Here is a 115343-nt window from a genome sequence, read left to right as displayed (position 1 = left end):
AGACCCGGAACCAGCTTCATGTCCTTGTCACGCATGACGAGCGTGTCGAAGATGTTGTCGACGATCGTTGCGCTTTCCCGCAAAAAGCCGGGATCCATCGCGGTAGTGGAGGCCCCTCGGCCGATGACAAGGTCAGCGGCCCTGGCAATCGTCGTCGTGATCGGTAGCAGCATCGATGCCGCAAGCGCTAGGGCAGCAAGTCGTTTCATGGGGCCTTCACTTCCTCTGGAGTTTATAAGTTGTTCCCCTTCGAAATCGGCCTAGGCGAAGGGCTATCAATTCGCCAACGATATATGATATATTTTACGTGTTCAAGTTATGGGCATCCCATACTTCCTGATAAAAAAGATGCAAACATTCTACCGAAGGGGATCCGAGTGAGTACGAATTTGTTTTCTGCTGCTCCGAGAAAAAGTCTCGTCACCCACGTCGAGGACGAAATTCGTACCGCACTCATCGAAGGCAGACTTGAACCGGGCACTCGTCTCGTCACGAAGGACTTAGCCGAAAGCCTGGGCATGAGCATTACTCCTGTTCGCGAAGCATTGGTAAGATTTGCCGCGTCCGGCGTGCTGACGGCGGAACCGGCTAGTTCGTTTCGCGTACCGACGATCTCGGTCGAGCAATATGCGGAGATTTCGGAGATCAGAAAATCCGTCGAGGGGCTGGCCGCCTTCAATGCCGCGACACAGATCACCACATCCGAGATCGCCAGCATGGAAGCGTTGCTCAAGCGCTATCTGGCGGCTAAGTCCGCGCAGGACCAGCACTTAGCGCTGACATTGAACAAGGAGTTTCGGTTTGTGCTTTACAACGCCGCCCGCATGCCAACGCTTCTCGGAGTCATCGAAATGCTGTGGCTGCGGGCAGGCCCGGGCTTCAATTACCTCTATCCGGAGGGTAAGTCCGACAACAGCGACCATCACAATTACGATGATCTGCTGAGCGCCCTGCGCAACAAGCAGGCCGTTGCCGCCCGTGAGGCGATCGAGCATGCGATCGAAGACGGCGCAAGGATCGTTATGGAAGCATTGACACGGCGCCAGACGCAAATGCTCATGGCCAAATAAGACGGATCTCAAATGGCATCGAATACCAAGACCCATACGGCCGCCCATTGGGGTATCTATGAAGTCGAGACGGGAGAGGCGGGAACCGAGATCCGTGGTGCGATGCAGGATCCCGACCCCTCCCCGATCGGCCTTCATATGGCCTCGCAAGCCCTGAAAGATGTGCGGGTCTCCCGCCCGTCCATCCGCAAAAGCTGGCTGGAGGGCGGGCCGGATTCTAATCCGCATCTTCGGGGCCGCGAACCCTTTGTCGAAGTCGAATGGGATGTGGCACTCGATCTTCTGGCCGGCGAGTTCGAACGCATCCGCGATAAATTCGGCAACGAGGCGATCTTTGGCGGCTCCTACGGCTGGGCAAGCGCCGGCCGCTTTCATCATGCGCAAAGCCAAGTCCACCGTTTTTTGAACCTGATCGGCGGCTATGTCAGACATGTCGACAGCTACAGCTTGGGTGCCGGCAAGGTCATCCTGCCGCATGTCATTGCAGGATTGAGCATCCTTCTTAATCAGCATACCTCGTGGGACATGATGGCAAAGGAGACCAAGCTCTTCGTCACCTTCGGCGGCATCCCGGTGAAAAACGCCCAGATTTCCCAAGGTGGCCCGGGCCGCCACCGGGTAGTCGCGGGGATGCGCGCCATGGCGCAGGCCGGCACGCGCTTCGTCAATGTCAGTCCTGTTGGCGACAACATGCCCGTGGATAGCGAGTGGCTAGCAATCCGGCCCAATACGGACACGGCTATGATGCTGGCGATCGCCCATGTCCTGCATATGGAAGGGCGCGCCGACTTCGACTTCCTGCGCAGCCATTGCGTCGGATATGAACGCTTTGCCGATTATCTGACCGGCGCCACAGATGGCATTCCCAAGACACCCGCCTGGGCGTCCGAGATCTGTGGTATCCCGGCAGAACGTATCGCGATGCTGGCGCGGGAAATGGCGGCGCACCGAACGATGCTCAACATTTCCTGGTCGCTGCAGCGGGCGGTGCATGGCGAGCAGCCGTTCTGGATGTTGATCGTTCTTGCTGCCATGGTCGGCCAGATCGGACTGCCCGGCGGTGGTTTCGGCGTAGGCTATGGTGCGATGAATTCCGTCGGCAATGACAATGTTCGCTTCAAGTTCGGAGATTTTCCGCAAGGGCAGAATCCGGTAAAGACCTTCATTCCGGTCGCGCGTATTGCCGATATGCTGCTCAATCCCGGCGCACCCTTCACCTATAACGGCAAGTCCTACACTTACCCGGATATTCGGATGGTCTATTGGGCGGGCGGCAATCCGTTCCATCACCATCAGGATCTGAACCGGTTGCTTCAAGCCTGGAAAAAGCCCGAGACGATCGTCGTCAACGAACCCTACTGGACACCGACTGCCAAGCTGGCCGATATCGTGCTGCCGGTCACGACATCGCTCGAACGTAATGATATCGCTGCCTCGGGCGGCGAAGATTTCGTTGTTGCAATGAAGAAGATCGAAGAACCCTTCGCCGAGTCTCGGAACGACTTCGATATCTTTGCCGAACTGGCAAGACGGCTAAAGGTCGATTTCTGCGAAGGCCTCGATGAAGAGGGATGGCTCCGGCGGCTCTATATGATTTCGCGTGAAAACGCTGCGCTCAAAGATATCATGATGCCTGATTTCGATGAGTTCTGGCAGCAGGGTTTGCTTGACCTTGGCCCGGAAGCAAAGCCGGTGGTCATGCTGGAGAATTTTCGCCGCGCGCCTGCCGAACATCCGTTGGAGACACCGTCAGGTCGGATCGAGATCTTCTCTGAAACCATTGCGGGTTTCGCGCTTTCCGATTGCGCCGGACATCCGACCTGGTTCGAACCGACCGAATGGCTTGGTGCGCGCAAGCCGCAAGACGACCGCCTCCATCTGATCTCGGATCAGCCCGTGCGCCGCCTGCACAGCCAGCTTGATGCCAGCCCGCATAGCCAGGCCGGCAAAGTGAACGGGCGTGAGCCGATCTACCTCAATCCGACCGATGCGGAAAAGCGCGGTATAGCAGAGGGGGCGCTGGTAGAGGTCTTCAACGAGCGCGGCAGGTTGATCTCGGCTGCCGTCCTCTCGGACGCAATCATGCAAGGCGTCGCCCGCCTCTCGACCGGCGCGTGGTTTGATCCAGATCGCGAGCAGTTGATCGAGCGGCATGGCAATCCCAACGCCGTGACAGCCGACATTCCGTCGTCTTCGCTAGGCCAGGGATGTACTGCCCAGACCTGCATGGTCGGTATCCGTCGATGGCAAGGCAAAGCCAATGATACCGTCAAAGCATTTGTTCTACCGGAAATCAGCACTTGGCCCTGATCGCAATAACATGATAGATCTTGAAAGAATACGAACCATCGACCTACAGTTTCCGACGCAAATCGTTCTGTGTATTGGGAACGAATACGAAGAAATATTCACTAGTTAACCAAAAATAAACTCGGAATTGTGTTACATTGGCACAACTTAATCTGAATTTTTTCTCCCGCTGCCCCCATGTATAAAGCCATCCCGATGATTTTTTCTCCATACAAAGCACCTAAAAGCGCTGCGGCAATGCTAAAAGTTCTCGAGCCTCTCGTGGGCTCGCAATGACACCGCCCATGTCGCTGACGATACGCACGGCCTTCTCCACCATGTCGGCATTGTCGCGCGCAAGGCGGCCTCGCTCGATATAGACGGCATCTTCCAGCCCAATCCTGACATGACCTCCGAGAAGGAAGGATTGCGCCAGCATCGGGAAGGCATGCCGGCCGACGCCGAATGCAGCCCAGTCGGAGCCGGTAGGCAGCAGCGATTTCATGTGGACGAGCGTCTCGGGCGTCGATGCGGCACCGTATTTTACGCCCGTGACAATTTGGAACATAGCTGGAGATGAAAGGGTGCCGTCATCGATCAGGTCACGAGCCAGATGAATGTCTCCGCTGTCGAAGACCTCCAACTCCGGCCTGGCACCGGCTGCCCGGATGACCTCCGCCATGATCCGTACATTCCGCGGCGTATTGATGACCACGGCGGTGCCTGAAAACATTGTGTTGAGATCAAGCGTGGCGATCTCCGGTTTCAACGCGGCGATATGCTCGACGCGCTTTTCCGGCGGCATGATGGTCGAAGACGGCGCCGCTATACCCGGATGTTCGTCGCTCGGCACATAGCGGCCGCCCGGCCCGGTGGTCAGGTTGACGATGACCTCACTGGCGCCTGCCTTGATGCGCTCTAGGACTTCGCGGTAATAGGCGAGCTCCATGCTTTGCCTGCCTGTCTGCGGATCGCGCACATGGATATGCGCGATTGCCGCTCCTGCCTTGCCGGCGGCGATGCAGGCATCGGCGATTTCCTCGGGTGTCACGGGCAGGCCGGGATGCTGTTCGCGCGTCGTGAGATTGCCGGTCACGGCGCAGGTCAAAATGGTGGGTTTCATCGTCGGTCTTTTCCGGTTCTATGGCAGTTTCAGCAGCGAGGCTGCGTTGTCACCGATCAGCTTGCGGATGTCGGACTCCGCAAAATCGAGATCGAGCAGCGTCTGAACGATCGCCCGGAAGCCAGCCACCGGGCGCGGGCTGCCAAGCAGGCCGAGATCGGAGGACAGCACTGTGCGATCGACGCCGGCGACCTGGATCAGGTGGGCCAGCTCCTGCGGGGTGAACTTTAGCGATTTGCCGCCCACGAACATGCCGATAGAATGTTCCATATGCGCGCCCAGGCCGACGAGCTGGCGAATATCCTCGTCGGTGCAGCCGATCACATAGGTCGGGTGATTGACGAGAAGCTTCTTCACCCCTCGCCTGCCCGCCTCCTCGAATAGGATATGTAGCTCTTCCGCCGAGAGATGACCGCCGGAAAGAATGATGTCGGCCTCGGCGATAATGTCGAGGACCCGCTTGGCATTGTCGGTCAATGCACCATTGGTATCGAGCACGCTGAGCGGCTCGACGGGTAGCATCTTGCGGGTCGTCTTCGGAAAGGTCTTGGTCTGCTTGCCGGCATCCGCCAGGTGGTTTGCGGCCGAGAGCGTTGGCATCCAGACGATTGCCGCGCCGAGCGCGACCGCGTGATCGACCGCATGCGGATTGATGCCACCCGAAGCGTTGTTCAGCGCGATGCCTGAGAAAAGATCGATGCGATCTTCCGGGAAATGCGATTGAAGCAGGATCGTATGCGGCATGCCGACATAGTAATGATCCTTGAACAGCAGCGCACGGAAGCCCGCCTCGACAGCGTCTCGCATCGCTTCCCGGTGATCGAGGACGCGCGGCATGGCGGCCGGGCCGCTGTGGCAATGCAGATCGACGGCACCCTTCAGGAGTTCGGTGACCTCTGCCGCGCGTGCCGGCTCCGGGAGTTCGAATGCGCCATCGTGGCGCGGCAGAAACGGTTCGATATTCATCAAACGGACCTCTTTGTCTTCATTCTCAGGCTTATGGGAGGAATGGCAGCGGATAGTCCTCGGCATTGAGAACCCAGCCGGGCTTGGCGGAAAAATCCGCCCGGGGCGGGCAGAAGATATCAACGAGTTGGTTGATGCCAGTGCCGATCGCCTGCGACGTGTGGATGACCCGCGGCGGGATTACGGCCACGGACGGCGAAGCACAGGTTTCGTGTTCATCCTCGCGCCAATGCGCCCTGTCGGTCGTCCACGGCCATCGGAGGTGATGGATATATTCGCCTGACAGCGCCAAGCTGCACTGCTCAAAATCGTCATGGTCGTGGGGCGACAGGAGCGACGGGTCGCGAGGACCATCCTTGGGCTCGAGGAAATTGACCATGAAGGTCGATCCGCGAAAGATCCGCCCGAAGCGACCCGGCTGCGGCGCAACTTCGAGACTGTAGCTGCGAATACGGTAGCCGCCCAAGGGCGCAGGCCAGGCGGCGAGCGGCGGGACGTCCGGATTGGGATCGGCGTAAAGCGCGGCATTCGATGCCTGTTCCAGAAGATCGGTGGCGGCATTGGTGAAAAGCCGCACGACGCAACCGCCTGCGGGCAGTCTTATCGTGCTGTCGCCTGGCGGTACGAAGGTGAGTGAATGACCATTGATCGTTTGCGTCTCGCCGCCGACTTCGACAATGGCTGTCGTCGCCCTATCAGGGATAAGCAGCACATATTCGTCAGGCTGGCTCCGCCGATCGAGAACTGTCTCTGCGATCGTCTGGGTATGGAGAATGGTGAAGGTCTGCCCCCGGACGATCCAGGTCCTCTCGGTCCTGTCGCTCAACTGCGGCTCCTGCTCATAGAATCGGGCGTAGGTGGCCGGAAAGGCGCGGCCGTTTACCGCCTTTGCAGGCTTCCCCGTAGCCAGGCTCGCGCGTGGATCGCTTGCGTCGTACATGTCAAAGTCTCCTTATCTCGTGCTTCTGTTCTGTCGAGCGGCCACTAGTCGCGGAAGGACTCCAGCATCTGCAGGCCGGCCTTGCGGATGAAGCCCTGATCGGAAGAGAGGATGAAGGCGGTAGCACCCACCGCGGCAAAGGCATCGCCTTCCGTGCGCGTTGCGGCCATGACCGCAACGGGCTTGCCGACCGCCCCGGCTGCCGAGGTCACCCTGGTGACCGCTGCAGTGACTTCGTCGGAAGATGTGCTTTGAGCGTTGAGCGCAAGCGTCAGGTCGCCGCGTCCGACGAAGAATGCGTCGATGCCATCGACGGCGACGATCGCATCGATATCCTCCAGCGCGGACGGATCCTCGATCATCGCGATCGTCGCCACGCGGGCATCGCTCCGATCGATATATGGCCAGGAGACATCGCCGCCGTAGCGCCCGGAGCGTCCCGACGGAGAATAGCCACGCGTTCCATTCCGGTAACGCGACGCCGAGGCAACCGACCGTGCCTTGGCGACGTTCGCCACATGCGGCACCAGAATGCCGTCCGCACCGCAGTCGAGCGCGCTGAGGATCGTCGCCTCCGACGAGACGCGCACCAGCGCCGCCGTACCGGTTGCCCTTGCCGCCAGCACGGCGACGTCGATCGCCGTCCGGTCGAAGGGGGCATGCTCTTCGTCGATGACGACGAAGTCGAAGCCGATATCGCCGAGGATTTCGACCGAATGGGCGGTCGGCGTCTTGATGAAGCTTCCGAGCAGCCGCTCTTTGGCCAGCAGGCGCTGGCGGAAGTTTACACGGGTCGTTTGCAGTGTCTCACTCATGATCCAGTCTCGCGATTGAAGGAAGTTCCGAGTCCGCACCGGCATCGGGATTGCCGTTCCGCAGCGAAAGCCAGCGCAGGACGGTGACGATGAACAGCAGACCGATGCAGGAGGCGGGCACGATCATTGCGCCGACAGCCATTCCGGTCATCTGTGCCACCGTCGGCATCAGGTTCTGGGCAATGAAGCCCCCGACCAGACCGACGGTATTGATCACCGCGATGCTGGTGGCGCCGCGGGCCCCTTGGAAGAGCTTCGAGGGAAAGTACCAAAAGCACGGGAACAGGATCGAGATGCAGGGCGCACCAATGGCAACCGCGACAAAGCGCAGAAGATTGGTGTTCAGTTGGGTTGCGGCTATGAACGACAACACGCCGATCAGGGCAATGATCATGACTGCAATAACGATTGCCCTCTCCGTCTGAAGCCGGCGCGGCAGGGTCAACAGCAACACGGCGGCGATCGCCCACGGTACCGCGTTGAGCAAGCCGTTCTCGGTGCCCGTGACGCCGAACCCTTTGATGACCGTCGGAAGCCAGTAGATGACGCCGAACAGCGAAATGTTGATCAGGATGTAAACGAGCGACATGATGAGCACGGTCGGGTCAATCAATGCGCGTAGCGGATTCGAATGGTGACGCGGGGCAGCGTTGCTGTTTTCCAACCAGGATTTTTCCGATGTACTCAGGAAATTTGCTTGAGAGGGCGTGTTAGGCAAGTATTTCAGCACCACAATCGAAAGCAGGACCGGCGGAATGCCGGTGACAATGAATACCCACTGCCAACCGCTGAAACCGAGCGCCCCGTTGAGATCGAGAAGCGGACCGGCGATCAGCGCCGACAGCATGTTCCCGAAAGCGCTACCGAGCGTAAGTAGGCCAACGGCGCGAACGCGATGGCGCTGGGGAAACCATAGTGTCAGGTAGAATATAACAGCTGGATAAAGGCCGCCTTCGGCAGCACCTAGAAGGAAGCGCAGCAGATAGAAGGTCGTACCGGAATTCGAGAAGGCCAGCAGGATCGTTAGCAAACCCCAGCTCAGCGCGATGCGAGCAAACCAGATTCGTGCGCCGAAGCGATAGGCCGCCAGAGCACTCGGCACTTCGACCAGAACATAGCTCAAGAAGAAGATCGACGATCCCAAGGCAAAGCCGGCTTCCGACAGATGTAGCTCGTCAAGCATCTGCAACTTGGCGAAGCCAATATTGGAGCGATCAATGATCGCGCAAAGATAAAGCCCGATCACCATCGGCATGATCCGCCAGGACAGGCGACTTATGACACGGGTCTCGTCGATTGATTGTGTTGTTAGCATCGCGTTCTCCCTTGCACGTAGCCGTGCATCTCCGAGAACCGTTGTTGCAAATTCCCCTTAAGGGCGTCATGACTATTCCATATCGTTCCGCCTGATGGAATTTTGCCATGAGTGACCAGCCGGTTGAATCGGTGCTGAGGGCCTTCGAGATCCTGTGCGAATTGAACCGAAGGCGCGTCACGTCGGTCAAGGATCTTCATGCAGCAACCGGCCTTCCCAAGGCGACGCTGGTGCGGCTGCTGAAGACGCTCGGTCAAGCCGGCTATGTGACGAACGACAGGCGGCAGGGCGGCTATCAGGTCACGTCGAACGTCAAAGCATTAAGCTGCGGCTACCATCGCGATCCGTTGGTCGTTGAGGCCGCCCGCCCGTGGTCGATCGAGTTCACCCGGAAATATCAATGGCCCATCGCCGTTGCGACGCTGGAGGAGCGTACCGTTGCCGTGCGGTTCAGCACGATCGTTGACAGCCCGAACTCGCCCTTCCACGGGACGATCAATCTTCGTCTCGATCTTCTGACACGGGCGCTGGGGCGTGCCTACCTTGCTTTTTGCCCAGCTGTGGAGAGAGACATGCTGCTGGATCTCCTCGATATGCGTGACCCCGGCGAGCGGCAGAATGCGCTCGACATGCTCGGCCGTATCCGCAAAGCGGGGTTCTCCCTTCGCGATGCTATGATCGAACCCCGCTCTTCGAACACGATCGCCATGCCGGTTATGTCGGGTGAAAAGGTTCTCGCGACGGTCGGCGTCACTTATTTCAAGTCGGCCTATTCGATCGAGCAGGCCGTCGCGAAATTCCGAGGGCCGCTTCAAGACCTGTCACAGCGGATCGCGAGCGGCTGCCGCCAGCTACACGCCGACTTTGATTCGTTATAGGAATAGGCGCTTCGGAACAGCATCACTGAGCGCCCATTCGCTTGGTTTCGATCAGCTGGCCCGGCGCATCCGCTGGCCGACCTGATGCAGTTCGGAAACGCCGCCAAGATTGCCGACCCAGAAGCTACGGATCAGGTTGAGCAATTCGTCCGTATCGGTTGCCAGTGCTTCGGCAGAGGCGGTGGTCTCTTCAGCTATTGCCGCATTGTGCTGGGTGGCCGCGTCGAGCTGATTGAGCGACGAAGAGATCGACCGCAGCGTCGTATCCTGTTTGGAGGCCGAATGGGCGATCTTACCGCCGATGTCGCTGACCGCCTTCACCTGGCCAGAGATCCGCTTCAGCGCTTCGCCTGCCTCGCCGACGAGGCGAACGCTGTTCTGCGCCTGGCCGGACGAGCGGGAAATCTGGTCCTTGATCTCCTTTGCCGCGGCAGCCGAGCGCTGCGCCAGTTCGCGGACTTCCTGGGCGACGACCGCAAAGCCCTTGCCGCTTTCGCCGGCACGTGCGGCCTCGACGCCGGCATTCAGCGCCAGAAGGTTGGTCTGGGAGGCGATCTCGTCGATGACGCCGATGATCTTGGAGATCTCGCCGGACGAAATGCTCGATACCGCCCATCGCCTGGTAAGGCCAACGCGGATGAATTCGGTGAAACCGAAATGCGGTAGCGGTGGCGGGACGAAGATCCGCTTAACGGTGTGGAAGAAGCCATTATCGGTCCAGAGCGGTCGCTGACAGACAGTGTTTTCCAAATTCTGGCCGATTGCGATTTGCGACCATTGAATCCGTCTTAAATCTCAGACAGACCGTCTGGAAACTAAGAAAGTTTAGTTGCGGCCATGGAAGGCCGTGACGCCATGCGTGCCCACCATTCCTGTAGGTTTGCGTGGTGGCGGATGAGTTCCGCCCTCTCGGATGTCATAAGGAAATAGTCGAACATGGGAGCGGCGTACAAATCGGCTAGCGTTAGTTGCTCGCCAACGAACCACGGGGCATCTCTCATCAATTGAGACATCGCCGCCAAGCAGTTCCGGGCTTTTGGGAGCGCCGCGAAGAACTTGTCCTCGTCAGTGGGAACGCCTCTGCTAGGCTTCGATATCCGCTCCACGTAAACTCCCCACACCAGGTTAGGATACGCATAGTTGTCAGCAATGCTGATTAACTGATTGCATCTTGCACGTCGTACCGGGTCTACGGGCTGAAGTTGCGGGCCGTCGAAAGCCTCATCGATATATCGAGTGATTGCACTGGTCTCATAGAGACTAAACTCTTCATGCTCGAATGCAGGAATCCGTCCGAACGGGTGCTTCGCTAAATAGTCGGCTGGAGGTCCACCATCTGCAAAGATATCGAGCGGAACAAGTTGATGTTCGATGCCTTTCTCAATCAGGCACAGCCGAGCAATCCGGACGTAAACGCTGTGATCTGCTCCAAACAGGCGCGGTTGTGCTTTCATCTGCTCACCTTTGTGCAAGTGCGAATGCCCTTGATTCAAAGCGAGCCGCGTCCATGGTAGTTTATGGCATGGCACATCTTTCAGGAACAGACCGCGCACAACTGCTGCTTCTGCCGGAAGCGGTGGACGATTACATCGGCCTGGATAGTCCCGAACGCTTCGCCAGTTCGCCGATCTTCATGAACGCCCTTCTTTCGTCACGACGCATGGGAAGCTACGGGTTAGAGTGCACTCTAAGTCAAGGGGCGTCTTTTCGCTTTCGTGCGCCAGCCCCATTTCACTTTGAAAGCAGGCATTTCTGTCCACTGATAATGGACAAAAAGAGCGCAAGGTAAAGTCGTGGTTCCATCGGCTTTGAATTTGTGCAATAATGTCAAACATGAATGGACAATCTGAGGCAAAGCTAAAGCGGCTTATTCAAGAGGTCCCCCCGGGCTTCCTGGTTGATATGGGATGGATGAGCCGTCATGCCATCTCGCGACAGTCCGTCTCGGGATATCTCAAACAGGGCTGGCTCGAATCCGTTGCGAGCGGTGTGTACCGGCGCCCTTTTTCTTCAGACACCAATCCGGAAACCATCACAGGCTGGAAGATCCCACTGCTCTCGGCCGTCTGGCTCATGCAGCACAAGTTTCACGTTGGCGGAGCAAGCGCGCTCGCCCTGCGTGGGCACACCCACTACCTATCCCTCGGCGGCGACTTCACACTGTACCTCTATGGCTCGGATATCCCGACGTGGCTGCCGAAGCTGCGGACCGACGCGCGCGTCATGGTGCGGCGCAATGCCCTGTTCGGTGACGGCGCCATCGGCGTCGAGAACACCGACTTCAACCTCGCGAACGACGAGGATCTGGAGCTGGCGGTGAGCCCGTGGCGCTGGCCGATGCCGATGTCGTCGCCCGAACGCGCTATTCTCGAAATGCTCGACGAGCTTCCGAAAGGCGAGAGCTTCCATACCGTCGATGTGGCATTCGAGAGCCTCGCGAATCTACGTCCGCGCCTGCTGACGATGCTCCTCGCTCAGTGCAAAAGCGTGAAAACCAAGCGGCTTTTCTTCGCGTATGCCGACAAGCACAATCACGCGTGGCGCCGGCACATCGATATGTCGACCATCGATCTCGGCAAAGGCGACCGGGCACTGACGCCAGGTGGCCGGTTACACCCGACCTATCGGATCACCATCCCGAACGATCTCATGCCGAAGGAGACGCCGAATGGCGCGTGAGCAATATATGCGGCAGGTCGAGCTTCTGGTGCGTACGCTTCCCTATATTGCGCGGCATGAATCCTTCGCGCTGAAGGGCGGCACCGCAATCAACCTGTTCTACCGCGACATGCCACGCCTCTCGGTCGATATCGACCTCACCTATCTGCCGATCGAGGATCGCGAAACGACGTTGAAGGGTATCGACACCACCCTCGAGCGCATCCGCGAGGATCTGCAGCGGAACCTCCGCGGCGCCGCCGTCCAGAGTATCGCCGGAGGCGGCAACAATGATACCCGCCTGCTCGTCCGGCAGGGCGGGGCAGAGATCAAGATCGAAACCTCGCCGGTCGCGCGGGGAACCGTTCACGCGCCGGAACTGCGCCGGGTGAGCCCAGCCGTCGAGGATGCGTTCGGCTTTGCCGAGATGCAGGTCGTTTCGTTCGAGGATCTCTTCGGCGGGAAGCTACACGCGGCGGTGGACCGGCAGCATCCGCGCGACCTCTTCGACGTAAAACTGCTCTACGAAAACGAGGGGCTGACGGAGGCGCTCTTTCGCACCTTCCTGATTTACGTCGCAAGCTCCGGTCGACCGCCGCATGAGCTGGTGAGGCGTTCGCTTGCCGAAATCGACGAGGCTTTCGCAAAGGAGTTCGAGGGCATGACAGTCGATGCCGTCAGCTTGGACGCGTTGAAGGAAGTGAGAACGAAATTGACGGCCGACCTCCTCGTGCATCTCGATGACAAGGCCATGCGCTTTCTGCTGACGCTTCATGATGGCGAGCCGGATTTCGAGGCGATCGGGCTGCCGCAGGCTGCAGACCTTCCCGCGGTGCGCTGGAAATTGCTGAACCTGCAGAAGCTGAAGGAGCAGAATCCGGCGAAACACGCTGATCAGAGGCGAGAGATCGAAAAGATGCGGTCGTAGGTCGTCGCAGTTTCGTCGAAACATACACGCCGGCCGTTGCAACAGCGCTCCAAGGCTTGCAACGATCGGTCGGGCGCGCATTCAGCGGATTGGCGCGTCCAGGGCTTCCCAGTTGACGCTTTCCAGCTCCCGGCGCTGTGCTGCCTGGTCGACCTTGTTCGTGAACATGGGCGTAGCAACCCAGGACGACGGCACGCAGACGGTCGGTACATCGAGCACGTCGAACGGCTTCTCGCGCTTTCTGGCCGACGTACAGAGCCGCTCGAGCCCCGTCTGGATCTGCAGCGAGTAGTCCAACCCGACAGCACGTACGAGCGTCTTCGTGTTGTCACCGAAAAAACGCGTTACCGGATCGAACACTTCGCCCGGAGCGATATCGCGAAAATAGATGCGTAGACGCTCCCCATAGGTGGCATCGGTCGCGGGAGCGGATGGATAGTTGTTGAGCAGTTCGCTACGGGGAAACTGCGCGGTCCCATGACAGCTCATGCACGAGCTGATGAGGTTGTCCAACGGGCCGTTCAATCGGCCCTTCCAACCCATTTCGGGACGACCGTCCCAGCCATAGGTGACGCCCTCGAGTTCGGTGTTGATAACGCTCTCCTTCAGCGCATCGTTGGTCGCCGCATTTGCATCGTTGCCCCACATCAGGCCGACCGGTTTCAGTCGGCGCCATGGATCCGATGACGCCACATCCGAAGCGTAAACGAATGTTCCGAAAACCCAGCCGCTGGGTCCAGCTCTTGGATCACGAACCGCAATGTCGATCTGGAGGAGATGCAGCGGCTGAACGCGCTTCGTCGGGTCGGCGGCGTCACGGTTGATATCGGCTTGCCAGGTCGGTGCCCCTTTGAGGTATGGCACCTTCGTCTCAGACGCTCCGCTGAACAGCAATTTGAAAGAGACGGTCCCGACGGGAAACAGGACATTGCTCAGGTCTGGCTGACAGGGATCCTTGAAAACCTTCGCATAGGTTGTCGCGCCGAGCTCGTTGTAGAAGCCGATCGCCCAGGTGGGATCTCCACCTGCAACTCCATCGCCAAGCTGATTGGGCCGCGTCGGACGCTCGGAGGTCAGACCGTGCAGAAACTCCCGTCCGGAGTCTCCCCGGTCCATCCAAAGGCCGTGATACCAGTTGCGCTTGGTATTTTCGTGGATGCGGAAGGCGGTCGGGACGCCAGCCTCCGTACCGTCTTCATTGCCCTCGAAGGCATAGTCAAGGACGGCATTCATGTATCCGCGCCAGTCGGTCCTGAAGTCCTTGTTCGCCAGAAAGTCCGGCGGCAGCTCACTGGTCGTTTCCGGATAATCGAAGCGGCCCTTGAAGCCTTGGCTCTCCGCGTAACCCGGCGGAATTCCCTTGACCGGATTGTAGCTGGTGACCACGCAACGGGAATCCGCTGCGTTGGCGACGCCGAAACTCAAAGAGATACAGGCAAGTACGAGCGTGGATCGTCCAAACATTCTTCCCCCCGAAGAAGATCAACGAAAAAACGTACTCAAAAATGTGAGATATCTGGCAGGCGCAAGAATTTAAGAAACAATAAGTCTAAACGAGTTCGTTGTGAAGTTGCCGTAGGTATCGCTTCTACGGCAAATCTCGTCGGGATAATTCCAGCCTGCAAGAGCTGGAGCGCTACCACAGCAGTCGCCCGATTTTGGTCGGCGCGCCGGCTGTGGAGATGTCGTCAAGGAAGTTTGGCGAGCGCGAGCAGGCCATCATACAGCGCGGTTGCCACTGGATCCGCGTCGGGTACATCCTGGTCGAGACGGAACGTCGTCGCCACGAGCTTGCCCCGGCCGAGCCGCTTTTCGATGATGAAAGCTGCCGGCTTGTGCACCCAGCCAACGACGACGCCTGCATGTACGCGCCCCTGGAATTCCCAGGGGCGGAAGCCTGCCATGAGTTGTTCCGGCACGACGCCCGTGAACGACAGGTCGAACAGTGGACCACCGGGGATGTGGCTGAAAACTCCGTCCCGCCGCAGCCAGGAGAAGTTTCCGACCCAGTCCCCGCGCCAGATCGACTTATGCCGGTTGACCAGATTGTATCCGGGGAAGCTGAAGTAAGGCGCGGAAATCATGCCGCCGGCACCCGGGTCGATCTCGATCGATGTCGGTCCATCGCGCGGCGGGGTGTCGTCTCGCAGACGTCCGGGCTCTTTGGCGACGATCTGCAGTACGCGCTCGCCCGCATGGATCGCCTCGACCCGTTCGGCGTCGATATCGCCCGTGACGAAAACCTCCGCCTCGTCCCGCTCAACGCAGACGTGGCCGAGCGCGAGAAGACGCGTAGTGATCGCGTCGTCATCCGAAGCGAAGCGGATCGGTTGAAGTGCGCCGCGTCTGCGATAGACCGAGATCGTCTCAGTATTCTTTGACAGCTCGGTGCCATCCGGCGCGACAATCCGGAAGGCCGCCTCACGCCTTTCTGACGTCGGCGCGGCAGGCGCGGGAGCGGCGATGCGTGCCTGATGCACCTGCATCGGCGAAAGCGCCGGTAGTAACATCTCTCCGCTTTCCGCACCGAATTCCCAAACAAGGCGGCTTCCTTCCGGCGTCGCCCCTCCCCCGGTCGAAAACGCGACGTCGAACGTGACGGTCCTGCCCCCATAGACCGCATGGCGCTCGGCGCCGGGCGAAATGACGATATCGGAGTTGACGGCCGGCAGTGCCGCTGCAAAGGGGCGTGTATTTCGCGCCATGTCCATCAGGCCGTTGCCCTCCCAGTGCACGTCTGTGAGTTCGGTAATCACATAGCCGCCGATTGCTGCGTGGGAGCGAATGACCTCAAGCTCGTATTTGAGGTTCATATACTGATACCACTGCACCTGTTCGATGAACTGGCTGACGTTGCCGAACACTTGACCAAGGCCGAGTTCTCGGAAGCGCGCCTCGATGCCCTGCGGAAGCGCGGTGCCATCCGCCCATGTCGCGCCATACGCCATCCACCACGGGTCGCGGCCGCTTTCGCCGCGCAGCCGAGAAGGATCCGGTAGTCCCCAAACTCCGAATTCGGACAGGATCAGCGGCTCTTTCTTCGTCCAGGTCGCTTCCTTGTCGAACGAGAAGGTCCAATCGGCATTGTCGGCGAACTCCCGGCACAGCGTGTCCCATTCGACCTTGCGGTCCACGGCCGTGCGGTAGAAGTGGTAGTCGTTGATGTCGGTCTTGACGTGAAAATTCGGGAAGCAGGCTGAGTTGTCGACGACGAGACGCAAGGGATCCTCCGAACGCAGCCAGTCGACCATATCGGAAATCCACTGACGCTGTTCGGCGGCTTCGCGCAGCCTGGTGCCCCAATCCTCGTTGATCAGCGTCCAAATGACGATCGAGGGATGGTTGCGATCACGCGCGAGAATGCCCTCCATGGTTCTGCGCAGACGGACGGCGGATGCTGGCGTGAACGTCTCGATGTTGGGGATCTCGGTCCAGATCAGTATGCCGAGCCGGTCGGCGACCTCGTAGTAGCGCGGGTCCGGCACTTTGATATGGCAGCGCAGGCAATTGAGGCCCATCGCTTTCGCCTTTCGGACCTGATCCTCCAGCAATTCGAGCGAAGGTGCCGCGCCGAAACCATCGGGATAGTAGTCCTGATCGAGGGCGCCGCGTAGGTAGAATGGCTCGCCATTGAGATGCAGAAAGCCGTCCTTTGCTTCGAAACGCCGGAAACCGAAGCTGTCAGCACGGCTGTCGGCCTCGACTCCGTCGACCACGAGCGTGGCGCGAATTCGATAAAGGTTCGGCGCATCCGGCGACCAGGGCTGGACGCCATTGAGTTTGGTGGTGTGGTCTATGACGTCCCCGCTGACCGGAATGTCGCCGGCGAACATCAACGCTCCTGCGGCGTCCGAAATCTCGATGTGCAGAGCGCCTGATGTGCTTGCGGAAAAACCGGTACGCATCTCCAGCCGACCCTCGGGCCAGATCGGATCGAGGCGGAGGGACGAAATGTGATTGAAGGGCCGGGCTTCGAGCCGGACGGATTGCCAGATGCCGCCCTGCGGGCCGTACCAGCTCTGCTTGCCGTGCGGGATTTCGGCGAAATCTGCGTAGTCGCCGCGATGCGCGTCCGGCAGGACCGCGATGACATCCAGCACGTTATCCTCCTTCAGGAGGTCGGGCGGAATGACAAATTCGAATGGAAGGTAACCGCCCTCGTGGCGCCCGATCTCCATTCCGTTGATGGAAACGACGGCGAGATCGCTGACGGCGCCGAAGCAGATCGCAATTTCCTGCCTCGCCCATTCCAACGGCACGGCAAAGTTCCGGCGATAGGTGACGGAACCGAAGCTGACTGCGAGATCCTCGAAGCAGGCCTGCCAATGGGCGGGGACCCTCACTTGCCGCCAGTTGCGATCCGACTCATGACGGAACTGCCACGTTCCGTCGAGTGACAATGTCGCGCGAAGTGGCGTGTTGGTTTGGGCCTTCGTTTGCGAATAGGCATTCATCGGGTCTTCCTCGGGGTCGGGCTAGAACGGCGATAGATTCCGGGACACGCGTCTTGCGGCGCGTGTCCCGGCGGGAGGCCAGCCCCGCGAGAGGGCCGGTGAGAGTGTCAGTGATTGCGGCGCAGGACGCGCTCGACGCCGGACTGCATTGCCTCGAGCGCGGTTTGCGGATCGGAGCCGGTCAGCCATATGGCGTTGAGATCGGTGGTCATCGCATTGTAGATGCCGCGCTCATTCTGGATCTGCGGCAGCGACGTCGCGTGGTTGGCCGTCTCGGCAAATTCCGCACGGTGCGGCAGCGCCTTGAATTCCTCGGAATTCAGCACCGACTGACGCACCGAAAGGTGGCCCGTCCGCGACCATTGGAAATTGTTGTCGTTGAGGAACTTGATGAAGGCGAGCGCGGCTTCGGTCTTCTCCTTGCTGCGGTCGTCGTTTTTCGGCATCACCCACATATGGCTGTCAGCCCAGACGGCGGGCTTGGCGAAGAGCTGCGGCACGTTGGCGACGCGATAGTTCTTTAGCGCAACCTTGCCGCTCTTGGCCTGCGTGTCGTAGTTGTCGACGCCCCAGGTGCCGTTGATCAGGATGCCGGCCTCTCCGTTGAGGAACGCTTGCTCGGAGCCGGGATAGTCTAGAGCAGGATTGGCCAGGCCCTCCGAATAGATGGATGCGATCAGCTTGGCGGCGTTGAGGCCTTCCGGCGTGTTGATGCTGGCCGTCTTGCCGTCGGCGGAGATGACGTCGACGCCCTGCTGCCAGACGAGCGAATCGAAGATGCGCACCATGGTGCCTTCGGAGCTCTGCGATTCCACGGCGATATAGAACTTGCCGGTCGCAGCCTTGAACTTCTTGCCCTGCTCGATCAGCTCCTCGGGTGATTTGGGCAGGATCGGCGAGCCGTCGGCATTGACGAGGCCCGCCTGCTTCATCAGGTCCATGTTGATGTGGAAGAGCTCGGTGTGAAGGTCGTAAGGCAAGGCATAGAGCTCGCCCTTGGCGCTCGCGTTCTTCAGCGCGGCCGGGGCAAAATCCTTGGTATCGATGCCGAGATCGGCCATCGGCTTGGTGAGCGGCGTGAGAAGGTCGCGCGCGGCGAAGTTCGGCATCACCGACGCGTGCATCACGGCGACGTCGGGGATATTGCCGGTCGAATAGGTGGCGGTCAGCAGGTCATAATAGGCGTTCCAATCGACCGTCTGCGTGACGACCTTGGCGCCGATCTTGTTCTCGGCGTTGAATTTGTTGGTGAGCGCCGTGATGATGCCGCACTCGCCGTTGGCCTTGGATACGTCGGTGACGTTGCCGTACTCGGTGTTGCAGTCGCCGAAAAAGCGGAAGAACGAGATGTCGACGGCATGGGCTGCTCCTGCCCAGAACGTCGTCATAAGGGTCGTGGCAAGCGCCAGGCGTCGTAGCGTCGTCGTCTTGTGCATCATTTCCTCCTTGTCGATGCGTTGTGGAATTTCAGCCCGGCCGTGGCCGGGAGCAGGCGTCTACTTGCCGGCGCTCATGGCGACACCCGCCACGATGAAGCGCTGGAAGATCAGGAACAGAAGAACGATGGGCAGGCTGGCGAAGACGGCCGAGGCCATGACCGAGCCGAGCCCCTCGGTGAAGGCGAAATTGCCCTGGATCGAGGCAAGACCGATGGTGACCGTGTACATATCGGCCTTGGTCGCTGAGACAAGCGGCCAGAGGAAATCGTTCCAGGCAAAGATGAAGGTGAAGAGGCCAAGCGTCGTCAGCGCAGGAACCGAGAGCGGTAGCATGATCTTCAAGAAGATCGTCAGCCGTGAGGCATGGTCGATCGCCGCTGCTTCCTCCAGCTCCTTTGGAACGCTGCGGAAGAACTGCATCATCAGAAACACGCCGATCGGTACAGCGACGCGCGGCATGACGAGAGCAAAATGGGTGTTATGCAGTCCCCAGCCTGACACCATCGTGTGCAGCGGAATGAACACTGCCTGCTCGGGCACCATCAGGCCGGCGACGACAAGCATGAACAGCGTCTTCTTGAAGGGGAACTCGAGCCGCGCGAAGGCGTAGCCGGCCATCGAGGAGACGACCAGAACCATCAGCGTCATCGTAACCGAGACGATCAGGCTGTGCATGAGCCAACGCGGCACCGTGTCGAGCTTCAGAAGGCCGATGTAGTTGTCGAGCGTGAAGGGAATCGGCAGGAAACCGGCCGTCGAGCGCATCAGTTCGGCATTCGGCTTCAGCGACATGGCGACGACCCAGATCACTGGGACGAGCCATAGGATCGCGAAGGCAACGGTTGCGCCGAGGATGGCGAGATCGGTGGCGCGGCGCAGGCCGCGGGTGTGTGCGGTTGCCATCATTCGTCTCCCTTCCGGCCGAGCCAGAGCTGCAGCATGGTGAAGCCGAACATCAGAACGAAAAGGCCAAAGGACATCGCGGTGGCGTAGCCGACCTGCCAGTCGTGGAAGCTCGTTTCATAGATGTACTGGACGAGCGTACGCGTCCGGTTCGCCGGTCCTCCCTGCGTCATCAATTGCGCCTGGCCGAAGATCTGGAATTGGCCGACGATCTGCAGAACGAGCACCAGAAGCACGGTCTGGCGGATCGAGGGGAGCGTGATGCGCGTCAGCACGGTGAACCGGCTCGCATGATCGAGTTCAGCCGCCTCGTAGAGTTCGCCCGGGATCTGGCTGAGCGCCGCCAGGAACAGAGCCATCGGCAGGCCGACACCCCACCACAGAGTGGTGAGCGCGATCGACGGCATGGCGAGTGTCGGATGACCGAGGAAGTTGACCGGCTTCATGCCGATCAAGTGGAAGAGTGGCACCAACAGCCCGTTGTCGGCCGACAGCACCATCGACCAGATCAGGGTTACCACCGAGACGGAAAACACGCTCGACATGAAGAAGATCGAGCGCAGGACATCCTTCAGACGCCCCTGCCCGAACACAGCCAGCGCCAGCACAAGCGCCAGCAGTGTCATGGTCGGAACCGTCATCGCGACGAAGGTCAGGGTATTGCCGACGGTCTTCCAGAAGATGGTGTCGGTCCAGAGATCCTCATAGTTCCGGAAACCGATATACTCGCGGTAGCTGCCGGCAAGCTCCCAGTCGTGAAGGCTGATCCACAGCCCCTTGAAGAATGGATAGACCAGAAACGTCGCGTAGATGACAGCGAAGGGAGCGAGGAAGACATAGGCGGACAGCGCGTCACGCCTGCGGGCTTTGGCGAGGCTGTTGGCGCTCATGACGCTTCACCCGGAAAACGGGTGATCGAGCTTTGGTCGCCATCGAAGACATGGCGCGTGCCGGACCCGATTGCGAAACGAGCGACAGAGCCAATTGCGGGTGCAGCGCCGCCGCGCAGCTCCGACACGATCGACGTGCCGTCCGCGAGCGTCGCATAGACGAGCTGCAGCGAACCCAGCTGCTCCACCACATCGACGGTGCCGGTGAGTGAGCCTTCATCGGTCGGGGTGAGAATCTCCGGCCGCAGACCTAATGTCACCTTATCCCCGACCCTTGCCGAACCGACACGCACTTTCGCGCTCACGCGCGCGTCGCCCGGACAAGCGAGCGCGACATTCTCGCCGTCGAGCTCGGCGACGGTCGCGGGAACCAGATTGATGCGTGGCGCGCCGAGAAAGCCTGCGACGAAGGCATTGGTCGGGCGCTCGTATAGCTCGATCGGGGCACCGACCTGTTCGATCTGGCCGGCCCGCAACACGACGATGCGGTCGGCCATGGTCATGGCTTCCGTCTGGTCGTGGGTGACATAGATCATCGTTGCGCCGAGGCGATGGTGGAGCTTGGCGATCTCGGTGCGCATGGAGACGCGCAACGCCGCGTCGAGATTGGAGAGCGGCTCGTCGAACAGGAAGACATCCGGCTCACGCATGATGGCGCGGCCGATGGCAACACGCTGGCGCTGGCCGCCGGAAAGCTGCCTTGGCTTGCGGTCGAGATAGGGTTCGAGTTGCAGGATGGCGGATGCCTTGGCGATTCGGTCAGTGACTTCCGCCTTCGGCGTGCCGATGTTCTTCAGGCCGAAGGCCATGTTTTCGCGGGCGGTCATGTGCGGATAGAGCGCATAGTTCTGGAAGACCATGGCAACACCGCGGTCCCGGGCAGCCATATCGTTGACGCGGTTGCCGCCGATCAGAACATCACCTCCGGTAATGCCTTCGAAACCGGCGACCATGCGCAGCAGCGTCGATTTCCCGCACCCCGAAGGACCAACGAATACGACGAACTCGCCCTGATTGATGGACAGGGACACATCGCGGATGACCTTTATCGCACCGTAGTCCTTGGAAACGCCTGCGAGCGTCACTCCTGCCATATTCCCCTCCCAAGGCTATTAGTTATATATTACCAATTATAACTAAAAATATTACCTCGCAAGCCCCAGCAAGGTCTTCGCGCTCAAAAAGCTTCGTGGTAATCCCAAAATGCTGTTTTGAAGGGGTTTGCGTGTCGAAGAAGCCGACAATGTCCGATATTGCTGTTGCCTGCGGAGTTTCCCAGGCGACCGTCTCACTCGTTCTCAACAATGCGCCGGGAACGCGTATTTCCGTGGCGACCCGCGAGGCCGTGCTGCAGAGCGCAGCCAGGATGGGCTACAGCACTCCGGCGCGCAGGATCGATCGCCGGCCGGTGATTGCCATGCTCATTAACGAGGTCACGAGTTCGCCGCATGTGGCTGGCCTGATCGACGGGGCGGCGGAGGCTGCAAACGAGCTGGGGCTTTTGCTCTCCGTGATGCCGACGGCAGGTGATGAAGGAGCGGAGCAATCCGCACTCGAGCAAGTCATCGTTTCGGCCGCCGCCGGCGTCATCTACGCGCGGCTGATCACCCAACAGGTGAGCCTGCCACCACAGCTTGCCGACAGGCCGACGGTGCTGCTGAACTGCTACGCCACAGACACGCCTATGCCGAGCGTCGTGCCAGGGGATCTCGCTGCGGTCATGAAGGCGACTTTGTCTCTTATCGACGCCGGCCACACGCGCATCGCCTATATCGGCGGCGAGGACTCGATTGAGGCGTCGCGGGAGCGGATAAAAGGCTACCGCCGCGCGCTCACGATGCGCGACATCCCGGTCGATAACCATCTTATCATCAAGGGGAGCTGGACGATCCGGGGCGGCTACGCAGCCTTCAAACGGCTTCAGACGTTCGCCGATCCACCGACGGCGATCTGCTGCTTCTGCGACCGTATCGCCATGGGCGTATACGAGGCCGCGAAGGAGGCAGGCCTCGCGATCCCGCGCGACCTGTCCGTGATCGGTTTCGACAATGAGTCCTATACGTCGGACATGCTGCCGCCTTTAACCACCTTGCAGCTGCCGCATTCCGATATGGCGCGCTATGCGGTCGAGAAGCTTGCCGAGATGATCGCCGCGCCGCGCATGCCGCATGACAGCCACAAGGTGAAGCTGGAATGTGAAATGATCGTACGCGAGTCGGTCGCGCCATTGAGGCCTCCCGAGAACCCGGGCCCCTCTTCATAGTTTATCGGCGCGAGGCCGCCGGAGGCATCGCAGGTTCCTTCTATCAGCGTCACCGCGCAGCCTGGAGTTCGATGGCGGGGCCGAAGAATGGTCCAGGATCAATCGCGCGAGCAACCCGCAACGACCGTGGTGCCATCGTCCAACGGCATTCGAGGCATTGGCGATGCTGATAGAGCAAACGTCGAAGTTGCCCTGACTGACATGAGCGCGGCGGCATTTCAAAATTCGGAGTTCCCGCGGGGCGGAGCATCGGATCGGCGATAAGGTCGCTAGCCACTCCCCGGCTCGTCGAACGGGTTCAAAACGCAAGCCGCGGATCGCGACGTTTGTTCTGATCAAGCACTTTACCAATCTGGGTTGCTTTTTTCTGGACTTTGCCAATCACGCTTGTGTCCGTCGCGCCCGCTGTCGCTTATACTTTACGTGCGCGCATCCTCCCAAGCTCGCGCATGGCCGTCGAGCCGAGCAACGAGGGGCGGAGCTCGACGGTCATTTTCCGAAGCTCATAAATTCCGCAGAAGGAAGTCGTAAAAGCGAGGATCATCGGCACGCGAGACGTTGATCCGGATTCCCCGTGATAGCGGGGCCTGTTTGTCGACACAGAAAACACTTCCGGGTGCGATGAAGATGCCTTCCTTGGCGCCGTCCCGGGCGAGTTCGAGGTCGCTGACATCTTCAGGCAGAAGCAGGTACTGATAATAGCCTGCGGTCAGATCCGAATAGGTCGCCCAGCCGCCGTGATGCAATTTCTCCTGAACCTTGCTGGAGGCGCTTTCAATGCGCTGCCATAGGCGCTTGAGGTGCCGGTCGTAATGGCCTTCCGCGATCAGCCTGTGCAAAAGGCGTTCAATATGCCCGGAACTGTTCACCGTCGTCAGCATCTTGAGTTCGGCAAGCGCTGCGATCCTGTCCGGACGGGCGGCGATAAACCCGGAGCGCAGGCTGGCGGATAGCGTCTTCGCAAACGTACCGACGGATATGACATTGTTCAGTTGATCAAGCGTCGCAAGCCTGTGAAACGACAGGGATGGCAAATCGGCGAAGGGATCGTCTTCGACGATGATCAGGGTGTGTCGCACCGCCGCTGTGAGCACCGCATGGGCGACCGGCAAGGCGATCGAACCGCCCGTCGGATTGTGTCCGAGCGACTGGGTAAAGAATAGCTTTGGCCGTTCCGATATCAGCTTGTCGGTGAGGTCTGCGATATCGGGTCCATCCGGATTTCGACGTACGCCGACCATCCGGACTTGGGCCAAAGCCAGTTTGGCGAAGAGCGGATAGTAGCCTGGCTCGTCGACCAGGACCGTGTCACCGGCGACCAGCATGCTGCGGATGATGAGATCGAGGGCGTGGTTGGCGCCGAAGGTCGTCAGGATGTTCTCGTCACGAGCCTCGATGTGCTGTGCCCCAAGGCGGCTTGCGATCTGCTGACGAAGCGGCTGAAAACCAAGCGCCGAGCCATAGGCGTCCGACTCAGCCAGCAGGGCTCGCCCCGAAGAGGCGAGATGCCGCCTGATCTCCGACTGCTCGGTCCATGACGGCGGCGGCCGACCGTCACCGACACGGATCTGAAAATCCTGATCGAGCTGCGCGCTCAGAAGCGAAGCAATGTCTACGGCTTCGGTGACATGTTTCGGTCTTTGGGTTCCACCCGGCGCATGGACCACGACGAAACCGGATCCTTTGCGCGCCGCGACCAATTCGGCGGCAGCCAATCGGTCGTAGGCCTCGACGATGGTATTCTTGGAGACCTGAAAGGCCTCTGCGGCCTTGCGGATGGAAAGAAGACGGCTTCCGGGGGGAAGCGCGCCGGAGCCAATGTCTTCGCGCAACTTCGCCACGACGGCTTCCGCCAAGGTTGGGGCTTTGGCGGCTGCAGCTCTCGCGTTCTTCAAGCACATCCCTCCCATGGGTACAATTTCAGACAATATTCTTAAAGTGTACCTTTTCTTTAGGGTATCAAAGTGGTGATAAATCCATCAAGAGGATTCTAAAAATTCGCATAGGAGGCGGCTTTGGCCGATGTGAACAAGGGCGTTTCGCGCCCATCCATCAACTCGCGACTTGAAAATATGCGTAACCTTTCGCCCGCCGAACGGCTGGCAAAAGTTGCCGCTGCCGTTTCGCTCTCCGATGCCGACAAGGCGACCCTTTTCGGGGACGGCGCGCTCGACATCGATCGGGCCAATGGCATGATCGAAAACGTGATCGGCACCTTCGCGTTGCCGCTCGGCATTGCCACGAATTTCCAGATCAACGGGCGTGACTATCTGATTCCGATGGCGGTTGAAGAGCCGTCCGTGGTCGCGGCCGCGTCCTATATGGCCCGGATCGCGCGCTCCGGGGGCGGGTTCAAGACGTCGAGCACTGCGCCGGTCATGAGGGCGCAGATCCAGATCCTCAATGTCGACGATCCAAATGGGGCTCGCCTCAATATCCTGGCGGCGAGAGACCGGATTGTCGACGCCGCTAATGCAAAGGATGCCGTCCTCGTCGGTTTCGGAGGCGGTTGCCGTGATGTCGAGGTCCATGTCTTCCGGTCCTCCGCCCGCGGCCCGATGGTGATCGTTCATCTCCTGGTCGACGTGCGAGACGCCATGGGCGCGAACACCGTCAACACCATGGCGGAAGCGGTCGCGCCGATCGCCGAGGAACTGACCGGTGGCACGGCGCGCCTGCGCATCCTTTCGAACCTTGCCGACCTGCGACTGGCCCGCGCCTATGTCGAGGTCGACGAGGCTGCACTGGCCACGAAGGAATTTTCGGGGCGGCGGATTATCGAAGGCATCGTTGACGCCTACGAGTTCGCCGCGATCGACCCCTATCGGGCGGCAACGCACAACAAGGGCATCATGAACGGCATCGACCCGGTCGTTGTCGCGACCGGCAACGACTGGCGCGCCATCGAAGCCGGCGCCCATGCCTATGCCTGCCGCGACGGTTCCTATACCTCCTTGTCGACCTGGGAGATCAACCAGAAGGGCAACCTCGTCGGAACGCTCGAGATGCCCATGGCGCTCGGACTGATCGGCGGCGCCACGAAAACCCATCCGGCGGCGCAGGCGGCGCTCCAGGTGCTGCGCGTATCGTCGGCGCAGGAACTTGCCGAGGTCACTGTCGCGGTCGGACTGGCGCAGAACATGGCTGCGCTGCGCGCCCTTGCAACGGAGGGCATCCAGCGGGGCCACATGGCTCTGCATGCCCGCAATATTGCAATCGGCGCAGGCGCGACCGGACCCGAGATCGACGAGGTCGCAAAGCGACTGGCCGCCGATCACGATGTGCGGGCGCATCGTGCCCAGGAGATCCTGGAGAGCATACGCGCTTCAAAATGAGCGAAACATAAGGATCCGCACGCGGCTTGGAGGGCTTCGATGCCGGAGACAATTGATCGGGAGGAAGATCATGAATTCTGTCGGGAGCATTTCAGAGCCCCACCTGGGGCAGGTGGCGGCCGGCTCCTCATCGGAAACGGGCTTGGCCGAAATCTGGGGAGACGTCGTTTCCCGGCGTGAGCTCGCCATCGCCATTGTCATCGGCGCCGCCGTAAGTCTCGCCACCTACTGGGCCGCCGGTCTTCTGTTCCAATCCACCGTCGCCGACAAGAGCCTCGCGAGAGCGCTGGCGATGCTTGCCGGTCTGCTTGGCTGTGTTGCGGGCGGGGCGACCTGCGCCTTCCGTTTCAAGCCGAAGCGTCAGGTGCTGGATGAGGTCGGCGACGGAGCCTGGCGGACCGCCGCACTTGACGAGCTCGTCATCGAAACCGGCTCGATCGGCAAAGTCGAAGACCTTCCCGACGCTGTCGCTGCCGAAATGCGAGACGTCGGGCTCTACGATGCATTCGCAGCCTATGAGCAAAGGCAGCTCCAGCCGACAATGCCGTCGCGCGATGGAGGAAATTGAACAATGGAAGGTCTTCTATTTGACGTCCTTGTGGCCGTCGGCATGGGCCTGGTAGGTGCAATCCTGTTTTCGGCGATTGGCCTGATCTCGGGAACCGATGAAACGACTACTATCGCGCCGATCACGCTTCTCGTGGTTCTCCTCGGCGTTCCGCCCGTCGGAGTCTTCACGTTCTGGATCGCCGCGGCCGTGTCGAAACACATGACGCATGCCATCCCGACGGCACTCCTGGGAATTCCAGGCGACACGATGGCCGTGCCCTTGCTGCAGCAGGCGACGACAATGCGCAATCTCGGAGCTCCGCATGTGGCGCTTCGCAAGATGCTCGCGGGCGCCGTGCTTTCGGCCTTCATCGCGGTTCCGCTCGCCGTTCTCTTCGCACTTCTGCTATCCCCGTTTGGAAAGGCGATCACATCGGCCGCTCCGTGGATATTCATCGCTGCTGCGGTCTTCATCGCCTATTTCTCGGCCGGCCGCTGGGCTTCTGTCGTCGCCCTGATACCGTTCATCATGCTGATTGTTGGCCTGCAGAGCCTGACGGCCCAACACGGCGTCAAGCTCAGCGTGAGCTATTTCCTCGGGATCGCCATCGGGCCACTTGTTGCGGACCTGTTTTCGGCATTGTCACCGCTTGAGGCGCCGCGCATCGACCGGAAGGAGCATCGCCGCTTTTCGCTTGCGCCTGATGTTCGCGGCTGGGGCGGTTACTTCCCGAGCCCATTCAAGATCCTCGACCCGTTGCAGCTTCGCATGACGGCTGCCTCCGCCGCAGTCTCCAGCGCGACCTTCGTCTTCAGCCCCGTTGCGACGACCGTGATCGCCGGGGAAATCGTCGGCGCCCGGATCAAGCAGGCCTATCACCGGCTGACGACCGTCCTGAGCGTGAAAAACGGCGTGACGGAATCGACCTATATTGCCGAGGCGCTCATCCCATTGATCGCCTTCGGCTTGCCGCTAAGCCCCGTCGCCGCAGGTCCGGCGGCGCCACTCTATAACGCACCGCCGCGTTTCACGGTGGACGCAGCGACCGGCGCGGTAAACAACCTCCACAATCTCCTGACCCCCTTCGAGTTTCTCGTCTATGGATTGATCGGTGTCGCGATCGCTGCATTGATCGCCTATCCCTTCGCGATGAACCATGCCCGCAGCGCAGCCGCCTTCGTGTCGCGCTACGTCAGCCACGAAGCGATTATCGGGACCTTTGTCGGCCTCGTCCTGGTGATCGGGCTGTGGGAAGGCGGGCTGCTCGCGCTCGGCGTCATTCTCACGATCGGTCTTGTCGGCGGACTTCTTTACCGGATCATCGGCTTCAACACCGGCGTGCAGTTCATGGGGTACTACGCCGCGCTTCTCAGTGTGCCGGCGATCGTCAAGCTTTTCGGGGGCTGAGTTCGATGTCCGTCGCCAGCTCCGATCAGCCCAATCCGTCGAAGACAGGCTTCGCTCGCAAGATCATTGCCACGCAGGAAGGCATCGTCTTCACGCTCGCCGTGATTGCCTTCGTGCTGTTCTCGGTGCTGCTGCCGGGCTTTCTGAGCACCGGCAATCTGTTGGTGCTGGTGCGTAGCGTCTCGATCCTCGGCATCCTCGCCTTGGGGATGGCGCTGGTGGTGATCGCGCGCGGCATCGACGTTTCCATGATCGCGATCATGGTCGTCTCCGTCTCCTGGGCTTTCGTGATCACCGGCGCCGGCTATCCGTTCGTTCTGGCGCTGCTGATCGGCGCGGGATTTGCCATCCTCTCCGGCGTGATCATCGGCGCGCTGATCGCTTTCGGCGACGTGCCGCCGATCTTCGCCACTCTGGCCGCGGGATCGGTCATCTACGGCACGGGACGCACCTTCTTTTTCACCCTCGAAATGCAGAACGTCCCCGTCAACACCGACTGGTTCGCATTGATTGGCCAGGGCAACGTCTTGGGCATCCCCGTCACCGTGATCGCCTTCCTGGTGCTGTGTGCGCTGTTCCATTTCGTGCTGTCGCGGACACGCTTCGGCTGGATGGTCTATGCGATGGGCAACAACCCCAACGCAGCGCGGACGACGGGCATTCCTATGCGGCCGATGATCGTCGCCCAGTATGCGATCAGCGCTTTCATCGCTTTCGTCGCCGGACTTATCCTCGCCTCGTCGGCCAATGCCATCAATGCGCGGCTGTTCAATTCGACGATGATCTACGACATCCTGCTCGTGGTGGTGCTCGGCGGCATCGGCCTCAATGGCGGCCACGGCAGCATCCGCAATGTCATCCTGGGCACGGTCTTCGTCGGCATCCTGCTCAACGGCATGACGATCATGAATATCGACTACACGATCCAGAACCTCGTGAAAGGCGTGGTCCTGCTCTTGGCGATCGTCGCCGATTCCATTGTCAACCCGCGCGATGAACAGACTTCGCAGCAGGGAGACCTTTGATCTTTGTAGCTGAAGATAACTAGGGAGGAGAATATGCAACGTGCCTTGAAGACAATCGCCCTCGCAGCCGTCATGGTCGCCGCCGGGCTTAGCTGGTCCGCCGCGCAGGACAAGGGTCTCGAAAACCCGCGCAGCACCACGTTCCACACGTCGATGAAGGACAAGAAGGTGGTGTTCGTGCCGCTCTCCATGGGCTTCGACCTGACCGAGGGATGGGCGGCGCAGATGCGCAAGCAAGCCGACCGTCTCGGCTACAAGTTCGAGATCCGTGATCCGGCCTGGAGCACCGACGCCGGCACAAAGGCGATCCAGTCGCTGATCACCGAAAAACCCGACCTGATGGTCATCCACAATCCGGATATCCAGTCCTACGCGCGGCTTCTGAAGCAAGCCCAGGCGGCCGGCATCAAGATCGTGCAGATCAACCTCGAGTCCAATACCACCACCGACTCCTATGTCGGCGCCGACTGGACCGAGATCGGCCAGAAGGCGGCCGAGGCGATCGTCGACAAGTGCGACACGGGCAAGGGCATTTCCACCCAAATCGCCATCGACACCGGCGTACCGACGGCGGCGTCGGACGTCTTCCAGCTCGACGGCATCTACAAGGTGCTGAGCCAGCATCCCGACATCCAGGTCGTGTCGCAGCAGGCAACGGAATACAATCCGGAAAAAGCACGCTCGATCATGGCGACCGTGCTGCAGCAGCACCCCGACCTCTGCGGGGGCATCGGTATCTGGGACAACCAGGACACCGGCACGGCGTCGGCGATCAAGGAAGCCGGCAAGAGCGACCAGGTCTTCCTCGTCACCTCCGGCGGCGGCAACAAGGTTGGCTGTGACAATGTCACCAAGGGCCTGTTCAACCTCTACATCAGCTACAACGTACCGCTGCAGGGTGACCTGCTCAACCAGGAGATCGCTCGCCTGCTGATGTCGGACAGCCCGGCCGGCGAGACAAAGACCATGTACTTCAATCCGCTGACGCTCATCACCAAGGCGAACGTCAACCAGCGCAATTGCTGGACACTTGATGAGCTGAAGTAGGTGAGCATGGCGCAGAGCAAGACGCTGACGCAATTGCGCTACAGGTATTTCTCCGGCCGCCTGGTCGGAGAAATCCTGTCGAAGAACTGGATCGACAGCGCCATTCCCGTCGCCGCCCTACTGGTGGTGACGATCATCATGGCCTCGGTCATTCCCGGCCTTCTGAATGCCGCCTATATCGCTGACCTTTCGCGGCAGCTCGCCGAGTTCGGATTGATCGCGCTGGCTCTGACCATCGTCGTCATGTCCGGCGGCATCGACCTCTCGGTCGGTTCGATGTTTGCGCTCTGCGTGCTCGCCGCGCTGGTCGGCATGAATGTGCTCGGCCTGCCGCTTCCGGCGGCATTGGCGATGACGCTGGCGACGGGGCTCGTCTGTGGCCTGCTCAATGGCGTGCTGATCGGCTATCTCCGGCTGCGCGCCTTCATCACCACGCTGGTGACGCTGGTCATCTACCGCGCCATCTACGACATCATCTTCCCAAGGCTGGCGAGCGCGATCGTCGGCAATACGCCGGAATCGCCGACCTGGGACTATCTTGGATTCGGCGACTTCCACGGCTTCCCCATCTCGTTCCTGATCTTCGTCGTCATCGCCGTCGCGATCCACATCACGCTCTCGCGCCTGCGTCCCGGCTGGCGGCTGAGAGCTGTCGGCGGGGCGCGCAAATCGGCCTACAATGCCGGCATCGACGTCAAGCGCACGGTCTGCATGGCCTACCTGACCTCGGGCATCCTGACGGCGATCGCCGCCTTCCTGTTTTCCGCCCGTCTCGGCAGCACCGGCGCCGATACCGGCATCGGCCTGGAAATTCAGGTGCTGACCGCCGTTGTCCTGGGTGGCGTGTCGCTCGGCGGCGGACGCGGCTCGGTCGGCAGCGCGATCATCGGCGCAATCCTGGTGCTGATCCTCACCAACGGCCTGATCCGTATGTCGACGCCAGGCTCCGTCAACCAATTGCTGCTCGGCCTGGTCCTTATCCTCGCCGTGCTGTTCGACGCCAAATGGGTGAAGAACCGCGGCAAGATCCTGAGCAAGGTCTATGTCTCGCCCACCTATCTCGAACTGCCCGAGCGCAACAAGGCGGCCAATGATCCGTTTCGCCTGAACGACCGGCTCGCCGATGTCGAGATCATCGGTCTCGGCGAGGTCGAGGGGCCGGAGGATGTGGTGCTCGATCGCAACGACAATCTCTATACCGGCACGCGCCACGGCACGATCGTCCGCTTCCTCGCACCCGACTACCAGAAAAGCGAGATTTTCGCCCGCATCGGCGGCCACCCGCTCGGCCTTTCCTTCGCGGAAAACGGCGACCTCTTGACCTGCGTCGGCGGCATGGGGGTCTACAAGGTCAGTCCGGACGGCAAGATCGACCGCGTTACCGACGAAACCAACCGCAGCTGGCTGTCGGTCATCGACGATTCCCGCCTGCGGCTGCCGGACGATCTCGATGTCGCGCCGGACGGCCGCATCTTCTTCAGCGAGGCGACGATCCGCTATGAAATGGCCGACTGGGTGGTCGATGCGCTCGAAGGCCGCGGCAATGGCCGGCTGATCTGCCACGATCCGCGCAGCGGCAAGACACGCACGCTATTGCGCGGCCTGATCTTCCCGAACGGCATCACCATCTGCCGCGACGGCCAGTCGCTGATTTTCGCCGAGACCTGGGCCTGCCGCATCTCGCGCTACTGGTTCGACGGGCCTAACAAGGGCCGGCGAGAAGTGCTGGTCGCCAACCTGCCCGGCTACCCCGACAACATCAATCGCGGCTCGAACGGCACCTATTGGGTGGCGCTCCTCGGCCTCCGGACCCGGACGTTCGACCTCGCGATGAAAAAGCCCGGTTTCCGCAAGCGCATGGCCAAGCGGATCGCAGCGGACGAATGGCTGTTTCCCAATGTCAATCGCGGCTGCGTGTTGCAAATCTCCGAGAACGGCGAAATCCTCGACGTGCTTTGGGATCGCGCCGGCGAAAATCATCCCTCGATCACCTCGACCTGCGAGCACAAGGGCTATCTCTATCTCGGCGGCGTCTCCAACAACCGTATCGGCCGCATCCGCCTGTCGAACGCCGATCCGTGCTGGACGGCACGTAAGGATTATTGGGGGAAGGATTGATGGGCATCTTTTCCCGCATTTCCGCTCTGTTTGGCCGCGGCGACGAGGATGCGCTGAGCGTGCCGCCAATGGATGGCGTCTACAAACCCAACAATCGGCTCGACACAGCCGAACGGGTGCTCGACCTGCCATCCATCGACAATCTTGTCGCGTCGCCGGCCGGGCTGCATTGCTCCGGCGGCAACAGCCTGTTCCGCATCGACGTCGGCAACCGGAGCACGAGCCTCGTTCGCCAATTCGACGGGCCGATCACCATGCTGGCGGCTGACCCGAATGGAGACATCGCCGTCGCGATCGAAGGCACCGGCGTCAGGATCGTCACGCCCTCGGGCGATCGCCGGCAACTCGATCTGCCGCTCGAATATACGTCCTGCATCACCGCTAGCCTGTTCGACGGCGCGGACAATCTGCTGCTGACCGTCGGTTCGCGCCAGCACCCCATGTCCGACTGGAAACGCGATCTGATGAGCCATGGCGCCACAGGCCAGCTGATCCGCCATGTGCTTTCCACCGGCAAGACCGAGGTGCTGCAGAGCGGCATGGCTTTCCCATATGGCATCGCGCGGCTCGCCAATGGCGCGGTAGTCGCAACGGAAAGCTGGCGGCACCGGATTGTCGCGCTCGCTTCTGGTGCCGCACCGTACATCCTGCTCGGCGAATTGCCCGCCTACCCTGCCCGGCTCGCTCCGGCATCGGATGGAGGCTATTGGCTGGCGCTGTTTGCACCGCGCCGCCAGCTGACCGAGTTTGTGCTCAACGAAGAAGACTACCGGTCGGAGATGATGGCGACCATACCGTCCGAAGCATGGATCGGTCCCGACTTCGCCGACAATGGCGATGAGGAACAGCCACTGCAATCGGGCTCCGTTCGGCAGATGGGGGTGATGAAACCCTGGGCGCCGTCGCGCTCCTACGGCTTGGTCGTTCGCCTTGACGCCGGCATGCAGCCGGTCGCCAGCTATCATTCCCGCGCCGATGGCAGGATCCACGGCATCGCCTGCCTGGCGGAATTCGAAGGCTCGCTCTACGTCGCCTCGCGCGGCGCGGGCACGCTTGTCCGGCTGGACCTGACCGCGGAGGCACGGCCATGACCGACATAGTCGAATTCAGGAATGCCACCAAGGAGTTCCGCAGTGTCGCAGCCTTCAAGAATGTCAATTTTACGCTGCGGAAGGGCGAGGTGCATGCGCTGCTCGGCGAGAACGGCGCCGGCAAGTCGACGCTGACCAAGGTGTTGGCCGGGCTTTATCCGCTGACCGCGGGCGAGATGCTGGTCGAGGGCGAGCCGCGCAGCTTCACCTCGCCGGGCGATGCGCTGTCGCACGGCGTCGCCATGGTCTTCCAGGAAACCAACCTCGTCCCGTCCATGACCGTGGCGCAGAACCTCTTCCTCGGCGAGGAGAATTTCTTCAATCGCCTGCGCGGCGTCAACATCAGGGCGCAGCAGCAATTGCAGCGGCTGAGCTTCCATGTCGAGCCGACGGCGCTGGTCTCCTCGCTGGGTGCTGCCAAGAAGCAGATGGTCGAGATTGCCCGGGCAGTGCAGCACAATGCCCGGATCTTCATCTTTGACGAGCCGACGGCGACGCTCACACCGGAAGAAAAGCAGCATTTCTTCGCGCTGGTCGAGCGGCTGCAGGCCGATGGCGGCTCAATCATCTTCATCAGCCACGCGCTCGAGGAAGCGCTTGATATTGCCGATCGCATCTCGATCCTGCGCGACGGCGAGCTTGTCGTCACGGACGATGTCGGGAACTTCACCCGCGACAGGATCGTGCAGGCCATGGTCGGCCGGCAGTTGAAGGACGAGCTCTACGGCAACGCGAAGCGACGAACCGCTCGGCCGGCCGGCAGAAAGGTGCTGGCGCTGGAAAATGTCTCAATGGGCAAGGCGGTGCGCAGTGCCACGATGTCGGTGTTCGCCGGCCAGATCACCGGCATGTTCGGCCTCGTCGGTGCAGGCCGCACGGAGATGATGAAAATCGCCGCTGGCGTTCTGAAGCGGGACTTCTTCCATGGCGGGCGCATCAAGCTCAATGGCGAAACCGTGCGTTTCAACGTGCCGCGCAGCGCCATCAACAATCGCATCGCCTATATTACAGAGGACCGCAAGCTCGACGGCCTGTTCGACACGATGGGGATTGCCCAGAACATCTTCTACGGCAAGCTGGTGAAGCGCGGCAATCCGGCCTCCGTCGTCACCCTGTCGCAGGCGCGGCGCGAGGCGGCGGAATGGATCGAGCGTCTGCATATCCGCACCATCCGCCAGAATGCTAAGGTCGTCGAACTCTCCGGCGGCAATCAGCAGAAGGTGGTGATCGCCAAAAGCCTGATCCAGACGCCGGAACTGGTCATCTTCGACGAGCCGACGCGCGGTGTCGACGTCGGCGCCATCGCCGAGATCCATGAGATGATCCAGAAGCTCGCCGATGCCGGCGCCGCGGTGGTCGTCATCTCCTCCTATCTTCCGGAGATCCTCGCCATCTCCGATCGTATCCTGGTCGCACGGCAGGGCCGGATCGTCGAGGAAATGGCGATCGAGGACGCTACCGAGGAGAAGATCATGTATGCGGCGGTGCATTGATGGCTGAAGATCGGAACGTCACCATCGTCGAGGTCGGCCCGCGCGACGGGCTGCAGAATGAAAAGGGCGTGATCTCGACGGAGGACAAGCTCGAACTGATCCGCCTGCTGGCCGATGCAGGCGTGCGCCGCATCGAGGCGACGGCGTTCGTGTCGCCGAAATGGGTGCCACAAATGACGGATCATGATGCGGTCATGCGCAACGCCGTCCGGCGGCCGGGACTACTGCTCTCGGCCCTCGTCCCGAACGAGAAAGGCGCGCTTGCAGCTATTGCTGCCGGCGCCCAGGAACTGGCGGTCTTCGCCAGCGCCTCGGAGACCTTCGCGCAGAAGAATACCAATTGTACGATCGCGGAGAGCATCGAGCGCTTCCGACCCGTTCTTACGCTCGCGCGAGAGCATGGCCTGCCGGTGCGCGGCTATGTCTCCTGCGCTGTGGATTGCCCCTATGAGGGCGCGATCAATCCGGCCGCGGTGCGCGAGGTGGCTGAGAGCCTCGTCGGAATCGGTTGCGGCGAGATCGCGGTAGCTGACACGATCGGCCGTGCGAGGCCGGAGCGGGTCGACGCGATGCTTGCGGCCGTGAGGCAATCCGTTCTCGCTGATCACCTCGCCTGCCATTTCCACGACACGTCCGGCCAGGCACTGGCCAATGTCGACGTGGCGCTTGGTCACGGTGTTCGCATCTTCGATAGCGCTGTGGCTGGACTCGGAGGGTGCCCCTATGCGCCGGGGGCCGCCGGAAACCTTGCGACCAGGGATCTTGTACTCCACCTCAACGACAGGGGGTTCCGACAGCCGGTCGACCTGGAAATGCTTGCCTTGGCTGAGGCTTTGGCTCGGCAGATGAAGGCGTCCAAATAGGCCATGGAGGAGCCGACGCTCACGTCTTGTTACACCCTCGCTCGCATCAGAAATCGTTCTGCCAGCGAACGGATCGGTCGCCGCTCGGCCAACATTCCGAGGGGCACTGTTCCGGAGTGAGGCCTCAAGCAAACATCGATGAACAAATTGAGAGGACCGACCCGAAATATGGGCCTTAACGCAAAAACGCCCGCGTCATTAGCGGGCGTCGAGCATCACGAAAGCTTAGTGTCGTGCAATCAGCGCGTAACTGATGCGCGAGCGACGCTGCGAATCTCTGCGCGGTCGATGCCGAGGTCGTGCAGATTGCGATCGGACATACGACCAAGTTCGTTGACGGTGTTGCGGAACTTGCGCCAGTTGTTGAAAGTGCGAGCTACGTTCATGTTAGATCCCCTTTCCTGAGGGTTGCTCGACGTCAGCAACCCGATTGGCTCTGGCGTCGTTTCGATGACTGAAATATAGCTATTTCAAACGATTTAAACCAGCGATAGTCTTTCATCTCACCTATGCACAGAGCGCACGGCCTGCATGGTTTCTGCAAGAAATGGCTATTCCTTGTGCATCCAGCCGCGCGCTGATCCGTCATGCGATCGAGAACGGCATCAACTTCTTCGACACCGCCAACCTCTACTCGAACGGCGCGAGCGAGGAGATCCTGGGCAGGGCGTTAAAGGACTTTGCCAACCGGGATGCGGTGGTGATCTCCACCAAGGTTTCCGCGCCCATGCGCAACGGGCCGAACGCAATCGGCTTGTCCCGTAAAGCGATCCTGACTGAAGTCGATCACCGCCTAAGGCGTCTCGGGACGGACTACATCGACATTTATCACATTCACCGGCGCGACCAGCTGACGCCTTGGGAGGAGACGCTCGAAACGTTGCACGACCTCGTGAAGTCCGGCAAGGTCCGCTACCTGGGCGCCTCTTCGATGAAAGCCTGAGAGTTTGCCAAGGCATTGCGCCTGCAGACCGCGAACGGGTGGACTCGGTTCATCTCCATGCAGGACAATTACAACCTGCTTGGCCGCGAGGAAGAGCGCGAGATGCTTCCGCTTTGCGCGGACGAAGGTGTGCAGACCATCCTCTATAGTCCGCTCTGCCGCGGCCGGCTCGCGCCCTTGGGGCGAGACAACGGCCCGTACACAGGCCGAGAAATACGCCACATCATATGAAGACATACCGAGCGACAGCGATCGGAAGATCGTCGACGCCGTGGCCGACATCGCGAACGAGCGTGGCGTCAGCATGGCCCAGATTGGCCGATTGGCCTTGCTTGGCTGCCGCGAAATCCCGTCGTGGCGGCGCCGATAGTCGGCGCTCTGAAGGCAAAGCATATCGATGACGCCGTGGTAGCGTTGTCGATCATGCTCAGCGACGACGAGGCAAAGCGACTGGAAGGTCCCTACACGCCGCGCGTCGACTATCAGAACGTCTCAGATCCAGCGATGCTCGCCCACGCATCCGAGATGGCGACTGGCTTCAAAGCGTCTGTTCTCGGCTGACCAGTAAGCAAGCTTCGGCCTTTCGCTCAATCTAGTGGCCAAGGATCTGGCTCATAAACAACTTCGAACGCTCATGCTTGGGGTTCTGGAAGAATTCGGCTGGAGTGGAATCTTCGATAATTCGACCTTGATCCATGAAGACAACGCGATCAGCGACCTTGCGCGCGAAACCCATCCCGCGTGTGACACAGAGCATCGTCATGCCATCATTGGCAGTTCGATATTCCTTGCTGAGGATGCCGCTGATCTCGGCATGAAATTCCGGCGGAGGCATGAAGCCTGTGACAATCCTCTGCCGGTCGACATGGAACCGAAGGCTTTTGCCCATCCCATAGGAGAGCACCATCTGGCTCGCGATTTGCGTCGCGGTGTCCAGGTCGGACCCGGTTGCGCCCGCACCTTTGGAGCCTTGGACGACCTCCTCCGCTGCCATTCCGGCAAGCGCAATTCGGATTCGTGCAAGGAGTGTTGCTTCGGTGGGAAGCATGGTTTCCGTCATCTGACAAAGCACTCTTCCTCCCTCTTGGAGGTCGGAGCCCTCCTCAACAAAGCTGTCCTCCAGCTCGATGACGAGCTCATCGACCAGCCTGCTCGCCAGCGTGACGATAACGTGGCCACATTCGTGCACGGCAATACGGAGGACCGCAACTTCCGGAAGTTTTGTCCTCGCGGGAAGGCTCGTTCTCAGATCTTCCAACGTCACCGTGCCGCCCTTGCTTCGCGCGCTGCGCTTCGCCTTCCGCGCCAGGTTTTGAAGATCGGCCGGCGTCGCGGTGCGAAGGCCGTCTGTGACGCTTCGAACCTGCGAGACTTTGATGGCATGCGAGACGTGACGACACAGTATCCGGGCCGACGTAATCGTCCACCGCTTCCGGCAGAAGCAGCAGTTGTGCATGGTCTGTTCCTGAACGATGTGCCATGTCAGAAATCTATCAGCTATGATTCGCTTCAGAAATCGCTCAACGAATTTTGGAGCGACTTTTTTAACGGCGTAACGTCACATCGTATGATTGCAGGAGCTTCCCAATGAGCGGAGTCTCAAAGTCGGTGCTATCTCGTTTGCTCAATCGGTGGGCATGGTTAGAAAAACCTTCAAAAACCGCGACGAGTGCGTCTGCATACTTGCGATCAGGAAAGGTGCTGATACAGGCAAATCTTCCAACCACGACCGGACTTATGATTGCATCCGGCCCGGTGCATACAGCTCCGCATGACAATCCCGATGCCGTCGGAGAGGCTCTTCGAGCAGCATTATCTCTGCCATATGACACTCTCCCCCACCCGCATCAGGATAAATGGCCATCTGTGCAAACGCCAATGCTTGCAGCGGCCGGAGTACGGTCATGGAAAACCCTGGCCAAGGGCAGCAAGGCGGTCGGTGTGACCCTCAATGGGGCTGATTTGCAATTGACACCCACTACACATTACGATCAAGCTGGCGGCACTGCGCTGGAGGAAGATACAGTCCGATGCGAGCTGGCTCATTCCAAGCTCGGGGCCGCGCTTTTGGAGGCCTTCGCACGTTGCCAGTAAACGAACCGCCGTCCGTAACAAGATTCACCGTTGCGAAACTCATGCAGGTCAGCGGAAACTCGACGGGAATCGCCTACGGAGTTTTTGGACGGCCTGCAGGATTTGTGCGAAACACGCTATCAGCCGGATGATGCTTTTAAGCGCGACGCCCTCTGGTTGCTCTCTTGGCCAAAGACGGTTCGGCCCCTTCACATGGTTGCCTCACGCCTTTTCTGCTCGATGAATTCTATGACGTGTTGCGATAGATAGGGAATAACAATGAGCCACCGCATTCCCGTATTCTTTGCACCCGTGGATGAGAACCTCTTACTTCCCGCAGGATCGACGCCGGAAGACGCCTATGAGGCTGAGGAATTTAATGAGCTTCACGACACCGGGGCGCTTTGGTCGGATACCTCGCGTAATTGGTGGCACATCTATTTGGCGGCGGCGATGGCTCGCACACAAGCACTCGATGGGCTAAAATTTCTGGAAGACGAAGAATGTATTACGATTCCGCATGGCGGGCTCGGTGCGGTAATCAGCTCGATTGACCGGCTTCTGAAAGCTCTATCGGAAATTCAAACGGAAGGTTGCGATGAATCCGTCAGCAGATACGCTGGTATCGTTAGAAGGGCCGAATACCTCACCGAACTGGAGACGGTCATGCCGAGCCAAGATAACTCGGATAGCACCGAGAACGCGCCAGATCAGGTTATGGCTGATCGCATGGATGCGATTTCGTTCTATCGCTTTCTTGTTTCATTGAGGTTCGTCGCCCATGAGGCTGCCAGCACTGGAAAATCAATGCTCTGGGTTATCCCAGCTCCGTAGGCTGGTCGCACTTAGGCTACCTTGGATGTCGCTGAAATTCTTCAGATCGTCCCAGAACCCTCAGTGCAGTTCCTGATGGGAGTTTTTAGACGGTCTGCCTGACTTTTGCGACGCTTCAAAACTCAGGATTTGTGCGGCATGGAGGGCCTTCATCGCACCGCGCCCAACTGCGGTTCATTGCTTGCGCGGACCGCCGCAATGACCTCCTCCAGCACGCTTGCAATGCTTGCACGGTGGCGGATGAGCCCTGAGCTAGGCAGAAACTCCCACACCTCTTCAGTCATCGCATGGATACACAATTCATAGGCATCCCACGATGCGAATGGAATCAATTCAGGAACCCAATACCCCGGGGTCGTCTTCGCCCGAAGGAGGAAAAGTCGGCGGTGGATCAAAGACAATATAGTAATTCTCGGCATGTATCTTGTGGTTCTCAATGACCTCGGCGGGGCTGTGCAGCCGATGTTCTCCAAATAAGCCAGTGACGCCGGGCGGAATGTATTGCTGCCCACCATGTACGGCATACACTGCGCGCAGCTCGTCCGGAATTGGTAAGGACAATTCCAGTGCAATTTGGTCAATAGCGTCCTTACTGACAGGCGGAAGCAGTCCGTGCCCGCAGTTCAAGCCCGCTGCGTCGTAGACTCTCTTCGCTTCAGCAATCAGCGATTCCATCAACATCCCTTCTTGGCAACCCCTTTGTCGATTTTCAAATTTGAACGAGGTTTCGCGAAAATCCCAAAAAAGGATGTCATTCATAACGATAAACGGCAACGATTAAGGTCGCAAATTGCCGCACTGGGATGAAAGCAACGCACCTCGCCTCTGATCTGCGTTTGAGCGCAAACGCTACTCTAGCAACTGTATCTTTTAGGCTGCCGCAGCGGTCCAGTTTTGACGGTTCTTGCATAGCGCGTTTGCGATAGTGACCAGCTTTCTGGCGACCGCGGTGATGATGACCTTGTGCGGTTTTCCGGCCTTGCGGAGGCGATCTGCGAAGGATTTGAGGCTCGGGTTGTGATATGCCGCGACCAAGGCCGCCTGGAACATCACATGCCGCAGGGCGCGGCGACCACCGGCGATGGCCCGTTTTCCGCGAAGAGTTCCGCTGTCGTGCGCGACCGGGGCCAATCCGGTGAGTGCGGCAGCCTCTTCGCCGGTGATGGTGCCGATCTCGGGCATTTCTGCGACCAGCATTGAACTCGCAACCGGGCCGATCCCTGGGATAGAACGGAGAAGACCGGCGGTCTCCGACAGGCGTTCATCGCTCGCGATGGCCAGGGTGATGCGGTCTTCCAGTTCTTTGATCAGGCTGTCGATCCGTTGCTTCAACTCGGTGTCGACGTCCTCGAACATCACGGCGGTGCCGAGCTTCTGATGCGCACGGATTTGAGCCAGAAGTCGTTTTCGCATCTCGACCAGCTGCGCTCTTTTGGTCGTCAAAGCTCTGAGAAGGCGTAGCTTTTCCGCAGGAAGACTGCGGCCTGCTTCGGGCCGGAAGGCGAAGAAGCGGGCGATGAGCTCGGCATCGATCCGGTCGGTCTTGGCGCGTGTGCCACGGCTTTGCGCAAACGCCTTCACCTGAGCCGGGGGCACTTGGCGGGCGGCAACACCTTCTGTCTCAAGAACCGCCCAGAGCTGCCATTCCTGACCGCCAGTCGACTCAAAGCAGACGACGGCATCCTGGTCCCGGGCAAGATCTGCCACGGCAGCATGACCTGCTGGAGCATTTGGCACTTTGCAGCGATGTCCATCCGGGAGGCAATGAACGTCAAGCCAATCGCGGCTGACATCTATGCCGATAACGCGGCCATGTGATAGGTTGTCTATGCTCTCTTCCTTCTGGTACGCGGTCCTTGCAAGGCCGCAATCAACTGTTCGAGACGATGAAGAGAGGCGGTGCCGACAGGCTAGAGAACGTGGTCATGCCACAAGGGTCAGACGTCGCGCACCACCCCGTCACTGACCCTGGCCGGGGCCGGTGAGAACCCGGATACAGAAGCGGTCAGGACTCGTTGGTCAGAGCCAGAAGATGACGGTTGCGGCGAGAGCGATGGCTGAGAAGAAGGCCATTGGGCACCTGTCGTAACGGGTAGCAACACGCCGCCAGTCCTTGAGACGCCCGAACATGATCTCGATCCGGTTGCGCCGTTTGTAGCGGCGCTTGTCGTATTTGACGGTCTTGTTTCGGGATTTCCTACCCGGAATGCAGGGAGTGATCCCCTTCGCTTGTAAAGCGTCATGAAACCAGTCGGCATCGTATCCACGGTCGGCCAGCAGCCATTTGGCCTTGGGAAGTTCATCAAGCAAGGCGGCAGCACCGGTGTAATCGCTGACCTGTCCTGCCGTTATAAAGAAACTGATCGAGCGACCATTCGCATCCGTTACGGCATGAAGCTTGGTGTTCATGCCGCCTTTCGTGCGTCCAATCAGGCGGCCTGCGCCCCCTTTTTTACCCGCAGGCTGGAAGCCGTGCGGTGGGCCTTGAGATAGGTCGCGTCGATCATGATCGTCTTTCGCTCCGCAGCATCAGGCACAGCCAGGCCTTCCATCATCTGGAGAAAGATGCCCTTGTCACCCCAGCGTTTCCAGCGGTTGTAAAGCGTCTTTGCGGGGCCGTATTCCTTCGGCGCATCACACCACCTGAGCCCATTGCGGTTGACGAAGATGATCCCGCTCAGAACGCGTCGATCATCAACGCGCTGGCGGCCATGGCTCTTGGGAAAATAGGGCCGAAGACGAGCCATCTGCTCGTCCGTTAGCCAAAACAAATTACTCATCAGTCGGGCTCCTATACGCCCGGCTGAATCACAGCCGTCACTTCAAATCAATGGGTCCTGAACCTAGCTTCTGATGGGTTCGCCTTCAGGCCTGCGGCTGCGCAGGATCCGGATAGATGATTGATTGGAATGACGTCCGTTATTTCCTTGCTGTCGCAAACGAAGGCTCGGCCGCCGAGCGTCTCGAGGTCGATCATTACACCGTGCTACGGCGCACCGCCCAATTGGAAGGCGCCTTGGAACGCAAATGTTCGAGAAGTGGCCCCTCCAGCTATCGGCTGACAGATGTGGCTGAGGAAATCCTTGAATTCGCCGAGCAGATTGGAGCATCCTCGAGCCAGCTTGCGACAGGCGTGTTCGGTCGCTACCAGAGCGTGCGCGAGCGTCTGCGGGTATCGAACGCGTGAAGACAGGTGAAGAAGCGGCAAGTCAGGCATTCCAAGCATTGAAGCAATCCCTGCGCCTTCTCAGCCGACCTTGAACCGATCAAACACCGTCAGGTGCTTGACCGACAAGTCGGCATCCCACCGATAGATCTCGGTGCGCGGGAAAGCGCATCCCTCAGGCCATTCAGTTCCAGTCATCGGCTCTGGGATCCCACATCCTTACCTTGCAGCTTGCCGAGCAGCACCTGCAGAGCAGAACGCAAAACCTCCAGGTCCCTTTCGCCGAGGAGCTGCGCCCACTGTTCTTCGACGCGCTTGCCGGTGGCCATCGCGAGCGGACGTATCTGCTTTCCACGTTCCGTAAGGAAAACCAGGCGTGCTCGCTTGTCGGTTGGATGCCGCCGCCGCTCGACATAGCCTAGTTTCTCCAGTTCCTCCACGGCGGTGATCGACGACCGCTGCGACCGACAGGCGTTCTAAGCAGCACAATTAGATATTGGCGACGCGCAACTTGGCTCTTGCGCTCATGTCGCGTTGGCAAATCACGCGCCGCACTCATCACCACGCCAAGCGTTTACCACTCTCAACTTCAAACAGATGTAGTTTACTGACATCCGGCACAAGCGGGAGAGCATCACCGGGACGTACGTCCAGGCGCTCACGTACCGTCGTAACAAGCACGTCAGTACCAATGTTTGCAGTCAACTGCGTTTCGGCTCCCATCGGCTCGATCACGGCGACCTCCGTCGCAACCCCGCCCTGCCCGACTAGCAGGTGCTCCGGTCGAATGCCGTAGATCACTTCCGTTCCGCGCGTCACGGCGATGCCTTCGGGGAGCGGAAGGACGCCTCCACCATCGGCGATGAAATTTAGTGGCCCGTCAACGCTGATCCTACCGCGAATGAGGTTCATTCCGGGGGAGCCGATGAAGCCGGCGACGAAAAGACTGGAAGGCCGGTCGTAGAGCTCCAGCGGCGATCCGATCTGCTCCACGAAACCATCCCGCATGACGACAATCCGGTCGGCCATCGTCATGGCCTCGATCTGGTCGTGGGTGACATAAATAGTCGTCGTCCGTAAGCGCTGATGCAGTTGCTTGATTTCGGAACGCATCTGCACGCGCAGTTTGGCATCGAGGTTGGACAGCGGCTCGTCGAACAGGAATACTTGTGGCTGCCTGACGATCGCCCGTCCCATGGCGACGCGCTGGCGCTGACCGCCGGAGAGATTGCGCGGGTACCGGTCGAGTAAGTGTTCCAGGCCTAGTATCTGCGCGGCATCGCGAACGCGCTGCCGGATATCCTCCTTCGGCGCCTTGGCCAGCCGAAGCGAAAAGCCCATATTCGCCTCAACGGTCATGTGTGGATAGAGTGCGTAGGATTGGAATACCATAGCGATGTCGCGGCTCTTGGGTTCGACATCGTTGACAACGCGGCCGCCGATTGCGACATCACCGCCGCTGATCTCCTCAAGTCCGGCGATCATGCGAAGAAGCGTCGATTTTCCACAGCCCGAAGGGCCGACGAGAATGACGAATTCGCCATCCTTGATATCGATATCCACCCCATGCAGAACTTCGAAGTGACCGTAGCTCTTGCGGACATTCGTTACGCTTACCGATGCCATTATGATCTCCAATTAGAAAAGCGTATGTCTGATCGCCGTCGCCCTCGCCGACCACCGGGGCCAGGCAGCCTGCCGGGCGCCTTACGCAATCGTAGCTGCAAAATAAGGTTCCAGGGCCGCATCGATCGCCGCAATGCAGAGGTCGCGCGCACGAGGCAGAACCTTCTTCGCGACCACTGCCGGATAAACCCGGCCGAGATACTGGCTGATGAGCGTTTCTGGAATATCACCTTCGAAGCGCGCAAGCAGAGTCTCGACAGTTGCCGCCGCCCGCTCATCCGGCCAATAATAACGAATGCGGTCGCTATAACTGAAGTGGCGCTGCAAGCGCTGTTCTTCAGGCGGGCCGCGATAATGGGAATTCCAATGACCCGGATTTTCGAGCATGACGGTCTCCATCGTCGCGTAGAGAGTATCCGCCCGGGCCTCGCCAGCAAGAACCGATGCGATGCAGTCGAGGCCATAGAGCGCCTCTCGCAAGGCAAAGGTCAGGCCGGGACCCACCTTGAGAATTGCAAATCCGCCGTCCACGAGGGCCGAAAGCGCTGTCGCGGGCTGATAGTCGGTGGAATGTGCCTCGAAGAGCAGGCCGGGCATTTCGTCCAGAGCGCCGATCAAGGCGCCAGCGCGATCCGGCCTGTAAAGAGCGACATTAGCATTGCCGAACTCAACGCCGGGCTGAACGACGATGGCGATCACCCGCCCCAGAGCACTTTCGACACCCGCTTTCGCAAAGGCCGCGCGATGCACCGCCAGCGTCTTCTTCGTCGCCTCGGGTCGCGTGACATCGAGTTCGTCAAGGGCATGGGTAGCGCCGCCGGGCGGCGGCACTTCGGTTCCGATAATATAGACAGGTGGCCGGCGACCAACACGAAGAGCCGCCTCTTCCGCCATGCGGGCAAGCTGCGCGGCACGTTCCGCCGTCAGTTCGTCGGCCAGAGCCGCGGGCTCTCCGGCGCAGCCCATCGATGTATCGAGATGGATCTTCTCGAACCCCGCCTCGACATAGGCCGCAATCATCGCCTCAGCCTTCGCCATCGCTTCCTCTGGCGGCAGCTTCCTCCAGGGGTTCGGCCCGAGATGATCGCCTCCAAGGACGATGCGATCGATGGGAAAGCCGAGCGCGGTGGCGGCGTCTTCGACGAAGCGGCGAAAGTCGGCGGGCGTCATGCCGGTATAGCTGCCGTCCTGATTGACCTGATTGCAGGTGGCTTCGATGAGCGCGACCGTCTCATCGGAGGCAGCGCGCCTGAGCGCCGTCTCGATGACAAGTGGATGAGCCGAGCAGACCGAGGTAATCCCGCGCGGCAAGACTTTGACGCGGTCGCCAAGGAGCTTTTTCAGGGCAACGCCGCGATTGTGTTCGACGGGGGTGTTCATCCGAGCATCACGACCTTGGTCAGATGACGGGGCGATACCGTATCGATGCCCTTTGCCTGCGCTGCCCGTTCGCCAAGAACCTGCAAGGCCGGCAGCACGCAGAGGCCGGCAAGTGCAGGATCGCAATCGACCCTCAGTTCCAGGTCGCCCGGGCCGCCGAACCCGATGACCGCCGCACCTTTTTGCCGCAATTCTTCCACCAGCAACACCTCGGCAGCTTTCTGGTCGGCGCTGTAGAGCATGACGACCGCGGTGTTTTCATCGACGAGGCTGATCGGTCCGTGCCGGTATTCCAGCGGATGGAAAGCCTGCGTCACGATCTGGCTCATTTCCATCAGCTTCAGCGCACCTTCCAGGGCAATGCCATAGAGCGATCCACTGCCGAGGAAAACGAAATGCGACCGACCTTCGATGATCGACGGAAGTGCCGCATCGAGCTGATCGGCCAGGCGGTGGGCCGATTGGGCGATCGATGCCGGGATCTTCACGCCGACCATCTGCATGCCCAGAAGCAGCATCAGGCTCGCCGAGACCGTCATGACGATCCCTTCCTCGCCGTGGGTCGCCGCTTCGATCAGTCGGTCGCAGTTCTTGGCCAGCGCGCTCTTGGGCTCGACCGTGATGGCGGTGACGAAAATGCCGGCTTTGCGGCTTGCCTTGGCGGCGGCAACCGTTTCGGTCGTCTCCCCGCTGCGCGAAAGGGCCACCAGATGCACCTTCTGCCAGCGCGGCCAGAAGGCGGCCGGCCGATTCAGCCACTCTGCGCCCGGCGCGGCAATCGCCGGATAGCCGGCATGATTGGCATAAGTCGCAAGCGACAAAGCGAGATTATAGGACGTGCCGCAACCCAGAAAGACCGTCAGTTCGGCCTCGTGCGGGGCGGAGACCAGTCCGGTCGCCTTTTCCCAATAGGGGAATTGCTCGAAGATCACCCTTTCCGTCGTATTCATATCAGCTCCGATTACTTGACCGATCCGGCCAGCAGACCGCTGACGAGGTACCGATTGAGAAAGATAACGACCAGGGCGGGAATGATGATGGCGATCGATCCGCTTGCCGTGATCAGCCCATAGTCGATAAAGTTCTTGGTGACGAATTCGGGGATCAGCACCGTCAATGGCTTCGTCGCCTGCGGCGAGAAGATGAGCGGGACGAGATACTGTCCCCATGCGCCAAGAAAGGTGAGGATCGCTGCCGCCGTCAACCCTGGACCGGCGAGCGGCAGGACGATGTTGAAGAAGATGTAGAGCCTGCCTGCTCCGTCGAGCTGCGCGGCCTCTTCCAGCGCGATCGGCAGCGCTTCGAAGACGCTCCGCAACAACCAGAGCGACAGGGGCAAGTAGGCAGAGACGTAGATCAGGGCAATGCCGACATAGGTATCGACCAGATGCAGGCCGATCATGATTCGGTAAAGCGGGATGAGCACCGCATAGCCAGGAATTGCAAGTGTCGCGACGACGGCGGCAAACAGGAAGCTACGTCCAGGAAACCGGATTCGCGTGAAGGCATAAGCTCCGAGCGCAGAGATCGCGACACAGAGAAGCGTTGCAGCCACCGACGTCACGATGCTGTTGATCAGTGCGGCGCGGAACTGCGACCAGACCTGAACCCCGCCGATGCGAGCAATATTGATGCCGAAGAGACGCGAGAAATGATCCAGCGTGAAATGCTGCGGAAAGAAATGGATGGGTCGTACCGAGAAGTCCTCGGTCGGGGTGATCGAGCTTGCTAGCGTCCAATAGATCGGTCCGAGCGACCAGATCAGGAGAACCGCGACACCGGCCCAGATCAACAAATGATGGGAGAGGCTCTGTTTCATCAGTCAAACCGGGTGTTGCGATAGACGCGCAGGACATAAACGAGCGAAACCAGCAGCGAGACCAGCGTGATCACGAGCGACAGCGCCATACCGTAGGAGAAGCGCAGGTTCTGGAAGGTCTCGAGATAGATCTGGACGAGAACGGGCCGAGTTTCGAGGCTGGACCCCGCCAAGACCCATGCCTCATCGAAGAGATTGAATGCGTTGACGGTCGCATTGGTCATGGCGACGGCAATGGCGCTGCGCACCAGCGGAAGCGTGACCAGCGCGAACATCTGCGTGCGGGTGGCGCCGTCGATCCGCGCCGCCTCGTAGAGATGCGCCGGGATGCTCTGCATGGCGGCGAGCACGATGACGATGGTCAGGGGCATCATGCGCCAGACGTGGACCACCGTGACGGCGATGATGGCGCTGGCGCGATCGTTGAACCAGACATGGTTGTCGAAAGGCAGGCCTACCGCCGAAAGAATGCCATTCAGTAATCCTGCTCCGGGCTGGTAGATCCAGAGCCAGATCACGGCATTGACGACACCGGGGAGCGCCCAGGGCAGAACGACGGCGGCCAGCAGCCATCGGCGGCCAACCTTGACCTGATTGATGAGCGCAGCGGCGAGCACGCCGAACACCGTTTCGGCTACGACTGCAAGCACGACGTAGATAAACGTATTGATCCACGTCGTACCAAGCGGCGCGTCGGAAAACATGCGGGTGTAGTTTTCCAGCCCGACAAAGGGCGTGCCCGCCTGCATCGGATTGACCCTGTGCAGGCTGTCCCAGACCGTTCTCGCGATCGGGTAGAAGACAAGGGCCGCCATCGTGATCAGGATCGGCGATACGAGCAGAATGCCCAGCGTGGTGTCGGACTTGATGCCGACGCCACGCTTGCTCCTGCCACCGGCAGAGACTGCGATCGTCATTGTGCCGATGCCTGCTTCGCCGCTTCGGCGATGTTCTGCATGGCCTGATCGACGGTGACCTGGCCCTTCGCGGCGCTATTGATCGCCGTGTTCACGGCGCTGGAGAATTCCGGATACCAGGGAGGCGTGCCCTGCGGGAATAGCGGCTCGACGGTCTTCGATTGCGCCACAAGCGTATCGCCGCTCAGCAACTCACCGGCAGCGTTCAGCTCGGACAGTGCCGAGGTGCGGGTCGGCAATGCGCCATTGGCCGCATTCTTCTTCTGGAACTCCTTGCTGGTGAACCATTTGACGAAGGCGATGGCCGCTTCCTTGTTCTGCGAGACGCGCGGAATGGCAAGCGCCTCGGGAAGGCCGAAGCTGCGGGTCTCACCGCTGGCGGTTGGTACCAGGATCGCCTCGACCTGACCGGCGACCTTCGATTGCTTCGGATCGTTCATTTGACCGATCCTGCCGGGCTCACCCGAAATCATGATACTCGTCACGCCCTGGGCAAACATGCTTTCATTGATCTGGCTATCCTTGAGGCCGGTGGAGGCCGGATCGACCAGGCCTTCCTTCAGCAGCATCAATTCAAAGGCGAGCGCCTTGTAGCCGGCAGAATCCTTCGAGACGAAAAGCGGCTTGAAATCCTTGTCGAACAGTTCGCCCCCGAAAGCCTTCGTCAACAGATACCAGCTCGTTGACGCACCTTCGGTCGCCGAAAGCGGCAGTCCGATCGGATAGGTCGCGATCTTCTTTTCCTTGATCTGCTTGGCAGCAGCGACCAGTTCGTCGAGTGTCTTCGGCATCTTGGTGATGCCCGCATCCGCGAAATGTTTCTTGTTGATGAGCATGACGCGGAAGTCATTGGTATAGGGCACGCCGAGCAGGTTGCCGTTGACCGTGAAGATGTTAGAAACGCCAATATCCTTGACGGTATCCGCATCGATCACATCGTTGAGCGGCAGATACCAGTCGGCGGCGCTGAACTGGCCGGTCCACGACCAGTCGAACTCGGTGACATCGGCTGGTGCGGTTCCGGCAATCAGTGATGTGACGAGCTTCGGACGGATGTCGTCCCAGGTGAGTGTCTGCATATTGACGTGAATGCCGGTCTCGGCTTCGAAGTCGCCGGGAATGTTCGGCGCCTGCGGCGAAGGCATCAATACCGTGATCGATTGGCCGGCAAGCGGTTTCGCATCCTGAGCGAGAGCTGGAACGGCGGCAAAGAGCGACGCGAGAGCGAAAAATGGCAAAGTATATTTACGCATGTTCCCTTCTTTCCTTGTTATTGAGGTCTGCTTCACTGGAATGCACCACCGCGGTCTTGGCCGTGGCAGCGATTTGCATGACCCAGCCGTAATCCACCGGCCAGTCGAGGAGTCGGGCGGCCGCCAAAAGGGCGCCACCGATGGGGGAAAGCTTCGGGCTCACAGCCGGGCGGCCGATGCGCCGCTCCAGCGCGGCAAGCAGGGCGCGGCTTGCAAATGTTCCGCCGGCATAGGTCCACTCAGCGCCTGTATCGCAATGCGGCGCTATGGCCTTCATATGCTTTGCAAGCTCGGATGCTGCCTGGTCGATCAACTGCCTCGCCGCACCATCGCCGGCACTTGCGACACGATCGACAAGAACCGCAAGCGCTGCAATCTGGGCGCGCGGATTCTTAAGTTCGCTGACCCATCCGCCAAGTGCGTTGACCGGGTCGAAACTGTCGAGATTCAGGAATTCGAACATGGCTTTCGCGAGCGCAGTCGGACCCGCACGCCCATCAAGGCTCTGGCTGACGAGGCTGAGGGCCGCCCGCCCGATCCAATAGCTGCTGCCCTCGTCACCGATGACGTCGCCCCAACCGCCGGCACGGGCGGATAGACCGGCAGCGTTGCGCGCCCAGGCCATCGAACCCGTGCCGGACAGGATCAGAATGCCGGGCTCGCCGGCAAAGGCGCCGAGATGGGCCGCGTCGACATCGTTGAGAATATGCTTTCGCACCTTGGTAAAGCTGGCCTCGATCGCCTCGCGCTGCTGTTCGGACAGCCGGGCCACCTCGCCATAGGCAGGCAGGGCGGCGGCGACGGCCGCGAGATGCTCTTGTTCCAGAAAGGGGCGGAGCGCAAGGTCCAGTTCGTGCTGCCAATTCGTATTGTCCATCGGATTGACGCCGCCGCTGCGCGACATTCGTAACACTTTGCCAGATCGGTCGGCGAGCGCGACCAGCACCTTGCTGCCTCCGCCATCGATGCCAAGGATCAGGTCGCCGCTCATTCCGGCGCTCCGAGATCCGCGATCGTCATCTCGACGCCGAGATTGACAAGTTCGCTGCGCCAATGCGCAGAAAGGCCGGCATCCGTGATTACCTTCGCAGCGCTCAAGGGAGCGACCTTGTAGGTCGTCATGGTGCCGAATTTCGAGGAATCTGCCAGCACGAAGCGGTGAGCCGAGCGGCTGAGCATACATTTGTTGAGGCTCGCTTCGGCGCTGTCGACGCTATAAATCGCGCCGTCGGGGCTGATGGCGCTGGCGCCGAGGAAGAGCTGATCGAACCAGATGCTCTCAAGCATCGCTTCGGCCTGCGGGCCGACGAGCGAGGCGTTTTCGCTACGCAACTGGCCGCCGAGCAACACGACTTCCAGATTGGGAATATTGAGGAACTCCTGCGCCACCGTTAGGCCGTTGGTAAAGATGCGAAGCGGCATCGGGTTCAGGCGGACGAGGCGGGCAAGCTGCAGCACCGTGGTGCCGGCATCGAGGAAGATAGCCGTGCGCGGCGTCAGAAGATCGTAAGCCGCCGTTGCGATGGCGCGCTTGGCTGACAGATGCCGCTTGGCCCGTTCCTGGAAGGCAAGCTCCACCGAAGAACTTTCAGCGATGCGCGCGCCGCCGTGGACGCGATCGATAGCGCCCTCTCTTTCGAGAACCTGCAGGTCCCTGCGCACCGTTGCCAGGGAAGCGCCGATGGTATCCGCAAGCGCCTGGATGGTCGAAAACCCGTTCGCATACAGATGGCTGCGAATAGCGTCGAGACGATCGACTTTCACTCCCCCGGCTTGGCTCAACGAAGGTTCCTCTTCCATTATCATTTCTATTTCGCTCAGACTTCCACCCCGTAGGATCAATGTCAATCATGCTTTTGATCCTTTTTGATCGAATTTAAAAATCGATAGGTTCAGTAAATGACAAAGCGCGGCTTCCTCCTGTGAGGAAACCGCGCTTGCGCGTGACGTCTTATTCCGAATGGGTTTAGTGATAGGCTGGCAAAAGACTGCCGTGCTGCTCGATCAAGTCATCCACCAGCTTCCAGATCTGATCCGGTGACAGCTCCGCCGACGTATGCGGATCAAGAAGAGCCGCCTGGTAGATGCGATCCCGCCTCTTGGTCAGTGCCGCCTCGACTGTCAGTTCCTGCACGGAAACGCTTAAGCGCATGACGGCGGCGAGCGGCGAGGGTATGCGTCCGATGCTGATCGGCTGGATGCCGTTATGATCGACATGACAGGGTACCTCGACGATGCACTGGTCGGGTAGGTTCTGAATGAGGCCGTTGTTCGGGACGTTTCCGTAGATCAGCGCAGGCTGTCCGCTGAGGGCTGCATGAATGATGCCCGCCGCATATTCATTGCTGCGGCACACGTCGATTGGCTTGCCTCCTTCCAGATCGCGGCGCAGCTCGTGCCATTCGGCGATCTGGACTTCGCAACGGCGGATATATTCATCTAGTGGAATGTTTAGCCGCTCAATCAGATCGTTGCGACCTTCCTTGATGTACCAGGACGTATATTCCGAAAAATGCTCGCTCGATTCCGTGACGAAGTGACCAAGCCGTTTTAGAACATCGAACCGGACGCGATCGTCGGAGGGAACGCGTCCTTCGTCAGCCAGGGCGCACAGGCGCGGATAGAGATCCTCACGGCTGCCGTCGGCTTGCAGCTTTTCGTATTTGAGGAAGAAGGCGACGTGGTTGATGCCGGCCGAGAGATAGTTGATATCGGCAATGTCCTCGCCGAGGCAATCGGCAAGATGGGCGGCGCTATGCTGCACGCTGTGGCAAAGTCCCACGGTGCGGATGCTCGGCGCGATCTCCTTGATCGCCCAGCAATTGATCGCCATCGGGTTGACATATTGCATCAGCAGGGCATTCGGACACACGTCTTCCATGTCGCGGCAGATGGCTTCGAGAACGGGAATGGTGCGCAGCCCGCGGAAGATGCCGCCGATACCGAGCGTATCGGCGATGGTCTGCCTAAGGCCATATTTCTTCGGCACGTCGAAGTCGGTTACCGTTGCTGGCTTGTAACCGCCGACCTGCATCATCAGGATGACGAAATCGGAGTTCCGAAGGGCGACACGCCGATCGAGTGTCGCCTCGATACTGACCTTGTCCAGCTTCAGTGCCTCACAGATGCGCCGTGCGACGATTTCGGATGTCTTCAAACGCTCGGGATCGATGTCGAACAGGCTGATGACGTAATCGCCATCGCCCTCAGATGAGAGAACATCGCCCAGGATGTTCTGCGCGAAGACGGTGCTGCCGGCACCCACAAGACAAATCTTTGGCATGACAAACTCCGGATAGTTGGGCTTCGACGTTTCATTGCTCCTTTCAAACCGGAACTTCTTCCTGCTAATTGGATAGTTCTTCCTAGATTCGAGTCACAGGACAACTTCATGCGAAGGGATAACAGCGCTGGGCGCGAAGCTTCGATCATCTCGCAAGGCGATTTTCTGATCGAGCGCCATATCGCCAGGGCCATGGGTGCAGCCCACTGGCACGATCATGTCGAAATCAACTTCCTCCTCAATGGGCGGATGACATATCTGTTTAGCGGAAGGCAGGAGCAGATCGAGGCTGGGCGGCTTGCTCTCTTCTGGGCCGCTATTCCGCATCAAACCATTGCGGTCACTCCGGATGCGCCGCTTATCTGCATCTATCTTCCACTCGTCGATTTTCTGGCCTTGGCCATAGACAGGAAAGCCAGGCAGTCGATCATGCAGGGGAGATTCCTGACCGAAACGCGACCGCAGCTAGCCAACGCGATCCTGCTCCCGCAATGGGTGGAGGAATGGCAGGACGGCAACACCGCGCGGCGGCAATTGATCGCAGACGAGGTCAGGCTCAGGGTGCGCCGTCTTGTTCTGGATGCAGCGGATGGCCATGCCCCAGCCGCCGGGAAATCGGTGGCGACGCCTGTGGGTCCTGCCGTGCGTCGCGCCGAAATGCTCACAGACTTGATAAACATGCATTATGCAAAACCGCTGAGCATGCCGAAGCTCGCCGAGCTTGCCGGAATTCATCCCAGCACCGCTAACAAGATTTTTCGCGAGGTGCTTGGCATTTCGGTGAATGAATATCTCACAAGGTACCGGCTAGCACGGGCCATGCAGAAGCTCGCCGATACCAAAGAACCCATTCTGCAGATCGCCTATGATTGCGGCTTCGCTTCCACTAGCCGGTTTTACGATGTCTTCAGGCAGCGGACCAGAACTACGCCCAAGCAATTCCGCACCACATCGACAAAAAAATAAACTCGCCAACTCTTTCGCACAAGGTGCAGCAAGCTCTCGAAGGTCTTCCGAGCCCGGCATCTTAAATGGCCAGTAATCTTTCCATCGCGAGATGATTGGCAAAAGCGGGAGCCCAAACGATTGCGCCTTGGCTTAGGGGTTTCTGCGAAACCCGCTTTCTGTCTATACGCGCGCTTGGAGTAAAAGAGTACCTAAAAATCGATCTGCTGCCGGTACATTTCGGCAACGTGAACTTCGAGTGGACGAGCCGAATAGCGCTCACATGGCGGCCGAGCGCCGACCTAGCTCGACGAGCATGGTCTGATACATGAGGTCGATGGAGTTGATAAGCTCGACTGCGGCGCTATAGAGTTTTTCAAAAACAGTATAACGATCAAGATCATAGACTGGAAGATAGGGTGCCAGCTCTGTCGCTTGAGACAGTATCACCCAACACCTCCTATGCAGAGATATTTGAGTTCGGTATATTCTTCAATGCCGTGGCGTGAACCCTCGCGCCCCAGACCCGACATCTTCACGCCGCCAAAGGGCGCTTCAGCGGTAGAAATTGCGCCCGTATTGACGCCGACCATGCCGTATTCAAGCGCTTCGGCAACCCGGAAGACGCGAGAGAGATCACGCGCATAAAAATAGGAAGCAAGGCCGAAATCAGTATTGTTGGCCTGCGCGATCACATCCGCCTCATCTTCGAAACAGAAAAGCGGCGCGAGCGGCCCGAATGTTTCCTCATGTGCCACCTGCATGCCGGCATCGACGTTGCACAGGATCGTCGGCTCGAAGAAATTGCCGCCTAGCGAATGTCTCCTGCCACCGACGGCGATTTCAGCACCTTTGGAAAGTGCATCGGCAATATGGGTCTCAACTTTCGCAACGGCGTTGCCGTCGATGAGCGGGCCGAGAACGCTTCCCTCCTCCAACCCGTTGCCGACCTTCAGATATGAGACCGCCCGCGCGAATTTTTTAGAAAAAGCATCATAGACACCACTCTGCACATAAAAACGGTTGGCGCAGACGCAGGTTTGACCATTGTTGCGGAACTTGGCGATCAGCGCTCCCTCCACGGCCGCATCGAGATCGGCGTCCTCGAAAACGATGAAGGGTGCATTGCCGCCGAGTTCCAATCCCAACTTCTTGATCGTCGGCGCGCATTGCCGGTAAAGATGTTCTCCCGTGCGCGTCGAACCGGTGAAAGTGAGAAGACGGATATCCGGACTTGCGGTCAGCACCCCGCCGATTTCGGCGGCAGGCCCGGTCAGAATGCTGAAGAGTGCAAGTGGAAGACCAGCGCGCTCAGCGAGGATAGCGAGCGCGATGGCAGAAAAAGGAGTCTGTGGCGCAGGCTTCAACACCATCGCGCAACCGGCGGCCAGCGCTGGGCTGACCTTGCGAGTGATCATGGCATTAGGGAAATTCCACGGCGTAATGGCCGCGACGACGCCGACCGGCTGGCGCAACACCAAAATGCGCTTGTCGGGCTGATGGCCGGGCACCGTCTCACCACTGATACGGCGCGCCTCCTCGGCAAACCATTCGATGAAGCTTGCTCCGTAGGCGATCTCGGCCTTCGCTTCGGCCAACGGTTTGCCCTGTTCCAACGTCAGGATCATGCCGAGATCGTCACGGTTTTCCATGACGAGCCGGTGCCACTCCTTCAGGATTTTTGCACGTTGGCCGGCTGTGCATCGCGCCCAGCTCTTCTGGGCGATCACGGCCGCGGCAATCGCCTCCTGCGTTTCCGTCGTGCCGAGTTCGGGAACCCGACCCATGATCTCTCCCGTAGCGGGATTACGGATCGTTGCCGTTTTTCGGCCAGCGCAGCCGATCCAGCGACCGGCCACCGGAACTTTCTCGCCAAAAAGCTTGAGATCGTTCATATGCATAGATCAACCCCTCAACAGAAAACCTGCGCCGAGGCCGGGTCGAAGGCGAGATGCACGAGGTCGCCGCGGTTAAGGCCTGCGATCGCCTCGTGGCCGAAGGGCAGGCGCACGGCAAGCAGTTCACCCGCACCGGTATGGGCAACGACATGGACGTTGTTGCCGAGGAAGGTAATATCGCTGACGGTGGCTTGAAAACCGGCAGGGGAGCCCGCCTGGTTGCGACTGAGCTGCAACCGTTCAGGACGCAACATCAATGCCGCTTTTTTTCCTGAGCCCGCCTCGCCGTGAACCGGAATATGATCGAAGACTATATCCTGACCGATAGAAACAGTTGCCTTGCCATCCGAGGCTGCGAGGAGTTCGCAGGCGATAAAATCGCTGTCGCCGATGAATTCGGCCACGAAACGGGTAGCAGGGTGAGCATAAAGCTCCGGCCCCGTGCCGACCTGATCGATAACCCCTCTGGAAAACACGGCGATCCGGTCGGAAAGACGCAGGGCCTCTTCCTGATCGTGAGTAACATAAAGAATCGTCACTTCCGTCTGCTGGTGGATACGGCGGATTTCGAACTGGATTTCTTCCCGAAGCTTCTTGTCGAGCGCCGAGAGCGGCTCGTCCATCAGAAGCACCGGCGGATCATAGGCGAGCGCCCTTGCAAGAGCCACGCGCTGCTGCTGGCCGCCCGACATTTGCGCGGGCTTGCGATCTTCGAAGCCTTCGAGACGGACGAGACGCAGCATTTCCCTGACCCGGCTATCGATCTCGGCCTTGGACTTGCGGCGAACTTTCAGCGGAAAGGCAATGTTCTCTCCGACAGTCAGATGCGGAAACAATGTGTAGCGCTGGAACACCATGCCGATATTGCGCTTGTGCGACGGTGTCGACAGCAGCGTCTCGTCGTTCAGCAGAATATCGCCTTTGGTCGGATTTTCGAAGCCAGCCAGAATGTAAAGCGTCGTGCTCTTGCCCGAGCCGGAGGGGCCGAGAAAGGTCAGGAATTCGCCGCGCTTGACCTCAAGACTGACGTCGTGGACTGCGACGACGGGTCCGTATTCCTTGCGGATGCCTTTGATTTTCAGGAAGGATTCGCTCATGATTTTAGAACCTTGCGTGCGATCGCGGCCAACGTCATCAATGTGACCGTCAACAGAATGAGAAGAGTGGAAGCGGCGGCGACGACCGGGGTGAGATCCTGCCTCAGCGTTACCCAGACCTTGACCGGTAACGTCTGCAATGTTGGGCTTGCCATGAAGATCGCCACGACCACCTCGTCCCAGGACGTCAGGAACGAAAAGACGGCTGCAGAGAACAGTCCGTGGCTGATGGCAGGCAGCGTCACCCTTATCTTCGCCTCAAGCGGCGACGCACCGCAAACTACTGCCGCATCCTCAATCGACTTGTCGAAGCCTTCAAGCGCACCGGAGATGGACAAAATGGAAAAGGGCAGTGCCAGAACAAGATGGGACAGCACGAAGCCGATCAATGTGCCCCCGAGCCCCACGCGCAGGAAAAAAGCGTAAAGGGCAACCGCGAAGACGACGACAGGGAGGATCATCGGCGTCAAAAACAGAGCCTTCAATGCATCGCGAAACATGAATTTTCCGCGCACGAGGCCGAAAGACGTTACCAAGCCGAGCAGCACCGAAAGCACGGTAACAATTGCCGCGATTTTAAAGCTTGTCCCTGCGGAAGCCAGCCATTGTGGATCGGAAAGAAGCTCTGCATACCAGCGCCACGTCCAGCCTGGCGGCGGAAAGATCAGCCATTGCGACGAGCCGAACGACAAGGCCGCAATGAACAGGATCGGCATTAGAAGAAAAGCCGTGGTCAGGATTGTGATGACAAGCAGCACATATTTCCACCAGCCAAGGCGATCGAAATTCAACAGCATTTCAACGCCCTCCCGTATTTTGGACACCGAAGAGCCGTAGCTGCACGGCATAGAGCGTCAGCGTAACGACGAGCAGGACGAAGGCCGCAGCCCCGCCCATGCCCCAGTTGACGAGCGACTGCACGAACTGCGCGATGAGTTCGGCGAGCATCATGTTCGCCGTGCCGCCCAGCAGCGAGGGCGTGACGTAGTAGCCGAGCGACATGACAAAAACCATCAGGGCGCCTGCCATCATGCCGGGAGCGGCAAGCGGTAACAAAACGCGGGTGAGGCATTGCCAGCGGCTGGCGCCGCAAAGCGCTGCCGCCTGCAGCACGGCCGGATCGATCTTCTTGATGACGCCGTAAAGAGGCAGAATGATAAAGGGCAACATGATATAGGTCATGCCGATCGTGACACCGGTCAGATTGTTGACGAGGGCGAGCGGCTTGTCGATCAGCCCCATACCGATCAGCATCTTGTTGATCAGCCCCGTGCGCTGCAAAAGCACCATCCAGGCATAGGTTCGCGCTAAGAGGTTGGTCCACATCGATAGCAGCAGTATCGCGAATACGACAGTAGCCCATCGAGAAGGCATGATCGCCAGTGTCCATGCGACAGGGAAGCCAATCAGCAGCGATATAAAGGTGACGAAACCCGACACGATGAAGGTGTTAGCGAATATCTTCAGATAGGTTTCAGAGCCTAATAGTTCGGCATAATTGCCAAGGCCGAACATCGGCTCCATCACGCTACGCAAGAGCAGGGCGATGACCGGGAATATGAAAAAGATCGTCACGAAGGCGAGAGCCGGCACCACCTGTACAAGTCCCGTGGGCCTTGTCGCCTTGCGCGCCGGTGCCGCCTCGTTCGCAATGTCCATATATGCCGACATGGCAATTCCTTCCCATCGGAGGGCTGACGGACAGCCATGGCTGCCGATAGATCCACACCTCTCATTGCCGCACCGCGGGCCAAGGCCCACGGTGGCGTGGTCTATCTCCTGAACTTACTGCGCCTGCCAAGCGTACCATCTTTTGCCGATGGCATCGCGGTTTACAGCCCAATAATTCATATCGGCGTTGACTTGGCTTGCCGTCTGTTGGTCCGGCAGAGTCTTTGCCGTTTCAGGATCCATTAGCTTGGCCGAGTCGAGATTGATCGGCGCATATCCGGTGGCTTTTGCCAAAGCGGCCTGTGGCTGCGCCGAGGTCGCAAGCGCGATGAATTTCATCGCCGTCTCAAGGTTCGGAGCACCTTTGGGGATGACGAGAGAATCGGCGGCCGTAATGTTCTGGCTCCAAGAGGTCTCCGTCTTCACCCCGCTATTGGCCAGCGCCGTCATGCGGCCATTCCAGAGGCTGCCGAAAGGCGCTTCCGCCGATGCGAGAAGCTGCTGCGATTGCGCGCCGCTCGTCCACCAAACGATATCCGACTTAATCGTATCGAGCTTCTTGAAAGCGCGATCGAGATCAAGCGGATAAAGCTTGTCCGCGGCAACGCCGTCGGCCAGCAGTGCCGCCTCGATCACACCAGGCGCGGACCACTTGTAGAAGGTGCGCTTGCCGGGGAACTTCTTCGTATCGAAGAGATCGGCCCAGGTCTTCGGGCAGGCGCTCACGGCATCGGCATTGCATCCGATGACAAAAGAATAATAGAAGCTGCCGACTGAATAGTCGCTGACGAAGCGCGGATCGAGCTTAGACTTGTCGATAACGGAAAAGTCGAGCTTTTCAAGCAACCCGTCCTTGCCGGCCTGAGCGGCATAATCCCCCTCGACGTCAACGACATCCCAGCTGACCTGGCCGGCTTCGACCATCGCCTTCAGCTTGCCATAGTCCGTGGGACCGTCCTGCATGACGCCGACGCCGGTCTTGTCGGTAAATTGGTTAGCCCACGCGACCTTCTGCGCATCCTGCGTCGTTCCTCCCCAGCTCGTAAAGACCATGGTGTCGGCCTTGACGGGCATGGATGCGGCCATCATTGCGGCAAAGGCCGCGAGTGCAATTCTTGCTTTCATGTTCCCTTGTCCTTGTTTTCAGTTTTGGAGGCATGCCTTATGTGCCGCCCGCTCATCCCAAGGGGGAGAAATCGGTAGGCTTCATAATCTTGTTTTCGGCCAAGTCGATCAGATCGCGGATCTTCGGCAGGAACGACTGCCACTGAGGGTCGGCGGCCAGCCGCCCACGCCGCGCCTCGCGATCATCGAGGCTCACATAGGACCAAATGTGCACGATCTCGTTGATCGTCCCAATCTCCGAATAGAAGTAGCCGACGAGATTGCCGAGATGCGCCTTCTGGATCGCAATCCCCTCTTCCTCCACGACCTTCAGATATTGTGGGATCGTGCCATTCTTCAGCCGGTAAGTGCGGATCTCGTAAAACATCGGTCTCACCTCATGACGAAGGGATCGGGTATCGGATCATCCGAGGTACGCAGCCAGACGGTCTTGGTGCGGGTATAGTCGAGCGCCGCCGCAAGCCCGCCCTCGCGACCGTCACCCGACAGGCCGAAGCCACCAAAAGGTGCGATCGGCGATACCGCGCGGTAGGTATTGACCCAGACGATGCCGGCGCGGATCGCCTTCATCAGGCGGTGAGCGCGTGTCAAGTTTTGCGTAAATACGCCGGAGGCAAGGCCATAGACCGTGTCATTGGCCAGCGCGATAGCCTCCGCCTCGGTTTCAAAGGAAACGACGGAGAGAACGGGTCCAAAAAATTCTTTCTCCATGGAGGGCGAACGGATGCCATCACAATCGAGAATCGTCGGCTTGTAGAAATAACCGTCACCGTCCACCGGTGCACCGCCAGTCAACAACTTCGCACCGGCATCCACGGAGGAAGAAACCAGTGAAACGATATGCTTGCGTTGACGCTCCGTCGCAAGCGGTCCCACTTCCGTCGTCATCTCTAGCGGCGAACCGATGCGGATCGCCTCAGCCTTCGCCGCCAAAATCTGGAGGAAACGATCCTTAACGCTTCTTTCGACGATCAGCCGCGAACCGGCAACGCAGCTCTGGCCGGTCGCGGCAAAAATGCCCGCAACCTGCGCATTGGCGGCGCTTTCAAGATCGGCATCGGCAAAAACGAGAATCGGAGATTTACCGCCGAGTTCCAGCGAGGTCGAGGCGAGATTTTCAGCCGAATTGCGGACGATATGACGTGCCGTTTCCGGCCCGCCGGTAAAGGCGATATGGGCCACCTTCGGATGAGTGGTGAGCGCGGTGCCGCAGGAGGCACCGAAACCGGTGACAATATTGAGGACGCCAGCAGGAAAACCGGCCTCATGCACCAGCCGGCCAAATTCCAGAAGCGGCGCCGGCCCATCTTCCGACGCCTTGACGACAACGGTGCAGCCTGCGGCAAGCGCCGGACCGATCTTAACGGCGGCGAGAAACAGCTGGCTGTTCCATGGCACGATGGCAGCCACTACACCAACGGGTTCACGCCGCAGCCAGACATCCATATCCGGCTTGTCGATCGGCAGATATGCGCCTTCGATCTTGTCGGCCATCCCGGCGTAATAGCGATAATAGTCCGCGACATAGGCAATCTGCGCGGAAGTCTCACGAATGATCTTGCCGGTATCGCGGGTTTCGAGTTCGGCGAGCGTCCCGGCGTTTTCCGCGACCAGATCGGCCAGCCGGTAAAGCAGCTTGCCGCGCTGAGTAGCCGTCAGCTTCGACCAGGCGGCATCCTCATAAAGAGACCGGTGCGCGGCTTCGACGGCGCGGCCGATATCCGCCTCGCGGCTTTCCGGCATCTCGGCCCATGGTGCGCCGGTTGCGGGATCGAGGCTTGAAAAGCGCGACTCGCCATCCTCGAAACGTCCGTCGATATAGCATTGAAAACTGCGCATCACCTACTCCCTGAAAGCCGGCATGACATCGGAAAGGAAGCGCTCCAGCGAGGCCTTCTTCCGCCCGAGGCTCATACCCGTATCGATCCAGAACGAATATTCGTCGTAACCCATGGCCTCGTAGGTCTTAAGCCGGGTAATGACTTCATCGGCATCGCCGACGACATTGTTCCGGCGCATTACATCGCCGGAAAGCATGGCGTTGGCGGCAATGTCCTCCGGTAGAAGGCGCTCGATAAGCCCTTGGTGAACGGGTTTCTCGTTTTTGAACCAGGCGAAGAAGTAATTATAATAAACGCTCATCTCATGCGCCGCCTGTGCGATATCGGCTTCATTGGAGCCGACATAAGTGTGGCGGAGCAACATGATTTTCGGCCGCTGTTTTTCCGGGTTTTTAGCGCAGGCTTCGTTAAAACGGCCCATTAGCGATTCCACCTCGTCATCACCCTGCCACAGCGGCGTCACCTGCACATTACAATCATTGGCGACGGCAAATTCGTGGGAATTCGGATCGCGCGCCGCCACCCAGATCGGCGGGAAAGGCTGCTGCAGCGGCTTGGGGGCGGAAGTGGTCGCCGGGAACTTGTAGAATTCGCCATTATGAGCGTAGTCGCCCGCCCAGACACCTTTGACGGCGGGGATGAGCTCACGCATGCGCTGGCCGGCGCCCCAGGGATCGAGGCCGGGTAGCAGCCGCTCATATTCGAAGGAATAGGCGCCACGGGCAATGCCGATATCGAGGCGACCATCGCAGATAAGGTCCGTCATCGCCGCTTCACCGGCAAGCTTGATCGGGTGCCAGAAGGGGGCGATGACGGTCCCCGTGCCGAGACGCGCTGTCTTCGTGCGCCGGGCAAGATCGGCGATCGTCACAAAAGGGTTCGGGGCGATGGTAAAATCCATGCCATGATGTTCGCCGGTCCAGATGGCATGCATGCCGCCGCGATCGGCGATTTCGCAAAGCGTCACGAACTCCTCATAGAGCGTTTTGTGATCTTGCAAGGCGTCCAACCGTTCCATGTGGACGAAGAGCGAAAATTTCATGGTTTTGCCCCCTTCATGGAGATGGGATGGACCTTGCCGGCAGTTTCACTACCGACGTAAACTCCGAAATTGCCGATGGAGCTTTCCAGCGCAAAACGATTGACGATATCTGCCGTCGCGCTTGAGTCGAATTTTGCGGAACCTAATGCACCCGGCACCAAAAAGCGGCCTTGACGTGGCGCATCATCACCTTCGGCGAGCCCGTGGTAGACAATGTGTTGGCGTCCATCCACCTTGTTTTCATAAACCGAATAGAGAAAGCCCGTCCTGACGGAAAGTCCGGTAAGCTCCTCTAGCCGCGCGGTTAACGCCGTAACCGGGTCACCGCCTGCGACGACACAGCCAGGCAACGACAGTACATCATCGCCGACAAGATAAATTTCGCCACGCCGTTCCAGCACCGCGCCGACAACGATTTCTCCCTCGGCCGCGGCGGATACCGCCTTGGCGGCCAGCATCGGCGTGAAATAACCGCCCCGCGCATAACCGAGACCGTTCAGGCCGCTATTGTCGAAGGCGGCGATGCGGCCGAGCAGGATGACATGATCGCCTGCCTCGATAACATCCTGCATCGTGCATTCGAACCAAGCCGCGACATCGGCAAAGACCGGCGAACCCTGCGGCGCATCCGCCCAGGCGGCGGTAGCGAAACGGTCCTCCACCGGGCGGGCGAAAGTGTTGGACAAGTCCTTCTGGTTTTCGGAGAGAATATTGACGGCAAAGTTTTTCGTACCGGTCATCGTCGCGAAATTGCGCGAGGTGCGCGCGATGCAAATCAAAAGCAGCGGCGGATCGAGCGAAACGGAGGTGAAGGAATTGGCCGTAAAGCCGACGGGTTTCCTAGCATCATCTCGCGCCGTCACGATCGTTACGCCCGTGACGAAAGCGCCGAATGCTTCGCGCAAAGCGCGCGGATCAAGCGTTACAGCAGTCATTGTGGCTCCTCCTCTAAAGCCAGCCATTCGGCTATCAACGCATTGACCGTCTCTGGTGCGGTCAGATTGACCATATGCCGGTGTGCCTCGACGATGCGGACGTAACCGCGCGGTGTGATCGCCGCCATCTGTTCGGCCATCAATGGCGTCGAATTTGGATCGTCCGAACCGGTCAAAAAAAGCGCTGGGCAGGTGACCGAGGGCCAGCGGTCCGCATAGGTCTCGTCCCCGCCCGCAAAAGCCGTATATGCCACCGCGTAACCTTCCGGATCGACCATTTCCAGCCAACCGCGCGTCAGTTCCCGCGCATGCTGGCTCTTGGCATCATCGCCGAACCAGCGCAGCAATGGACCTTCTTTATCCACACCCTCGGTGCGGATCGCCGCCGCACGCGCAAGCACCGCTGCTTTAGCGGCCGGATCGCGGCGATAGACACCGTTCAGATAGCCGACACGTGCGACACGATCGCAGAAGGTGGCAGCAGCGCCACCGGAAATCAGCGCTCCCATAGAATGCCCGGCGACATTGGCGCGCACGATCTGCATATCATCCAGAAAACGGCCGAACCAGCCGACGAAATCCGTGAGCGTGCTGCCCGCGGGCAGGCATTCGCTGCCGCCATGGCCCGGCATATCGACCGCGATGACGCGATGCGTCCTGGAAAAAAACTCGATCTGCGGCTCCCAGGCTTCAAGCCGCATACCCACGCCGTGGATGAGGATCAAGTTCTCACCGGCACCGGTTTCGAAATAGGCCGCCCCGCCCCCAGTCATCCTCCGAGGAAGCGCCGCGGTGCCTGCCTTAGCATTGACCCGTGAGGTGGTGGCGACCTCCTGCATTCGCATCACCCTCAAACACCAGCCGGATTAGCGACATCGTGACCAAGATCCTTCAGATCCTGGTAACGGTCGCCAATACGATGGTGAGGTCGCCCGCCGACGGAAGCACCAAGCGCGACCACAATTTCATCCGCCGCCGGGGCATCGGGAATGGCGGTCTGAATGGTCAGATAATGCGACCGGCGGCCTTCATCGTTCTTGTCCATCAGCGGGATCATGATCGGCGCATTGCCGGGACCGCGCGTGTTGCAGAAGGCGAGGTAGGACTTCGCGCCCACTGCTTGGCGATAATGATTGCCGAAACGCAGTGTGTGGATAAGGGCGGAAGCGTGTTCGATCTCGCCATCCAACCCGACGACCGCCGCCTTGCCATAGGCCTCCACCGCCTCACCTGAGCCGACGGCATCTAGGATCATCTTCGTCAGCAATTCGCCGAGCACCGGTGCACCCGCGTGGATCTCTGGCTTAAGATCATCCACGAAACCTTTTCCTGCCCAGGGATTTTTCACGACAGCAATGGCGCTGAACAGCTTCAAAGGCGACGCCGCAGCCTTGCCTCCCTCAATCAACGTAGTTTCGACCTGCAGCAGGGTCTTGCGGATCTGGATGGGCATGGGCGTTCTCTCCGTCAATATGATAGCTTATGGTATGCCATAATACATAACTGTCAAGCATCCTGATGATCTTCGCTTGGAAAGCAAGAAAACATCCGGTTTAACAGCAGTTTATGGCTTAGAGCTCGTCAATGCTTCCGTCATAAGCGAGTTCATACAGGCGCGCCATTTCAGCGCCTGTGGGCACCCGCGGGTTGTTGGCCGGCGTGCCGGACGCAAGGCTCTGCCGGACCATTTCCGGCACAAGATCGATATAGCGGCTCTTGTCGATACCAAATGCCTGCGGGGTTGGCACCTTCAGCCGCCTGTTCAGGCCGATAAATGCCTCCACCAGCTTCACGCCGGCGATCCTGTCGCTATCCGTCAAGGCCGCACAACCCAGCGCCCGCGCGGCGGCGGCATACTGCGGCAGAGCGGAATTCAGTGAAAACTGCGTGACCAGCGGCAACACCATCGCATTCGACATGCCGTGCGGCACATGGAAAAAAGCACCCACCGGCCGGCTGAGACCGTGGATCAGTGCAGTCGATGTATTGGAGACGGCAAGTCCCGCGTGGGTCGCGCCTAGCATCATCGCTTCGCGCGCATCCCGGTCATCGGGATTGTTTGCCACTTTTTCAAGATTCGCGCCGATCAGCTTCAGGGCGGAAAGCGCCAGCGCCTCGGAATGGGCGTTGCCGTTGCGATTGATCAATGCTTCCAGCGCGTGGGTCAGCGCATCGATGCCGGTATCGACCGTAACACGATAAGGGCAGGTCAGCGTCAGCTCATAATCGATGATGGCCGCGACCGGCAAAGCGGCAGTACCGAGGATCAGCATTTTTTCGCTTGCGGCGGTATCGGTGACGACAGCTGCGCGCGTCACTTCCGAACCGGTTCCAGCCGTGGTGGGTATGGCAATTACCGGCATGACGGAGAAATCCACGATTCTGGGCACTTTCAGGGCACGCAGCTTTTCGCCGCTCGTCGCGACGATGGCTCCCGCCTTCGCCGTGTCCATGGCGCTGCCGCCACCGAGCGCAACCAGGCCGTCGTGGCCCCCATCGGCAATGCGCTTTACCAGGATGGCGATAGATATGTCCGTCGGATCTTCAACGACATCGGAGAAGATAGCGGCTTCCATCCCTTCCTCCGCGAGTGCCTGCAGAAGCGTCTCGGCATGACCAAGTTTCCGCATCACAGGATCGCAGACCAGCAACGGGCGATTGACGCCGAGCGATTTCAGCACGGCAGGTAATCGGAAACGGCTGCCGCCACCGATGAGCATTTCGCGTGGCATCAGGACACGGTTTATCATTGCGGTTCTCCGCGACTACTTTCTGCGTTGTTCGGGATGCTGAAGGTCGACGGTCGGAAGCGGATTTCGGGGCCAGCTCCGACAGTTCTCAACCTAGTGCGCCAGGATTTTCGACAGGAAGGAGCGCGCACGCTCCGTCTTCGGATCGGTGAAGAAGCTGTCGCCTTCACCGATCTCGACGATTTCGCCGCCATCCATGAAGACGATGCGGTCCGCCACCTTGCGGGCAAACCCCATTTCATGGGTCACCACCATCATCGTCATGCCCTCCTGCGCGAGCGAGACCATCACATCGAGAACCTCGTTGATCATTTCCGGATCAAGTGCCGATGTCGGCTCGTCGAAAAGCATGGCGACGGGGTCCATCGCCAGCGCGCGGGCGATCGCGACGCGCTGCTGCTGCCCCCCCGACAATTGCCCAGGATATTTTCTGACATGGGCCGTCAGCCCGACCCTTTCCAGAAGAGCGTTGGCCTTGGCGAGCGCTTCCGCCGGCGAACGTCCGAGAACCTTTTCCTGCCCGATGCAGAGGTTTTCAAGGATCGTCATATGCGGGAAGAGTTCGAAATGCTGGAACACCATGCCCACCTTGGAGCGCAGTTTCGGCAGGTCCGTCTTCGGATCAGTCACTTTCACCCCGTCAACCACTATGACGCCGCTACCGATCGTCTCCAGCGCGTTAACGCATTTGATCAGGGTCGACTTACCGGAGCCGGACGGTCCGCAGATTACGACAACCTCTCCTTTTCCAACGCTTAGGGAACAGTCCTTCAGGACCTGAAACTGTGGCCCGTACCATTTGTTAACGGACTGAAGGTCAACCATCGGATTATCCATTGTTCTTCTCCATCAATGTCCGGCGGAAGACAGCTGGCCATAGGCCTTGCCAAAACGCTTCTCTATTCTGCGCTGCACGAGCTCCCATGCCGTTGTCATAATCAGATAATAGATCGCTGCCACCACGAAGAGCTCGAGTACCATGAACTTTTCTTGGATCAGCACCTGCGTACGGCGCAGGAGCTCTTCCATCGAGATGACCGAGGCGATGGACGTGGTTTTTAGAACGCTGTTGACCGAGTTCCCGAGCGGTGGAATGATAATGCGCAGCGCCTGCGGAGCAATGACATAGCGCATGACCTGCCATTCGCGCATACCAATCGCCCGGGCAGCATTGACCTGTCCCCGAGGCACAGCCGCGATACCTGCACGCACGATCTCGGCCAGATAGGCGGCCTCGCAAAGCGCCAGACCGAGTAGAGTCGACTGGATGACCGTGAACTTGATACCGAGCTGCGGCAGGCCGGTGAAGATGATGATCAACTGGACAAGGAGTGGCGTGCCACGAAAAATCCAAATGTAGAAATATGCCGGTATAGAAAGAAGCTTGTAGTGTGACATGCGCATGACAGCGATGACAAAGCCGATCGCCAGACCAGCAGTCATCGCAAACACCGTCAGTCCCAAAGTTACGAGGGCGCCTTCGAATAGGTAGTAGTTTGTCAGATATTCGAAGAAACCGTCCCAGTTCCATCCCTTCACGATACTCTCCTGTGGAATCTTGACAAAGAAGCTCGATCAGCCGTGGTCGCTGATCTCCTCGCAACCAGGGTCAGGGAGGAAGGACACTGAGGTCGCCAGGCGCCGGCAGAACGCCGTATTGGCTCATGAGTTTGTCGAAGGTTCCATCAGCCTTCATTGCCTTCATGGCACCGGATACCGCTTCTGCCACGTCCTTGTTGATGAACGCTAACGATCCAGGGGTTGGATAAAGACCTGTCAAGGCATGGCTGAACTCACCACGATCCTGATATTCTTTTGCGACCGGATCGATGGAAGCGGCAGCATCCACCTGCCCTGCCCGGAGCGCCTGATAAACAGTCGCGTAGTTATCGAAGAGGGAGATCTTCATCTCCGGCAGGCCGCGCTTCTTGAAGTCCTCGTTCAGCTCGCGCATCTTCTTTTCATCGTAGCCGCCGATATCCGTACTGATCGACTTACCTGCCAGATCATCGAGCTTGGTCACCGCCTTATCCGACTTGATTGCCGTCGAGATGCTGATCGCTAGGTTCTCGTAGGGGATCATCATTAGGATCTTGCGCCGTTCAGGTGTCACGAACAGTCCAGCATTGACAAGATCCCAACGCCCCCCGTTCAGGCCGGGGATCATCGTCGCATACTCCGTACTGACGAACTCGGGCTTCAGGCACAGACGCTTGGCGATCTCCTTGCCTATATCGATCCGCAGGCCCTTCAACTCTCCATTCTGATCCGCGAACGCCATGGGCGGCAACGTCGGGCTTGTAGCCATTGTCAGCGTTCCAGCAGTCGTAAGCAGAGTGTCGGATATCTTCGGCGTGCAGTCCTGAGCAACTGCGGCACCGGCAAGAAGAGTGAGCGCGGCACCCGCCAATAGGGTCCGAACGCGCACGGCTACGCATTTCCGGGAAATCGAATTCCAGTTCACATTAAGCTCCGCTCTTCATATTATTGATTATGGCATACCATCACATCAAATGGTTTACCCTGTCAAGAAGTGACCAGTCGATTTTCTAAAGAGTTGTAAAATAACGATAAAGTATAAAATACCGTTTTGCGGCTCCCAGCTGGCAGCAGCAAGAACAGGCAAATATGGGCGCCGGAAAACCGTCAGTCGGCAGTTTTTTGCGCCGTGAGAACAGCTTCAGCGATGGCACAGGCGCTCGTGACGTGATCGAGCGCGGCTTTGTAAGCGGCGTCTCCGTTGCCCTGGCGAATCGCCTCGACGATCTTTGCCATTTGTGCAGGGCCTTCGATATCGCGGCTTTTCGTCTTGATCGTCATGGAACGAAGATGATTGATCCGTACCGTCAGCAGATTGACAACTCCCCAGGCAACATGCCGGTCGATCTTGCTAAACAGCGTCTGGTAGAAGGACGAGGTATGCGCCAGCACGCCTGCCATATCCTTGGCGGCATAGCTTTCGCGAATATTCTTCAGCGAGGCATCCAACGCCTCGACGATGGCGGGCTCGCGGCGTTCCGCACACAGACGCGCCGCCATTCCCTCCAGCGCGCCGCGAATTTCGTAAATCTGCTTGGCTTCATCGAGATCGAGCATCGCAACGATCGGGCCTTTGTTGGGTAAGTTCGCCACCAGCCCTTCGGACTCCAAATGGCGCAGGACTTCGCGTACGATGGTGCGGGAAACGCCGAGCTGGGCGCAGAGATCGCGCTCCACCAGGCGCTCCCCTGGGCGAAAATATCCCTCCACAATAGCGTCACGTACCTTGTCCAAGGCCAGTTCTCTCAAGGTCTTTGCCGGACGCTCGACACGAATTGCGGTTCTCTCCGTAGCGGCAGTCATGGTGTCTCCTCGTTTGCATCTGCCCGCGTCGCAATTTTAGCGGGTCAAGCAGGCTTCTGGCTCTTAATATTATGGTGTACCAAACTATGCGGTTGTGCACCAGCTATCAAGCACCATCATGTCCGCTAGCTACTATGGAGCAATCTCATCCCATCCTTTCCGACGCATAAGAGCCGGGACCGGGAGGAAAGACGACAGTTCGGCTGCCGTTCAAGAATACACGCCGATGGATATGCGCATGAATGGCACGCGCGAGCACCTGCGCCTCCACGTCGCGGCCGAGCGCCACGTAATCCTCAGCGCTCTGGGCATGGGTGATGCGTACGATATCCTGCTCGATGATCGGCCCCTCATCGAGATCGGCAGTCACATAATGGGCCGTCGCACCGATCAGCTTCACCCCGCGCTGGTAGGCCTGCTTGTAGGGATTGGCACCCTTGAAGGACGGCAGGAAGGAGTGGTGGATATTGATGATCTTTCCCGACATCGTCTCGCACATCCTGTCGGAAAGTACCTGCATGTAGCGGGCCAGCACGATGAGTTCCGTGCCGGTGCTTTCCACGATCTCCGTGATGCGGGTTTCGGCCTGCAGCTTGTTCTCTTTCGTCACCGGAATGTAGTGAAAGGGGATGTCGTGATTGACGACGACCTTCTGGTAATCGAAATGGTTGGAAACGACTCCCACAATATCGATCGGTAGCGCGCCGATTCGCCAGCGGTAAAGCAAATCATTGAGGCAATGGCCGAAGCGCGACACCATCAGCAGAACCTTCATCCGCTCGGCCTGATCGTGCAGCGCCACCTTCATGCCGAATTTATCCGAAATCGATGCCAGCCCGGCTACAAGTTTCTCGCGCGTCGCGTCCTCCTCGGAAATGAAGCTCACGCGCATGAAGAAACGACCGGAGCCGAGATCATCGAATTGCGAACTGTCGACGATGTTGCATCCCATTTCAGCCAGAAAGCCTGAAAGGGCGGCAACGATGCCGCGAGTGGACTTGCATGTTACGGTCAGGACGAAGTTCGTCATCTGGCAATCTCTCTGTCAGCGATATGGCTAAAACCCGCGCTGTTTGATGAGCGCGGGAAAAAGCCGCGAAGATGGCGGGAAAGCCGCACTCAAACGTCGAGCGTAGTCTGATGCTCCCAGGCGGTGAATTGCGAGCAATAGCTGTTCCATTCGCCCTGCTTGAGCTTCAGATAGGCTTTTGAGAATTCGACACCGAGCGCCTGCTGCAATTCCACATCCTTTTCATATTCGCGTAGCGCATCGAGAAGATTGAGCGGTAGCTTCGGCGCATCCGTGACCGTGTGGCCCTCACGATACATGTCGATATCATAATGTCGTCCCGGATCTGCTTTCGAGCGCACACCGGAGAGACCGGCGGCGATGATGATGGCCTGCAGCAGATAGGGATTCACGGCGCCGTCCGGCAAGCGCAATTCGAACCGCCCCGGGCCTGGCACGCGCACCATGTGGGTGCGATTGTTGCCGGTCCAGGTCACCGTGTTCGGGGCCCAGGTGGCGCCTGAAACGGTACGCGGCGCATTGATCCGCTTGTAGGAATTGACCGTCGGATTGGTGACGGCCGCAAGCGCGGAAGCATGTTTCATGATGCCGCCTAGAAAGGTCTTGCCCTTGGCCGACAGCCCGAAAGGCATCGCCTTGTCGGCAAAGGCATTGACCTTGCCATCCAGATCCCAGACCGAAATATGGGCATGGCAGCCATTGCCGGTCAGCCCCTTGAATGGCTTCGGCATGAAGGTGGCGCGTAGCCCGTGCTTTTCGGCAACGGATTTGACCATGAATTTGAAGAAGGAATGTTTATCGGCCGTCTGCAGCGCATCGTCATATTCCCAGTTCATCTCGAACTGGCCGTTCGCATCCTCATGGTCGTTCTGATAGGGCTTCCAGCCAAGCTGCAGCATGTAGTCGCAAATCTCGGCAATGACATCATAACGACGCATGACGGCTTGCTGGTCGTAGCAAGGCTTTTCAGCCGTGTCATAATCGTCGGAGATTTTTGCACCGTCGGGCGAAATCAGAAAAAATTCCGGCTCCACACCGGTTTTGACCCGCAACCCCTCGCTAGCCGCTTCCGCAATGAGCCTCTTCAAAACCCCACGCGGCGCCTGCTGCACAGGCTCATCTTCCATGATGCAATCGGCAGCGACCCAGGCGACATCCTTCTTCCACGGAAGCTGAATGACCGAGGAGGCGTCTGGAACGGCAAAAAGGTCGGGATGGGCCGGTGTCAGATCGAACCAGGTGGCGAACCCGGCAAAACCCGCGCCATCCTTCTGCATATCGCCAATCGCGTCTGACGGAACCAGCTTGGCGCGCTGGGCACCAAAGAGATCGGTATAGCTGATCATGAAATATTTGATGCCCTTTTCGGCAGCAAATTTGGAGAGGTTCAGTGTCACGTCATTCCCCTTTTTTTGGTATCAGACACTTCATTGAAAAAAGACGGACACATCCTCCCAAATGCGCCCGTCCGATCTGTATTTTAGAAGCTGCCCTTTCCCGGGAACCAGTTCGTTCCCGCCAGCGGAACCTGGGCCATTGCCGCAGCCTCCATTGTGAGCGCCACCAGATCTTCCGGCTCCAGATTGTGGAGATGGTTCTTGCCGCAAGCACGCGCGATGGTCTGCGCTTCCAGCGTCATCACCTTTAGATAATTGGCAAGGCGACGACCGGCAGCGGCGGGATCGAGGCGCGCGGCTAGTTCCGGATCTTGGGTAGTGATACCAGCGGGGTCTTTGCCCTCGTGCCAGTCATCATAAGCACCCGCCGTGGTGCCCAGTTTCTGGTATTCCTCTTCCCATTTCGGATCATTATCACCCAGCGCCACCAGCGCCGCCGTGCCGATGGCAACCGCGTCAGCGCCAAGCGCCAGCGCCTTGGCGACATCCGCACCCGAACGAATGCCGCCGGAAACGATCAGTTGCACCTTGCGGTGCATACCAAGGTCCTGAAGTGCCTGCACGGCGGGACGAATGCAGGCGAGCGTAGGCATACCGACATTTTCGATGAAGACATCCTGCGTCGCGGCCGTGCCGCCTTGCATGCCGTCCAGCACAACCACATCGGCCCCGGCTTTCACCGCTAGCGCTGTATCGTAATAGGGCCGCGCGCCGCCGACCTTGACATAGATCGGTTTTTCCCAGTCGGTGATTTCACGCAATTCGAGGATCTTGATCTCAAGATCATCCGGGCCGGTCCAATCCGGATGGCGGCAGGCGGAACGCTGGTCGATACCCTTGGGAAGATTGCGCATATTGGCGACGCGATCGGAAATCTTCTGGCCGAGCAACATGCCGCCGCCGCCCGGTTTCGCACCCTGGCCGACCACGATCTCGATGGCATCCGCGCGCCGCAGATCCTTCGGATTCATTCCGTAACGCGAGGGCAGATACTGGTAGACCAACGTCTGGCTGTGGCCGCGCTCCTCATCCGTCATGCCGCCATCGCCCGTCGTGGTGGAGGTGCCGGCAATGGTCGCACCACGGCCGAGCGCTTCCTTGGCATTGCCTGACAGAGCTCCGAAGCTCATGCCGGCAATGGTAATCGGCGTCTTCAGTGTGATCGGCTTCCTGGCAAAACGCGTGCCGAGCGTGACGGTCGTATCGCACTTCTCGCGATAGCCTTCGAGCGGATAACGCGAGATGGATGCACCTAGAAACAGCAGATCGTCGAAATGCGGAACCTTACGCTTGGTGCCCGCACCGCGAATATCGTAAATGCCGGTCGCGGCCGCGCGGCGGATTTCCGCCAACGTATGATCGTCGAAAGTTGCGGATTTGCGCGGCGGGGTGAAGGGGTTGTGATAGCTCATCGGAATGTCCCTCGCCTCAATACGCGTCGGCGTTATCGATGTTGAAATTGTAGAGCGTGCGAGCCGAGCCGTAGCGTTTGAAATCCTTCGGGCTGACATCGGTGACGCCAGCCTTTGCAAGAAGCTCGGCGAGTTTCTCCAGATGTTCCGGGCGCATTTCCTTTTCAATGCAATCGGAGCCGAGACTTTTGACCGAGCCACGCACGAAGAGCTTCGCTTCGTAGAGAGAATCGCCCAGCGCATCGCCCGCATCGCCACAGACGACGAGATGGCCGGACTGGCCCATGAAGGCGGACATATGGCCGATATTGCCCTTCACGACGATATCGATGCCCTTCATGGAAATGCCGCAACGGGAAGCCGCGTTGCCCTTGATGACAAGAAGCCCGCCGCGGCCGGTGGCTCCAGCATACTGCGAGGCATCGCCTTCAATGACGACGGTGCCGGACATCATGTTTTCCGCGACACCCGGTCCTGCCGAACCGTGCACCGTAACGGTGCCGCCATCATTCATGCCGGCGCAATAATAGCCGACCGAACCATGCACTTCGACGGTTACAGGAGTGTCGATGCCGACCGCCACGGCGTGGTGGCCACGCGGGTTGACGACTTCGAATTCGGTATCGTTTGCGCCCGAAGAAAGACCGTGGAGCGCCTTGTTGAGTTCACGCAGCGGCGTGCGGGAGAGATCAAAAGCTGGCATGGATTATGACTTTCGCGATATAGGCCGATGGCGTGTCTCAGGCGGCCTTTTCATGGTCCCAGAAATAGACAGTCGCCGGCTCGGGCTCCCAGACACGAGCGTTTTCAATGCCGGGCAGATTGACCAATGCGCGATATTCGGAGCCGAAAGCGACATATTGGTCGGTCTCGGCCATGACCGCCGGCTTGCAGGCAATCGGATCGCGGACGACGCCGAAGCCGGATTTGGTGCCGACGACAAAGGTGAAGAAGCCGTCGAGATCGTCAAGCGCGCCGGTCAGCGCCTCGCCGAGATCCTTTCCCTTGGCCATCTTCGCCGTGAGATAGGCAGCTGCGACTTCAGAGTCGTTCTGAGTCTCGAAGACCATACCTTCACGCACCAGTTCGCGGCGCAGATTATTGTGGTTGGAAAGCGAGCCGTTATGCACCAGGCACTGATCCGCACCGGTGGAAAAGGGATGGGCGCCAAGCGTCGTCACCGCCGATTCCGTCGCCATACGGGTGTGGCCGATGCCATGTGTGCCAGCCATGGAACGCACGCCGAAACGGGCGACGACATCCCTCGGCAAGCCGGTTTCCTTGTAGATTTCCACGCTGTCGCCGGAGCCCATCACCCGCACATTCGGGCGGATGGCGGAAAGAGCCGCACGGATGTCGTCCAGTTTTTCGGCGGGAATGTCGAGAATCGCGTGCGTATTCTTCACCGTGACGAAAGTATCGACGCCGTTTTCCTTGAGCGCTTCGGCAAGGCCGGAAAAATCGGCGGTGGGATCGGCCGACTGGATCGTAACTTTCGCGCGGCCATCGGCAGCACTTCCATAGATCGCGATGCCGGCCGAATCCGGCCCACGATCGGTCATGGTGACCAGCATGTCCGAAAGCAGCTGACCCAACTGCGGTTCAAGGCTTTTGTCTTTCAGGAATAGTCCAACAATGCCGCACATCGACAGGCACCTCCATTCGTTTCCGAAGGAAGAGCTATCATATGGAATTCCAATTCGTCAACTGTTAGGAATATTTTTTTCTTCTAAGGCAATTTTCTAGTCACTCGTCAACCGCATTTGCGGATAGGAAATGATCGACAGATAACGGGCGGGTAGCTTGACCAGTTCCTCCGGTCCGTGTGGCGCATCGGCATCGAAAAACAGGCTATCGCCGGCTTGCATGGTGAACAGTTGCTCGCCGTGGCGATAAATTACTTCACCTTCCAGCATGTAGAGAAACTCCATGCCCTCATGTTGGAACGTCGGAAATACATCCGAATCCTTGGTTAGCGTGATGAGATAAGGTTCGACGGTAACACCACTCGAATTGTTATCGATATGGCCGAGCAGACTGTATTGGTGGCCGGCCCGAGTGCCTCTGCGCTCTATATTCACCCCTTGGCCTGCCTTCACGAACACGGCATTGCGCGGTTCTTCATATCGGCGAAAGAAGGCCGTGATCGGCACACCCAGCGCTTTCGAAAGCGTCTGCAACGTGGTGAGCGACGGGGAGATGTTACCGTTCTCGATCTTGGAGAGCATGCCAACGGAGACGCCGGTGGCCGAAGCAAGATCAGTGACCGTGATGCCGAGCTTCTTGCGATAAGCCCGCACCTCATGACCGATCGCAATTTCCAGATTGTTGACCCTCGGCTCGCGAACAGCGTGCGGATCTTGCGACAGGAACTGCGCCTGCTCGGCCTTGATGGTATCCTTGGCCATGGGGGTCCTCCGGCATTATCGTGTTTTCCCCTTCTTTACAGGAAAACTATTTTAATTCGGAGGAAATCTTTGCCGTATGGCATTCGGCGTGCGGCCAAAACGAGCCTTGAAGCTTCCTGAAAAGTGACCCGCGCTGGAAAACCCGGTGGCAAAAGCCACCTCCGCGATGGACAGCGGGCTTTGTTCAAGCAAACGCCGGGCATGATCGAGGCGGATCGTGCGATAAGTGTCCAGAAAGCTCGACTTCAGATGGGTGGCGAAAAGCCGGTCGAGGTGGCGCGCGCTCGTGCCCGCAAGCCTTGCCATGGCCTGCCGGTCTAGCGGGCTTTCAATGGTTGTTTCCATTTTTTCCAGCACGGTCAGCAAGGCCGGGTGGTTTGTGCCATAGCGTTGCGCCGAGGAGCCGCGCTGCGGCGCGCCGGGTTCGGCCACGGCCGTGTGTAGATACCAGTCACTGACACGTCTTGCGAAATGCGCCCCCATTCTTTGCGAAATCATCGCATACATCATATCGAGAGGTGCGACGCCGCCTGCACAGGTGATGCGGTCTCCGTCGATGACAAACCGTGCTTGTCGGGGCGTCAGATGAGTGAAGGCTTCTCGAAGTACCGGCGCATGCTCCCAATGAATCGTGAAATCGCGATTATCCAGCAGGCCCGCCGCCGCCAACACGTAAGCGCCACTGGAAATGCCGCCGATCCTTATACCCAGTCGCGCCAGCCGCCGAAGCGTGCCGAACGCACTCTCCCCGACCACCCAGTCCTTCGGCCCGCCGCCAGCACAGACGAAGATGGTGTTGCAGCGGTCTCCCACCACGGTGAGTGGCTGGCAGTCGACAAGGATTCCCGACGAACTTCTCACGGCTTCGCCACCGAAAGACAAAGGCACGACCTCATAAAGATCGGTCCCGGCGATGAGATTGGCGGCTCGTAGCGGCTCAGCCGCCGAGGCGTAGGACATCAGCGCAAAATTCGGGACGAGGACGAAACCGATGCGCTGGACATTCCTGTGTTCGATCATTGCCATGTCCCTTTTCTAAATCATAATGTCCCTTATCTGCAACACTCTTCCGAACGGCGCCGCTACGCTTGTGTCATATCGTCCGAGGTACGCCAGATGCGCTATTCCGCTTTCTCCATTTTCATGAACGGCCTTTTCGGCAACAAGGCCTGGAAGCGCGTCTGGCGGGATGTCGCGCCCAAACCGAAATATGACGTCATTATTATTGGGGGTGGCGGGCACGGGTTGGCGACGGCCTATTATCTTGCGAAGGAATTCGGCATCGCCGATGTCGCGGTACTGGAGAAGAACTACATCGGCTCCGGCAATGTCGGCCGCAACACCACGATCATCCGCTCCAATTACCTGCTGCCGGGCAACAACCCATTCTACGAACTTTCGATGAAGCTATGGGAAGGGCTGGAGCAGGATTTCAACTTCAACGCCATGGTTTCCCAGCGCGGCGTCCTCAATCTCTACCATTCGGATGCGCAACGCGACGCCTATACAAGACGCGGCAATGCCATGCGGCTGCACGGTGTTGATGCCGAATTGCTGGACCGCGTCTCGGTCCAGACCATGCTGCCGTTTCTCGATTTCGACAATGCCCGCTTTCCGGTTCAAGGCGGTCTGCTGCAAAAGCGTGGCGGCACGGTGCGGCACGATGCCGTTGCCTGGGGTTATGCGCGGGGTGCAGACAGCCGGGGCGTCAACATCATTCAGAACTGCGAGGTGACAGGCATTCGTCGCGAAAACGGCAGGGTCGTGGGCGTGGAGACCAGCCGGGGCTTTATCGGCTGCGGCAAGCTGGCGTTGGCGGCAGCGGGAAATTCATCGCAGGTGGCCGCTATGGCCGGGCTGAAACTGCCGATCGAAAGCCATGTGCTCCAGGCTTTCGTGTCAGAGGGTCTGAAACCCTTCATCGATGGCGTCGTCACCTTCGGAGCCGGCCATTTTTATGTCTCGCAATCGGACAAGGGCGGCCTTGTCTTCGGCGGCGACATAGACGGTTATAATTCCTACGCCCAGCGCGGCAATCTGGCGACTGTCGAACATGTTGCGGAAGCCGGCAAAGCGATGATACCGGCGCTTTCCCGCGTCAGGGTTCTACGCTCCTGGGGCGGCATCATGGATATGTCGATGGACGGTTCGCCGATCATCGACCGCACGCCGATCGACAATCTCTACCTCAATGCCGGCTGGTGTTACGGCGGTTTTAAGGCGACGCCCGCCTCCGGTTTCTGCTTCGCCCATCTTCTGGCGCGCGGCATCCCGCAGGAAACGGCAGCGGCCTTTCGGCTGGACCGCTTTCAGCGCGGTTATCTCATCGATGAAAAGGGTCAGGGCGCTCAGCCCAACCTTCACTGATTTCGCGGACCAAGGACATCTGCAATGGCAAGTCTCGTGCCCTGCCCGCATTGCGGGCCAAGACCCAAGGAAGAATTCACCATCAGGGGCGCGGCCCTTCGGCGGCCGGACCCGGATGCCGGTGCCGAGGAATGGTTCGAATACGTCTATCTGCGCGACAATCCGCGTGGCACCCATGACGAATATTGGCACCATACCTCCGGCTGCCGCCGCTGGCTGATCGTGACCCGCGATACCGTTACCCACGAGATATCCGCCTGCGGCGACGCTGCCGGAGAGGAGAAAGTGACAAGCGCATGAGCTCTCACCGCCTGAAGACCGGCGGTCTGATCGACCGTTCCAAGCCACTCTCGTTCACCTTCGACGGCAAGGTGATGCAGGGTTTCGAAGGCGACAGCCTCGCCTCTGCCCTGCTCGCCAATGGCCAGCAACTTGTCGGCCGCAGCTTCAAATACCACCGCCCGCGCGGTATATTGACGGCGGGCGCTGCCGAGCCGAATGCCCTGATGACCATCGGTAGTGGCGGCCGCACCGAGCCGAATACGCGTGCCACCATGCAGGAACTCTATGCCGGGCTGGACGCGAAAAGCCAGAACCGCTGGCCTTCTCTCGATTTCGATGTCGGTGCTCTGACAGGTCTCCTCTCGCCCTTCCTTGGCGCAGGATTCTATTACAAGACCTTCATGTGGCCCGGCGCCTTTTGGGAAAAAATCTACGAGCCCTTCATCCGCAAAGCTGCCGGTCTCGGCAAGGCAAGCCACGAGGCAGATCCGGATGTCTATGATAAATGCTGGGCGCATTGCGATCTGCTGGTAATCGGCGCCGGCGCTGCAGGGCTTGCGGCGGCCCTTGCTTCAGGCCGCGCCGGCGCGCGGGTCATCATTGTCGACGAACATTCCGTTGCGGGAGGTGGGCTTCTGTCCGAGACGGCCACCATCGACGGCAAGAGCGCTCCGGATTTCGCGGCGCAGCACGTCGCGGAACTCGAAGCTTTGCCGAATGTGACGGTGCTAACGCGGACCACGGCCTTCGGCTGGTACGACGGGAACGTCTTCGGCGCGGTGGAGCGTGTGCAGAAACACATGCCCGATCCGAAAGCGCATGTGCCCGTGGAGCGCCTGTGGCGTATCGTCGCCAAGCGCGCGCTGCTTGCCACCGGTGCGGAAGAACGGCCGCTGGTCTTCGGCGGCAATGATATTCCTGGCGTGATGATGGCAGGCGCCATGCGCAGCTATCTCAACCGTTACGCCGTAAGCCCCGGCAGATCGGCTACGATCTTCACCACCAACGACAACGGTTATGCGCTTGCCCGCGATCTGGAGGCCCGGGACGTCACTCTTTCCGCCATCATCGACAGCCGTGAGCAGGGCGATCCGGACTATAGAGGCAACGCCCGCGTCATCAAGGGAGCCGTCGTGTCGAACGCGAAGGGCGGCAAGGCGCTTTCCGCCATTGAGATTATTTATGCGAATGGCCGCACCGAGAGTCTGAATACCGATGCGCTGGCCATGTCGGGCGGCTTCAGCCCTGTCATCCATCTTGCCTGCCATCGCGGCGGCAAGCCGATCTGGTCGGAAGACAATGCCGCCTTCCTGGCGCCCACCAATCTCAGCGGGATCGAACTCACCGGCGCCGTGTCCGCAGTAAATGGTATCGCCGCCTGCCTTAGGGATGGCGCGAGAAAGGGAGCAGCGCTTGCCGAAAATCTGGGTTTTGCTGCCACCCCACCCATATTCGGCATGGTGGAAAACGATATCGAGGCCCGGCCCGCAAAGGCACTCTGGTCAATCCCCGGCATCAAGGCAAAAGCCTTTGTCGATTACCAGAATGATGTTCATCGCAAGGATCTCGGCCTTGCCGTCAGCGAAGGGTATGACCATGTCGAACTGACCAAGCGTTATACCACGAATGGTATGGCAACCGACCAAGGCAAGCTTTCGAATGTCAATGCCATCGGCCTACTGGCCGAAGCACGCGGCGTTTCCCCAGCGGATGTCGGCACCACCACGTTTCGGCCTTTTTATACGCCCGTCTCTTTCGGCGCGCTGACGGGCGCCTATTGCGGACATTATTTCCAGCCGGTGCGCAAATCGCCGCTACATGGCTGGTCGGAGAAAAACGGCGCGATCTTCGTTGAAACCGGTCTCTGGTATCGCTCCTCCTGGTTTCCCCGCAAAGGCGAAAGCAACTGGCGGGAAAGTGTTGACCGCGAGGTTCTGAACGTCCGCAAGAATGCCGGGCTCTGTGATGTGTCAATGCTCGGCAAGATCGAGATATGCGGGAAGGATGCCGCCGAATTCCTCAACCGTGTCTACTGCAACGCCTTTCTTAAGCTGCCGATCGGCAAGGCGCGATATGGCCTGATGCTACGCGAAGACGGCATAATTTATGATGACGGCACCACCAGCCGTTTGGAGGAAAACCGCTTTTTCATGACGACCACCACGGCCTATGCAGCGGGCGTCATGAACCATCTGGAGTTCTGCGCTCAGGCCATCTGGCCAGATCTCGACGTAAGGCTTGCCTCCGTCACCGACCAATGGGCGCAGATGGCGATCGCCGGACCAAAAGCACGCACTATTCTTCAGAGGATCGTCGATGAGGATATTTCCGACGAAGCCTTTCCCTTCCTTGCCGCCAAAGAAGTCTCGCTGTTTGGCAGCCAGTTGCATGGGCGCCTGTTCCGGATTTCTTTCTCCGGCGAACTGGGCTACGAGCTTGCTGTCCCGGCCGGTTACGGCGAAAGCGTTGCCGATGCGCTGATGGAGGCAGGTAAGCCTGAAAACATCATGCCCTATGGCGTCGAGGCGCTCGGTGTGCTGCGCATCGAAAAGGGCCATGTCACCCATAATGAGCTTAACGGCACGGTGGTGCCCGCAGATCTCGGCTTCGCCAAAATGGTCTCCGTCACGAAGACCGACTTCATCGGCCGGCGGATGCTGGAGCGTGAGGGGCTTTCCGCAACCGATCGTCCGAGCCTCGTCGGCGTCGTGCCGCTTGATCCAAACCAGTCATTCCGCACCGGCTCCCATATTCTCACCAAGGATGCGGCGGCGACACTGGAAAACGATCAGGGTTATGTGACCTCAAGCGGATTTTCCCCGCACCTCGGTTCGACCATCGGCCTTGCCCTCGTCAAGAATGGCCCGGAACGGCATGGAGAGGAAGTCATGGTCTGGAATGGCCTGCGCAATGAATTCACTGCCGGTCGCCTTTGCCACCCGGTTTTCTTTGACCCTCAGAACGAGAAACTCCATGTCTGATTTCCGGCCGATGTTCCGTCCAGTGCTGGGTGCGAAGGGGGCGATTGCCTCCACGGCCATCAAGCTCTCTCCCCTGCCAGAAGGCACAATCATTCATGTGCTGGCCGCACCCAACGCACTGGATCTGGAGGCCCGCCTGCGCGGTCTCACCAAAGGCGATGTGCGTGCCGTCTCTCCTGGTCAATGGTTCATCGTTGGCGAACAGCCCCTGTCTCACGCGGACACAAAGGCCCTATTTAACGCGCTCGAGCCGCAGGCAACGGGTGTCGACCAGAGCCAGGGGCGGGTCCGCATCCGCATCGAAGGAAAGATGGCCGAGCGAGTGCTGGCGAAAGGAACGGCAGTCGATCTCTCCCCTACAGCCTTTCCGGTCAGCCGCTCCACAACGACGCTGATCGGCCACATCGCCGCTCACCTCACCCGCCTTGACGAGCAGGTCTTCGAAGTCATCGTGCTACGCGGCTTTGCCGAAAGCCTTTGGGACGACCTAGTCCGGATGAGCCTTGAGTTCAATTAAGTCCAGTCATTATGGGTTAAGGACGTGACGATAATCATTGATGGAAAAGCAACGGCAGTCTCGGTGATCGATGTGGTCAGAGAGGCAAGTGCGGCGCTGGAAGAACGCACCGGCATCAGAACCGGTCTGGCGGTCATCATTGTCGGTGACGATCCTGCAAGCCACGCTTATGTCAGCTCCAAAAGTCGAATAGCGAAGGAATGCGGTTTCAAATCCGTGCAGCACACGTTGCCTGCGGAAACCAGTCAGGAAGAACTTGGCGCGCTTGTTGCCTCGTTGAATGCCGATCCCTCGATCCACGGCATCCTCGTCCAACTGCCGCTGCCGAAGCCATTGAACAGCGAGCCGATCATCCAGTCGATCCTGCCGGAAAAGGATGTCGATGGTCTCCATGTCGTCAATGCCGGCAAACTCGCCACTGGCGATCTTGAAACCGGGCTCATATCTTGCACGCCGGCCGGCGCCATGGTCTTCGTTCGCCGCACACATGGAGAGGATCTTTCAGGCCTCAATGCCGTCGTCATTGGCCGCTCGAACCTCTTCGGGAAGCCGATGGCGCAGTTGCTGCTCAATGCCAACGCCACAGTCACCATCGCCCATTCGCGTACCAAGGATTTGCCAGCCATCTGCCGCAACGCCGATATTCTCGTCGCAGCCGTCGGCCGCCCCGAGATGGTCAAGGCTGACTGGGTAAAGCCTGGCGCAACGATCATTGATGTTGGCATCAACCGCGTCCCAGCGCCTGAAAAGGGAGACCGCAAAACGTGCCTCGTCGGAGACGTCGATTTTGCGGAAGTCGAGAAGGTCGCATCGGTCATCACCCCGGTTCCAGGCGGTGTTGGCCCGATGACGATCGCCATGCTGATGGCGAATACTGCGATTGCTGCACATCGAGCCGCTGGCCGGAAACCGCCGCTCTGAGCCCTCAACATTTCGACCGTGTGGTATCGTCAGACGATGCGTACGTTTTCGGCCTTCGACTTTCCGGTTCGGCGATCCTGGCCGAGTTCGTAGCTGACCTTCTGGCCTTCTCTGACCGATCCGTCTTGCAAAGCGGACACATGAACGAACACGTCCGTCCCACCGTTCTCCGGTGTTATGAAGCCAAATCCCTTATCGGCATTGAAAAACTTCATAGTGCCTGTGGGCATAATAATTCCTCCCTTACCCTGCAGCGCTCAAGATAGCCTGGAAGCAGTCTCGGGATTTGGTAAAAAGAAAAATCCCGGAAGCAGGTTTCTCGAATTAGGCTGGAAAAACTTGCCTGCAGCAATGCGCCAAGCGCCAAAGAGATTCAAGTCGCGGCGGACGAAAAGAAATGCAAAAGAGATCATTCCGCCGCCAAATCAATTGCGAAGTTAGATGCCGGTGGAACAATCCTGGCGATGAATTCGAAATCCGCCGGCATGCGGTGCTCGTCTGAGCCCAGACAAGCGACGGTCCAATACTCTGGCTCCTCACCAAATATTGTTGACACTTGAACAACCTGCGTTCCCCCGTCCCGATCGTCCTTCCGCATTGCCCAATAAAAGCCATTGGGCTCTAGTTTCGTCAGCGAGATCATCCGTCATCCCTGGGTCAAGCATGTCAATCGATCAAATATAGTCGAAGCTTTAGAGATCACGCAAGTATATCGCTTAACGAAGGGGTACGCGTCATGCTCGTCAAACGGCGCTCACATGACACCTTAGGGGCGTATTAGCCGGACAATGCGGCTAAGCTCCTCTGAGACAACGCTGCGGGCTCGCCATTGTGCCGAGACCGGCTTCAGATGGCTTGGCCACAACCACTTAAACGTTTGTCGTAATATTCCTCAGGAAATACCTCAACACGCGACGTGCGATGCTCGCGCTTTTCAGCGATACGGTTGTCCATAATCCCAAAAAGTTCCTGCATACTCCTTCTGCTCATCGCTTCGGCTCAATCCTATATCGCTCAATTGGTCGTCAATAAGCTCACAGAAGCGCAGGTTTCACCCCGTCGGGCGACGCAGTGCCCCAAAAGGACTTTGCGCGAATAGAAATCGATAAGGGCTTCGCGAAGGCCAGGGCTGACATGTTCCGGCAAAACGTCGCTCCGCCGTCGACGAGCATCGCGGTTCCGGTGACGAAGGAGGAATCATCGGATGCCAGAAGAAGGAGACTGTGCGCGGATATTTGTAGACGACCGTAATTGTTGGTGATTCTCATGCCTCTGTGAAGAGATAGAGGTTGGTGATAAGTCGTCGCCGAATAGGACAAGAAGCCTTCAGATTTGCCGTTGAACGATGTGCATCATTTTCCCTCGACGATTTTGTCCGGCTGATCGATCGGGCCTGGTTGATGAAGCACTCAGCGTTGTCTCGTGCGCCAGCGAGGGAGAGCCTGCCTGGCCGCCGTTGGCTTTGTTCAAGGCGTTGCTCTTGTCGATCTGGTAGGATCTTTCTGACGTAAAGCTTGGGGAGGCATTGGATGATCGAGCCTCTTTCCTGCGTTTCTGCGGGTTTTTCCGATCAGAGCCGACGCCGGAGCGGACGGCGTTCGTCCGGCTTCAAAAGGTCCTTGTCGCCCATGGCCTGAACGAGATCTTGTTCGATGAGATCACCTGCCAGCTTAACGCCAAAGTGATCCAGGTGAAGTCCGGTATGCTTGGAGATGCGACGATCATTACCTCCGCCAGCGAGGATGATGGCGAGGGTCACTGGGTCAAGCACAAGGGCTGACCAGCGGTTCATGGCTTCAAAGCCCATGTTGGTGCGGATGCCGAGTAAGCGCTGGTTGGGGAGTCGCCATCATACCGCCTCGCGTGTCCACAGCCGCGGAGAGCAGCTCGGTACCTGCGGCTTTTTGTCGAGCGATAACACGCAGGTTTGCTCGCCGTCGGGCCAAGGACTGGCTGGCCGGATGAGTGCTAATTCGCTGACCGCCTATTCAAAACGACCGGCGGCGCCGGCACTCCATTAAGCGTTGCGGTGACCGTCATGCCTTCTCATTCCACGGATGCCCGTTCTTGATTTGGAAATGGTCATCCCGGTGTCTGTATGCGTAGTCTCTGTTTGGGAAGCATCGGCTTGGAGACCAAAACGGTCGTAACGGACGCCTTCGGGCATCTGTGGTTGGGAGGAACGAATGTATATTTTGATGGCGCCGCTCCGCGGCGGCAAACATTTTTTGCTGTCCGCGGCAGTTGCTACTGCACTTTTCTCCGCACCATCGGCTTATTCCGCCGCTGCCCCTAAGGTCGACAGCGGTCAGGAGATAATCGTTGGCACCTCGGCGCCGGGCCTCGCGAAATTCATGGGGATCCGCTACGCACAAGCGCCGACCGGCGATCTGAGATGGAAGCCGCCTGTGCCGGCCATAGTGGCGAGCGGTACGACTGACGCAACCAAGCCCGGCGCCGGATGCCCTCAAGGCAAGAGTCCTTGGGGTACACACTCCTCGAATGAAGATTGCCTTTTCCTCAATGTTACAGTCCCCACGGACGGAACGGGCATGAAGTTCTGGCAGCGGAAGCCGGTCATGGTGTTCTTTCATGGCGGTGGCTTCACCGGTGGCTCCGGCGATGCCTATGACGCCGATGCCCTGGCAAAGGAAAACGATGTCATCGTCGTTACCGTCAACTATCGCCTGGGTGCCCTCGGCTTTTTTGCCCATCCCGCCCTCGATGCGGAAGATCACGTCGTTGCAAACTACGGACTGCTCGATCAGCAGCAATCGTTGCGCTGGGTTCGCGACAACATCGCTGCCTTCGGTGGCAATCCGAACAACGTGACGATCTTCGGGGAATCGGCCGGCGCGATCGGTATCTATACGCATATCGTATCGCCGATGGCGGCTGGTCTGTTCCAAAAGGCTATCATCGAAAGCGGTGCACCGGCCGACGAGGCATTGCAGACCGCGGAAGATCAGGGCAAGACTTTGGCGCAAAAAGTGGGTTGCCCGGCAGATGCCAGCCCGGCAGCCGCCGCTTGCCTGCGAAAAGCCCATGTCGATGCTCTTGTTTCGGCGGAGGCAACGCCGATCGCCACGATCATAGATGGAAAGTTGCTGACGGGACCAATCAAAGACGCGCTGAAGGCGGGCGAATACAATCGCGTGCCTGTCATCAACGGCACCAATCATGACGAGGGCAACCTGATCGCCGGCTTCATGTTCGATCTTTCCGGGGCTCCCTTGGCCGCTAAGGAGTATAACAAGGCGCTCCAAAGCATCGGATCGTTCATCCCCCGCGTCGGCTTCACCGACGCGGCTATTCCAGCGATCGCAAAAACCTACGACCCGGCGAAATACAAGGTTCCCGGTCTTGCCGCAGCCCAGGTCATCACCGATGGCGTCATCGCCTGCCCAGCGTATGAGACCAACAGGATCATGGCGAAATATTCGCCTACCTTCGAATATGAAATGGCAGATACGGATGCGCGTTCGATCGTTGCCCCGCCGATCAGCTTCCCCTACCGCGCCGGCCATTTCAGCGAGCTGCAATATCTCTTTGATCTCAGCAGCATTACGCTCAAAGGCACGCCTGACATGACCGATGCCCAGAAGGCGCTCGGCAAACAGATGCGTGCCTATTGGGCAAATTTTGCCCGCACCGGCAATCCAAGCGGCAAAGATGTCCCCGCCTGGCCACGATTCGAAGAGGTCAAGGCCGGTCCTGTGCAATCGCTCAATAAGCCTCAGTCCCGCAGCGTGACCAACTTTGCCACACAGCATCAATGCGACTTCTGGGAGTCCGTCGAGCGGAAATAAGATCAATGAGCGGCGGCGACTGTTCTTGGTCGCCGCCGCAGCCAGCGGATTTAGATCAAGTGCAGTTCAAATGGGCGAGAAACGCGGCAGCCGCGGGGGTCAGCGCATCGATGCTGCGAACGCAGATCATGAGCCTCCGCTCGGCCCAACGTTCATTCAGTTTCAGAACCTTTACATTCAACGATTCAGCATAGCTCGTTGCAACGCTGTCTGGCACGACCGCGATCCCGAGCCCCGCGGCAACCATGCGACTGATCGCGTCGAAACCGGAGGTTCTGGTGCTCATCCGCAGGGACACGCCGAGATCGGTCGACGCTCGCGTCAGCGCGGTGTCGATAGAGCTGCCCTTCGGCGCTCCGATATAGTCATACTCCACGGTATCGGCGAAGGTAATACACTCCTTTGCCGCAAGAGGATGATCGAGGGGTACGAGCAGCGCGAGCCGGTCTGCGCGATAGATAAGCGACGTCAGGTCGGCGGGAACGATGACGTCGCCATAAATTCCGATATCGGCGGCATTATCGGCAATAGCGCGCAATGTATCCGGCGTTGTGCTCTCATCAAGCTCAACACGAACCTCCGGATAAAGAACAAGAAAGCTTTTGAGATCCTCCGGCAGATAGCGAGCCATGGCGGTGGCATTGGCCTGAACGCGAATGGTACCCCGCACGCCGGCGGAAAAATCATGCAGTTCGGCTTCGAGATCGGCAACATTGCGCATGACGAGCCGCGCATGATGCAGAAGCGCCGAACCGGCGGCTGTCAGAAACATGCCGTTCGGCTTGCGCTCGAACAGCTTAATGTCGAAATTCAGCTCAAGATCGGCCAAACGCTTGCTGATGGCCGAAGCCGCGAGATGCTCCCGTTCGGCAGCCTTGGCGAGACTCGTCTCCTCCGCCACGGCAATAAAAAGACTGAGTGTAATCAAGTCGACACGCGTCAAATGGTCCTCCCCAGAGCGCCTCCGAATGCTTAGCGATCGCTCGATTCTCTTTGAAACTGAAGCATCCCGATTTCAGACGATGCTATCGGCAATCAAGGATGTTCAAGCGCTGTTCGCTGCGCTTTTGTGTGAACTATAGTCAATACAAGACCTTACGTTCGAACGATAGTCTTATCGCGAGACCTTCGCCAACCGCGCACGCAGGTTCACGAATTGGCAATGGCGTCCGCATCGCTGTCACGCCATCATACAAACTGACTGAAGAAAAGGCTGAGATCGGCACCAGAGGAACGGCCGCTTGGAAAGACATAGGATTGGGAGGAATTCAGATGCATATCAATCGCCGTCATTTCATGGGCGGAGCGGCTGCGGCCGTTGCCGCCGCAACCATATCGTCCAGCGCTCTGGGAGCACAATTTCGCTATAAACTTGGCCACAGCACGCCGGCCGACCATCCTTTCAGCAAGCGCCTGGTCGAGGCGTCAGCCGAGATTCTCGAAAAGACCAGCGGACGCCTGAACATTCAGGTTTTCCCGAACAGCCAGCTCGGCGGCGACAACGATTTGTTGTCGCAGGTCCGCAGCGGCGCGGTCGAGTTCTTTCCCGCTGCCGGCCTGATCCTTGCATCCGTTCTGCCAGTGACCGCAATCGACGGGATGGGCTTCGCCTTCCCGAACTACGATAAGGTCTGGGAAGCGATGGACGGCGATCTCGGTTCCTATGTCCGCGATCAGATCACTGTCAATACCAATCTCGTACCGATGAACAAGATGTGGGATCTTGGCTACCGGCAAATCACCAACAGCGCACGCGCGATCAACACGGCCGACGATCTTACCGGTCTGAAACTCAGGGTGCCGGGCGCTCCGCCGCTCGTCTCGTTGTTCCAGGGGCTTGGTGTTGCGCCCGTCAGCATGCAGTTCGGTGAAATTTACACCGCGCTCCAGACTAAGGTCGTCGACGGTCAGGAGAATCCGCTGTCCCAGATCGATACTGGCAAGTTCTACGAAGTACAGAAATATATGTCTTTAACCAATCACGTCTGGGACGGCTTCTGGATCATCGCCAATGGCGCAGCCTGGAAGCGCCTGCCGGAAGATATTCAGAACATTGCCAACACGGTCTTCAGTGAAAAAGCCGTCTTGCAGCGAGCCGATCTCGTTACGCTCAACCAGTCACTCATCGACCAGTTGAAGGGCAAGGGACTGGCGATCAACACGACGGAAACGGACTCTTTCCGCGCCAAGCTGAAACAGGCCGGCTTCTATGCCAATTGGCGCAAGCAGATCGGAGACGAGGCGTGGACCCGCCTCGAACACTATACCGGTCCGCTCGGCTGACCATAATGTGACGCAGCCTCGAGGCCGACGCTGATTTGGAGATCGAAATGACGAGTGTTTTGGAAAGTCGGCCGGCCGGCCACCGTCGTCGCGTCAAGACCGCTGACGGCATCGAACTCGAAGTCAGGGAATGGGGCGATCCGAACGGCCCCGAACTGCTGCTGGTCACCGGCGTTGCCCAGAGCTACCTGTCCTTCGTCAAGCAATATTCGGCGCCGGAGATGTGGAATTTCCGTATCATCTCCTTCGATCCGCGCGGTCATGGCCTCTCAGATAAGCCTTTCGGCGACGAATGGTACCAGGATGGAAAGCGCTGGTCCGGCGAGGTACAATCAATCATCGATGTGATGGAGCTGCACAAGCCCATCCTCGTCGGCTGGTCGCTCGGTGGCCGCATCGTTCGGCAATATCTCGTTGACTATGGTGATACTCAATTGAGTGGTGTCGGCTTCCTGTCCTGCCGCCCGGTGGAGGTGCCCGAGGTCATCGGCCCCGGCAATGATGTCGTCCAGAAACTCGATATCGACGATCTCGGCAGCCGGATCGATATTACCTCGGCTTTCTTGCGTAACTGCTTCGGCCTTCAACCGGATGCTGACGAATTCGCCTTCGCCCTCGGCTACAACATGGTTTGCCCGTTCGAGATCCGTCAGCAGATCGGAAAATGGTGGACCGAGCCGGCGATTTCCGAGGCCGCCCTGCGGCGCGTCACTGTTCCCACCCTCATCGTCCATGGCCGTGACGATATTCTGGTCCTCCCGGATGCTGCAGACATCACCGCCAGACTTATCCCGCATGCGACGCTGAGCCTCTATGACGGATGCGGACATTCAGTCTTCTTCGAAGCAGCCGAGCGGTTCAATGCCGAACTCAGGGATTTCGTCAAAGCCTGTTCCGATCCCGCAGCCGCCCTCGCCACCGCGAAGCGACGGACGATGGCGGCGGCAAGCTGATCAGGGAGGGAAGTCATGGCTGGAACGAACATCTTGACCAGCGAGACCGTTGGAAAGCCAGCGGATTTCGATCGGAAGACGGGCTGGGTCACGACGCTCGATGAGCTTTTTCTCGGGACAATTTCCGCCATCGCCGCCATTTTGCTGGCCATAGAGATCGTCGTGCTCTTTGTCGGCATCGTCGCGCGCTATGCATTCCATCATCCGCTCATCTGGACGGACGAGTTCAATTCCATCCTGTTCTTGTGGCTGGGAACGCTCGGCTCTGCGCTAGCGCTTCGGCGCTGGCAACACATGCGCATGACGACCTTCGTCTCGATGCTTCCCGCGGCCTGGCAGGATTATCTGTCAGGGCTCGCAGTTGTCGTCGTGTTGGTTTTCCTGGTGCTATTGCTGCCGCCCTCGTTCGAGCATGTGCAAACTGAAGCTGGCGTCATTAGCCCCAGCCTGGAAATATCGATGTTCTGGCGCGCTGCCGCGATGCCAGTCGGCATCGGCTTGATGATCATCGCCGCTTTATTTCGCCTGCGTAACATGCCTTTGAAGATCTCAATAATTTCGTTCGCTGTGGCGATTGTCGCGACCGGTGCGCTGGCTTTGCTGCAATCTACTTTTCTCGATCTCGATCAGGCCAATCTGGCGATCTTCTTCCTTATCGGCGTGCCGCTCATGGTTTTTGTTGGTATCCCGATAGCCTTCGCTTTCGGCGCAGCCACCTTTGCCTATTTGACATTGGGCACCTATGTGCCTCCATCAATTCTGGTGGCGCGGCTCGATGCCGGCATGTCTCAGCTTCTTCTGCTCGCCATTCCGACATTCGTCTTCCTCGGCCTGCTGATCGAAATGACCGGCATGGCGCAGCGCATGATCGCCTTTCTGTCGAACCTGCTCGGCCATGTTCGCGGCGGCCTTCAATATGTGCTTATAGCGGCGATGTACCTGGTCTCCGGCATATCCGGATCCAAAGCTGCCGACATGGCAGCGATCGCACCGGCGCTGTTTCCTGAGATGGAAAAGCTCGGCAACGACCGTGCCGCCATGACTGCTTTGCTGGCGGCCACCGGTGCTCAAACCGAGACAGTGCCCCCGAGCCTGATCTTAATTGCGGTCGGTTCTGTGACCGGACTATCGATCGCCGGATTGTTCACCGCCGGCTTGCTGCCCTCTGTCCTGCTCGGCGTCATGCTTTGCGCCTTCGTCTGGTATCGGACGCGAAAAGCACCCAAAAATGATACGCCCTCCGTGAAGCGAAGCGTTTTGTGGAAGAGTTTCTTCGTCGCATTGCCGGCCTTGCTGTTGCCCTTTGTCATTAGAAGTGCCGTCGTTGAAGGTGTGGCGACCGCCACCGAGGTCTCGACGGTCGGCGTCGTCTATACGCTGCTCGTGGGCCTTGTGCTTTACCGCCAATTCAAATGGAAGCGGCTGTTTCCGATGCTGGCGGCGACCGCATCGCTCTCCGGCGCCATTCTTTTCGTGACGGGCGCCGCAACGGGGATGGCATGGGCGATCACCCAATCCGGCTTCTCGCAGACACTCGCCGACGCCATTGCCGAAGTGCCCGGCGGCATGCCGACCTTTATGGCGCTATCAATCCTACTGTTCGCCATTCTCGGCAGTGTCCTGGAGGGCCTGCCGGCCATCGTTCTCTTCGGACCGCTAATGTTCCCAATCGCCCAAGGTTTGGGGATCAACGACATCTACTATGCCATCGTGGCCATCCTGGCGATGAGCCTCGGTCTCTTCACGCCGCCGTTCGGCGTTGGCTTCTACATCACCTGCGCCATCGGCGGCGCAGATCCCAATCATGCGATGCGCCATCTCTGGCCCTATCTCGCAATCCTCACCATCGGAGTGGTGATCATCGCGCTAGTGCCCTGGCTATCGATCGGCTTGATATAATAATCGAGGATAATCAATGCCTTCGCACAATGTCGATTATAGCGGGGAGCCACAGGCTCGTCCGGAAACACGTGTGGCAGTGCTGGACGACTGGCAACGCATCGCCGAGCACAGCACCGACTGGTCAGCGCTGACGGCTCGCGCGGAGGTGGTATTCTTCCATCAGCCGCTTGGCAGCTCCAACGATGTCGTCAATACACTTGCCGATTTCGACATTATCCTGGCGATGCGCGAACGCACGGCCTTTTCCAACGACGTCATCTCTCGCCTGCCGCGCCTCAAATTCTTCAACATGACCGGCAGGCGCGCCCGGGGGCTCGACGAGATGCTGCGTCGTGGTATCACCGTCTCGATTACCGGCGGCGGCGAGGATGGCCAGGATACAGCCGAACACGCGCTCGCATTGATGCTTTCCGCCGCCCGTCGCATTCCGGAAGGCGATGCATCCATCAAGGGGGGCTCGTTCCTGGAAAATGTCCCACCGGGATTTCGCCTGGCCGGCAAGACGCTCGGCATCCTCGGCCTGGGGCTGATCGGTGGCCATATTGCAAACTATTGCCGCGCGCTTGGCATGAATGTGATTGCCTGGAGCCGCAGCATGACCGCTGACAAAGCCGCGGCTGCCGGCGTGGAAGCCGTTTCCATCGACGATCTCTTTGCCCGCGCCGACATCGTCTCGCTTCATCTGGTTCTTTCGCCCGAGACGGAAAAGATCGTTGGTCGCGCGCAACTGTCGCGGATGCGTGACGGTGCCGTTCTGGTCAATACCTCCCGCGCGCCGCTTATCGACGAGCAGCCGTTGCTGGAAGCCCTGCGCAACCGGCGTATTCAGGCGGCGATCGATGTCTTCAACGAAGAGCCCCTGCCTGCCGAACACCCATTGCGCACCGCTCCAAATGTCGTTTTGACGCCGCATGTCGGCTACGGCACGCGCGAAATGTACCAGATATTTTACCGCAACAGCGTCGAAAACATTCTGGCATTCCTGGATGGCGCACCCATCCGCCAATACTCATCCGCAAACCATCTGACGTAGCCATTGCGGCGTTCATTCTGGCCCGCAGATCAATGAGCATATGAGGATCCGATTTGAGTAAACTGATGAATAGCCCACGCGACTATGTCGACGAGATGTTGAACGGGCTGGTTCTCGCCCACCCGTCTCTTATTCGTCATGGTACGGGCGGGAGAGTGATCCGACGCGTCGATGGCCCTGTCGCAGGAAAGGTCGGTGTCGTTTCCGGAGGTGGCTCCGGGCATCTGCCGCTCTTCACCGGCTATGTCGGTCCTGGGCTACTGGACGCCTGCTCAGTCGGCAATGTCTTCGAAGGCCCGAATGTTGCCTCCTGCAGCGAAGCCATTGCCGCAGCCGATACCGGCAAGGGCGTTCTTTGCCTCTATGGCAATTACGGCGGCGACCGGATGAACTTCAATATGGCCTGTGAGATGGCTGAGATGGAAGGCATAGAGACCACCACCGTGCTAGGCACGGACGATATCGCCAGCGCCGACGCGGATCAGATCGGAAAGAGACGCGGCGTTGCAGGTATCATCTATGCCTACAAGGCGGCAGGCGCGGCTGCCGAGGCAGGTGGCACACTCGCCGACGTCACCGAGATCGCCTGCCGAACGGTTGAGCGGACCCGGACCCTGGGCTTTGCCTTGGCGCCTTGCACCGTGCCGGGCGCGGCCGGACCGACCTTCAAATTACCGGATGGCGAGATCGAAATGGGCATGGGTATTCACGGCGAACCTGGAATCTGGCGAGATCGTATCAAGCCTGCCGATGCGCTCGCGGATGAAATGGTCGAACGCTTGCTAGCCAGCGCGCCTGCAAGCACCGGAACACGCGTATCCCTACTGGTCAACAGCCTTGGTGCCACCCCGCTAGAGGAACTTTATATTCTCTATCGGCGTGTGGCCGCACAGCTTGGCGCTGCTGGCTGGGAGATCGTGGCACCATTGGTCGGCCGCTATACGACGTCGATGGAAATGGCCGGGGCATCGCTTAGCCTGTGTTTTCTTGATGACGAAATCGAAAACCTCCTGCAGGCCCCCTCCTCCTGCCCATTCTGGAGGGCCGGCTGATGGTGATTGCCGTTTCCGATATCTCGCAAGCCGTCCGGCAGGCACAGGATTGTTTTACCGGCGCTGAAAACGAATTGAACGCCGCCGATGCAAAACTTGGCGACGGCGATACCGGCGGCATGCTGAAACGACTCGCCGACGGGGTGGCCAGGGTCGATCTCAGCTCCACCGATGATCTGGGCATCGCCTTCATGAACCTTGCCATGGCGGCGTCGACTTCGACAGGGTCCAGCCTCGGCACACTGGTGATGACGGCGTTGATGACGCTTTCCAAAGCGACCCGTGCGCAAACCACCCTCGCCGCCGAACGCATTCCCGAACTCATCAGCGACATATGCGCCGCGATGCTGGCGCGTGGTGGTGCAACCATTGGCGATAAGACCGTGATCGATGGCCTGCAGGCCATTGCCAAAGCGCTTGGCGATGCCGAACCTTCCACCTACCTTGCCGCGGCAGCTCAGTCCGCCAATAAAGCCTTGGAGACATTTCGCGACCAGCCCAATCGGATAGGCCGCGCCCGCCTCTATGGCGATAAGAGTAGGGGTCTGGATGATCCAGGCATGCTTGCCCTCAGCAAATTTTGTTCAGCGCTTGCAGCCGATGATCCCGCAGGAAGGCCCGCCACTTAACAGGAAGGACAATCGTCTTGACCACGACCAACAGCATCAAGCTCGCCATTGCCGAACAACGCGGGATCCGCGGGCTACACCTCACCTTTCCTCATACCGGCGTCATTGAGCTTCTAGCGATCGTCGGTATCGATTATCTCTACCTCGACGGCGAGCATGGTGCCTTCGACAACCGCGATCTGGAATATGCCTGCGTGACCGCTGAGCGTCATGGCATCACCGCCATCGCCAGGGTTCCGGACCCGTCCGCCGCGACCATCTGCAGGTTCATGGATCGCGGCGTAAAAGGCATTGTCGTGCCGCATGTAAACTCGCTGGCGGATGCGAAAGCCGTTGTCGATGCCGCTTATTTCGGACCGGTCGGCAACCGCTCCTTCGGCGGCAATCGGCCGAAATTCATGGCGGGCATCGCGGATATGCCGGCCCATATGGCGCAATCGAATGAAGATATGTGCGTTTCGATCATGATCGAGACCATGGGCGCGCTCGATGCAGCCGGCGATATCGCCGCATTGCCGGGCATCGACTATATGAGCTTCGGCATGATGGATCTGGCGCAATCACTGGGACATCCCGGCAATCCGAAACATCCAGATGTACTTGCCGCCGTCGAAAGCGCTTCGCGCCGCATTCGTGCCGCCGGTAAACCTGTTCGCGAAGATTTCATCCGGGTCGGCTGGATTAACGACCTGATTGCGCGCGGCGCCAAGCAATTTTTCGAGAGTGGGGAGTAATGCCGATGAAATCGGCTGATCTGGAGGCGGCGATCAAGCTGCTCAGCGATGTGGCGAAAAGCGGCAATTGGCTTCCGGCATTGCCCGTCGCCAGCAAGCCTTCGTCAATCTCCGAGGCGCTTGCGATGCAGCACGCGCTTGTCGCACAACTTGACGGGAACCCCGGCGGCTGGAAAGTGACCACCGATCCATCCACCGGTGCGTCCATGTGGGGCGTCATTTTTAAAGCGGATTGCTTTGCTTCTCCGGCAAAAGTTGCCAGCAAAATGTATGCACCGCTAGGTGTCGAAGGCGAGATTGCCTTTCGTTTCGACCGTGATCTGCCAAGCCGGTGCGAGCCCTATTCCCGCTCGGAAATCGAGGCGATCCTGACGGCCTTCCCGGTCATCGAAATCGTCTCAAGCCGGTTTGTCAGCTATAAAGATACACCAATCCTCGATCGGCTTATGGACCGCATGTCGAACGGTGGCTTAGTGATCGGAAAAGACCGTCCCGACTGGCGCAGCATAGATCTTTCCAAATTGCGGGTGACGCTGACTTGCGACGGCGGGACAATTCTCGACCGGATTGGTGGCCATGCTCGCGTTGATCCCTTGCTACCGGCCTTGGATTTCATTCGGACGGTACAGGTGGAAAAAAGCTTCAAGGCCGGAGAGGTCATCACCACCGGTACTTTCACGGATTTGGTCTTCGGAAAGCCGGGGCAGCATTTTGCAGTCGAATTCCATGATTTCGGACACGTCGAACTGACCTTCAACAACGACGCGGACCGCAGTCAGAAATAGGGGATATGATGCTCAAATTTGAATTCAAGAACCCGACGCGCATCGTCTTCGGTGAAGGACAAATTGCCGCTTTGCGGAGCCTGATCCTCCCGGGAAGACGCGTGTTCATCCTCTACGGCGGCGGCTCGATCAAACGCAACGGCGTCTATGATCAGGTGGTACACGCTCTTGCCGGTTATGCACTAACGGAATTCGGCGGCATTGAAGTCAATCCGCATTATGAGACGATTTTGAGAGCAGCCGAAGCAGCGCGGGCATCCGATGCAGACCTTATTCTGGCAGTTGGCGGCGGCTCGGTGATCGACGCGGCGAAATTCCTGGCCTCTGCCGTCACTGCCACCAATCGCGATCCATGGGACGACTTCGCTGCTGGCAACTATCCGCAAGAGATCCTGCCGATCGGCTGCATCCTGACTTTGCCGGCAACCGGCTCCGAGAGTAACATTGTATCCGTAGTTTCGTCCACGGTGCGCAATCTGAAAATACCGTTCGCCAACGAAGCCGCGCGGCCCACATTCGCGATCATGGATCCGTCCACGATGGCGAGCCTAGACAAACGTCAACTCGGCAATGGCGTCGTCGATGCCTTCACGCATGTGGTCGAGCAATATCTCACCGTTCCCGGAAACACGCCCGTCCAGTACGGCTTTAGCGAAGTATTGCTCCGCACGCTGATCGAATGGGGACCGAGGCTGCTTGACGACAGTTCTCCCGAGGCCCGAGAGAACGTCATGTGGGCCGCCAACCAGGCGCTCAACGGCTTGATCGGTGCGGGCGTGCGCCAGGATTGGTCCACTCACATGATTGGCCATGCAATCACCGCGCTTTACGGCCTCGATCACGCTCGCACGCTCAGCTTAGTCATGCCTTCGCTGTTGAGGTTCAAGGCCAGCACTAAGCAGATGATGCTTACCCGCTATGGACGTAACGTTTGGGGGGTCACCGCGGCGGACGACAGGCCGGCGGCTGAAGAAGCTATTGATCTGACGGAAGATTTCTTCCACCGGATGGGCTTGCCGGTCAAAATGACCGACATCTCCCCTATCGAAATCTCGACCGACGACGTAGTCGCTCATCTTCAACGCGCCGGTCACGTACAACTCGGGGAAATGGCTGATATTACCCCAACGCAGGTCCGCGAGATCTTGGCCCATACAGCGGGCTAATGCAGCCATCTTGCGAACAATCTCTGCGAGTCTGCTGGCAACACATCTATAAGATTTGAGCTGTCGTCGAACCATTTATTATCCCGCTGATCATCGCACAGGGTGAATGGCGGCCTTGATCAAGTCTCTGGAAAATCCGTCTATGAAATCACCTGCTTAGTGGCGCGCCGTTAGCAAGGCAATCGGCGGGTGCAAAGCGAAAGCGAGAGAACGCTGCTGTCCTGCCTGCTCTGCTGCCACAGTAGTACGACCAGCGAGACGAAAAACACGATCACGGCTACCACACTTGCGAGGCTGCTGGGTCGTCCCGAAGCGGCCAATAGGGCGACGAACGCAACCGTGGTGACGATCAGGAGAACGGAGCCAAGCCAGTCGAAGCGGCCGATCCTGTTTTCACGCGTGTCTTCTCTCAGGAAAGCCTGGAAGAGCACGACCGCCACGCAGCAGAACGGCAGGTTCAGCCAGAATAACCGTTTCCACGAAGAAGATGTCGTCACCAAGCTGCCGAGTGGCGGCCCGATGAGTGACGGCAGGACCCACATTCCCAGGAAATAGCCCTGGACCGGGCCGCGCTCCGGTCCCCGGTAGAGCTCCGACGCTCACCACCACGGCTCTTTACCGCAGCAGCTCGGACTGGTTTGAGACCTGCTCCTGAAAACCGATCCCGGAGGGCCGTCCCCCATCATTCACGCAGCTTTACGCTACGGTCTTAGTTCATGTTGAACTCCTTCCGCTGCTCTGCAGCACACTTTCATCGATGAAGACGAGCCGCCTCGGATCGAAGCGGCCTTACCAGACCTTCCAGCGGGCTCTACGCCAGGCAATGTCGGCGCGGCCTTGTTCAAGGGCGAACAGCGTTTATGGAATGGCTCGCCCACTCAGCCTCCTGCACAATGGCGCAGGATAAATCGAGAAGGGGACGAGACATGCAGATCGCATTATTGGGAATCGACCTTGGTAAGAATAGTTGCAGCGTGGCTGGGATTGATGCGGCCGGTCAGGTCCTTCTGCGTCGGCGGCGTCATCGGGACAGCATTGTGAAACTGGCTGCGAAGTTTCCTGGATGCATCGTCGCTATGGAAGCGTGCTGTGGCGCTCATCATCTCGGCCGCGTGCTGCGAAAGCAAGGGCATGTCGTTCGTCTCATGTCGCCAGAATACGTGCGCCCCTGACGTGAAGGCGCAGAAGAATGACGACCGTGACGCTGAGGCAATTGCTGAAGCGGCGACCCGACCAACCATGCGGTTCGTCGAACTCAAGACCGAGGAGCAACTCGACCTGCAGAGCCTTCATCGCGCCAGAGATCGTTTGGTCGGTGAGCGGACCGCCCTCATCAATCAACTGCGTGCAATTCTTCTGGAGCGTGGCATCACCGTTCCTCAGGGACGCAAGAAACTTGAGAGCATCCTGCCGCAAGTGATCGAAAGCAGTGGCGATCTGTTGAGTGATCGGATTCGCCGTTTGCTCGAAGAGATGTGGCGGGATCTTCGCGGTTTCTCCGAGCGCATCTCATCATTTGACGATGAGTTCTCTGCCTTTTCTCACAATGATGCCTCATGTCAGAGACTGGAATCGATCCCCGGCATAGGATCATTGAACGCAACCGCTTTTGTGGCAGCGATCGACCAGGCGCAAGCCTTCGCTCGTGGCCGAGATCTTGCGGCCTGGCTTGGGCTGGTACCGCGGCAGATGACGACAGGGGGCAGACCCAAGCTTTTGGGCATCACCAAACGTGGGAACGGGTACCTTCGTCGCATGCTGATCCATGGTGCCAGGGCCGCTATGCCGCACTTGGCGCGAACCCAGACCGCAACCGGAGCATGGTTGCGAGGACTGATCGCGCGCGCTCATCCAAACATCGTTATCGTCGCATTGGCGGCAAAGATGGCGCGCATCATTTGGGCTCTCCTGGTGAGAGGGGGGAATTTCCAAAACATCGCGAGCAAAACAATGACAGCCTAGAGACCGCTTGTCCTCGCTGACAAGCTGAAGCCCAAGGTGCAACATCAATGATGACCCCGAGGAAAGACATCCGGGTTGGATCAAGACCGTGATTCCCAACGTGCTTCGAGCTCGCTGATTTGTTTAGGTCACTCCAGCCGCGAACGTCATCAAGGCCAGTAGCCCAATGCTGCGCTAAAAGGCCGGACATATGGGCGCACCAGCCCTCGGAATATCAACGATTGAACACCTTGACCGCAGAGCCGTTCCACATATGGGAATCCATTCGATTCAGATAAGAATTGAAACGCTCTAAATCCTTCGGCATGAATTGCCCGGGACGAATTTCGGCGTCAGCACGAAATCCTGCGGCGGCTCGACCTCATCTTGCGGATTGGTGATGCGGTGCATCAGGCGGCGCGCGATGATGCCGCCGAGCGCCAGCGTATCCTGAACCACCATGGTGATGCGTGGCGTGATGACCGAACTCCATTGGACATTGTCGATCATAGCAAGCGAAATGTCCTCGGGACAGCGGAAGCCCAGCTCCTGCATAGCCTGCAGCGCCGAGAGCGCCACGGTATTGTTGGCGCCGAGGATCGCCGTCGGGCGCTCAGGCTGGATCAGCAACCGCATGGTCGCCTCGTAGCCGGCCGTGCGCGTGAACTGCCCGTCGACGATGAAGTTCGGGTTCACCTCAACGCCGGCATTGGCCATGGTCTCAGCAAAGCCGCGAAAGCGCTCGGTTGCCGTGTGCATATGGCTCGGGCCGGTGATGAAGGCGATGCGCCGGTGGCCGAGCTGCAGGAGATGCTCGGTCAGCATCGCGCCGGCGAGATAATTGTCAGAGCCGACGAAATCGCGCTCGATGCCGGCGACCTTCTGGTCGAAACAGACGATCGGCACGTTGAGGCCGCCGATGAAGTCGAGATAATCCTGGTCGTAGCCTGACGGCGCAAGGGCCAGGCCAGCGGTCTTGAGGCCAATCAAATGCTCGACCATTGCCCTCTCGCGATCCGTCTTGCCGGAGGAGTCGGTGACGACGACGAAATGCTGGTGGTCGAGCGCATAGTTTTCCAGCTCACGCCGGATATCCCCGAAAAATGGATTGCCAACATTGCCGACGACGAAGCCGATCATGCGGCTGCGTCCGCGCGCCAGACTTTGCGCAAGCGGATCGGCAACGAAGCCGACTGCCGCGATCGCCTGGCGAATCTTCTCCAGCGTCTTCTGGCTGACACGCGCCGGATTGCTCAAAGCCAACGAAACCGTCGAGACGGAGACGTCGGCGAGTTTGGCGACATCGCGAATTGTGGCCATGAGTTTTTCGAACCGTTTCTATCGCCTTCAGCGTTCCAATCGAAGATGCCTTCCTCAATGAGCTGCTGTCCTAAATCTAACATTTGTGGGCCATGAAGCAATATGCGGAAAGAGATTTCAACAGCGCGCTTGACATAAAGGGCGAGTAGATCGATGATTAAATCGAACCGGTTCGATTGAGCCGTAACGCTTGGGAGGATAGTGTGAGCGACGCAGCGATCAGTGGCGGCCAGAATGTGGCCGATGGCAAGACATGGTTTGGACACGACCGCTTCGGCATGTTCATCCACTTCGGACTTTACGCCCTCGGTGCACGCCACGAATGGCTGAAAAACCGCGAGGAATTCACCACCGAGGCCTATCAGAAATATTTCGACAACTTCGATCCCGATCTCTATGACGCCCGCGAATGGGCATGCCGCGCTCGCGAGGCCGGCATGAAATATGTCGTTCTGACCGCGAAACATCATGAAGGCTTCTGCCTTTGGGACAGCAAGGTCACCGACTACAAGGTCACCAACACGCCCTATGGCAAGGATCTAATAGGCCCTTACGTCGAAGCGCTTCGCGCCGCGGGATTGAAGGTCGGTTTCTATTATTCGCTGCTTGACTGGCATCATCCGGATTTCCCGATCGACGCGCACCATCCGCAGCGCAACCATCCCGACGCCGCCAAGCTGAACGAGAGCCGCGACGTCACGCGCTATGCCAGGTACATGCGCGACCAAGTCACGGAATTGCTTACGAATTTCGGCAAGATCGACGTGATCTGGTTTGATTTCAGCTATCCCCGCCGTGTCTACAAAGGCTTGCCCGGCAAAGGTCGCGCCGATTGGGAAAGCGACGATCTGATGAAACTGGTGCGCCAGTTGCAGCCCGACATCATTGTCGGCGACCGCCTCGATCTGCCGCGTGACGCAGACCACATGCCTGATCTCGTGACGCCGGAACAATATACGCCGCGTGTTGCGCCGACCGTCGCCGGCCTTCCGGTGCGCTGGGAGGCTTGCCACACCTTCAGCGGTTCCTGGGGTTATTATCGCGATGAAACAAGCTGGAAGGATGCCGGTCAGCTCATCAATATCCTGGTCGATACGGTGTCCCTTGGGGGCAATTTGCTGATGAATGTCGGCCCGACCGGCCGCGGTACGTTCGACACCCGCGCCATCAGGGCGCTCGACATCTATGGCGAATGGATGCGGCTGAACGGCCGGGCGATTTATGGCGCAGGCCCCTCCACCTACAAGGCGCCAAGCGGGTGCCGCTTCACCCAGAAGGACAACCGGCTCTATCTGCACATCCAGACCTGGCCATTCCGTCACATCCATATCGAGGGACTGGGCCGCAAGGTGAAATATGCACAGTTCCTGCATGATGCCAGCGAGCTTCATTGGCTCGACCCGGATGCCGAGGTCGATTCCAATATCGGCGTGGCGGTCGGCGAAGGGATTCTGACCCTGGAACTGCCGGTACTGAAGCCGGATGTCGTAACCCCGGTCATCGAACTGATCCTCAAGGACTAAGGAGATCGCAAAGCCCAGCCGCCCGGTGCCCTTATGAGCCGCGAAGCCGAATTTATTGCCGCGATGACTCCCTTGATTGCCGATCTGGCCGAAGACGGCAATGGCGCCGTCGCCCTTGCCGGCTCGCGCGGCAAGGGGCGCTCGGATGCGCAATCGGATTTCGACTTCAGGGTCTATGCCGATGCCTATCGCGGAACCGAGGTCCGCCAAACCGCAGCTTGGCGGCGTTTCGATGCCGCGTTGCGGGGCTGGCAGGCCGAAGGCATTCGCATGGATGGCGTCTGGATGCGCCGCTATGCCGGCGTGCAGCGCGACCTGGATGCCTGGCTTGCCGGCATCGTCGTGCCCAAAAGCTTCGAATGGACGATCTGGGGCTATCACCTGCCAACGGATCTTGCCAGCCAGCAGATCATCGCCGATCCGCGAGGCTTGCTGGCCGGCTGGAAGCAGCAACTGGCGCAATATCCGGAAGCGCTCAGGGCATCCGTTCTGCGTCAATACATGGATGTCCTGCGCTACTGGGCCAAGGATTATCATTATGAGAGCAAGGTGGTTCGCCGCGATCTCGTCTTTCTCGTCGGGCTGACGGGCAAGCTTGTTAACGCCATCCTGCAGACGGTCTTTGCCTTCAACCGCGTCTATTTTCCGGGTGACGGCTGGAACCTGCCCATGGCAGCCGAACTCGAGCGGCTGCCGCCCAACTTCCTCCAGCGAATGACCGCCATTCTGGAGCCGGAACAGGGTCCTGACAGCTGGCGTCATCAGCGGACGGAACTGGTCGGCCTGATCGCCGACCTGGAAGCCATGATCGCGGCCTGAACAGGCCGCAAGACCAAGCCGGAGGGGAGCGTCCGGAGTGTGGATGAGCGTCACTGCAACGAAAGTCATTCAGGAGGAGGAACCATCATGAAACGTTCATTGATCTTTGCTGCCGCCCTTGCGGCGAGTTCGCTACTTGGCATCGGCGCCAAGGCGGAAGATGCCCCCGTAACCCTGACCTGGCAGATGTGGGGTCAGCCCAACGATGCCGAGCTCTGGCAGAAGCTGGCCGATCTCGTCACGCAGCAATATCCCGACATCAAGGTCAAGCTGCAGCTTTCCGGCTGGGCGGATTACTGGACGCGCCTGCCGGTTCTGGCAGCATCGGGACAGGTCGCCGACATCGTGTCGATACAGTCGATGCGCGTACCCGATTTCTATTCGGTTCTGACGCCGCTCGACGACTATGTTAAGAGCAGCGACGTGAAGGTTGGCGATTTCGAGACATCCATCATGTCCGGGCTTTCCCGCGATGGAAAACTCTATGCCCTGCCCTATGACGTTGGGCCGTGGATGGTCTTTTATAACCGCGACAAATTCGCAGCCGCCGGCTTGAAGGAGCCCGCCAAGGACTGGACGTTCGATGACTTCAAGGCCGACGCCAAGGCGTTGACCAGGGACGGAACGTATGGCTACGGCACGCAGGCCTTCGATTTCATTGCAGGCCCCGTCGCGCTCGGCGCCGACTATTTCAATGCGGACAATGAATTCGATCTCACCAATGCCGGCTTCGTCGATGCCTTCAGCAAATATGCCGATCTCACCGCCAAGGATAAACTCTCGCCGGTCTTTGCTTCCGCAGCCGATGCCTCTGCGGCCAGCGGCCGCTTCGCCTCCGGCAATGTCGCCATGTATATCGACGGTCCGTGGACGCTGATTACCGCGCAGGCCAATGTCAGCTTCAAGATCGGCATCGCGCCGCTGCCGCGCGGCACCGGTCCGTCGCGCTTCATTACCGCAGGCTCAGGCTGGGGCATTTCCGCCGCCAGCCAGCATAAGGATGCCGCCTTCAAGGCGCTGCAGGTGCTGACCGGCCCGAAGGCTGCCGAAATTCTCGGTTCAGCCGGACGCGCATTGCCGGCCCGGCTCGCACAGCAGACCTCCTGGTATGACGGGGCGGCCAAGAATGTCAGCGGCACCCGCGACACGCTGGAATATATGTTCGCCCATACCACACCGTTCCGCATCAACGAGAAATGGAACCAGTTCGAGAATCTGGTGATGCAATATGTACCGCTGGCGCTGACGGGGGATTCGAAGCCCGAGGGCGTATTGAGCGACATTCAAAGCCAGCTTCCGTAATCCGGGCACTGGATCCGCAGGCGGGGCAACCGCCCGGCCCGCAGCGTCCTTGTCGAAAAGGAGAGGCCCATGATGCTGGGCAAACACACCGACATGATCGCAAGACCAAGTTCACGCTCGCGCAAATGGTCCCGAGGCGAGGGATGGACGGCCTTGTTCTTCCTGCTGCCGGGCCTGATCGGCATCGTGCTGTTCCTCGTGCTGCCGATCCTGGCGTCGATCGCGCTCAGCTTCACCAATTGGCAGTTGCTCGGCACGCCGCGTTTCATCGGCATTTCCAACTATGTGCGCCTGTTTACGACCGACCCGCAATTCTGGACGGTCATGCGCAACACCATCTTCTTCACGGCCGAATATCTGGTGCTCAACATCGTGATTTCGCTCGGCCTGGCGACCTGGATTTCGAGCCTGAAGATCGGGCAACGCTGGTTCCGGGTGATCTTCTTCCTGCCGACTTTCACACCGCTGATTGCCGTTGCCATGGTCTGGATGCTGATCTTTGCGAGCGGCGGCCTGTTCGACAGCCTGATGGCGGCGCTGTCGCTGCCCTTCGGCGGCGTTCTCAACGATCGCACACTTGCCATGCAGGCCGTTGTGCTGACATCGATCTGGGCCGGCGTCGGCTATAATACGGTTCTCTTCAACGCCGCGCTCGACATGGTGCCGACGACCTATCTCGAAGCCGCTCGCATCGATGGCGCGACGGCCTGGGACCGCTTCTGGAAAATCCGCCTGCCGCTGATCTCGCCAACGCTGTTCTTTGGCACCGTCATGACGGCGATCACCTCGCTGCAGGTCTTCGATCAGATTTTCGTCATGACCAAGGGCGGCCCGGGATCGTCGACCGCGACACTCGGCTACGCCATCTACCAGCGCGGCTTTCAGAACTTCCAGATGGGCTATGCCTCGGCCATAGCATGGGTGATGTTCGCTCTGATTATGGTGCTGACCGCTCTGCAATTCTGGTTCCAGCGCAAATGGGTGCACTATGACGCTTAAGTTTGAAACAAGGGCACGCCGGAGGCTTATACTCGATATCGTCAATCATGCGGCCCTTGCGTTCGTCGCAATCGCGTTCCTCTTTCCCTTCTTCTGGATGGTCTCGAATGCGGTGCGCTCGAATGCCGAAGTAACGGCGATACCGGTGCACATTCTGCCGGAGGTCTTCGAGTGGGACAACTTCGCCGCCGCCTGGACCCAGCTGCCTTTCGGCCGCTTTTTCCTCAACAGCGCCGTGATCGCCATTTGCGTAACGGCGATCACAGTCGTCGTTTCCTGTCTGTCCGGCTATGCTTTCGCGCGGCTGAAATTCCGCGGGCGGGAGACGCTGCTGCTCGGCTATATCGGAACGCTGATGGTGCCGCCGCTGATGCTTATCATTCCGCTATTTCTGATCGTCAACAAGCTCGGTCTGGTCAACACCTTCCCCGGCGTGATCCTGCCGATCTCCTTCGGCACCTTCGGCGCCTTCCTGATGCGGCAATTCTTTCTCTCCATCCCCATGGAGCTCGAGGAAGCGGCAAGGATCGACGGCGCCTCGCGCCTGCGCATCCTCGTCAGCATCATCGTGCCGCTCTCGATGCCGGCGATCGGGCTTCTGTCGCTCTTCACCTTCATGGGACAGTGGAACAACTTCCTCTGGCCGCTGATCGTCATGACGGGCGCCGACAATGCCACCCTGCCGGTCGGCCTCACCATGTTCCAGACGCAGCAGGGAACGCAGTGGAATTACCTGATGGCGGGCGCCACCCTCTCCATGCTTCCAGGTATCTTCCTCGCCATCATCCTGCAGAAGCTCATCTACAACAGCATCGCTCTCAATGCGGGCATGGGCGGGCGCTAAGTATTTGGTCTCAACCTGTGCCTCCAGGCTGCGTCGGAAGGGCTTCCTTCGATTGACCTTTCGAAATTCACCTCTGGAAAAAGTAAATTGTAAGGAATTCTTATCGATCGTCATGTGGCAAACCATCAAAACTCTCTTCGTCGAAGATTGGCTCTCACGCACATTTGCTGACGTGCCGCTCCTCTCCCGGACGCGATCTTCCAGCTCCTTCACTTCCGAAATGCCGACAACCGGCTCGTCAGAATCCACGGCTGCAGCACCTTCCTCGCTCAAGAGCCTGCGCCACCGGTAAAGCAGATTGGGCGCAACGCTATGGCGGCGAGCGGTGGAAGATACCGTCTCACCTGGTTCGAAACTCTGCTCGATGATTGTCAGCTTCTGCTCGGTTGTCCACGGCCTGCGGCGAACATTATCCGTCAGCAATTCAACGTGTCGATGCGCGTTAGACATAAGCCTGTCCTCGAGCCTGTGCGCGAGCCTTTCTGCTTATGCCGACTGTCCGGTCGAAATGGGGGCAGTTTAGTCCGCGAGTTTATAGTCCTTCTCCTGAGCCTTAGCCTTCCTGATTTGGATGTCCGTCAGCATCCTTGCTTCCCCTAAAATACCCGCTTTCGTACCCACATTTTTCCGGGATTGGGTGGGTTGCAATTAAAAAGCTTGGGAACTGACCTGAGACCCAATTTTCCTCCGGGATTTTGGAGAGTCTTGGTTTCAGATGCTCTGAGACCAAACCTTGGATCGCCGGATGCTGGAGTTTTCCGGCTCAGAGCAATCAGAGCACCAGCATCACGTGGATGCGGCGATAGCCGAAGCGGCGGCGCTCGGACGCAACCTGCCTCATGGCGTCCCGAATGGACGCATCGTTCGGCCGAAGGCTGCAATATCGCACGCTCGACCGATCAATGACCAGGATCGCACACGCCCGGCGCTGGCTCACGTCATGCTCTTTGCAGACATGGGCCACCGCATCCCGCTTTGCACCGGGCGTCACCATTTTTTGACGCGACATCCTTCAGAATGGCGTTGTCCAGCATCGCCTCGGCGAGCAGCCTCTTCAGCTTGGCATTCGCATCTTCCAAGGCCTTCAGCTTCCGAGCGTCAGAGACATCCATACCGCCATACTTCGCCTTGTATTTATAAAAGGTCACCTCGGATGTTCCGTGCTTGCGGCAGACGTCAGCCGTCCTCTGACCGCTCTTCTGCTCCTTCAGCATTCCGATGATTTGCTCGTCCGTAAACCGTGCACGCTTCATTCCGTCCGTCGCCCCCATGACGCTATCGCGTACCACGTCAACTTAGGATCGCGCCTCGTCCAGATCCTTCGATCTGACGAAGCACCGTTCCGTAAGCATCGTCATTCGGCGGCGGCCGGGCTTCACACCATCGGAGACGCAGAGCGAGACCAGCCATGGCCTGATGCGGCCAAGACTGACATGAACATAGCGCTGCCGCCTAGCATCGAAACGCGCATCGATGACGGCCATCCGGGCCCTCGATCTCCTCCCGGCTCAGAAGCGGCTTGCCCTCCACCAGTTCGTCCATACGATCCGTATAATCTCCGAAATTCTCAAAGGCGGTGGCTTCCGACTCGGCGGTTCCATACCGAAAAGCCGGCGGTAGTTCCCCTCACCCATTTTATGGCGTTGTGCGATCGCCAGTTCCCTGGCTCTTGAATCGCCATGTGTGGCAACGGAGAAAGCCTTGCCCTTTTGTCGCCCGTTAGGAAGAAATACTGGCGATCCAGTACCCACCCTTGCCATTGTTGCGCCCCTTTTTGAAGCTTACTCCGGTCACGCCGCTGATATTGAGTCTGCCAGATGTAGTGATCCGTTCGTGCATGGTGGTCAGCGGCACCGCGATATGCAAGGGCTTCATGGAGAACCGCTTCATTCGAGCCGTAAACGCTGTTGGCGAAGAAACGATTCACCTCACGGCTACTATGCTTGAGGTCCATCGTCCATCCCGACGCCATATGCGGCGATCGATGGTTTACGGGGATCTCACCGGCTTCATAGCGCACAATCCCGTACGAGTTCGCGACAGCGTCATCCATAGCGGAGGTCCGCACCCTGTTGATGGTTGTGTAAGGTCTTGCCTCCATGCGGAAAGAAACCTGCTGCAACGCCCGACACCCCAAGCAGCAAATTTGGAATACGGGCGCCCGCATCTGGACGCCCGTGCCCGATAGCTAAGACAGCTTCGAGGCAGCTGGCTCATTGAGATAGAGCGTCGCATGGGGCGCCTTCTGTAGAATAGACGCTGGGCACATGAAACTCACTGGCCCCTCCAACACCTTCTTGATGATTTCGGCTTTGTCCTCGTCGTGCACCAGTGCCAATACGCGGCCTGGTTTGAGCAAAGCATGCATTGTCAGGGACAGGCCATAGCGCGGCACATCGTTGACGTTCTGGAAGATCCCGTTGTTCTTCACTTGATTTCGTGTGGTTTCGTCGAGGAAGACCACCTTGATGATATCGGTCGTGTCGAAATCTGCCGGCGGATCATTAAAGGCCAAATGGCCACTGTTGCCGATACCGACGACGCAGAGTACCGGCTGCAGATCGTTGTAGAGCTTGGTATAGCGCGCCAGCTCCTCCTCCACCGGTTCATAATCGCCCTTCATCGGGAAGAACGCCTTCGGCTTGACCTGGTCCAGGAGGTGCTTGCGCATGCGACTTGCACCGCTTTCGGGACGCTCCTCTGCGACACCCATATAGGTGTCGACATGCAGGACGGTGATCTTCGACCATTCAATATCGCTTCTCGCTTTTAAGGCCGTATAAAAGGCCTGCTGCGCTGCACCGAGTGCCATGATAATCGCGATCTCATCTTTCTTGGCCAACTCGGCCTTGACGACCGCCGCCAAGGCGTCCGCCGCCGCCTCGCCGAGTTCCCGATCGCTCGGTGCGATCAGGACCTCCAGTTCACCGTACTTTTTCTGTCGCATGATAGTCTCCTTACTTTTAGAGCGGATCTGGCGTCCGCGGATGAAAGGCGCAAAGAAACACCGTCCGCAAGACATGGCCTTGCAGCTCTAGGGGTTCAGTTCGTTGGGCGAAGCCGCCGAATAAGATCAGCGAATTGCTATGATCTTCGTCTTGAAACGACTTTGGACGCTGAATTCTTTCTCCAGATCAATGAAGGTTTCCTCCAGAACACCTTGGAGCGCGTCGTGGTCGCGTTCACGCATCGCATTCAAAAGCCGGGTATGAACATCGATCATATGACGCCCGTGGACCGCGTCATTATCCAATGCTCCCCGCAGCGGATTGAGCTCGCGATAGATACCGGTCATCGTCCGCAGCAGGATCTGATTTCCTGCGGCATGAGCAACGCGCCGATGAAACATGCCGTCCGCACGTCGCACCATGCGAGGATCGTTGATGTGCTTTTCCATCAGCACGATGGTATCGGCAATCCGTCCGATTGCCTCTTCGGACGCGTTGTCCGCCGCAAGGTGATAGACAATCGGTTCGAGCAAACGACGCGTGGCGATCAATTCAGCGGCATGGTGAACCTCATGAGCAATATTGCGGCCGAGCACGTCGACCGGAATCATCTCCGATGCGACAAAGACGCCGCCTGCCTGACCGGCCCGTATCTTGAGCACGCCCGACGTCTCCAGAATCCGTAGCGCCTGACGGAGTGTCGGGCGCGATACCTCCATAAGTTTGGCGAGTTCGCTTTCGTTCGGCAGGCGATCGCCTTGCTTCAAACCCTGTGCATCGATAGCCTCGACGATACGATCGATAATGGCCTCGAATGTGCGATGAACCTTGATCGGCGCAAAAATCCGCAAAATTGATTGCTCCTCCTCACCGATCTGTTCGTGACGACGTGTCGGCAACTGATTTGTCATTGCACATCCTCCGGTCCCCCAGAGCCCAATAGAGTGCCGAGTTCAGCGGCATGTTCAATCTTCGACACCGCGACATCGGCCCGGAAAGAGACTTCCAAATCCCGTTCGTAAACTTGGATGGCTCGATCCAGATAGTCGACCGCAGCCTTCTTGATCGAGCCATTTATCACAATTATCGCCGGATGGTAGAAGCGGGAAATCATCTGCAATACCCCTGCGAGAGTGTTGGTGAATATATCGACAGCCTGCACTGCCGCTTGCTCACCAAGACGCGCCCGCTCGAAGACAGTGATGGCTTCGGCATCTCCGCCTGAGAAAGACGAATACATCTCCCGCAAGCCTCGTCCGCAAACAGTGCGATCAAGCGAGCGATAGTCCCCAAACGCCTCGATATAGACTTTCAGTTCCGAAATAAGCCCGGCAGCAAACCGCCCTCGAAGCACCCTGTCGCCGTCGAAAAGACCGACCCCAATCCCCGTTCCAAGGTTGAGCATGGCGATCGGACCTTTTTTATGGTTGCCAAGTCTGGCCTCGGCAACTGTCATCGCATGGATATCGTCATCAACCCGTACATGCTGATCCAGACCGCTCTGTAAAAATTCCTCCAGATGGAAATCCACGTTCCCTCCCATCAATGAACTGTAAGGGACACGACCGCGGTCGATCACACCGTTGAGGCTGACGGCCACTGCATTAGCCGAAGCCGGCATTTGCGCGCGTATAAGGCTTAGCAGATCATCGGCGAAACGACGGGTTCCACGCCGCAGCAGAGCCGTTGGAATTCTCGCTATCGGTGTAGCGGCATAGTCTTCTTCAATACGGCAGAACTGGATCTTGGTACCGCCGATATCGACCCCCAATGCACATGCCATCAGACGACCCTATAGGCGATGGGAGCAGGATCATCGTCTCCGACAAGATGTAGCGCCTCAACCGGTCCGAATTCAGCACCGATTGCGGCGCGATACTGGATGGTCCACCTTCCACCAGCATCCATGACCGCAACACCATGATACGGCAGGATTCGGGACCATGTGTTGACCGGGACGACCGCCAAATTCTCAGGCTTGGGCGACACGGTCAATTTCAGCGCAAACGGCCGAAGCGCGTGCAAATAGCCGGACGAGTCCCGCAGGGCCAGCAGCGATCGGTAGGCAAAGAATTGCCTGTGGGCAACCTTGTCGATGTAATCGCGAGGATACCGCAGAGCCGAATCGGTCTTTTCCGAATCATAAGCCTCGACAAGAACCGCTGGCTCATAATCCCAGGTCGGCACAGAAGTTCGTTGGGCCGCAACGGTGGTTGCATAAGCCTCGCGAACCACTGGATCGTTCTGCTGCCATAGTTCGCGGAGCCGCTCCTGCTCGTGGATCCATCTTGCCTCAAAGTTTGGAATCTGCGTGGTCATATCATCGAGGCTGTGAAACGTCACCCTATCCCGGTCGACGCCGGCCAATGCTACGACCTGATCAATGCCCGCCCGATAGGCGGCCACCCGGGATGCCGGCACGCCTTGGCAGCGACCGAGAATGCCTTCCTCCAGAATGGTCAACCGTCCGCCGGGTTCGTATATAGTGGCAATCGCATCCAGAACCGCTTGAAACCGCCGCAGCATCAACGCTTCACCGGCGTCAGGAGCCTGACGATCCGTCTTCAGCGGATTGGGGACCTTATAGGGGAAGGCCATCGCCACGAATTCAATAGGCTTTCGCTGCTCGGTGAACAGCGAGATTCTTTCAAGCCACGCTTTGCGATTGGCCGGAATGAAGCCAGGGTCGCCGAACATCACCTCGTCGTGCGTGAAAATCGACAATATACGCTGCTCGAGCTTTCCCTCGTCATCGACCGTAATGGCCACGTCATTCCGCGACAGCAAATTTCTCAATGCGCCGAGCTCGATCTCGACATTCGCGGAGATCTGGGGAGGATTGAAATGGCGCGGCAGGGACGCATTAACGTAGATGTATGGACTGGACATTCTTATTCCATTCTATTGGCGCACGCGTGCCATGAATTCGGCCGTGCGGGGATTTTGGGAATGGCGGATGATTTGCCGAGGTTCTCCGGCCTCGGCAACGCAGCCCTGGTCTATGAAGAACAAGACGTCGCCAACTTCTTCGGCAAACCTGATCTCGTGCGTCACGATCATCATCGTGATGCCCTCTTTTGCGAGATCCCGGATGACTGCGAGGACTTCTCCAACCAACTCCGGGTCTAATGCCGACGTCGGCTCATCGAAGAGGACAAGGGTGGGATTCATGGCGATTGCACGTGCAATCGCCACACGCTGCTGCTGGCCGCCGGAGAGTTGAGCCGGATACGCATAAGCCTTGTCCGAAAGACCGACCCGATCGAGGAGTTCCATACCCCTTTCGTGCACTTGCCTGCGACTGCTGCCGCCGACGAGCCTCAGACCAGACGTTACGTTGTCCAGAGCGGTCATGTTCGGGAACAGATTGAAGCGCTGGAATACCATGCCGATCCTTGCACGACGGGCAGCATTGACGCGCTCGCTTGCCTCAATCCATCTGTCGCTGCGCCGTTCCGCTCCGACAATGTAGTCTTCCACCCAGAGTTCCCCTTCCTGATACGTTTCAAGCCGATTGACGCATCGAAGCAGCGTACTTTTACCCGACCCGGAAGGGCCGATCACGAAGGCTGCCTGACCCTGCTCTACGGTCAGGTCAATCCCTTTGAGGACCGGATGGGTGCCGTAAGATTTCTCCAGTCCCTTGATCTTAACGATATCGCTCATCCCGAACCTCATAGCTTTGCCGGCGTGGTCATGACCGCCGCAACGCTACGCGACAGGTGCGTTTCCAATCGCGACTGCAGGAAGGAGGCAACCGTCACCAGCACGAGATACCAGAGCGATGCAACGATCAGCATTTCGATGACATAGAAATTTTGCGCTGCGATCGATTGGCTGGTGCCCAAGATTTCCCGCGTGCCGATCACGTAGACCAGCGAGGTTGCCTTCAACAGATCAATCGCCAAATTGCCAGCAGCGGGAATGATCACCCGTATGGCTTGTGGCAAGACGATCTTAATGAGGGCACGCGCAGGCGTCATCCCGATTGACAGAGCTGCTTCCGTTTGACCGCGATCGATCGCGATCAGTCCGCCACGGATGACTTCACACATGAAAGCACTGACATTCAACAGCAATCCCAGCAATGCGGCCGTCGTCGGCGTGATCAAGCTATTTGTAGAGACCGCCAGCCCGGGAAGATGAATCTGCGGCAGAAACAGTCCGAAATTGAACCAGAAGACGACCTGGACCAAAAGCGGCGTTCCACGGAAGAACCAAATATAGGCGCCGGCTATCACGTTGAGCACGGCGCTCTTCGATATGCGCATGGATGCGAGGATCGTACCAAGCACAGCGGATCCGGCAAGCGAGGCAGCCGTCAGCATCAGCGTATTCATGACGCCTTGCAGCATCACTGTGGAGAAGAAATAATCAACGATGACATCCCAGCGGATGCGACCACTGCCAATCACCAGGGCGGCCAATCCGAAGATTACAATGATCGCAGCAGCAGCTGCGATCACATTCGGTATCCAGGCTCCCGGCCTGCGGTGAATCCGCAGAACCGATCTGTTACCGGTGTTCATCCCAGACATCTCAGAACAAGGGAGCATTGAGAAGGAACTGGTCCATTGCACCATCGCCGACATTCCACTTGTCCATGATCTTCTGATAGCTGCCATCTTCCTTCATCGCCTGCATGGAACCGGCCAGCGCCGCCATCAGATCGGTCGACGTCTTGGAGAAGGCAATGCCCTGATTGGCGGGAGCAAAACGCGTGACCGGTGACAGCTCCAGCTGGGTCTGGATGCCCTCCGTGGCCGTCTTCAGCGCGTAGTTGCTGACGCCGTAGGTGTTCATTGTCGCATCCGCCTGCCCGCTCGCGACCGCCAGATATGGTGCGGCTTGGTCGGCCGTTTCCGAGACCGTCACTGGTGCGGAGCATTTCTTGTTAAGATCATCGATAATGGCGGGAAAAAGGGAGCCGGTGACGATTGCCACATGTTTGCCGCAGAGATCATTCATTGTCTTGATGTTCTTCGGATTACCCTTCGGGACGATGACGCCGGACCCCTCCTGCGAGTAGGCGATGAAATTGACGACATCCTCCCGCTTCTTGGTGTCCGCCATCGCGCTGACATAAAGGTCGTAGCGGCCCGATTGGACGCCAGGTATGCCAGCGGTAAATTGGATCACGCTCCAGTTCACAGTCAGCCCGAGACGCTTTGCTGCATCGTTGACGAGATCGACGTCGACGCCCTGGGGCGCGCCGCTCTTTTGATCGACGAAGGACCAGGGTGCATTGGCGTCGGTCGTCGCCGCATTGATCGTGCCGCGCGATTTGATGTCGGCCGGCAAATACCGAACGAAACTGCTCTCGACAGGCATGTTCTGCTTGACTTCAAACGTCTGCGCCTGGGCGGCACCCAGTGCTAGTGCCCAAATTGACAGACCGGCGGCTAAGGCCAAAGTAGCACGCGACAACCGATTTTCCATTGACATGTGAACCCCTGTTTTATCTCGACAGGCGAAAGTGTAACTCCTTTTCCATTTAAATGGCAATAGAGTTTCTAGTTAAAACTTTGAAGCGCTGAATAGATGGACCTGATCCGCTCGAAGCTACAGCAAGCCCGCCGGGCTCCGCGGCTGTCCTGGATTGCATACAAATCCACATTCGAATCGGGCCGATCGGCCGTCGAGGATGCTGAGAAGCGTCTATTCAAAGGGATGCGCGCCATCACGCTTGTGCGTGATCTCATCTGGCGTTTTTACAAATCGTTGAATGCTTGGAAACAAAGACCTTTACCGCAGACGATCTCAGGAATCCGACGGGGCTCGAAAGGATATTCCTATTACGCACCGATTATATTCCTGTCGCAAAGCTACCTGAACGCCTACATGGACGAAAAGAGGAGCTGCTCGCGGTTCTCAAGTGTCCGCATATCTCTTTGCACACCAAAGCGTCGGACAACGACCTGAGGACCTTCAATATCAAGTGAAAAATCTTTGGCGGTACGATAAGCCGCGACAGCCGCGTGGGGCTACACCCGACTTGGGCTGATGAAGACATATCGGAAGCTCGGTCTTTCCTTCTGGCATTATCTGGGCGACCGGCTCGGTTGCGACGGTCAGGCGGTGCCGTTGGCGGGTCTCGTCGTCGCAGGAATCTGAAAATCCGACTGCCGCCCGGAGCGCGAATTCCTATCTCATCCGCGGAGACGCGTTTGCGCTCAGAACGTTTGC

General features: G+C 58.9%; 107 protein-coding genes and 7 pseudogenes (1 of these 114 only partly in view). 42 read left to right on the top strand and 72 right to left on the bottom strand.

Features of this window, described 5'->3' with window-relative positions:
- Positions 1–209, bottom strand: partial view of an ABC transporter substrate-binding protein gene (locus tag ACJJVH_RS19650; RefSeq protein ID WP_113452377.1) — the 5' end (the start) only. The gene continues 1279 nt to the left of window position 1, outside the view; 209 of the gene's 1488 nt are visible here — the first part of the coding sequence; it begins with the start codon at positions 207–209; its stop codon lies beyond the left edge, outside the window.
- A gap of 30 nt (positions 210–239) precedes the next feature.
- Between ACJJVH_RS19650 and ACJJVH_RS19645 the strand changes: the two genes are divergently transcribed.
- Positions 240–1070: an FCD domain-containing protein gene (locus ACJJVH_RS19645; protein WP_412065849.1), complete on the top strand. Its 831-nt coding sequence runs from the start codon at positions 240–242 to the stop codon at positions 1068–1070.
- A gap of 12 nt (positions 1071–1082) precedes the next feature.
- Complete coding sequence (locus ACJJVH_RS19640; RefSeq protein WP_412065848.1) at positions 1083–3380, top strand: molybdopterin guanine dinucleotide-containing S/N-oxide reductase; 2298 nt, start codon at positions 1083–1085, stop codon at positions 3378–3380.
- Positions 3381–3600: 220 nt separating this feature from the next.
- Here the strand turns inward: ACJJVH_RS19640 and ACJJVH_RS19635 are convergent, their stop codons facing one another.
- From ACJJVH_RS19635 to ACJJVH_RS19615, 5 genes are read right to left on the bottom strand one after another with little or no spacing between them, the layout of a single operon-like run.
- Positions 3601–4482, bottom strand: a complete 882-nt coding sequence (locus ACJJVH_RS19635; protein WP_412065847.1) for a 3-keto-5-aminohexanoate cleavage protein — start codon at positions 4480–4482, stop codon at positions 3601–3603.
- Positions 4483–4500: 18 nt separating this feature from the next.
- A complete protein-coding gene (locus tag ACJJVH_RS19630; protein ID WP_412065846.1) occupies positions 4501–5448 on the bottom strand; it encodes a DUF6282 family protein in 948 nt (315 codons plus the stop codon).
- Between the two features lie 31 nt (positions 5449–5479).
- Complete coding sequence (locus ACJJVH_RS19625) at positions 5480–6388, bottom strand: hypothetical protein (protein ID WP_412065845.1); 909 nt, start codon at positions 6386–6388, stop codon at positions 5480–5482.
- Between the two features lie 44 nt (positions 6389–6432).
- Positions 6433–7203: an aldolase/citrate lyase family protein gene (locus tag ACJJVH_RS19620; RefSeq protein WP_113452387.1), complete on the bottom strand. Its 771-nt coding sequence runs from the start codon at positions 7201–7203 to the stop codon at positions 6433–6435.
- The gene (locus ACJJVH_RS19615) at positions 7196–8452 is read right to left on the bottom strand and encodes an MFS transporter (RefSeq protein ID WP_412065844.1); all 1257 of its coding nucleotides are present in this window, start codon (positions 8450–8452) and stop codon (positions 7196–7198) included. The genes ACJJVH_RS19620 and ACJJVH_RS19615 overlap by 8 nt, the downstream gene beginning before the upstream one ends.
- Positions 8453–8625: 173 nt before the next feature.
- On the opposite strand from ACJJVH_RS19615, the gene ACJJVH_RS19610 reads away from it, so the two are divergent.
- Complete coding sequence (locus ACJJVH_RS19610; protein WP_412065843.1) at positions 8626–9396, top strand: helix-turn-helix domain-containing protein; 771 nt, start codon at positions 8626–8628, stop codon at positions 9394–9396.
- Positions 9397–9447: 51 nt separating this feature from the next.
- Here ACJJVH_RS19610 and ACJJVH_RS19605 read toward each other — a convergent pair.
- Positions 9448–10018 (bottom strand): annotated as a pseudogene (locus tag ACJJVH_RS19605) (methyl-accepting chemotaxis protein); the annotation flags it as partial.
- 193 nt (positions 10019–10211) lie between these two features.
- The gene (locus ACJJVH_RS19600) at positions 10212–10850 is read right to left on the bottom strand and encodes a glutathione S-transferase family protein (RefSeq protein WP_412065842.1); all 639 of its coding nucleotides are present in this window, start codon (positions 10848–10850) and stop codon (positions 10212–10214) included.
- A 379-nt stretch (positions 10851–11229) separates the two neighbouring features.
- Between ACJJVH_RS19600 and ACJJVH_RS19595 the strand changes: the two genes are divergently transcribed.
- Together ACJJVH_RS19595 and ACJJVH_RS19590 are read left to right on the top strand one after the other, a co-directional pair.
- Entirely contained in the window at positions 11230–12075 is an 846-nt protein-coding gene (locus tag ACJJVH_RS19595; protein WP_412066236.1) for a type IV toxin-antitoxin system AbiEi family antitoxin domain-containing protein, read from the top strand.
- Entirely contained in the window at positions 12065–12982 is a 918-nt protein-coding gene (locus tag ACJJVH_RS19590) for a nucleotidyl transferase AbiEii/AbiGii toxin family protein (RefSeq protein WP_412065841.1), read from the top strand. Before ACJJVH_RS19595 ends, ACJJVH_RS19590 begins: the two co-directional genes overlap by 11 nt.
- Before the next feature lie 81 nt (positions 12983–13063).
- Here the strand turns inward: ACJJVH_RS19590 and ACJJVH_RS19585 are convergent, their stop codons facing one another.
- The 6 genes from ACJJVH_RS19585 to ACJJVH_RS19560 all read right to left on the bottom strand — a co-directional run bounded on the left by ACJJVH_RS19585 (position 13064) and on the right by ACJJVH_RS19560 (position 21762).
- Positions 13064–14446, bottom strand: coding sequence for a hypothetical protein (locus ACJJVH_RS19585; protein ID WP_412065840.1), 1383 nt, complete (start codon positions 14444–14446; stop codon positions 13064–13066).
- Between the two features lie 224 nt (positions 14447–14670).
- The gene (locus tag ACJJVH_RS19580) at positions 14671–17436 is read right to left on the bottom strand and encodes a glycoside hydrolase family 2 protein (RefSeq protein ID WP_412065839.1); all 2766 of its coding nucleotides are present in this window, start codon (positions 17434–17436) and stop codon (positions 14671–14673) included.
- A gap of 107 nt (positions 17437–17543) precedes the next feature.
- On the bottom strand, positions 17544–18875 hold the full coding sequence (locus ACJJVH_RS19575) for an extracellular solute-binding protein (protein WP_412065838.1): 1332 nt from the start codon (positions 18873–18875) through the stop codon (positions 17544–17546).
- A 57-nt stretch (positions 18876–18932) separates the two neighbouring features.
- On the bottom strand, positions 18933–19781 hold the full coding sequence (locus tag ACJJVH_RS19570) for a carbohydrate ABC transporter permease (protein ID WP_412065837.1): 849 nt from the start codon (positions 19779–19781) through the stop codon (positions 18933–18935).
- Positions 19778–20668, bottom strand: a complete 891-nt coding sequence (locus ACJJVH_RS19565; RefSeq protein WP_412065836.1) for a carbohydrate ABC transporter permease — start codon at positions 20666–20668, stop codon at positions 19778–19780. Before ACJJVH_RS19565 ends, ACJJVH_RS19570 begins: the two co-directional genes overlap by 4 nt.
- Complete coding sequence (locus ACJJVH_RS19560; RefSeq protein WP_412065835.1) at positions 20665–21762, bottom strand: ABC transporter ATP-binding protein; 1098 nt, start codon at positions 21760–21762, stop codon at positions 20665–20667. The genes ACJJVH_RS19565 and ACJJVH_RS19560 overlap by 4 nt, the downstream gene beginning before the upstream one ends.
- 149 nt (positions 21763–21911) lie before the next feature.
- Here ACJJVH_RS19560 and ACJJVH_RS19555 point away from each other — a divergent pair, with 149 nt between their 5' ends.
- Entirely contained in the window at positions 21912–22931 is a 1020-nt protein-coding gene (locus ACJJVH_RS19555; protein WP_412065834.1) for a LacI family DNA-binding transcriptional regulator, read from the top strand.
- Positions 22932–23434: 503 nt separating this feature from the next.
- Here ACJJVH_RS19555 and ACJJVH_RS19550 read toward each other — a convergent pair.
- Positions 23435–24832, bottom strand: a complete 1398-nt coding sequence (locus ACJJVH_RS19550; RefSeq protein WP_412065833.1) for a PLP-dependent aminotransferase family protein — start codon at positions 24830–24832, stop codon at positions 23435–23437.
- Positions 24833–25003: 171 nt separating this feature from the next.
- Here ACJJVH_RS19550 and ACJJVH_RS19545 point away from each other — a divergent pair, with 171 nt between their 5' ends.
- The 9 genes from ACJJVH_RS19545 to ACJJVH_RS19505 all read left to right on the top strand — a co-directional run bounded on the left by ACJJVH_RS19545 (position 25004) and on the right by ACJJVH_RS19505 (position 35860).
- On the top strand, positions 25004–26266 hold the full coding sequence (locus tag ACJJVH_RS19545; RefSeq protein WP_113452427.1) for a hydroxymethylglutaryl-CoA reductase, degradative: 1263 nt from the start codon (positions 25004–25006) through the stop codon (positions 26264–26266).
- Positions 26267–26336: 70 nt separating this feature from the next.
- On the top strand, positions 26337–26834 hold the full coding sequence (locus ACJJVH_RS19540; protein WP_412065832.1) for a hypothetical protein: 498 nt from the start codon (positions 26337–26339) through the stop codon (positions 26832–26834).
- Positions 26835–26837: 3 nt separating this feature from the next.
- Positions 26838–28223 (top strand): tripartite tricarboxylate transporter permease, encoded by a 1386-nt coding sequence (locus ACJJVH_RS19535; RefSeq protein WP_412065831.1) that lies wholly within the window; start codon positions 26838–26840, stop codon positions 28221–28223.
- A gap of 5 nt (positions 28224–28228) precedes the next feature.
- Positions 28229–29248 carry an ABC transporter permease gene (locus ACJJVH_RS19530; protein ID WP_113452407.1) on the top strand — a complete coding sequence of 340 codons (1020 nt, stop codon included), beginning with the start codon at positions 28229–28231 and terminating at the stop codon, positions 29246–29248.
- 33 nt (positions 29249–29281) lie between these two features.
- Entirely contained in the window at positions 29282–30295 is a 1014-nt protein-coding gene (locus tag ACJJVH_RS19525; protein WP_412065830.1) for a sugar ABC transporter substrate-binding protein, read from the top strand.
- A gap of 6 nt (positions 30296–30301) precedes the next feature.
- The gene (locus tag ACJJVH_RS19520) at positions 30302–32413 is read left to right on the top strand and encodes an ABC transporter permease (protein WP_412065829.1); all 2112 of its coding nucleotides are present in this window, start codon (positions 30302–30304) and stop codon (positions 32411–32413) included.
- Positions 32413–33504, top strand: coding sequence for a hypothetical protein (locus tag ACJJVH_RS19515; RefSeq protein ID WP_412065828.1), 1092 nt, complete (start codon positions 32413–32415; stop codon positions 33502–33504). The genes ACJJVH_RS19520 and ACJJVH_RS19515 overlap by 1 nt, the downstream gene beginning before the upstream one ends.
- Positions 33501–34997: a sugar ABC transporter ATP-binding protein gene (locus ACJJVH_RS19510; RefSeq protein WP_412065827.1), complete on the top strand. Its 1497-nt coding sequence runs from the start codon at positions 33501–33503 to the stop codon at positions 34995–34997. The genes ACJJVH_RS19515 and ACJJVH_RS19510 overlap by 4 nt, the downstream gene beginning before the upstream one ends.
- Positions 34997–35860, top strand: a complete 864-nt coding sequence (locus tag ACJJVH_RS19505) for a hydroxymethylglutaryl-CoA lyase (RefSeq protein WP_412065826.1) — start codon at positions 34997–34999, stop codon at positions 35858–35860. The genes ACJJVH_RS19510 and ACJJVH_RS19505 overlap by 1 nt, the downstream gene beginning before the upstream one ends.
- 239 nt (positions 35861–36099) lie before the next feature.
- On the opposite strand, the gene ACJJVH_RS19500 is transcribed toward ACJJVH_RS19505, so the two are convergent.
- Entirely contained in the window at positions 36100–36246 is a 147-nt protein-coding gene (locus tag ACJJVH_RS19500) for a DUF1127 domain-containing protein (RefSeq protein ID WP_412065825.1), read from the bottom strand.
- Positions 36247–36407: 161 nt separating this feature from the next.
- Here ACJJVH_RS19500 and ACJJVH_RS19495 point away from each other — a divergent pair.
- Positions 36408–37364 (top strand): annotated as a pseudogene (locus tag ACJJVH_RS19495) (aldo/keto reductase).
- A 31-nt stretch (positions 37365–37395) separates the two neighbouring features.
- On the opposite strand, the gene ACJJVH_RS19490 reads toward ACJJVH_RS19495, so the two are convergent.
- Complete coding sequence (locus ACJJVH_RS19490; protein WP_412065824.1) at positions 37396–38259, bottom strand: hypothetical protein; 864 nt, start codon at positions 38257–38259, stop codon at positions 37396–37398.
- Positions 38260–38390: 131 nt separating this feature from the next.
- On the opposite strand from ACJJVH_RS19490, the gene ACJJVH_RS19485 reads away from it, so the two are divergent.
- Positions 38391–38897, top strand: coding sequence for a hypothetical protein (locus ACJJVH_RS19485; RefSeq protein WP_412065823.1), 507 nt, complete (start codon positions 38391–38393; stop codon positions 38895–38897).
- A gap of 258 nt (positions 38898–39155) precedes the next feature.
- Positions 39156–39710, top strand: a complete 555-nt coding sequence (locus ACJJVH_RS19480; protein ID WP_412065822.1) for a hypothetical protein — start codon at positions 39156–39158, stop codon at positions 39708–39710.
- A 333-nt stretch (positions 39711–40043) separates the two neighbouring features.
- Here the strand turns inward: ACJJVH_RS19480 and ACJJVH_RS19475 are convergent, their stop codons facing one another.
- The 3 genes from ACJJVH_RS19475 to ACJJVH_RS19465 form a co-directional block, all read right to left on the bottom strand.
- Positions 40044–40469 carry an SMI1/KNR4 family protein gene (locus ACJJVH_RS19475; protein WP_412065821.1) on the bottom strand — a complete coding sequence of 142 codons (426 nt, stop codon included), beginning with the start codon at positions 40467–40469 and terminating at the stop codon, positions 40044–40046.
- Between the two features lie 111 nt (positions 40470–40580).
- The gene (locus ACJJVH_RS19470) at positions 40581–41507 is read right to left on the bottom strand and encodes an IS110 family transposase (protein WP_412066235.1); all 927 of its coding nucleotides are present in this window, start codon (positions 41505–41507) and stop codon (positions 40581–40583) included.
- Positions 41508–41729: 222 nt separating this feature from the next.
- Positions 41730–42490, bottom strand: a protein-coding gene (locus ACJJVH_RS19465) for an IS5 family transposase (RefSeq protein ID WP_412065820.1) whose coding sequence is annotated in 2 segments (ribosomal slippage) — positions 41730–42166 and positions 42166–42490 — 762 coding nt in all. Because the reading frame shifts where the segments join, the coding sequence is not laid out codon by codon here.
- A 116-nt stretch (positions 42491–42606) separates the two neighbouring features.
- On the opposite strand from ACJJVH_RS19465, the pseudogene ACJJVH_RS19460 reads away from it, so the two are divergent.
- A pseudogene (locus ACJJVH_RS19460) lies at positions 42607–42894 on the top strand (LysR family transcriptional regulator); the annotation flags it as partial.
- 176 nt (positions 42895–43070) lie between these two features.
- On the opposite strand, the gene ACJJVH_RS19455 reads toward ACJJVH_RS19460, so the two are convergent.
- The 10 genes from ACJJVH_RS19455 to ACJJVH_RS19410 form a co-directional block, all read right to left on the bottom strand.
- On the bottom strand, positions 43071–43316 hold the full coding sequence (locus ACJJVH_RS19455; protein WP_412065819.1) for a MarR family winged helix-turn-helix transcriptional regulator: 246 nt from the start codon (positions 43314–43316) through the stop codon (positions 43071–43073).
- Between the two features lie 118 nt (positions 43317–43434).
- Positions 43435–44502 carry an ABC transporter ATP-binding protein gene (locus tag ACJJVH_RS19450; protein WP_412065818.1) on the bottom strand — a complete coding sequence of 356 codons (1068 nt, stop codon included), beginning with the start codon at positions 44500–44502 and terminating at the stop codon, positions 43435–43437.
- An 81-nt stretch (positions 44503–44583) separates the two neighbouring features.
- Entirely contained in the window at positions 44584–45882 is a 1299-nt protein-coding gene (locus tag ACJJVH_RS19445) for a D-tagatose-bisphosphate aldolase, class II, non-catalytic subunit (protein WP_412065817.1), read from the bottom strand.
- Positions 45879–46832 (bottom strand): SIS domain-containing protein, encoded by a 954-nt coding sequence (locus ACJJVH_RS19440; RefSeq protein ID WP_412065816.1) that lies wholly within the window; start codon positions 46830–46832, stop codon positions 45879–45881. Before ACJJVH_RS19440 ends, ACJJVH_RS19445 begins: the two co-directional genes overlap by 4 nt.
- An 11-nt stretch (positions 46833–46843) precedes the next feature.
- On the bottom strand, positions 46844–47701 hold the full coding sequence (locus tag ACJJVH_RS19435; RefSeq protein ID WP_412065815.1) for a carbohydrate ABC transporter permease: 858 nt from the start codon (positions 47699–47701) through the stop codon (positions 46844–46846).
- Complete coding sequence (locus tag ACJJVH_RS19430; protein WP_412065814.1) at positions 47701–48618, bottom strand: carbohydrate ABC transporter permease; 918 nt, start codon at positions 48616–48618, stop codon at positions 47701–47703. The genes ACJJVH_RS19435 and ACJJVH_RS19430 overlap by 1 nt, the downstream gene beginning before the upstream one ends.
- A complete protein-coding gene (locus tag ACJJVH_RS19425) occupies positions 48615–49871 on the bottom strand; it encodes an ABC transporter substrate-binding protein (protein ID WP_113399806.1) in 1257 nt (418 codons plus the stop codon). The genes ACJJVH_RS19430 and ACJJVH_RS19425 overlap by 4 nt, the downstream gene beginning before the upstream one ends.
- Positions 49864–50862: an N-acetylglucosamine kinase gene (locus ACJJVH_RS19420; RefSeq protein WP_412065813.1), complete on the bottom strand. Its 999-nt coding sequence runs from the start codon at positions 50860–50862 to the stop codon at positions 49864–49866. Before ACJJVH_RS19420 ends, ACJJVH_RS19425 begins: the two co-directional genes overlap by 8 nt.
- A complete protein-coding gene (locus tag ACJJVH_RS19415; protein WP_113400149.1) occupies positions 50859–51653 on the bottom strand; it encodes a DeoR/GlpR family DNA-binding transcription regulator in 795 nt (264 codons plus the stop codon). Before ACJJVH_RS19415 ends, ACJJVH_RS19420 begins: the two co-directional genes overlap by 4 nt.
- Positions 51654–51837: 184 nt before the next feature.
- Complete coding sequence (locus ACJJVH_RS19410; protein WP_412065812.1) at positions 51838–53154, bottom strand: alpha-glucosidase/alpha-galactosidase; 1317 nt, start codon at positions 53152–53154, stop codon at positions 51838–51840.
- Between the two features lie 108 nt (positions 53155–53262).
- Between ACJJVH_RS19410 and ACJJVH_RS19405 the strand changes: the two genes are divergently transcribed.
- The gene (locus tag ACJJVH_RS19405; protein ID WP_412065811.1) at positions 53263–54120 is read left to right on the top strand and encodes a helix-turn-helix domain-containing protein; all 858 of its coding nucleotides are present in this window, start codon (positions 53263–53265) and stop codon (positions 54118–54120) included.
- 258 nt (positions 54121–54378) lie between these two features.
- Here ACJJVH_RS19405 and ACJJVH_RS19400 read toward each other — a convergent pair whose 3' ends face one another.
- From ACJJVH_RS19400 to ACJJVH_RS19285, 24 genes are all read right to left on the bottom strand, one after another.
- The gene (locus ACJJVH_RS19400; RefSeq protein WP_412065810.1) at positions 54379–54549 is read right to left on the bottom strand and encodes a hypothetical protein; all 171 of its coding nucleotides are present in this window, start codon (positions 54547–54549) and stop codon (positions 54379–54381) included.
- Positions 54546–56000, bottom strand: a complete 1455-nt coding sequence (locus tag ACJJVH_RS19395) for an NAD-dependent succinate-semialdehyde dehydrogenase (protein ID WP_412065809.1) — start codon at positions 55998–56000, stop codon at positions 54546–54548. Before ACJJVH_RS19395 ends, ACJJVH_RS19400 begins: the two co-directional genes overlap by 4 nt.
- Positions 56001–56011: 11 nt before the next feature.
- Positions 56012–57094 (bottom strand): ABC transporter ATP-binding protein, encoded by a 1083-nt coding sequence (locus ACJJVH_RS19390; protein ID WP_412065808.1) that lies wholly within the window; start codon positions 57092–57094, stop codon positions 56012–56014.
- The gene (locus tag ACJJVH_RS19385; RefSeq protein ID WP_412065807.1) at positions 57091–57891 is read right to left on the bottom strand and encodes an ABC transporter permease; all 801 of its coding nucleotides are present in this window, start codon (positions 57889–57891) and stop codon (positions 57091–57093) included. Before ACJJVH_RS19385 ends, ACJJVH_RS19390 begins: the two co-directional genes overlap by 4 nt.
- Position 57892: 1 nt before the next feature.
- Complete coding sequence (locus ACJJVH_RS19380) at positions 57893–58765, bottom strand: ABC transporter permease (RefSeq protein WP_113399812.1); 873 nt, start codon at positions 58763–58765, stop codon at positions 57893–57895.
- 114 nt (positions 58766–58879) lie between these two features.
- Positions 58880–59890 (bottom strand): ABC transporter substrate-binding protein, encoded by a 1011-nt coding sequence (locus tag ACJJVH_RS19375; RefSeq protein WP_412065806.1) that lies wholly within the window; start codon positions 59888–59890, stop codon positions 58880–58882.
- 52 nt (positions 59891–59942) lie between these two features.
- The gene (locus ACJJVH_RS19370) at positions 59943–60257 is read right to left on the bottom strand and encodes an NIPSNAP family protein (RefSeq protein WP_113399814.1); all 315 of its coding nucleotides are present in this window, start codon (positions 60255–60257) and stop codon (positions 59943–59945) included.
- A gap of 5 nt (positions 60258–60262) precedes the next feature.
- Positions 60263–61729 (bottom strand): aldehyde dehydrogenase, encoded by a 1467-nt coding sequence (locus ACJJVH_RS19365; RefSeq protein WP_412065805.1) that lies wholly within the window; start codon positions 61727–61729, stop codon positions 60263–60265.
- A 3-nt stretch (positions 61730–61732) separates the two neighbouring features.
- Positions 61733–62773, bottom strand: a complete 1041-nt coding sequence (locus ACJJVH_RS19360) for an LLM class flavin-dependent oxidoreductase (RefSeq protein WP_412065804.1) — start codon at positions 62771–62773, stop codon at positions 61733–61735.
- Positions 62770–63708 carry a flavin reductase family protein gene (locus ACJJVH_RS19355; protein ID WP_412065803.1) on the bottom strand — a complete coding sequence of 313 codons (939 nt, stop codon included), beginning with the start codon at positions 63706–63708 and terminating at the stop codon, positions 62770–62772. Before ACJJVH_RS19355 ends, ACJJVH_RS19360 begins: the two co-directional genes overlap by 4 nt.
- Entirely contained in the window at positions 63705–64547 is an 843-nt protein-coding gene (locus ACJJVH_RS19350; protein WP_412065802.1) for an alpha/beta fold hydrolase, read from the bottom strand. Before ACJJVH_RS19350 ends, ACJJVH_RS19355 begins: the two co-directional genes overlap by 4 nt.
- An 11-nt stretch (positions 64548–64558) precedes the next feature.
- On the bottom strand, positions 64559–65161 hold the full coding sequence (locus ACJJVH_RS19345; protein ID WP_113399819.1) for an amino acid synthesis family protein: 603 nt from the start codon (positions 65159–65161) through the stop codon (positions 64559–64561).
- Between the two features lie 118 nt (positions 65162–65279).
- Positions 65280–66458, bottom strand: coding sequence for an iron-containing alcohol dehydrogenase (locus ACJJVH_RS19340; RefSeq protein WP_412065801.1), 1179 nt, complete (start codon positions 66456–66458; stop codon positions 65280–65282).
- Positions 66459–66551: 93 nt separating this feature from the next.
- Positions 66552–67283: an amino acid ABC transporter ATP-binding protein gene (locus ACJJVH_RS19335; protein WP_412065800.1), complete on the bottom strand. Its 732-nt coding sequence runs from the start codon at positions 67281–67283 to the stop codon at positions 66552–66554.
- A gap of 24 nt (positions 67284–67307) precedes the next feature.
- Positions 67308–67997 (bottom strand): amino acid ABC transporter permease, encoded by a 690-nt coding sequence (locus ACJJVH_RS19330; RefSeq protein ID WP_412065799.1) that lies wholly within the window; start codon positions 67995–67997, stop codon positions 67308–67310.
- 70 nt (positions 67998–68067) lie between these two features.
- Positions 68068–68922, bottom strand: coding sequence for an ABC transporter substrate-binding protein (locus ACJJVH_RS19325; protein ID WP_412065798.1), 855 nt, complete (start codon positions 68920–68922; stop codon positions 68068–68070).
- A 182-nt stretch (positions 68923–69104) separates the two neighbouring features.
- The gene (locus ACJJVH_RS19320) at positions 69105–69800 is read right to left on the bottom strand and encodes a GntR family transcriptional regulator (protein ID WP_113399823.1); all 696 of its coding nucleotides are present in this window, start codon (positions 69798–69800) and stop codon (positions 69105–69107) included.
- Between the two features lie 145 nt (positions 69801–69945).
- Positions 69946–70830 carry a formyltetrahydrofolate deformylase gene (purU, locus tag ACJJVH_RS19315; RefSeq protein WP_412065797.1) on the bottom strand — a complete coding sequence of 295 codons (885 nt, stop codon included), beginning with the start codon at positions 70828–70830 and terminating at the stop codon, positions 69946–69948.
- Between the two features lie 89 nt (positions 70831–70919).
- A complete protein-coding gene (gene glnT / locus ACJJVH_RS19310) occupies positions 70920–72227 on the bottom strand; it encodes a type III glutamate--ammonia ligase (RefSeq protein WP_113399825.1) in 1308 nt (435 codons plus the stop codon).
- An 83-nt stretch (positions 72228–72310) separates the two neighbouring features.
- Complete coding sequence (locus tag ACJJVH_RS19305) at positions 72311–73639, bottom strand: FMN-binding glutamate synthase family protein (RefSeq protein WP_412065796.1); 1329 nt, start codon at positions 73637–73639, stop codon at positions 72311–72313.
- Between the two features lie 16 nt (positions 73640–73655).
- On the bottom strand, positions 73656–74342 hold the full coding sequence (locus tag ACJJVH_RS19300) for a protein GlxC (protein WP_412065795.1): 687 nt from the start codon (positions 74340–74342) through the stop codon (positions 73656–73658).
- Positions 74343–74379: 37 nt separating this feature from the next.
- Complete coding sequence (locus ACJJVH_RS19295) at positions 74380–75285, bottom strand: class II glutamine amidotransferase (RefSeq protein ID WP_113399828.1); 906 nt, start codon at positions 75283–75285, stop codon at positions 74380–74382.
- 96 nt (positions 75286–75381) lie between these two features.
- Positions 75382–76047 carry a helix-turn-helix domain-containing protein gene (locus tag ACJJVH_RS19290; protein ID WP_162752134.1) on the bottom strand — a complete coding sequence of 222 codons (666 nt, stop codon included), beginning with the start codon at positions 76045–76047 and terminating at the stop codon, positions 75382–75384.
- A 51-nt stretch (positions 76048–76098) separates the two neighbouring features.
- Entirely contained in the window at positions 76099–77073 is a 975-nt protein-coding gene (locus ACJJVH_RS19285) for a GlxA family transcriptional regulator (RefSeq protein ID WP_412065794.1), read from the bottom strand.
- A gap of 90 nt (positions 77074–77163) precedes the next feature.
- Here ACJJVH_RS19285 and ACJJVH_RS19280 point away from each other — a divergent pair, with 90 nt between their 5' ends.
- The 5 genes from ACJJVH_RS19280 to folD are packed head-to-tail and all read left to right on the top strand — an operon-like array spanning position 77164 to position 83115.
- Positions 77164–78414 carry a sarcosine oxidase subunit beta family protein gene (locus ACJJVH_RS19280; RefSeq protein WP_412065793.1) on the top strand — a complete coding sequence of 417 codons (1251 nt, stop codon included), beginning with the start codon at positions 77164–77166 and terminating at the stop codon, positions 78412–78414.
- A 24-nt stretch (positions 78415–78438) separates the two neighbouring features.
- Positions 78439–78714, top strand: coding sequence for a sarcosine oxidase subunit delta (locus ACJJVH_RS19275; RefSeq protein WP_412065792.1), 276 nt, complete (start codon positions 78439–78441; stop codon positions 78712–78714).
- Complete coding sequence (locus ACJJVH_RS19270) at positions 78711–81677, top strand: sarcosine oxidase subunit alpha (RefSeq protein WP_412065791.1); 2967 nt, start codon at positions 78711–78713, stop codon at positions 81675–81677. The genes ACJJVH_RS19275 and ACJJVH_RS19270 overlap by 4 nt, the downstream gene beginning before the upstream one ends.
- Positions 81670–82194: a sarcosine oxidase subunit gamma family protein gene (soxG, locus tag ACJJVH_RS19265; RefSeq protein ID WP_412065789.1), complete on the top strand. Its 525-nt coding sequence runs from the start codon at positions 81670–81672 to the stop codon at positions 82192–82194. The genes ACJJVH_RS19270 and soxG overlap by 8 nt, the downstream gene beginning before the upstream one ends.
- 24 nt (positions 82195–82218) lie before the next feature.
- Positions 82219–83115 (top strand): bifunctional methylenetetrahydrofolate dehydrogenase/methenyltetrahydrofolate cyclohydrolase FolD, encoded by an 897-nt coding sequence (gene folD, locus ACJJVH_RS19260; RefSeq protein ID WP_113399834.1) that lies wholly within the window; start codon positions 82219–82221, stop codon positions 83113–83115.
- A 29-nt stretch (positions 83116–83144) separates the two neighbouring features.
- Here folD and ACJJVH_RS19255 read toward each other — a convergent pair whose 3' ends face one another.
- From ACJJVH_RS19255 to ACJJVH_RS19240, 4 genes and pseudogenes are all read right to left on the bottom strand, one after another.
- Positions 83145–83345: a cold-shock protein gene (locus ACJJVH_RS19255; protein WP_113399835.1), complete on the bottom strand. Its 201-nt coding sequence runs from the start codon at positions 83343–83345 to the stop codon at positions 83145–83147.
- 179 nt (positions 83346–83524) lie between these two features.
- Positions 83525–83758 carry a hypothetical protein gene (locus tag ACJJVH_RS19250; protein ID WP_412065788.1) on the bottom strand — a complete coding sequence of 78 codons (234 nt, stop codon included), beginning with the start codon at positions 83756–83758 and terminating at the stop codon, positions 83525–83527.
- Positions 83759–83961: 203 nt separating this feature from the next.
- Positions 83962–84090 carry a hypothetical protein gene (locus ACJJVH_RS19245; RefSeq protein WP_412065787.1) on the bottom strand — a complete coding sequence of 43 codons (129 nt, stop codon included), beginning with the start codon at positions 84088–84090 and terminating at the stop codon, positions 83962–83964.
- A 164-nt stretch (positions 84091–84254) separates the two neighbouring features.
- A pseudogene (locus ACJJVH_RS19240) lies at positions 84255–84344 on the bottom strand (glucose dehydrogenase); the annotation flags it as partial.
- A gap of 296 nt (positions 84345–84640) precedes the next feature.
- Between ACJJVH_RS19240 and ACJJVH_RS19235 the strand changes: the two are divergent.
- A complete protein-coding gene (locus ACJJVH_RS19235) occupies positions 84641–84895 on the top strand; it encodes a hypothetical protein (protein WP_412065786.1) in 255 nt (84 codons plus the stop codon).
- Between the two features lie 406 nt (positions 84896–85301).
- Complete coding sequence (locus ACJJVH_RS19230; protein ID WP_412065785.1) at positions 85302–86924, top strand: carboxylesterase/lipase family protein; 1623 nt, start codon at positions 85302–85304, stop codon at positions 86922–86924.
- Positions 86925–86979: 55 nt separating this feature from the next.
- Here the strand turns inward: ACJJVH_RS19230 and ACJJVH_RS19225 are convergent, their stop codons facing one another.
- On the bottom strand, positions 86980–87867 hold the full coding sequence (locus ACJJVH_RS19225) for a LysR family transcriptional regulator (protein ID WP_412065784.1): 888 nt from the start codon (positions 87865–87867) through the stop codon (positions 86980–86982).
- A gap of 329 nt (positions 87868–88196) precedes the next feature.
- On the opposite strand from ACJJVH_RS19225, the gene ACJJVH_RS19220 reads away from it, so the two are divergent.
- Genes ACJJVH_RS19220 through ACJJVH_RS19180 form a run of 9 tightly spaced genes read left to right on the top strand, consistent with a single transcriptional unit; the run spans position 88197 to position 97461 of the window.
- Positions 88197–89207 (top strand): TRAP transporter substrate-binding protein, encoded by a 1011-nt coding sequence (locus ACJJVH_RS19220; RefSeq protein ID WP_412065783.1) that lies wholly within the window; start codon positions 88197–88199, stop codon positions 89205–89207.
- Positions 89208–89254: 47 nt separating this feature from the next.
- A complete protein-coding gene (locus ACJJVH_RS19215; protein WP_412065782.1) occupies positions 89255–90160 on the top strand; it encodes an alpha/beta fold hydrolase in 906 nt (301 codons plus the stop codon).
- Between the two features lie 15 nt (positions 90161–90175).
- Entirely contained in the window at positions 90176–92059 is a 1884-nt protein-coding gene (locus tag ACJJVH_RS19210; RefSeq protein WP_412065781.1) for a TRAP transporter large permease subunit, read from the top strand.
- A gap of 16 nt (positions 92060–92075) precedes the next feature.
- Positions 92076–93095, top strand: coding sequence for a D-2-hydroxyacid dehydrogenase family protein (locus tag ACJJVH_RS19205; RefSeq protein ID WP_412065780.1), 1020 nt, complete (start codon positions 92076–92078; stop codon positions 93093–93095).
- A gap of 53 nt (positions 93096–93148) precedes the next feature.
- Positions 93149–94147, top strand: a complete 999-nt coding sequence (locus tag ACJJVH_RS19200) for a dihydroxyacetone kinase subunit DhaK (RefSeq protein ID WP_412065779.1) — start codon at positions 93149–93151, stop codon at positions 94145–94147.
- The gene (locus ACJJVH_RS19195) at positions 94147–94776 is read left to right on the top strand and encodes a DAK2 domain-containing protein (protein WP_412065778.1); all 630 of its coding nucleotides are present in this window, start codon (positions 94147–94149) and stop codon (positions 94774–94776) included. Before ACJJVH_RS19200 ends, ACJJVH_RS19195 begins: the two co-directional genes overlap by 1 nt.
- 17 nt (positions 94777–94793) lie before the next feature.
- Complete coding sequence (locus tag ACJJVH_RS19190) at positions 94794–95510, top strand: HpcH/HpaI aldolase family protein (RefSeq protein WP_412065777.1); 717 nt, start codon at positions 94794–94796, stop codon at positions 95508–95510.
- Positions 95511–95515: 5 nt separating this feature from the next.
- Positions 95516–96295: a 2-keto-4-pentenoate hydratase gene (locus ACJJVH_RS19185; RefSeq protein ID WP_412065776.1), complete on the top strand. Its 780-nt coding sequence runs from the start codon at positions 95516–95518 to the stop codon at positions 96293–96295.
- 5 nt (positions 96296–96300) lie between these two features.
- Positions 96301–97461 carry an iron-containing alcohol dehydrogenase gene (locus tag ACJJVH_RS19180; protein ID WP_412065775.1) on the top strand — a complete coding sequence of 387 codons (1161 nt, stop codon included), beginning with the start codon at positions 96301–96303 and terminating at the stop codon, positions 97459–97461.
- A 170-nt stretch (positions 97462–97631) separates the two neighbouring features.
- Here ACJJVH_RS19180 and ACJJVH_RS19175 read toward each other — a convergent pair whose 3' ends face one another.
- The gene (locus ACJJVH_RS19175; protein ID WP_412065774.1) at positions 97632–98003 is read right to left on the bottom strand and encodes a hypothetical protein; all 372 of its coding nucleotides are present in this window, start codon (positions 98001–98003) and stop codon (positions 97632–97634) included.
- 384 nt (positions 98004–98387) lie between these two features.
- Here ACJJVH_RS19175 and ACJJVH_RS19170 point away from each other — a divergent pair.
- Positions 98388–99423, top strand: a pseudogene (locus ACJJVH_RS19170) (IS110 family transposase).
- A gap of 291 nt (positions 99424–99714) precedes the next feature.
- Here ACJJVH_RS19170 and ACJJVH_RS19165 read toward each other — a convergent pair.
- On the bottom strand, positions 99715–100722 hold the full coding sequence (locus ACJJVH_RS19165) for a LacI family DNA-binding transcriptional regulator (protein WP_412065773.1): 1008 nt from the start codon (positions 100720–100722) through the stop codon (positions 99715–99717).
- Between the two features lie 278 nt (positions 100723–101000).
- Here ACJJVH_RS19165 and ACJJVH_RS19160 point away from each other — a divergent pair, with 278 nt between their 5' ends.
- The 5 genes from ACJJVH_RS19160 to ACJJVH_RS19140 all read left to right on the top strand — a co-directional run bounded on the left by ACJJVH_RS19160 (position 101001) and on the right by ACJJVH_RS19140 (position 106209).
- The gene (locus ACJJVH_RS19160; protein WP_412066234.1) at positions 101001–102245 is read left to right on the top strand and encodes an alpha-L-fucosidase; all 1245 of its coding nucleotides are present in this window, start codon (positions 101001–101003) and stop codon (positions 102243–102245) included.
- A gap of 33 nt (positions 102246–102278) precedes the next feature.
- The gene (locus tag ACJJVH_RS19155; RefSeq protein ID WP_412065772.1) at positions 102279–103064 is read left to right on the top strand and encodes a DUF4037 domain-containing protein; all 786 of its coding nucleotides are present in this window, start codon (positions 102279–102281) and stop codon (positions 103062–103064) included.
- Positions 103065–103151: 87 nt separating this feature from the next.
- Positions 103152–104366 carry an ABC transporter substrate-binding protein gene (locus ACJJVH_RS19150; RefSeq protein ID WP_412065771.1) on the top strand — a complete coding sequence of 405 codons (1215 nt, stop codon included), beginning with the start codon at positions 103152–103154 and terminating at the stop codon, positions 104364–104366.
- 93 nt (positions 104367–104459) lie between these two features.
- The gene (locus ACJJVH_RS19145; protein ID WP_412066233.1) at positions 104460–105365 is read left to right on the top strand and encodes a carbohydrate ABC transporter permease; all 906 of its coding nucleotides are present in this window, start codon (positions 104460–104462) and stop codon (positions 105363–105365) included.
- Positions 105355–106209 (top strand): carbohydrate ABC transporter permease, encoded by an 855-nt coding sequence (locus ACJJVH_RS19140; RefSeq protein WP_412065770.1) that lies wholly within the window; start codon positions 105355–105357, stop codon positions 106207–106209. Before ACJJVH_RS19145 ends, ACJJVH_RS19140 begins: the two co-directional genes overlap by 11 nt.
- Before the next feature lie 183 nt (positions 106210–106392).
- Here ACJJVH_RS19140 and ACJJVH_RS19135 read toward each other — a convergent pair.
- The 11 genes and pseudogenes from ACJJVH_RS19135 to ACJJVH_RS19085 form a co-directional block, all read right to left on the bottom strand.
- A pseudogene (locus tag ACJJVH_RS19135) lies at positions 106393–106659 on the bottom strand (transposase); the annotation flags it as partial.
- A gap of 331 nt (positions 106660–106990) precedes the next feature.
- A pseudogene (locus tag ACJJVH_RS19130) lies at positions 106991–107462 on the bottom strand (transposase); the annotation flags it as partial.
- A gap of 42 nt (positions 107463–107504) precedes the next feature.
- Entirely contained in the window at positions 107505–107693 is a 189-nt protein-coding gene (locus tag ACJJVH_RS19125) for a hypothetical protein (protein ID WP_412065769.1), read from the bottom strand.
- Positions 107694–107776: 83 nt separating this feature from the next.
- Positions 107777–108262, bottom strand: coding sequence for a hypothetical protein (locus ACJJVH_RS19120; RefSeq protein ID WP_412065768.1), 486 nt, complete (start codon positions 108260–108262; stop codon positions 107777–107779).
- 135 nt (positions 108263–108397) lie between these two features.
- A complete protein-coding gene (locus ACJJVH_RS19115) occupies positions 108398–109156 on the bottom strand; it encodes a 6-phosphogluconolactonase (protein ID WP_412065767.1) in 759 nt (252 codons plus the stop codon).
- 126 nt (positions 109157–109282) lie between these two features.
- Complete coding sequence (locus tag ACJJVH_RS19110) at positions 109283–110068, bottom strand: FadR/GntR family transcriptional regulator (RefSeq protein ID WP_412065766.1); 786 nt, start codon at positions 110066–110068, stop codon at positions 109283–109285.
- Positions 110065–110940: an ROK family protein gene (locus ACJJVH_RS19105; RefSeq protein WP_412065765.1), complete on the bottom strand. Its 876-nt coding sequence runs from the start codon at positions 110938–110940 to the stop codon at positions 110065–110067. Before ACJJVH_RS19105 ends, ACJJVH_RS19110 begins: the two co-directional genes overlap by 4 nt.
- Positions 110940–112046, bottom strand: coding sequence for an L-tyrosine/L-tryptophan isonitrile synthase family protein (locus ACJJVH_RS19100; protein WP_412065764.1), 1107 nt, complete (start codon positions 112044–112046; stop codon positions 110940–110942). The genes ACJJVH_RS19105 and ACJJVH_RS19100 overlap by 1 nt, the downstream gene beginning before the upstream one ends.
- A gap of 12 nt (positions 112047–112058) precedes the next feature.
- Entirely contained in the window at positions 112059–112823 is a 765-nt protein-coding gene (locus tag ACJJVH_RS19095; protein WP_412065763.1) for an amino acid ABC transporter ATP-binding protein, read from the bottom strand.
- A gap of 8 nt (positions 112824–112831) precedes the next feature.
- Positions 112832–113623, bottom strand: coding sequence for an amino acid ABC transporter permease (locus ACJJVH_RS19090; RefSeq protein ID WP_412065762.1), 792 nt, complete (start codon positions 113621–113623; stop codon positions 112832–112834).
- Between the two features lie 73 nt (positions 113624–113696).
- Positions 113697–114662, bottom strand: a complete 966-nt coding sequence (locus ACJJVH_RS19085; RefSeq protein WP_412065761.1) for an ABC transporter substrate-binding protein — start codon at positions 114660–114662, stop codon at positions 113697–113699.
- Between the last annotated feature and the right edge of the window lie 681 nt (positions 114663–115343).

Source organism: Rhizobium sp. SYY.PMSO, from assembly GCF_046840415.1.
Classification (GTDB): domain Bacteria; phylum Pseudomonadota; class Alphaproteobacteria; order Rhizobiales; family Rhizobiaceae; genus Rhizobium.
The sequence above is the reverse complement of the archived record's forward strand: the minus strand, read 5'-3'. Positions and strand labels throughout refer to the sequence as shown.

Bases quoted from the DNA above. Each gene is read 5' to 3' on its own strand.
- ACJJVH_RS19110 (WP_412065766.1), bottom strand. From the start codon at position 110,068: ATGACAAATCAGTTGCCGACACGTCGTCACGAACAGATCGGTGAGGAG.
- ACJJVH_RS19305 (WP_412065796.1), bottom strand. From the start codon at position 73,639: ATGAGCTATCACAACCCCTTCACCCCGCCGCGCAAATCCGCAACTTTC.
- ACJJVH_RS19125 (WP_412065769.1), bottom strand. From the start codon at position 107,693: ATGGCCGTCATCGATGCGCGTTTCGATGCTAGGCGGCAGCGCTATGTT.
- ACJJVH_RS19320 (WP_113399823.1), bottom strand. From the start codon at position 69,800: ATGACTGCCGCTACGGAGAGAACCGCAATTCGTGTCGAGCGTCCGGCA.
- soxG (WP_412065789.1), top strand. From the start codon at position 81,670: ATGTCTGATTTCCGGCCGATGTTCCGTCCAGTGCTGGGTGCGAAGGGG.
- ACJJVH_RS19285 (WP_412065794.1), bottom strand. From the start codon at position 77,073: ATGGCAATGATCGAACACAGGAATGTCCAGCGCATCGGTTTCGTCCTC.
- ACJJVH_RS19215 (WP_412065782.1), top strand. From the start codon at position 89,255: ATGACGAGTGTTTTGGAAAGTCGGCCGGCCGGCCACCGTCGTCGCGTC.
- ACJJVH_RS19475 (WP_412065821.1), bottom strand. From the start codon at position 40,469: ATGAATGACATCCTTTTTTGGGATTTTCGCGAAACCTCGTTCAAATTT.
- ACJJVH_RS19575 (WP_412065838.1), bottom strand. From the start codon at position 18,875: ATGATGCACAAGACGACGACGCTACGACGCCTGGCGCTTGCCACGACC.
- ACJJVH_RS19370 (WP_113399814.1), bottom strand. From the start codon at position 60,257: ATGTTTTACGAGATCCGCACTTACCGGCTGAAGAATGGCACGATCCCA.
- ACJJVH_RS19115 (WP_412065767.1), bottom strand. From the start codon at position 109,156: ATGCGACAGAAAAAGTACGGTGAACTGGAGGTCCTGATCGCACCGAGC.
- ACJJVH_RS19595 (WP_412066236.1), top strand. From the start codon at position 11,230: ATGAATGGACAATCTGAGGCAAAGCTAAAGCGGCTTATTCAAGAGGTC.
- ACJJVH_RS19290 (WP_162752134.1), bottom strand. From the start codon at position 76,047: ATGGCCAAGGATACCATCAAGGCCGAGCAGGCGCAGTTCCTGTCGCAA.
- ACJJVH_RS19095 (WP_412065763.1), bottom strand. From the start codon at position 112,823: ATGAGCGATATCGTTAAGATCAAGGGACTGGAGAAATCTTACGGCACC.
- ACJJVH_RS19435 (WP_412065815.1), bottom strand. From the start codon at position 47,701: ATGAAACAGAGCCTCTCCCATCATTTGTTGATCTGGGCCGGTGTCGCG.
- ACJJVH_RS19245 (WP_412065787.1), bottom strand. From the start codon at position 84,090: ATGCAGGAACTTTTTGGGATTATGGACAACCGTATCGCTGAAAAGCGC.
- ACJJVH_RS19515 (WP_412065828.1), top strand. From the start codon at position 32,413: ATGGGCATCTTTTCCCGCATTTCCGCTCTGTTTGGCCGCGGCGACGAG.
- ACJJVH_RS19390 (WP_412065808.1), bottom strand. From the start codon at position 57,094: ATGAGCGAATCCTTCCTGAAAATCAAAGGCATCCGCAAGGAATACGGA.
- ACJJVH_RS19410 (WP_412065812.1), bottom strand. From the start codon at position 53,154: ATGCCAAAGATTTGTCTTGTGGGTGCCGGCAGCACCGTCTTCGCGCAG.
- ACJJVH_RS19505 (WP_412065826.1), top strand. From the start codon at position 34,997: ATGGCTGAAGATCGGAACGTCACCATCGTCGAGGTCGGCCCGCGCGAC.
- ACJJVH_RS19530 (WP_113452407.1), top strand. From the start codon at position 28,229: ATGTCCGTCGCCAGCTCCGATCAGCCCAATCCGTCGAAGACAGGCTTC.
- ACJJVH_RS19500 (WP_412065825.1), bottom strand. From the start codon at position 36,246: ATGAACGTAGCTCGCACTTTCAACAACTGGCGCAAGTTCCGCAACACC.
- ACJJVH_RS19105 (WP_412065765.1), bottom strand. From the start codon at position 110,940: ATGGCATGTGCATTGGGGGTCGATATCGGCGGTACCAAGATCCAGTTC.
- ACJJVH_RS19250 (WP_412065788.1), bottom strand. From the start codon at position 83,758: ATGATCTCGCTGACGAAACTAGAGCCCAATGGCTTTTATTGGGCAATG.
- ACJJVH_RS19640 (WP_412065848.1), top strand. From the start codon at position 1,083: ATGGCATCGAATACCAAGACCCATACGGCCGCCCATTGGGGTATCTAT.
- ACJJVH_RS19335 (WP_412065800.1), bottom strand. From the start codon at position 67,283: ATGGTTGACCTTCAGTCCGTTAACAAATGGTACGGGCCACAGTTTCAG.
- ACJJVH_RS19220 (WP_412065783.1), top strand. From the start codon at position 88,197: ATGCATATCAATCGCCGTCATTTCATGGGCGGAGCGGCTGCGGCCGTT.
- purU (WP_412065797.1), bottom strand. From the start codon at position 70,830: ATGACGAACTTCGTCCTGACCGTAACATGCAAGTCCACTCGCGGCATC.
- ACJJVH_RS19510 (WP_412065827.1), top strand. From the start codon at position 33,501: ATGACCGACATAGTCGAATTCAGGAATGCCACCAAGGAGTTCCGCAGT.
- ACJJVH_RS19620 (WP_113452387.1), bottom strand. From the start codon at position 7,203: ATGAGTGAGACACTGCAAACGACCCGTGTAAACTTCCGCCAGCGCCTG.
- ACJJVH_RS19360 (WP_412065804.1), bottom strand. From the start codon at position 62,773: ATGAAATTTTCGCTCTTCGTCCACATGGAACGGTTGGACGCCTTGCAA.
- ACJJVH_RS19570 (WP_412065837.1), bottom strand. From the start codon at position 19,781: ATGATGGCAACCGCACACACCCGCGGCCTGCGCCGCGCCACCGATCTC.
- ACJJVH_RS19440 (WP_412065816.1), bottom strand. From the start codon at position 46,832: ATGAATACGACGGAAAGGGTGATCTTCGAGCAATTCCCCTATTGGGAA.
- ACJJVH_RS19545 (WP_113452427.1), top strand. From the start codon at position 25,004: ATGCGTAACCTTTCGCCCGCCGAACGGCTGGCAAAAGTTGCCGCTGCC.
- ACJJVH_RS19205 (WP_412065780.1), top strand. From the start codon at position 92,076: ATGCCTTCGCACAATGTCGATTATAGCGGGGAGCCACAGGCTCGTCCG.
- ACJJVH_RS19180 (WP_412065775.1), top strand. From the start codon at position 96,301: ATGATGCTCAAATTTGAATTCAAGAACCCGACGCGCATCGTCTTCGGT.
- ACJJVH_RS19635 (WP_412065847.1), bottom strand. From the start codon at position 4,482: ATGAAACCCACCATTTTGACCTGCGCCGTGACCGGCAATCTCACGACG.
- ACJJVH_RS19165 (WP_412065773.1), bottom strand. From the start codon at position 100,722: ATGGCCACAATTCGCGATGTCGCCAAACTCGCCGACGTCTCCGTCTCG.
- ACJJVH_RS19590 (WP_412065841.1), top strand. From the start codon at position 12,065: ATGGCGCGTGAGCAATATATGCGGCAGGTCGAGCTTCTGGTGCGTACG.
- ACJJVH_RS19280 (WP_412065793.1), top strand. From the start codon at position 77,164: ATGCGCTATTCCGCTTTCTCCATTTTCATGAACGGCCTTTTCGGCAAC.
- ACJJVH_RS19375 (WP_412065806.1), bottom strand. From the start codon at position 59,890: ATGAAAGCAAGAATTGCACTCGCGGCCTTTGCCGCAATGATGGCCGCA.
- ACJJVH_RS19560 (WP_412065835.1), bottom strand. From the start codon at position 21,762: ATGGCAGGAGTGACGCTCGCAGGCGTTTCCAAGGACTACGGTGCGATA.
- ACJJVH_RS19625 (WP_412065845.1), bottom strand. From the start codon at position 6,388: ATGTACGACGCAAGCGATCCACGCGCGAGCCTGGCTACGGGGAAGCCT.
- ACJJVH_RS19550 (WP_412065833.1), bottom strand. From the start codon at position 24,832: ATGTGCTTGAAGAACGCGAGAGCTGCAGCCGCCAAAGCCCCAACCTTG.
- ACJJVH_RS19295 (WP_113399828.1), bottom strand. From the start codon at position 75,285: ATGTGCGGCATTGTTGGACTATTCCTGAAAGACAAAAGCCTTGAACCG.
- ACJJVH_RS19355 (WP_412065803.1), bottom strand. From the start codon at position 63,708: ATGACTGCTGTAACGCTTGATCCGCGCGCTTTGCGCGAAGCATTCGGC.
- ACJJVH_RS19565 (WP_412065836.1), bottom strand. From the start codon at position 20,668: ATGAGCGCCAACAGCCTCGCCAAAGCCCGCAGGCGTGACGCGCTGTCC.
- ACJJVH_RS19350 (WP_412065802.1), bottom strand. From the start codon at position 64,547: ATGCAGGAGGTCGCCACCACCTCACGGGTCAATGCTAAGGCAGGCACC.
- ACJJVH_RS19255 (WP_113399835.1), bottom strand. From the start codon at position 83,345: ATGCCCACAGGCACTATGAAGTTTTTCAATGCCGATAAGGGATTTGGC.
- ACJJVH_RS19630 (WP_412065846.1), bottom strand. From the start codon at position 5,448: ATGAATATCGAACCGTTTCTGCCGCGCCACGATGGCGCATTCGAACTC.
- ACJJVH_RS19300 (WP_412065795.1), bottom strand. From the start codon at position 74,342: ATGCCAGCTTTTGATCTCTCCCGCACGCCGCTGCGTGAACTCAACAAG.
- ACJJVH_RS19140 (WP_412065770.1), top strand. From the start codon at position 105,355: ATGACGCTTAAGTTTGAAACAAGGGCACGCCGGAGGCTTATACTCGAT.
- ACJJVH_RS19535 (WP_412065831.1), top strand. From the start codon at position 26,838: ATGGAAGGTCTTCTATTTGACGTCCTTGTGGCCGTCGGCATGGGCCTG.
- ACJJVH_RS19600 (WP_412065842.1), bottom strand. From the start codon at position 10,850: ATGAAAGCACAACCGCGCCTGTTTGGAGCAGATCACAGCGTTTACGTC.
- ACJJVH_RS19210 (WP_412065781.1), top strand. From the start codon at position 90,176: ATGGCTGGAACGAACATCTTGACCAGCGAGACCGTTGGAAAGCCAGCG.
- ACJJVH_RS19490 (WP_412065824.1), bottom strand. From the start codon at position 38,259: ATGCACAACTGCTGCTTCTGCCGGAAGCGGTGGACGATTACGTCGGCC.
- ACJJVH_RS19585 (WP_412065840.1), bottom strand. From the start codon at position 14,446: ATGTTTGGACGATCCACGCTCGTACTTGCCTGTATCTCTTTGAGTTTC.
- ACJJVH_RS19615 (WP_412065844.1), bottom strand. From the start codon at position 8,452: ATGGTGATCGGGCTTTATCTTTGCGCGATCATTGATCGCTCCAATATT.
- ACJJVH_RS19580 (WP_412065839.1), bottom strand. From the start codon at position 17,436: ATGAATGCCTATTCGCAAACGAAGGCCCAAACCAACACGCCACTTCGC.
- ACJJVH_RS19230 (WP_412065785.1), top strand. From the start codon at position 85,302: ATGTATATTTTGATGGCGCCGCTCCGCGGCGGCAAACATTTTTTGCTG.
- ACJJVH_RS19520 (WP_412065829.1), top strand. From the start codon at position 30,302: ATGGCGCAGAGCAAGACGCTGACGCAATTGCGCTACAGGTATTTCTCC.
- ACJJVH_RS19195 (WP_412065778.1), top strand. From the start codon at position 94,147: ATGGTGATTGCCGTTTCCGATATCTCGCAAGCCGTCCGGCAGGCACAG.
- ACJJVH_RS19120 (WP_412065768.1), bottom strand. From the start codon at position 108,262: ATGGATGACGCTGTCGCGAACTCGTACGGGATTGTGCGCTATGAAGCC.
- ACJJVH_RS19145 (WP_412066233.1), top strand. From the start codon at position 104,460: ATGATCGCAAGACCAAGTTCACGCTCGCGCAAATGGTCCCGAGGCGAG.
- ACJJVH_RS19340 (WP_412065801.1), bottom strand. From the start codon at position 66,458: ATGATAAACCGTGTCCTGATGCCACGCGAAATGCTCATCGGTGGCGGC.
- ACJJVH_RS19275 (WP_412065792.1), top strand. From the start codon at position 78,439: ATGGCAAGTCTCGTGCCCTGCCCGCATTGCGGGCCAAGACCCAAGGAA.
- ACJJVH_RS19100 (WP_412065764.1), bottom strand. From the start codon at position 112,046: ATGTCCAGTCCATACATCTACGTTAATGCGTCCCTGCCGCGCCATTTC.
- ACJJVH_RS19345 (WP_113399819.1), bottom strand. From the start codon at position 65,161: ATGCCCATCCAGATCCGCAAGACCCTGCTGCAGGTCGAAACTACGTTG.
- ACJJVH_RS19365 (WP_412065805.1), bottom strand. From the start codon at position 61,729: ATGCGCAGTTTTCAATGCTATATCGACGGACGTTTCGAGGATGGCGAG.
- ACJJVH_RS19395 (WP_412065809.1), bottom strand. From the start codon at position 56,000: ATGCATATGAACGATCTCAAGCTTTTTGGCGAGAAAGTTCCGGTGGCC.
- ACJJVH_RS19450 (WP_412065818.1), bottom strand. From the start codon at position 44,502: ATGGCATCGGTAAGCGTAACGAATGTCCGCAAGAGCTACGGTCACTTC.
- ACJJVH_RS19540 (WP_412065832.1), top strand. From the start codon at position 26,337: ATGAATTCTGTCGGGAGCATTTCAGAGCCCCACCTGGGGCAGGTGGCG.
- ACJJVH_RS19160 (WP_412066234.1), top strand. From the start codon at position 101,001: ATGTTCATCCACTTCGGACTTTACGCCCTCGGTGCACGCCACGAATGG.
- ACJJVH_RS19150 (WP_412065771.1), top strand. From the start codon at position 103,152: ATGAAACGTTCATTGATCTTTGCTGCCGCCCTTGCGGCGAGTTCGCTA.
- ACJJVH_RS19485 (WP_412065823.1), top strand. From the start codon at position 38,391: ATGAGCGGAGTCTCAAAGTCGGTGCTATCTCGTTTGCTCAATCGGTGG.
- ACJJVH_RS19270 (WP_412065791.1), top strand. From the start codon at position 78,711: ATGAGCTCTCACCGCCTGAAGACCGGCGGTCTGATCGACCGTTCCAAG.
- ACJJVH_RS19155 (WP_412065772.1), top strand. From the start codon at position 102,279: ATGAGCCGCGAAGCCGAATTTATTGCCGCGATGACTCCCTTGATTGCC.
- ACJJVH_RS19425 (WP_113399806.1), bottom strand. From the start codon at position 49,871: ATGCGTAAATATACTTTGCCATTTTTCGCTCTCGCGTCGCTCTTTGCC.
- ACJJVH_RS19420 (WP_412065813.1), bottom strand. From the start codon at position 50,862: ATGAGCGGCGACCTGATCCTTGGCATCGATGGCGGAGGCAGCAAGGTG.
- ACJJVH_RS19610 (WP_412065843.1), top strand. From the start codon at position 8,626: ATGAGTGACCAGCCGGTTGAATCGGTGCTGAGGGCCTTCGAGATCCTG.
- ACJJVH_RS19480 (WP_412065822.1), top strand. From the start codon at position 39,156: ATGAGCCACCGCATTCCCGTATTCTTTGCACCCGTGGATGAGAACCTC.
- ACJJVH_RS19380 (WP_113399812.1), bottom strand. From the start codon at position 58,765: ATGTCGGCATATATGGACATTGCGAACGAGGCGGCACCGGCGCGCAAG.
- ACJJVH_RS19405 (WP_412065811.1), top strand. From the start codon at position 53,263: ATGCGAAGGGATAACAGCGCTGGGCGCGAAGCTTCGATCATCTCGCAA.
- ACJJVH_RS19175 (WP_412065774.1), bottom strand. From the start codon at position 98,003: ATGTGGGTCCTGCCGTCACTCATCGGGCCGCCACTCGGCAGCTTGGTG.
- ACJJVH_RS19555 (WP_412065834.1), top strand. From the start codon at position 21,912: ATGTCCGATATTGCTGTTGCCTGCGGAGTTTCCCAGGCGACCGTCTCA.
- ACJJVH_RS19525 (WP_412065830.1), top strand. From the start codon at position 29,282: ATGCAACGTGCCTTGAAGACAATCGCCCTCGCAGCCGTCATGGTCGCC.
- ACJJVH_RS19430 (WP_412065814.1), bottom strand. From the start codon at position 48,618: ATGACGATCGCAGTCTCTGCCGGTGGCAGGAGCAAGCGTGGCGTCGGC.
- ACJJVH_RS19185 (WP_412065776.1), top strand. From the start codon at position 95,516: ATGAAATCGGCTGATCTGGAGGCGGCGATCAAGCTGCTCAGCGATGTG.
- ACJJVH_RS19445 (WP_412065817.1), bottom strand. From the start codon at position 45,882: ATGAACACCCCCGTCGAACACAATCGCGGCGTTGCCCTGAAAAAGCTC.
- ACJJVH_RS19385 (WP_412065807.1), bottom strand. From the start codon at position 57,891: ATGCTGTTGAATTTCGATCGCCTTGGCTGGTGGAAATATGTGCTGCTT.